Origin of the sequence: Bacillus sp. FSL R5-0443 (assembly GCF_038608285.1) — a bacterium.
In the GTDB taxonomy this organism is placed as follows: domain Bacteria; phylum Bacillota; class Bacilli; order Bacillales; family Bacillaceae; genus Bacillus; species Bacillus velezensis.
Map to the genome: position 1 here is coordinate 1570227 of NZ_CP152013.1, position 115343 is coordinate 1685569.

General features: G+C 47.3%; 114 protein-coding genes and 2 riboswitches (2 of these 116 cut by a window edge). Of the genes, 112 read left to right on the forward strand and 2 right to left on the reverse strand.

The features are described 5' to 3' along the window. The 41 genes from murD to NYE28_RS08165 form a co-directional block, all read left to right on the forward strand. Nucleotides 1-1314 carry the 3' portion of a UDP-N-acetylmuramoyl-L-alanine--D-glutamate ligase gene (gene murD, locus NYE28_RS07965; RefSeq protein ID WP_337681091.1) on the forward strand. It extends 42 nt beyond the left edge of the window, so only the last 1314 of its 1356 coding nucleotides appear in the window; its start codon lies off the left edge, out of view; the stop codon is at nucleotides 1312-1314. Between the two features lie 58 nt (nucleotides 1315-1372). Further along, a complete protein-coding gene (gene spoVE / locus NYE28_RS07970) occupies nucleotides 1373-2473 on the forward strand; it encodes a stage V sporulation protein E (RefSeq protein ID WP_015239818.1) in 1101 nt (366 codons plus the stop codon). A gap of 116 nt (nucleotides 2474-2589) precedes the next feature. Beyond that, nucleotides 2590-3681, forward strand: coding sequence for an undecaprenyldiphospho-muramoylpentapeptide beta-N-acetylglucosaminyltransferase (gene murG, locus NYE28_RS07975; protein ID WP_003154428.1), 1092 nt, complete (start codon nucleotides 2590-2592; stop codon nucleotides 3679-3681). Between the two features lie 25 nt (nucleotides 3682-3706). Beyond that, entirely contained in the window at nucleotides 3707-4618 is a 912-nt protein-coding gene (gene murB, locus NYE28_RS07980) for a UDP-N-acetylmuramate dehydrogenase (RefSeq protein WP_136396346.1), read from the forward strand. 128 nt (nucleotides 4619-4746) lie between these two features. Beyond that, nucleotides 4747-5535 (forward strand): cell division protein FtsQ/DivIB, encoded by a 789-nt coding sequence (locus NYE28_RS07985; protein WP_007409710.1) that lies wholly within the window; start codon nucleotides 4747-4749, stop codon nucleotides 5533-5535. 549 nt (nucleotides 5536-6084) lie between these two features. Further along, the gene (gene ftsA / locus NYE28_RS07990) at nucleotides 6085-7398 is read left to right on the forward strand and encodes a cell division protein FtsA (protein ID WP_003154425.1); all 1314 of its coding nucleotides are present in this window, start codon (nucleotides 6085-6087) and stop codon (nucleotides 7396-7398) included. A gap of 35 nt (nucleotides 7399-7433) precedes the next feature. After that, the gene (gene ftsZ / locus NYE28_RS07995; protein WP_003154424.1) at nucleotides 7434-8582 is read left to right on the forward strand and encodes a cell division protein FtsZ; all 1149 of its coding nucleotides are present in this window, start codon (nucleotides 7434-7436) and stop codon (nucleotides 8580-8582) included. Between the two features lie 271 nt (nucleotides 8583-8853). Continuing rightward, on the forward strand, nucleotides 8854-13149 hold the full coding sequence (locus NYE28_RS08000) for a S8 family serine peptidase (protein ID WP_342490375.1): 4296 nt from the start codon (nucleotides 8854-8856) through the stop codon (nucleotides 13147-13149). A gap of 215 nt (nucleotides 13150-13364) precedes the next feature. Then, nucleotides 13365-14294, forward strand: a complete 930-nt coding sequence (gene spoIIGA / locus NYE28_RS08005; RefSeq protein WP_342490376.1) for a sigma-E processing peptidase SpoIIGA — start codon at nucleotides 13365-13367, stop codon at nucleotides 14292-14294. 57 nt (nucleotides 14295-14351) lie between these two features. Beyond that, on the forward strand, nucleotides 14352-15071 hold the full coding sequence (gene sigE, locus NYE28_RS08010; RefSeq protein WP_007409714.1) for an RNA polymerase sporulation sigma factor SigE: 720 nt from the start codon (nucleotides 14352-14354) through the stop codon (nucleotides 15069-15071). A gap of 140 nt (nucleotides 15072-15211) precedes the next feature. After that, entirely contained in the window at nucleotides 15212-15994 is a 783-nt protein-coding gene (sigG, locus tag NYE28_RS08015) for an RNA polymerase sporulation sigma factor SigG (RefSeq protein WP_003154420.1), read from the forward strand. 128 nt (nucleotides 15995-16122) lie between these two features. Further along, a complete protein-coding gene (locus tag NYE28_RS08020) occupies nucleotides 16123-16920 on the forward strand; it encodes an ABC transporter ATP-binding protein (RefSeq protein ID WP_332275429.1) in 798 nt (265 codons plus the stop codon). 4 nt (nucleotides 16921-16924) lie between these two features. Further along, a riboswitch (TPP riboswitch) is annotated at nucleotides 16925-17030 on the forward strand. 76 nt (nucleotides 17031-17106) lie between these two features. Beyond that, nucleotides 17107-18387, forward strand: coding sequence for an acetylornithine deacetylase (locus tag NYE28_RS08025; protein WP_342490377.1), 1281 nt, complete (start codon nucleotides 17107-17109; stop codon nucleotides 18385-18387). Nucleotides 18388-18447: 60 nt separating this feature from the next. Continuing rightward, entirely contained in the window at nucleotides 18448-18699 is a 252-nt protein-coding gene (locus NYE28_RS08030) for a YlmC/YmxH family sporulation protein (protein ID WP_003154415.1), read from the forward strand. Between the two features lie 154 nt (nucleotides 18700-18853). Continuing rightward, a complete protein-coding gene (gene pgeF, locus NYE28_RS08035) occupies nucleotides 18854-19690 on the forward strand; it encodes a peptidoglycan editing factor PgeF (protein WP_014304972.1) in 837 nt (278 codons plus the stop codon). A 4-nt stretch (nucleotides 19691-19694) separates the two neighbouring features. Then, on the forward strand, nucleotides 19695-20387 hold the full coding sequence (locus NYE28_RS08040) for a YggS family pyridoxal phosphate-dependent enzyme (RefSeq protein WP_012117511.1): 693 nt from the start codon (nucleotides 19695-19697) through the stop codon (nucleotides 20385-20387). Further along, nucleotides 20384-20842, forward strand: coding sequence for a cell division protein SepF (gene sepF, locus NYE28_RS08045; RefSeq protein WP_332275425.1), 459 nt, complete (start codon nucleotides 20384-20386; stop codon nucleotides 20840-20842). The genes NYE28_RS08040 and sepF overlap by 4 nt, the downstream gene beginning before the upstream one ends. Before the next feature lie 6 nt (nucleotides 20843-20848). After that, complete coding sequence (locus tag NYE28_RS08050; protein WP_332275424.1) at nucleotides 20849-21127, forward strand: YggT family protein; 279 nt, start codon at nucleotides 20849-20851, stop codon at nucleotides 21125-21127. Nucleotides 21128-21188: 61 nt separating this feature from the next. Then, nucleotides 21189-21959: an RNA-binding protein gene (locus NYE28_RS08055; protein ID WP_342490378.1), complete on the forward strand. Its 771-nt coding sequence runs from the start codon at nucleotides 21189-21191 to the stop codon at nucleotides 21957-21959. A 94-nt stretch (nucleotides 21960-22053) separates the two neighbouring features. Then, entirely contained in the window at nucleotides 22054-22548 is a 495-nt protein-coding gene (gene divIVA / locus NYE28_RS08060; RefSeq protein WP_342490379.1) for a septum site-determining protein DivIVA, read from the forward strand. Between the two features lie 341 nt (nucleotides 22549-22889). Beyond that, nucleotides 22890-25655, forward strand: coding sequence for an isoleucine--tRNA ligase (gene ileS / locus NYE28_RS08065; protein ID WP_094031694.1), 2766 nt, complete (start codon nucleotides 22890-22892; stop codon nucleotides 25653-25655). Between the two features lie 149 nt (nucleotides 25656-25804). Then, complete coding sequence (locus NYE28_RS08070) at nucleotides 25805-26176, forward strand: TraR/DksA family transcriptional regulator (RefSeq protein WP_007409725.1); 372 nt, start codon at nucleotides 25805-25807, stop codon at nucleotides 26174-26176. A 101-nt stretch (nucleotides 26177-26277) separates the two neighbouring features. Beyond that, nucleotides 26278-26739 carry a signal peptidase II gene (gene lspA / locus NYE28_RS08075; protein ID WP_003154398.1) on the forward strand — a complete coding sequence of 154 codons (462 nt, stop codon included), beginning with the start codon at nucleotides 26278-26280 and terminating at the stop codon, nucleotides 26737-26739. Between the two features lies 1 nt (nucleotide 26740). Next, nucleotides 26741-27655 (forward strand): RluA family pseudouridine synthase, encoded by a 915-nt coding sequence (locus NYE28_RS08080; protein WP_072589081.1) that lies wholly within the window; start codon nucleotides 26741-26743, stop codon nucleotides 27653-27655. Between the two features lie 188 nt (nucleotides 27656-27843). Continuing rightward, the gene (gene pyrR / locus NYE28_RS08085) at nucleotides 27844-28389 is read left to right on the forward strand and encodes a bifunctional pyrimidine operon transcriptional regulator/uracil phosphoribosyltransferase (RefSeq protein ID WP_003154392.1); all 546 of its coding nucleotides are present in this window, start codon (nucleotides 27844-27846) and stop codon (nucleotides 28387-28389) included. Nucleotides 28390-28542: 153 nt separating this feature from the next. Next, entirely contained in the window at nucleotides 28543-29853 is a 1311-nt protein-coding gene (gene pyrP / locus NYE28_RS08090; RefSeq protein ID WP_007409727.1) for a uracil permease PyrP, read from the forward strand. A gap of 142 nt (nucleotides 29854-29995) precedes the next feature. Continuing rightward, nucleotides 29996-30910, forward strand: coding sequence for an aspartate carbamoyltransferase catalytic subunit (locus tag NYE28_RS08095; RefSeq protein WP_072589082.1), 915 nt, complete (start codon nucleotides 29996-29998; stop codon nucleotides 30908-30910). Continuing rightward, nucleotides 30894-32180, forward strand: coding sequence for a dihydroorotase (locus NYE28_RS08100; RefSeq protein WP_094031696.1), 1287 nt, complete (start codon nucleotides 30894-30896; stop codon nucleotides 32178-32180). The genes NYE28_RS08095 and NYE28_RS08100 overlap by 17 nt, the downstream gene beginning before the upstream one ends. Then, nucleotides 32177-33271, forward strand: coding sequence for a carbamoyl phosphate synthase small subunit (locus tag NYE28_RS08105; protein ID WP_007409730.1), 1095 nt, complete (start codon nucleotides 32177-32179; stop codon nucleotides 33269-33271). The genes NYE28_RS08100 and NYE28_RS08105 overlap by 4 nt, the downstream gene beginning before the upstream one ends. Further along, on the forward strand, nucleotides 33256-36471 hold the full coding sequence (gene carB / locus NYE28_RS08110; protein ID WP_094031697.1) for a carbamoyl-phosphate synthase (glutamine-hydrolyzing) large subunit: 3216 nt from the start codon (nucleotides 33256-33258) through the stop codon (nucleotides 36469-36471). Before NYE28_RS08105 ends, carB begins: the two co-directional genes overlap by 16 nt. Then, on the forward strand, nucleotides 36468-37238 hold the full coding sequence (locus NYE28_RS08115) for a dihydroorotate dehydrogenase electron transfer subunit (RefSeq protein ID WP_094031698.1): 771 nt from the start codon (nucleotides 36468-36470) through the stop codon (nucleotides 37236-37238). Before carB ends, NYE28_RS08115 begins: the two co-directional genes overlap by 4 nt. Next, on the forward strand, nucleotides 37238-38173 hold the full coding sequence (locus tag NYE28_RS08120) for a dihydroorotate dehydrogenase (RefSeq protein ID WP_094031699.1): 936 nt from the start codon (nucleotides 37238-37240) through the stop codon (nucleotides 38171-38173). Before NYE28_RS08115 ends, NYE28_RS08120 begins: the two co-directional genes overlap by 1 nt. Continuing rightward, on the forward strand, nucleotides 38142-38861 hold the full coding sequence (gene pyrF, locus NYE28_RS08125) for an orotidine-5'-phosphate decarboxylase (protein ID WP_342490380.1): 720 nt from the start codon (nucleotides 38142-38144) through the stop codon (nucleotides 38859-38861). The genes NYE28_RS08120 and pyrF overlap by 32 nt, the downstream gene beginning before the upstream one ends. Further along, the gene (gene pyrE / locus NYE28_RS08130) at nucleotides 38858-39490 is read left to right on the forward strand and encodes an orotate phosphoribosyltransferase (RefSeq protein WP_059367014.1); all 633 of its coding nucleotides are present in this window, start codon (nucleotides 38858-38860) and stop codon (nucleotides 39488-39490) included. Before pyrF ends, pyrE begins: the two co-directional genes overlap by 4 nt. Before the next feature lie 102 nt (nucleotides 39491-39592). Then, nucleotides 39593-39697: riboswitch (SAM riboswitch) on the forward strand. A gap of 127 nt (nucleotides 39698-39824) precedes the next feature. Next, nucleotides 39825-40526, forward strand: a complete 702-nt coding sequence (locus NYE28_RS08135) for a phosphoadenylyl-sulfate reductase (protein ID WP_003154369.1) — start codon at nucleotides 39825-39827, stop codon at nucleotides 40524-40526. 12 nt (nucleotides 40527-40538) lie between these two features. Continuing rightward, complete coding sequence (locus tag NYE28_RS08140) at nucleotides 40539-41603, forward strand: inorganic phosphate transporter (RefSeq protein ID WP_015239832.1); 1065 nt, start codon at nucleotides 40539-40541, stop codon at nucleotides 41601-41603. 48 nt (nucleotides 41604-41651) lie between these two features. Next, nucleotides 41652-42800: a sulfate adenylyltransferase gene (gene sat / locus NYE28_RS08145; protein WP_061581574.1), complete on the forward strand. Its 1149-nt coding sequence runs from the start codon at nucleotides 41652-41654 to the stop codon at nucleotides 42798-42800. 13 nt (nucleotides 42801-42813) lie between these two features. After that, nucleotides 42814-43407 (forward strand): adenylyl-sulfate kinase, encoded by a 594-nt coding sequence (cysC, locus tag NYE28_RS08150; protein ID WP_007611313.1) that lies wholly within the window; start codon nucleotides 42814-42816, stop codon nucleotides 43405-43407. 124 nt (nucleotides 43408-43531) lie between these two features. Further along, nucleotides 43532-44305, forward strand: a complete 774-nt coding sequence (gene cobA, locus NYE28_RS08155) for a uroporphyrinogen-III C-methyltransferase (protein WP_007409740.1) — start codon at nucleotides 43532-43534, stop codon at nucleotides 44303-44305. After that, on the forward strand, nucleotides 44306-45091 hold the full coding sequence (locus NYE28_RS08160) for a sirohydrochlorin chelatase (RefSeq protein ID WP_043021070.1): 786 nt from the start codon (nucleotides 44306-44308) through the stop codon (nucleotides 45089-45091). Then, on the forward strand, nucleotides 45072-45560 hold the full coding sequence (locus NYE28_RS08165) for an NAD(P)-dependent oxidoreductase (protein ID WP_076424117.1): 489 nt from the start codon (nucleotides 45072-45074) through the stop codon (nucleotides 45558-45560). The genes NYE28_RS08160 and NYE28_RS08165 overlap by 20 nt, the downstream gene beginning before the upstream one ends. 423 nt (nucleotides 45561-45983) lie before the next feature. Here NYE28_RS08165 and NYE28_RS08170 read toward each other — a convergent pair whose 3' ends face one another. Beyond that, nucleotides 45984-47690, reverse strand: a complete 1707-nt coding sequence (locus NYE28_RS08170; protein ID WP_100001718.1) for an NFACT RNA binding domain-containing protein — start codon at nucleotides 47688-47690, stop codon at nucleotides 45984-45986. Nucleotides 47691-47809: 119 nt separating this feature from the next. Between NYE28_RS08170 and NYE28_RS08175 the strand changes: the two genes are divergently transcribed. From NYE28_RS08175 to spoVM, 17 genes are all read left to right on the forward strand, one after another. Next, nucleotides 47810-50482 carry a calcium-translocating P-type ATPase, SERCA-type gene (locus NYE28_RS08175; RefSeq protein WP_025284709.1) on the forward strand — a complete coding sequence of 891 codons (2673 nt, stop codon included), beginning with the start codon at nucleotides 47810-47812 and terminating at the stop codon, nucleotides 50480-50482. Between the two features lie 81 nt (nucleotides 50483-50563). Continuing rightward, entirely contained in the window at nucleotides 50564-51439 is an 876-nt protein-coding gene (locus NYE28_RS08180) for a YicC/YloC family endoribonuclease (protein ID WP_007409745.1), read from the forward strand. 76 nt (nucleotides 51440-51515) lie between these two features. Then, entirely contained in the window at nucleotides 51516-51785 is a 270-nt protein-coding gene (gene remA / locus NYE28_RS08185; protein WP_003154355.1) for an extracellular matrix/biofilm regulator RemA, read from the forward strand. A gap of 7 nt (nucleotides 51786-51792) precedes the next feature. Then, nucleotides 51793-52407, forward strand: coding sequence for a guanylate kinase (gene gmk, locus NYE28_RS08190; RefSeq protein ID WP_003154347.1), 615 nt, complete (start codon nucleotides 51793-51795; stop codon nucleotides 52405-52407). A 3-nt stretch (nucleotides 52408-52410) separates the two neighbouring features. Beyond that, nucleotides 52411-52614, forward strand: coding sequence for a DNA-directed RNA polymerase subunit omega (gene rpoZ / locus NYE28_RS08195; RefSeq protein ID WP_003154346.1), 204 nt, complete (start codon nucleotides 52411-52413; stop codon nucleotides 52612-52614). A 90-nt stretch (nucleotides 52615-52704) separates the two neighbouring features. Beyond that, a complete protein-coding gene (coaBC, locus tag NYE28_RS08200; protein WP_100001421.1) occupies nucleotides 52705-53925 on the forward strand; it encodes a bifunctional phosphopantothenoylcysteine decarboxylase/phosphopantothenate--cysteine ligase CoaBC in 1221 nt (406 codons plus the stop codon). After that, on the forward strand, nucleotides 53922-56333 hold the full coding sequence (priA, locus tag NYE28_RS08205) for a primosomal protein N' (RefSeq protein ID WP_039063083.1): 2412 nt from the start codon (nucleotides 53922-53924) through the stop codon (nucleotides 56331-56333). The genes coaBC and priA overlap by 4 nt, the downstream gene beginning before the upstream one ends. Nucleotides 56334-56357: 24 nt before the next feature. After that, nucleotides 56358-56840 (forward strand): peptide deformylase, encoded by a 483-nt coding sequence (gene def / locus NYE28_RS08210; RefSeq protein WP_100001423.1) that lies wholly within the window; start codon nucleotides 56358-56360, stop codon nucleotides 56838-56840. Between the two features lie 4 nt (nucleotides 56841-56844). Then, entirely contained in the window at nucleotides 56845-57798 is a 954-nt protein-coding gene (gene fmt, locus NYE28_RS08215) for a methionyl-tRNA formyltransferase (protein ID WP_100001425.1), read from the forward strand. Continuing rightward, on the forward strand, nucleotides 57785-59128 hold the full coding sequence (gene rsmB, locus NYE28_RS08220) for a 16S rRNA (cytosine(967)-C(5))-methyltransferase RsmB (RefSeq protein ID WP_100001427.1): 1344 nt from the start codon (nucleotides 57785-57787) through the stop codon (nucleotides 59126-59128). Before fmt ends, rsmB begins: the two co-directional genes overlap by 14 nt. A 3-nt stretch (nucleotides 59129-59131) precedes the next feature. After that, nucleotides 59132-60223 (forward strand): 23S rRNA (adenine(2503)-C(2))-methyltransferase RlmN, encoded by a 1092-nt coding sequence (gene rlmN / locus NYE28_RS08225; protein ID WP_003154339.1) that lies wholly within the window; start codon nucleotides 59132-59134, stop codon nucleotides 60221-60223. Nucleotides 60224-60228: 5 nt separating this feature from the next. Further along, nucleotides 60229-60990, forward strand: a complete 762-nt coding sequence (locus NYE28_RS08230; protein WP_007409750.1) for a Stp1/IreP family PP2C-type Ser/Thr phosphatase — start codon at nucleotides 60229-60231, stop codon at nucleotides 60988-60990. Continuing rightward, nucleotides 60984-62927: a Stk1 family PASTA domain-containing Ser/Thr kinase gene (gene pknB, locus NYE28_RS08235; RefSeq protein ID WP_012117534.1), complete on the forward strand. Its 1944-nt coding sequence runs from the start codon at nucleotides 60984-60986 to the stop codon at nucleotides 62925-62927. The genes NYE28_RS08230 and pknB overlap by 7 nt, the downstream gene beginning before the upstream one ends. 14 nt (nucleotides 62928-62941) lie before the next feature. Beyond that, nucleotides 62942-63832, forward strand: coding sequence for a ribosome small subunit-dependent GTPase A (gene rsgA / locus NYE28_RS08240; RefSeq protein ID WP_342490381.1), 891 nt, complete (start codon nucleotides 62942-62944; stop codon nucleotides 63830-63832). 1 nt (nucleotide 63833) lies between these two features. Further along, entirely contained in the window at nucleotides 63834-64484 is a 651-nt protein-coding gene (gene rpe, locus NYE28_RS08245) for a ribulose-phosphate 3-epimerase (RefSeq protein WP_100001431.1), read from the forward strand. Between the two features lie 68 nt (nucleotides 64485-64552). Next, nucleotides 64553-65197, forward strand: coding sequence for a thiamine diphosphokinase (locus NYE28_RS08250; protein WP_100001433.1), 645 nt, complete (start codon nucleotides 64553-64555; stop codon nucleotides 65195-65197). Between the two features lie 86 nt (nucleotides 65198-65283). Further along, entirely contained in the window at nucleotides 65284-65364 is an 81-nt protein-coding gene (gene spoVM, locus NYE28_RS08255; RefSeq protein WP_003154329.1) for a stage V sporulation protein SpoVM, read from the forward strand. Nucleotides 65365-65441: 77 nt separating this feature from the next. Here spoVM and rpmB read toward each other — a convergent pair whose 3' ends face one another. Next, nucleotides 65442-65630: a 50S ribosomal protein L28 gene (gene rpmB, locus NYE28_RS08260; RefSeq protein WP_003154328.1), complete on the reverse strand. Its 189-nt coding sequence runs from the start codon at nucleotides 65628-65630 to the stop codon at nucleotides 65442-65444. Nucleotides 65631-65888: 258 nt separating this feature from the next. On the opposite strand from rpmB, the gene NYE28_RS08265 reads away from it, so the two are divergent. The 54 genes from NYE28_RS08265 to fliP all read left to right on the forward strand — a co-directional run. Beyond that, complete coding sequence (locus tag NYE28_RS08265; RefSeq protein WP_003154327.1) at nucleotides 65889-66251, forward strand: Asp23/Gls24 family envelope stress response protein; 363 nt, start codon at nucleotides 65889-65891, stop codon at nucleotides 66249-66251. Nucleotides 66252-66266: 15 nt separating this feature from the next. Further along, the gene (locus NYE28_RS08270; protein WP_022553356.1) at nucleotides 66267-67934 is read left to right on the forward strand and encodes a DAK2 domain-containing protein; all 1668 of its coding nucleotides are present in this window, start codon (nucleotides 66267-66269) and stop codon (nucleotides 67932-67934) included. Between the two features lie 142 nt (nucleotides 67935-68076). Then, on the forward strand, nucleotides 68077-68739 hold the full coding sequence (sdaAB, locus tag NYE28_RS08275) for an L-serine ammonia-lyase, iron-sulfur-dependent subunit beta (protein WP_003154325.1): 663 nt from the start codon (nucleotides 68077-68079) through the stop codon (nucleotides 68737-68739). 20 nt (nucleotides 68740-68759) lie between these two features. Then, a complete protein-coding gene (sdaAA, locus tag NYE28_RS08280) occupies nucleotides 68760-69662 on the forward strand; it encodes an L-serine ammonia-lyase, iron-sulfur-dependent, subunit alpha (protein ID WP_012117539.1) in 903 nt (300 codons plus the stop codon). Beyond that, nucleotides 69640-71688, forward strand: a complete 2049-nt coding sequence (gene recG, locus NYE28_RS08285) for an ATP-dependent DNA helicase RecG (RefSeq protein WP_012117540.1) — start codon at nucleotides 69640-69642, stop codon at nucleotides 71686-71688. The genes sdaAA and recG overlap by 23 nt, the downstream gene beginning before the upstream one ends. Before the next feature lie 106 nt (nucleotides 71689-71794). Then, a complete protein-coding gene (fapR, locus tag NYE28_RS08290) occupies nucleotides 71795-72361 on the forward strand; it encodes a transcription factor FapR (RefSeq protein ID WP_003154320.1) in 567 nt (188 codons plus the stop codon). A gap of 13 nt (nucleotides 72362-72374) precedes the next feature. Beyond that, nucleotides 72375-73373, forward strand: a complete 999-nt coding sequence (gene plsX, locus NYE28_RS08295) for a phosphate acyltransferase PlsX (RefSeq protein WP_007409758.1) — start codon at nucleotides 72375-72377, stop codon at nucleotides 73371-73373. 18 nt (nucleotides 73374-73391) lie between these two features. After that, nucleotides 73392-74345: an ACP S-malonyltransferase gene (gene fabD, locus NYE28_RS08300; protein WP_100001435.1), complete on the forward strand. Its 954-nt coding sequence runs from the start codon at nucleotides 73392-73394 to the stop codon at nucleotides 74343-74345. Next, nucleotides 74338-75078, forward strand: a complete 741-nt coding sequence (fabG, locus tag NYE28_RS08305) for a 3-oxoacyl-[acyl-carrier-protein] reductase (RefSeq protein ID WP_003154312.1) — start codon at nucleotides 74338-74340, stop codon at nucleotides 75076-75078. Before fabD ends, fabG begins: the two co-directional genes overlap by 8 nt. 84 nt (nucleotides 75079-75162) lie before the next feature. Then, a complete protein-coding gene (gene acpP, locus NYE28_RS08310; RefSeq protein ID WP_003154310.1) occupies nucleotides 75163-75396 on the forward strand; it encodes an acyl carrier protein in 234 nt (77 codons plus the stop codon). A gap of 138 nt (nucleotides 75397-75534) precedes the next feature. Continuing rightward, nucleotides 75535-76284, forward strand: coding sequence for a ribonuclease III (rncS, locus tag NYE28_RS08315; protein WP_014417754.1), 750 nt, complete (start codon nucleotides 75535-75537; stop codon nucleotides 76282-76284). 101 nt (nucleotides 76285-76385) lie between these two features. Then, nucleotides 76386-79946, forward strand: a complete 3561-nt coding sequence (gene smc / locus NYE28_RS08320) for a chromosome segregation protein SMC (protein ID WP_337681089.1) — start codon at nucleotides 76386-76388, stop codon at nucleotides 79944-79946. A gap of 19 nt (nucleotides 79947-79965) precedes the next feature. Further along, nucleotides 79966-80955 carry a signal recognition particle-docking protein FtsY gene (gene ftsY / locus NYE28_RS08325; protein WP_003154301.1) on the forward strand — a complete coding sequence of 330 codons (990 nt, stop codon included), beginning with the start codon at nucleotides 79966-79968 and terminating at the stop codon, nucleotides 80953-80955. 83 nt (nucleotides 80956-81038) lie between these two features. Beyond that, on the forward strand, nucleotides 81039-81809 hold the full coding sequence (locus tag NYE28_RS08330; RefSeq protein ID WP_072589091.1) for an aminoglycoside phosphotransferase family protein: 771 nt from the start codon (nucleotides 81039-81041) through the stop codon (nucleotides 81807-81809). 121 nt (nucleotides 81810-81930) lie between these two features. Next, on the forward strand, nucleotides 81931-82263 hold the full coding sequence (locus tag NYE28_RS08335) for a putative DNA-binding protein (RefSeq protein ID WP_003154299.1): 333 nt from the start codon (nucleotides 81931-81933) through the stop codon (nucleotides 82261-82263). A gap of 13 nt (nucleotides 82264-82276) precedes the next feature. Then, complete coding sequence (gene ffh, locus NYE28_RS08340) at nucleotides 82277-83617, forward strand: signal recognition particle protein (protein ID WP_025284722.1); 1341 nt, start codon at nucleotides 82277-82279, stop codon at nucleotides 83615-83617. A 105-nt stretch (nucleotides 83618-83722) separates the two neighbouring features. Continuing rightward, complete coding sequence (rpsP, locus tag NYE28_RS08345) at nucleotides 83723-83995, forward strand: 30S ribosomal protein S16 (RefSeq protein WP_003154296.1); 273 nt, start codon at nucleotides 83723-83725, stop codon at nucleotides 83993-83995. Then, nucleotides 83995-84240: a KH domain-containing protein gene (locus NYE28_RS08350; RefSeq protein ID WP_007611392.1), complete on the forward strand. Its 246-nt coding sequence runs from the start codon at nucleotides 83995-83997 to the stop codon at nucleotides 84238-84240. Before rpsP ends, NYE28_RS08350 begins: the two co-directional genes overlap by 1 nt. Nucleotides 84241-84330: 90 nt before the next feature. Beyond that, nucleotides 84331-84717 (forward strand): YlqD family protein, encoded by a 387-nt coding sequence (locus NYE28_RS08355; protein WP_003154291.1) that lies wholly within the window; start codon nucleotides 84331-84333, stop codon nucleotides 84715-84717. A 4-nt stretch (nucleotides 84718-84721) separates the two neighbouring features. Next, nucleotides 84722-85246: a ribosome maturation factor RimM gene (gene rimM, locus NYE28_RS08360; protein ID WP_003154290.1), complete on the forward strand. Its 525-nt coding sequence runs from the start codon at nucleotides 84722-84724 to the stop codon at nucleotides 85244-85246. After that, a complete protein-coding gene (gene trmD, locus NYE28_RS08365; protein ID WP_007409764.1) occupies nucleotides 85243-85974 on the forward strand; it encodes a tRNA (guanosine(37)-N1)-methyltransferase TrmD in 732 nt (243 codons plus the stop codon). Before rimM ends, trmD begins: the two co-directional genes overlap by 4 nt. Before the next feature lie 140 nt (nucleotides 85975-86114). After that, nucleotides 86115-86462, forward strand: a complete 348-nt coding sequence (gene rplS, locus NYE28_RS08370) for a 50S ribosomal protein L19 (protein ID WP_003154288.1) — start codon at nucleotides 86115-86117, stop codon at nucleotides 86460-86462. Between the two features lie 142 nt (nucleotides 86463-86604). Then, entirely contained in the window at nucleotides 86605-87453 is an 849-nt protein-coding gene (ylqF, locus tag NYE28_RS08375; RefSeq protein ID WP_007409766.1) for a ribosome biogenesis GTPase YlqF, read from the forward strand. 72 nt (nucleotides 87454-87525) lie between these two features. Then, nucleotides 87526-88293, forward strand: a complete 768-nt coding sequence (locus tag NYE28_RS08380; protein WP_007611398.1) for a ribonuclease HII — start codon at nucleotides 87526-87528, stop codon at nucleotides 88291-88293. Between the two features lie 16 nt (nucleotides 88294-88309). Beyond that, complete coding sequence (locus NYE28_RS08385) at nucleotides 88310-90013, forward strand: hypothetical protein (protein ID WP_052827416.1); 1704 nt, start codon at nucleotides 88310-88312, stop codon at nucleotides 90011-90013. After that, nucleotides 90010-90291 (forward strand): FlhB-like flagellar biosynthesis protein, encoded by a 282-nt coding sequence (locus NYE28_RS08390; RefSeq protein ID WP_015239847.1) that lies wholly within the window; start codon nucleotides 90010-90012, stop codon nucleotides 90289-90291. Before NYE28_RS08385 ends, NYE28_RS08390 begins: the two co-directional genes overlap by 4 nt. A 174-nt stretch (nucleotides 90292-90465) precedes the next feature. After that, nucleotides 90466-91623 carry an ADP-forming succinate--CoA ligase subunit beta gene (gene sucC, locus NYE28_RS08395; protein WP_094031703.1) on the forward strand — a complete coding sequence of 386 codons (1158 nt, stop codon included), beginning with the start codon at nucleotides 90466-90468 and terminating at the stop codon, nucleotides 91621-91623. A 28-nt stretch (nucleotides 91624-91651) separates the two neighbouring features. Continuing rightward, a complete protein-coding gene (sucD, locus tag NYE28_RS08400) occupies nucleotides 91652-92554 on the forward strand; it encodes a succinate--CoA ligase subunit alpha (protein ID WP_003154281.1) in 903 nt (300 codons plus the stop codon). A gap of 65 nt (nucleotides 92555-92619) precedes the next feature. Continuing rightward, nucleotides 92620-93519: a DNA-processing protein DprA gene (gene dprA, locus NYE28_RS08405; protein ID WP_094031704.1), complete on the forward strand. Its 900-nt coding sequence runs from the start codon at nucleotides 92620-92622 to the stop codon at nucleotides 93517-93519. Between the two features lie 181 nt (nucleotides 93520-93700). After that, nucleotides 93701-95776 (forward strand): type I DNA topoisomerase, encoded by a 2076-nt coding sequence (gene topA, locus NYE28_RS08410; RefSeq protein ID WP_007409771.1) that lies wholly within the window; start codon nucleotides 93701-93703, stop codon nucleotides 95774-95776. 64 nt (nucleotides 95777-95840) lie between these two features. Then, nucleotides 95841-97148: an FADH(2)-oxidizing methylenetetrahydrofolate--tRNA-(uracil(54)-C(5))-methyltransferase TrmFO gene (trmFO, locus tag NYE28_RS08415; protein ID WP_094031705.1), complete on the forward strand. Its 1308-nt coding sequence runs from the start codon at nucleotides 95841-95843 to the stop codon at nucleotides 97146-97148. Nucleotides 97149-97217: 69 nt separating this feature from the next. Further along, the gene (gene xerC / locus NYE28_RS08420; RefSeq protein WP_032871470.1) at nucleotides 97218-98135 is read left to right on the forward strand and encodes a tyrosine recombinase XerC; all 918 of its coding nucleotides are present in this window, start codon (nucleotides 97218-97220) and stop codon (nucleotides 98133-98135) included. 15 nt (nucleotides 98136-98150) lie between these two features. Then, on the forward strand, nucleotides 98151-98696 hold the full coding sequence (gene hslV / locus NYE28_RS08425) for an ATP-dependent protease subunit HslV (protein WP_014417767.1): 546 nt from the start codon (nucleotides 98151-98153) through the stop codon (nucleotides 98694-98696). Nucleotides 98697-98703: 7 nt separating this feature from the next. Beyond that, nucleotides 98704-100116 carry an HslU--HslV peptidase ATPase subunit gene (hslU, locus tag NYE28_RS08430; protein ID WP_256052823.1) on the forward strand — a complete coding sequence of 471 codons (1413 nt, stop codon included), beginning with the start codon at nucleotides 98704-98706 and terminating at the stop codon, nucleotides 100114-100116. 37 nt (nucleotides 100117-100153) lie between these two features. Beyond that, the gene (gene codY / locus NYE28_RS08435; protein ID WP_003154263.1) at nucleotides 100154-100933 is read left to right on the forward strand and encodes a GTP-sensing pleiotropic transcriptional regulator CodY; all 780 of its coding nucleotides are present in this window, start codon (nucleotides 100154-100156) and stop codon (nucleotides 100931-100933) included. Nucleotides 100934-101286: 353 nt separating this feature from the next. Continuing rightward, the gene (flgB, locus tag NYE28_RS08440) at nucleotides 101287-101676 is read left to right on the forward strand and encodes a flagellar basal body rod protein FlgB (protein WP_003154260.1); all 390 of its coding nucleotides are present in this window, start codon (nucleotides 101287-101289) and stop codon (nucleotides 101674-101676) included. Beyond that, nucleotides 101676-102128, forward strand: a complete 453-nt coding sequence (gene flgC, locus NYE28_RS08445) for a flagellar basal body rod protein FlgC (protein ID WP_015239851.1) — start codon at nucleotides 101676-101678, stop codon at nucleotides 102126-102128. Before flgB ends, flgC begins: the two co-directional genes overlap by 1 nt. Nucleotides 102129-102138: 10 nt before the next feature. After that, entirely contained in the window at nucleotides 102139-102459 is a 321-nt protein-coding gene (gene fliE / locus NYE28_RS08450; protein WP_007409777.1) for a flagellar hook-basal body complex protein FliE, read from the forward strand. Between the two features lie 42 nt (nucleotides 102460-102501). Further along, nucleotides 102502-104112 carry a flagellar basal-body MS-ring/collar protein FliF gene (fliF, locus tag NYE28_RS08455; protein WP_076424137.1) on the forward strand — a complete coding sequence of 537 codons (1611 nt, stop codon included), beginning with the start codon at nucleotides 102502-102504 and terminating at the stop codon, nucleotides 104110-104112. Nucleotides 104113-104124: 12 nt separating this feature from the next. Beyond that, nucleotides 104125-105141 (forward strand): flagellar motor switch protein FliG, encoded by a 1017-nt coding sequence (fliG, locus tag NYE28_RS08460; protein WP_003154256.1) that lies wholly within the window; start codon nucleotides 104125-104127, stop codon nucleotides 105139-105141. After that, complete coding sequence (fliH, locus tag NYE28_RS08465; RefSeq protein WP_015239852.1) at nucleotides 105134-105889, forward strand: flagellar assembly protein FliH; 756 nt, start codon at nucleotides 105134-105136, stop codon at nucleotides 105887-105889. Before fliG ends, fliH begins: the two co-directional genes overlap by 8 nt. Next, nucleotides 105886-107202 (forward strand): flagellar protein export ATPase FliI, encoded by a 1317-nt coding sequence (gene fliI / locus NYE28_RS08470; RefSeq protein WP_015239853.1) that lies wholly within the window; start codon nucleotides 105886-105888, stop codon nucleotides 107200-107202. Before fliH ends, fliI begins: the two co-directional genes overlap by 4 nt. A 5-nt stretch (nucleotides 107203-107207) precedes the next feature. After that, nucleotides 107208-107651 carry a flagellar export protein FliJ gene (fliJ, locus tag NYE28_RS08475; RefSeq protein WP_003154253.1) on the forward strand — a complete coding sequence of 148 codons (444 nt, stop codon included), beginning with the start codon at nucleotides 107208-107210 and terminating at the stop codon, nucleotides 107649-107651. An 11-nt stretch (nucleotides 107652-107662) separates the two neighbouring features. Continuing rightward, entirely contained in the window at nucleotides 107663-108277 is a 615-nt protein-coding gene (locus NYE28_RS08480) for a MotE family protein (RefSeq protein ID WP_007409780.1), read from the forward strand. Between the two features lie 6 nt (nucleotides 108278-108283). After that, the gene (locus NYE28_RS08485; protein ID WP_076424139.1) at nucleotides 108284-109627 is read left to right on the forward strand and encodes a flagellar hook-length control protein FliK; all 1344 of its coding nucleotides are present in this window, start codon (nucleotides 108284-108286) and stop codon (nucleotides 109625-109627) included. Then, entirely contained in the window at nucleotides 109628-110068 is a 441-nt protein-coding gene (gene flgD / locus NYE28_RS08490; RefSeq protein ID WP_007409782.1) for a flagellar hook assembly protein FlgD, read from the forward strand. A gap of 24 nt (nucleotides 110069-110092) precedes the next feature. Continuing rightward, nucleotides 110093-110869, forward strand: coding sequence for a flagellar basal body rod protein FlgG (gene flgG, locus NYE28_RS08495; protein WP_007409783.1), 777 nt, complete (start codon nucleotides 110093-110095; stop codon nucleotides 110867-110869). Nucleotides 110870-110908: 39 nt separating this feature from the next. Next, nucleotides 110909-111124 (forward strand): flagellar FlbD family protein, encoded by a 216-nt coding sequence (locus tag NYE28_RS08500; RefSeq protein ID WP_003154243.1) that lies wholly within the window; start codon nucleotides 110909-110911, stop codon nucleotides 111122-111124. Then, nucleotides 111121-111540 carry a flagellar basal body-associated protein FliL gene (gene fliL, locus NYE28_RS08505; RefSeq protein WP_003154241.1) on the forward strand — a complete coding sequence of 140 codons (420 nt, stop codon included), beginning with the start codon at nucleotides 111121-111123 and terminating at the stop codon, nucleotides 111538-111540. The genes NYE28_RS08500 and fliL overlap by 4 nt, the downstream gene beginning before the upstream one ends. 33 nt (nucleotides 111541-111573) lie before the next feature. Beyond that, nucleotides 111574-112572, forward strand: coding sequence for a flagellar motor switch protein FliM (fliM, locus tag NYE28_RS08510; protein ID WP_003154240.1), 999 nt, complete (start codon nucleotides 111574-111576; stop codon nucleotides 112570-112572). Further along, nucleotides 112562-113698, forward strand: coding sequence for a flagellar motor switch phosphatase FliY (gene fliY / locus NYE28_RS08515; protein ID WP_076424141.1), 1137 nt, complete (start codon nucleotides 112562-112564; stop codon nucleotides 113696-113698). Before fliM ends, fliY begins: the two co-directional genes overlap by 11 nt. 26 nt (nucleotides 113699-113724) lie before the next feature. After that, the gene (gene cheY, locus NYE28_RS08520) at nucleotides 113725-114087 is read left to right on the forward strand and encodes a chemotaxis protein CheY (RefSeq protein ID WP_003154238.1); all 363 of its coding nucleotides are present in this window, start codon (nucleotides 113725-113727) and stop codon (nucleotides 114085-114087) included. A gap of 14 nt (nucleotides 114088-114101) precedes the next feature. Then, nucleotides 114102-114755 carry a flagella biosynthesis regulatory protein FliZ gene (gene fliZ, locus NYE28_RS08525; protein WP_003154237.1) on the forward strand — a complete coding sequence of 218 codons (654 nt, stop codon included), beginning with the start codon at nucleotides 114102-114104 and terminating at the stop codon, nucleotides 114753-114755. Further along, nucleotides 114748-115343, forward strand: partial view of a flagellar type III secretion system pore protein FliP gene (gene fliP / locus NYE28_RS08530; RefSeq protein ID WP_094031706.1) — the 5' portion only. The gene runs 70 nt beyond the window's last position; only the first 596 of its 666 coding nucleotides appear in the window; the start codon lies at nucleotides 114748-114750; the stop codon falls past the right edge of the window. Before fliZ ends, fliP begins: the two co-directional genes overlap by 8 nt.

Here is a 115343-nt window from a genome sequence, read left to right on the forward strand (position 1 = left end):
CTCGGACTGGCGAAAAGCGGATATGCGGCTGCGTCGATTCTTCATGAAAAAGGCATTAACGTCGTCGTGAATGATCAAAAAGCCTTTGAAGAGAACGAACCTGCCCAAAGGCTTGCAGAAAGAGGAATTGAAGTCATCTGCGGTGAGCATCCGACGTCACTTTTTGATCAGCATCACATTACCATTCTGATCAAAAATCCCGGAATCCCGTATGAAAATATCATGGTGGAGGAAGCACAAAGAAGAGGCATCCCGGTCTGGACGGAAATCGAGCTTGCGTATTATATCACCAATGCAAAATTCATCGGCATTACAGGTTCAAACGGGAAAACAACAACGACGACCCTGATTTATGAAATGCTGAAAGCTGATTCGATAAAGACGCTGATCGCAGGGAATATCGGCACTGTCGCCAGTGAAGTGGCTTATCATGCTGACGGTGATGAATGGATCGTCACAGAGCTTTCTTCGTTCCAGCTGATGGGGACTCATGCATTCAGACCTGAAATCGGCCTGATTTTAAATGTGTTCGACGCTCATTTGGATTACCATCACAGCCGTGAAAACTATGAAAAAGCCAAGCAGAACGTGTATCTTCATCAGCTTGAGAGTGATACGGCCATCGTGAATCAGAGCGATGAAACAGTCGTGCGGCTTGCCGAAAGCGGAAAAGCCGGCACCGTTCCGTTTTCAGTTCACCAGGAACTGTCAAGCGGCGCATTCATTAAAGACGGAATGCTGATGTTCGGCGATGAAGCGATTCTGCTTGTTGATGACATCGTACTGCCGGGCGCGCACAATTTAGAAAATATTTTAGCCGCTGTAGCCGCGGCAAAAACGGCGGGCGCGTCTAATAAAGCGATTCAGAAGGTGCTGACAAGCTTTACCGGTGTCAAACACCGTCTGCAGTATGTAACTGCGATCCAGAATCGTAGATTTTATAATGACAGCAAAGCGACGAATATTTTGGCCACAAGCAAAGCGCTCTCCGCGTTCAAAGCACCGGTTATTCTGCTTGCAGGCGGACTGGACCGCGGCAACGGTTTTGACGACCTGAAACCGTATATGGACAATGTCAAAGCGGTCCTGACGTTCGGACAGACAGCGCCGAAGATAGAAAAACTGGGCAATGAGCTGGGAATACAACATGTCAAACGTGTCGATAATGTTGAACAAGCAGTATCTGCGGCGTTTGCGCTCTCAAATGAAGGAGACGTCATCCTCTTGTCACCCGCGTGTGCAAGCTGGGATCAATTCAAAACATTTGAAGAACGCGGTGACATGTTTATAGATGCCGTGCATATGCTTAAGTAAGGGCTTGTCTCTGTTCATCGGCAGCCCTAAATGACTTATGCTTGGGGTGTCGATTGCTTTGACTACTAAAAAAACAGCGCCTGATTTGTTATTAGTTATCATTACGTTATTGCTTTTAACAATAGGATTAATTATGGTCTACAGTGCAAGTGCGGTATGGGCGGATTATAAATTTGACGACTCGTTTTTCTTCGCGAAACGGCAGCTGCTGTTTGCGGGGATCGGCGTCATTGCCATGTTTTTCATTATGAATGTGGATTATTGGACATGGCGCACATGGTCGAAGCTGCTTCTGATCATTTGTTTTTTTCTGCTTGTGCTTGTGCTGATTCCGGGAGTCGGAATGGTGCGGAACGGTTCAAGAAGCTGGATCGGAGTGGGAGCGTTCAGCATTCAGCCTTCGGAGTTTATGAAACTGGCGATGATTGCGTTTCTGGCTAAATTTCTTTCTGAAAAACAGAAGAATATTACGTCATTCAGACGCGGATTCGTTCCCGCGCTCGGAATCGTGTTTTCTGCATTTATTATTATTATGTGCCAGCCAGACCTGGGAACGGGGACGGTAATGGTGGGCACGTGCATCGTGATGATTTTTGTTTCCGGTGCGCGAATCGCTCATTTTGCGTTCCTCGGACTCATCGGTTTAAGCGGATTTGCGGCGCTAGTTCTGTCCGCTCCTTATCGGATTAAACGGATTACCTCTTACTTAAACCCGTGGGAGGATCCGCTTGGAAGTGGATTTCAGATCATTCAGTCGCTCTATGCCGTAGGTCCGGGCGGACTGTTCGGGATGGGGCTCGGCCAAAGCCGGCAAAAGTTTTTTTACCTGCCGGAGCCGCAAACCGATTTCATTTTTGCTATTTTATCTGAGGAACTCGGCTTTATCGGCGGTTCGCTCATATTGCTGCTGTTCACTATTTTATTATGGCGGGGCGTCAGAATTGCCCTCGGCGCGCCGGATTTATACGGAAGCTTTGTCGCCATCGGTATTATTTCTATGATAGCTATTCAAGTCATGATTAATATCGGCGTTGTGACGGGGCTGATCCCGGTAACAGGAATTACGCTGCCGTTTTTAAGCTACGGAGGCTCATCACTGACGCTGATGCTCGCAGCGGTCGGCGTGCTTTTAAATGTCAGCCGGTACTCGAGGTATTGATCTGTATCTTGCCTCATCACTCATGATTTATTCGTTATCTATAAAAAAACAGACAACATCAATAACCCTGTCCTAAAAAACAGGGTTATCGCTATGTGATTAAGGGGGACATACGAATGCGTATTGCAGTAAGCGGAGGCGGAACCGGAGGACATATTTATCCGGCCCTGGCCTTTATTAAAGAAGTTCAGCGCCGGCATCCGGATGTGGAATTTTTGTATATCGGAACAGAGAACGGTCTTGAGAAAAAAATTGTTGAACGGGAAAATATTCCGTTCCGCGCCATTGAAATTACAGGTTTCAAACGAAAACTTTCTTTTGAAAATGTAAAAACCGTCATGCGTTTCTTAAAAGGCGTGAAGAAAAGCAAATCATATTTAAAAGAGTTTAAACCAGATGCCGTTATCGGTACAGGCGGCTATGTATGCGGTCCGGTCGTATACGCGGCGGCAAAAATGGGAATTCCGACGATCATTCATGAGCAAAACAGCCTGCCCGGCATCACAAATAAGTTTCTCTCGAAATATGTTAATAAGGTAGCAATTTGCTTTGAAGAGGCAAAATCGCATTTTCCTGCTGAAAAAGTTGTGTTTACGGGAAACCCGAGAGCCTCTGAAGTCGTCTCAATTAAGACAGGCCGCTCATTAACTGAGTTCGGGCTGAAAGACAATCAAAAAACGGTGCTCATTTTCGGCGGAAGCAGAGGCGCGGCTCCCATTAACCGTGCCGTTATAGATATGCAGGAAGAATTGAAAACGAGACCTTACCAAGTGCTTTATATTACCGGGGAAGTACATTACGAGAAGGTAACGGCTGAGCTGAAAGGCGGAAAAGCCGCTGATAATATGGTGACAAAACCGTTTTTGCACCAAATGCCGGAGTACTTACAATCAATTGATGTCATTGTGGCCAGAGCCGGAGCGACGACGATTGCGGAGATCACCGCTCTCGGCATTCCGAGCGTGCTTATTCCGAGCCCGTATGTGACAGCCAATCACCAGGAAGTCAATGCGAAGGCGCTCAGCCAGCATGACGCTGCAATCGTACTGAAGGAAACCGAGCTCAGCGGAGAAAAACTGATCGCTGCGCTGGACAAAATCGTCATGAATGAAGAAACCTTAAAAGACATGAGTGAGCGGACAAAATCACTCGGTGTTCCGGATGCGGCAGCCAGACTGTACAGTATCATGGAAGACATAAAAAAATAGAGCAAATGGAATGCGGAGGTTTATGATGGAGAACGTAATTCAGGAATTAAGAGACCGCGAAGTCGGCAAAGTGCTGGAACAAGAACCGCTCGCGAACCATACAACGATGAAAATCGGCGGTCCGGCGGACATTTTAATCATCCCCAACCGTGTGGAAGCGGTCAAAGATATTATGGATATTGTGAAGAAACATGATCTGCCATGGACGGTTATCGGCCGCGGTTCAAATCTGCTCGTGCTTGATGAAGGCATAAGAGGAGTTGTCATCAAGCTGGGAGCGGGTCTGGATCATTTGGAGATTGACGGTGATCAGGTGACGGTCGGAGGCGGCTATTCGGTCGTCCGGCTTGCGACTTCCATGAGTAAAAAAGGAATGTCCGGTCTCGAATTTGCAGCGGGCATTCCCGGATCAATCGGCGGAGCCGTCTATATGAATGCCGGGGCGCACGGATCTGATATGAGTGAGATTCTTGTGAAAGCCCGTATCTTATTTGAAGACGGCACAATCGAATGGCTGACAAACGAAGAGATGGGTTTCAGCTACAGAACGTCTGTTTTGCAGAAAAAACGCCCCGGTGTCTGTCTCGAGGCAGTTCTTCAGCTTGAGCAAAAGGAACGGGAAGCCATTACGGCGCAAATGCAGCAGAACAAAGATTACAGAAAAAATACGCAGCCGTATTCAAGCCCATGCGCCGGAAGCATATTCAGAAATCCGCTGCCGAATCATGCCGGAAACCTCGTTGAAAAAGCGGGATTAAAAGGACATCAGATCGGCGGAGCAAAAGTGTCCGAAATGCACGGGAATTTTATCGTCAATGCCGGCGGAGCGACTGCCAAGGACGTCCTCGACCTGATTGAATATGTGAAAAAGACAATCCGTGAGCAGTATGATGTTGACATGCATACAGAAGTTGAAATCATCGGAGGGAATCGTTAAAAGGTTCTCTGATTACATGAGCTCATGTGATATACTTTTAACAAATGTCAAACGGCATCACAGCATGCCGTTTGTTTTTCAATCAGACGAATGTCAAGCTGTTTCATTCTTAGTGAGGTGGACAGGCAGTGAACCCAAATCATGAAAGAGAAAAAATTGTAAATATTGAAGAGCGGATTCCGAAAATCAAAGAGCAGCGGAAACAAAAAGCAAACCGCCGGCTGATTTCATTCATTGTGCTCTTTTTTATGATGGTGCTGATCATCGTGTACTTGCAGATGCCGATCAGCAAAGTGTCTTCTGTCACCGTTTCCGGAAACGAAAACGTGTCTGTAAAAGAGATCAACGCGCTTTCTGATATACATAACGGACAAACCGAGTTCTGGAGTCTGAACAAGAAACAAACAGAAGAAAAGATTGAGCAGAATAAGCTGGTGAAAAAGGCGGAACTTTCAAAAGTATTTCCTAACAAAGTCAGCATTCACATTGAAGAATACAAGACGATCGCGTATCTGCAGCGACATGATGTATATTATGAAGTGCTCGAAAACGGCACTGTGCTGCCGAACGAAGTCACGCCGGATGACGCGGGCCCGATTTTGGTTGACTGGACAAACGCGAAAAAGCGGGTCAAAATGGCGGAGCAGCTTGATAAGCTTTCCGGTTCGCTAAAGCAGTCGATTTCTGAAATCTATTATACACCGGTAAAAATGGATCAGGACCGGATCAAGCTGTATATGAACGACGGGTATGTAGTTACCGCTTCTATTAAAACGTTTGCCGGCCGGATGAAGACCTATCCTTCTATCGTTTCCCAGCTGGACGGCGGGAAAAAGGGGATTATCCACTTAGAAGTCGCTACGTATTTTGAAGAATTTAACAAAGGTAAATCCGGGAAGAAAAAAGAAAATGATTAATAGTTCTAAAGAACTAATTTCAAGGTGGTTCAAAAGAATCTATTACAATCAGCGGGGCAGCCGATATAACCGATAGCGGAATCATTATGACTATGTTTGTTTTTGCCCGGGATATGGCTGCCGGACAAGCGGAAAATTCTCAATGCAATGGGCGTGTCTTCTGCAATGAGCATTGTATTTGGAATTTTCCTCCTGTTTCTTCTTTTTTCGGATGTTTCTGGCAATATCTATAGCTTTTCTGGAGGTTCATCTTAGTGTAGACTATTGGAAAGCGGGTATATTTGCATCTGGTTTGCACAGTATGGCACCGTGACAGGAAATCTTACGGTAAGGTGGGCCGTCTCTAAAAAAAATAAAAAAAATACGATATAAAAGAGGATATACATAGAATATAACGAATAGTTTCATTAAACATAAATTGTGAGAAATCAGACAAGAATTTGTTGATGCTGTTGTTTTTGTTACACACTTGTAAAGCCACATTCATTGTATTGTTGTTCCGCAAATAATAGAATAGAATTTGATCGAAATGTGAGGAGGTGCCATAGAATGAACAACAATGAACTTTACGTCAGTCTTGACATCGGTACGTCCAATACAAAAGTGATCGTCGGAGAAATGACAGATGATTCCCTTAACATTATCGGAGTGGGAAATGTACCGTCTGAAGGGTTGAAAAAAGGCTCAATCGTTGATATAGATGAAACCGTTCATTCTATAAGAAAAGCGTTTGACCAAGCTGAAAGAATGGTAGGTTTTCCGCTGAAAAAAGCCATTGTCGGCGTTAATGGAAATTATATTCATATTCAAGATACGAACGGCGTTGTCGCTGTTTCCAGTGAAAACAAAGAAATTCACGTTGAAGACGTCCGCAGGGTAATGGAAGCGGCACAGGTCGTGTCAGTTCCGCATGAGCAGCTGATCGTAGACGTCGTTCCGAAACAGTTTATCGTTGACGGAAGAGACGAAATTACCGATCCGAAAAAAATGCTCGGCGTGCGCCTGGAAGTAGAAGGCACGCTGATTACCGGCTCCAAAACGATCTTACATAACTTACTTCGCTGTGTGGAGAGAGCGGGCGTTGAAATTACTGATATTTGCCTGCAGCCGCTTGCGGCCGGTTCGGCGGCTTTGTCAAAAGACGAAAAAAACCTCGGAGTCGCCATGATTGATATCGGCGGCGGCTCGACGACGGTGGCGGTATTTGAACAGGGGCACCTGAAGGAGACAGCCGTCATTCCGCTCGGAGGCGAAAACATCACGAAAGATGTATCGATCGGATTGCGCACTTCCACCGAAGAGGCTGAAAGAGTAAAAAAACAATTCGGACATGCATTCTACGATGAGGCTTCAGAAGATGAAGTATTTGAAGTCACCGTCATAGGAACGAATCAAAAGCAATCTTTTACACAGCAGGAAATTGCCAATATTATTGAAGCAAGAGTGGAAGAGATTCTTGAGATTGCCGCAGCCGAAATTGAGCATATGGGAATTACAGATCTGCCCGGCGGCTTTGTGCTGACCGGCGGACAGGCCGCAATGCCCGGAGTGCTTTCATTGGCACAGGAAGTGCTGAGGCACAATGTAAGGGTCGCAAGCCCGAATTATATCGGTGTAAGAGACCCTCAGTATATGACGGGTGTCGGCTTGATACAATTTGCCTGCCGAAATGCCAGAATTCAGGGAAGAAAAATAGGCTTTCATATGCCGGAAGAAGCCGTGCAGGAAATCGCGGTCTCTCACGAAGAAGAACATCATCAGCGGCCAGAGGCGCAGCAGCGTCCAAAAGCAAAACAAAAAACACAAGCCGAACACAACAAACCGAGCAAAATGAAAAAACTATTAAGCATGTTTTGGGAATAGATTGATAGTCATTCGGCAGATTAGGAGGATTTAGCATGTTGGATTTCGAAACAAACATAGACGGCTTAGCATCAATTAAAGTAATCGGAGTAGGAGGCGGCGGTAATAACGCGGTCAACCGAATGATTGAAAATGAAGTGCAGGGTGTAGAGTACATTGCGGTAAACACGGACGCGCAAGCTCTTAACCTGTCAAAAGCGGAAGTGAAAATGCAGATCGGGGAAAAGCTGACCCGCGGTCTAGGAGCGGGAGCGAATCCGGAAGTCGGCAAAAAAGCCGCTGAAGAAAGTAAGGAACAAATCGAAGAAGCGCTAAAAGGTGCTGACATGGTGTTCGTTACAGCCGGAATGGGAGGCGGTACCGGAACGGGAGCCGCACCGGTGATCGCGCAAATCGCAAAGGACTTAGGCGCTTTGACTGTCGGTGTCGTAACAAGACCGTTTACATTTGAAGGAAGAAAACGTCAGCTGCAGGCTGCAGGCGGTATCACGGCAATGAAAGAAGCCGTTGACACACTGATCGTTATTCCGAATGACCGCATTCTTGAAATTGTCGATAAAAACACACCGATGCTTGAAGCATTCCGTGAAGCTGATAACGTGCTTCGCCAAGGGGTGCAAGGTATCTCTGACCTCATCGCGACGCCTGGTTTAATCAACTTGGACTTTGCCGATGTCAAAACCATCATGTCCAACAAAGGTTCAGCATTGATGGGTATCGGGATCGCTACGGGCGAAAGCCGTGCTGCTGAAGCCGCCAAAAAGGCGATCTCCAGTCCGTTACTGGAAGCGGCAATCGACGGAGCGCAAGGTGTTTTGATGAACATTACGGGAGGTACAAACCTGAGCCTCTACGAAGTGCAGGAAGCAGCCGACATCGTCGCTTCTGCATCTGACCCTGATGTCAACATGATTTTCGGTTCAGTTATCAATGAAAATCTGAAAGATGAAATCGTCGTCACCGTTATTGCGACCGGTTTTATCGAACAGGAAAAAGATGACTCAAAACCGCAGCGTCCGACTTTAAACCAAGGATTGAAGTCTCAAAGCCAAAACGCTGCGAAACGTGAGCCGAAACGAGAAGAAACTCAGCATCAAAACACGGTGAACCGCCATACATCACAGCCGGCGGATGATGCCCTCGACATTCCTACATTTTTAAGAAACCGCAACAAACGCGGCTGATGTAAAAAAGGACAAGACCACATGGTTTTGTCCTTTTTCTTTTGTGCACAGTCTTCCTTCCTATCCCCATGATCTATACAGTGAAAAAAGAAACTTTATACCTATGACGAATTGATTGTTTTTTAATTTCATACGGCTTTCTACAGAATGTGACAATATCTGGATGGAAGATTGTCTACATTTAACGTACAGCATCGAAATAACAAACGATTCCAATTATGAAGGAGGGATACACATTTTATAGGGCGTTACCAAATAAGGGGGGATACGATTGAAGAAAAAAACAAGAAACAGATGGACAGGCTCCGTTTTAAGCGCGATTGTCGTCAGTTCCCTGTTGTTTCCGGGTGCAGCCGGAGCGAACAGCACACCGGGGGCAGTTTCTTTCACCAAAGATCTTTCTTCCTCTAAGAGCATTCAGCATAAGATTTCCGATTCAGTCAAGAAGCGTTTTGAAAAAAATGATAAAGTCACGTTTCTTATCAAATTTAAAGAGAAAGCCAATACGAAAAAAGCGGTCAAAGAAGCAGAAAAAAACGCCAAGTCTCAATCGCTTTCCGCAGCAAAAACTGAATATCAAAAGCGGTCAGCCGTCGTTTCTTCTTTAAAACTGGCGGCTCATGATGCGCAGCAGAATCTGAAAACATATTTGGAAAAACAAAAAAAGAAAGGCAAGGCTGATCACATCCATTCCTATTATATTGTCAACGGAATGGCAGTCACTGCTTCGAAAGAGGTAATGGAAAAAGCCGCCTCATTTCCTGAAGTAGAAAAAGTTCTTCCGAATGAAAAACGTCAGCTTACTCAACGACAACCAAAAGCTCCTTTTCAAATGAAGAAAAAACAAAAAGAGATCAAAGCAAAGGAAGGCATCGAATGGAATATCAGCCAAATTGATGCGCCGCAGGCCTGGGCCTCAGGATACGACGGAACCGGCACGGTTGTCGCTTCCATTGATACGGGAGTTCAGTGGGATCATCCGGCGCTTAAAGAAAAATACCGGGGTTACGATCCTGAAAATCCCGCAGCGCCGAATCATGAAATGAACTGGTATGATGCCGTGTCCCATAAAGACGCTCCCTACGATGATCTTGAACACGGCACTCATGTAACAGGGACCATGACGGGTTCAGAACCTGACGGCTCAAATCAAATCGGTGTGGCTCCGGGGGCGAAATGGATCGCAGTAAAAGCATTTTCAGATGACGGAGGAACTGATGCCGATATTTTGGATGCCGGTGAATGGGTGCTCGCGCCTAAAGATAAAAACGGCACGCCCCATCCCGAGATGGCGCCGGATGTTGTCAATAATTCCTGGGCAGGCGGTTCGGGAATGGACGAGTGGTACCGCGATATGGTGAATGCGTGGAGAGCGGCAGGGATTTTTCCGGAATTCTCTGCGGGAAATGAAGACTTATTTACACCGGGAGGACCGGGTTCAATCGCAAACCCGGCCAATTATCCTGAAGCATTTGCGACAGGTGCGACTGACATCGACAAGAAACTCGCTGATTTCTCACTTCAAGGCCCCTCACCGTATCATGAAACAAAACCGGACATTTCGGCTCCGGGAGTGAATATCCGTTCTTCGATTCCTGGAGGAACATACGAAGGCGGCTGGGACGGAACTTCAATGGCCGGGCCGCATGTGGCGGCGACGGCGGCTTTGTTAAGGCAGGCGAACGCCTCTATTACGGTCGATGAAATGGAAGACGTTTTGACGCGCACCGCCGAAAAGCTGACAGATTCCGTTTTTCCGGAATCACCGAATAACGGTTACGGCCACGGTCTCGTTAACGCTTTTGATGCCGTTTCTGCCGTAACGGACGGAATCGGGAGCGTAGAAGGAAAGGTCTCTTCTGCGGGCGAAGATCACAATCCGCCCAGCTTTCACCATGAACCGGTCTCAGCGGCTTACAAAGGGGCAAACCTTCCGTTGACGGTTACAGCAGAAGACGATGTAAGCGTAACTGAAGTCATCCTTTCCTATCAGTTTGATGAAGGAGAGTGGAAAACGACAGCCGCCGTTCAAAAAAGCGGTGATGAAAAAAAGGGAACATACCAGGCGGAAATTCCGGATGTAACGGGAAGCAAGGTAAGTTATAAATGGACCATAAAAGATTTCGGAGGTCATTCTGTAGAATCTGATACGTACCGGGCTGAGGTGAAACCGAGCATTACGGCGGGATACAAAGAGGATTTTGAATCACAGCCGGCTGGCTGGTCCAGTTACGGGACACATGACCAATGGGAATGGGGTATCCCGGGTTCAGGGCCCGGCACCGCATTTTCCGGAGATAAAGTGTATGCGACGAATCTGTCCGGCCCTTATGCCGATTCAGCTAACATGAATTTGGTGATGCCTCCGATTCAAGTTCCGGAAACAGGACGGCTGTTTTTGCAATTTAAAAGCTGGCACAAGCTCGAAGAATTTTTTGATTACGGGTATGTGTTCGTTCTTCCGGAAGGAAAATCAAATTGGGAGCAGGCGGCCGTTTACAATGGTGACTCCGCAGGATGGAATGATGAAGAGGCAGATTTATCTGCGTATAAAGGCCAAAACATAAAGCTCATGTTTAATATGCAGTCTGACGAAGTACTCAATGAAGACGGATGGTATATCGATGATGTCCGGCTTTCAAGCAGCCCTCTCGGCAAGGCGGCTAAAAAAAGTAAACACAATAGACAAACACCTCCCGGCCACCTGAAGAAAAAAGCCGTCAGTCCGAAACAGGCCAAACCGGCAGTGAAATCACCCGGAAAAAGAGTGAAACGTGAAACAAACCTCCTGCCGCTCAGAGCGCAAATCAGTGTCGCCGAGACGGGGAAATCCGTATATTCCGACCCTGCAAGCGGAAGCTACAGCCTGTCGCATAAGGCGGGAAGCTATACGCTGAAAGCCGAGGCTTACGGATTTAAGTCCGCTTCGAAACAAGTTTCTATTCAATCAGACAAAACCGCACAGGCAGACTTTACACTGGAGCAAATGCCGTCCGGCACGCTAAAAGGAACCATCATCAATCAGTCAACAGGCGAACCGGTAAAAGGGGCTGCGCTTTATGTGGCTGAGGATGCCGCAATTGAACCGGCGGTGACAAACGATAAAGGGGAATATTCGCTTAAGGCGTACGAAGGCTCCTACACAATCAAAGTAGCGGCAAAAGGCTTTTACAATAGCGAATTTTCCGTTGACATCAAAGGGGATGCTGAAAAAAACGTCAAGCTTAAGCCGTATATCGGTTATGAAGGGGAAATTGCCTATGATAACGGGACGGAAGAAGCCGCGCTGTCATATTTTAAAGCCGGCAGCAAATCTGCCGTTAAGATGACGCTTAAAGACGGAAAAGAACACGGTATGCTGACGGGAGGCCTTTTTAAATTTTGGGGCGCCGACTGGCCTGATCCGGGCGGTACTGAATTTCAGGCAGAAGTATATGATGCATCCGGCCCTGATGGAGCTCCGGGCAGCAAAATTGCCGGCCCGTTCCAAGCTGAAGCGCTTCGAAACGGCGAATGGACCAAAGTGGATCTCAGCTCAAAAGGAATCGCGGTCGGAAAGGATTTTTATCTTGTGTTCCGCCAGACGAAACCCGATCCTTATACACCTGCCCTGTCATCTGATGACGGCAGTCCGTACTCGAACAGAAACTGGCAATACCTCGACGGCCGCTGGTCTAAAACCGATAAATCAGACGGAAACTTTATGATCAGGGCTTTGGTCGACTACGAAGCTTCTGTGCCTGACATAACGTCGCCTGAAGACCGGTCATTTACAAACAAGAAGTCAATCACGGTGAAAGGAACGGCTTCACCAAAAACCGCTGTCCGTCTTAGCAATAACGGTAAAACCGCCGCAGAAACGAAAGCAGATGCAGACGGCAATTTCCAGGCCGGTGTCACACTCACTGAAGATGCCAATCGGCTGACGGCGGCATCTGTGACAGACAGCGGGTCAACCGATGAGTCACGCCCTGTCACGGTCATACTGGATGAGGATAAGCCGGATGTGACGATTGACAGTCCGGCAAACGGTGATAAAACAAATAAAGAAGCAGTGACCGTAAAAGGAAAAGTGCACGACGCCCATTTAAAATGGGTAAAGGTGAACGGAAAAAAAGCTGAAGTAAATAACGGTTCTTATCAAGCGAGAACCCTTCTGGAAAACGGCAGCAATGAGATCAAGGTCACGGCCTCAGATGAAGCGGGTAACAAAACAACGAAAAAGACGGTGATCGATGTCAATTACAATGCTCCCGTCATTTCCGGATTGGTTCCCGGAGCGGATAAGGAATTAAAAGCCGGAGAATCAGTGAAAATCGCTTTTTCAAGCGGAAAGAAATTAGACGCTTCCTTCGTTATCCGTCTGCCTCTGACAAACGCCCGGGCAGGGAGCCAAAACGCAACAGAGCTTCCGCTGAGAGAAATTTCTCCGGGACGATATGAGGGTTACTGGACGGCGGCTTCTTCCATCAAAGCAAGCGGAGCAAAAATTGACGTTATCGCTAGAGATGACTACGGAAATGAAACGAGACAGACGGCTAAAGGAAAACTTTATATCAATGAGTAAAACAGAGCGCTGCCAGATCACGGCAGCGCTTTTTTAGTTGAAGCGGACAATAGGAAAGCAACCCTTTCGGCCCTCGACAAATAAAACGGTTATCCCTTAAAAATTGTACTTTACCCTCAACATTAATTGACAGACTTTCCCACAGAGCTTGCTTTATACTTATGAAACAAGAGAGAGAAACAGATAAGTAAGACAAAAGAGGAAAGGGGTCAGATGTGAAAATCTATCTGGATGTCATTTGGCTGTTGAACTTTTGTTTTGATTCTCTTTTGCTTTTATTGACCGCCTTTATTTTAAAACGCCAGGTGAAAAAAAGAAGAGTGGCCGCCGGCGGTTTCATCGGGTCAGCCATTGTGCTTCTGATGTTTACGCCTGTTTCTCCCTTTGTGGAGCATCCGGCGGGAAAAATGGCGTTTTCAGTAGTCATCGTGCTTGCGGCTTTTGGCTTTAAACGGTTCCGATACTTTTTTCAAAATTTGTTCGCCTTTTATTTCGCGACTTTTCTCGTCGGCGGGGGAATGATCGGCGTACATTCCCTGCTGCAGACAGAATCAATTGTGCAGCAAGGCGTAATGGTCACAAGCCAGACCGGATTCGGCGACCCGATCAGCTGGATGTTTGTAGTTATCGGATTTCCGGCCATATGGTTTTTCTCGAAAAAGAGAATTGAAGACATCGAGACGAAGTCCATTCAGTACGATGAACTTGTCATGGTGCAGGCGGAATTCAGCGGACAGACAATCCGCGCGAAAGGATTGGTGGATTCCGGGAATCAGCTGTATGATCCGCTGACGAAAACGCCGGTCATGATCCTCTGCATTGACAAATTCGCTGCGATTCTCAGCGAAAAGGAAACGGACCTCATCAAATCCGCCAGTCCGCTTGAAGTGATAGAGCAGCTTGATGATTCGTTCCGCCATGCGGATAAGCTGAGGCTGATTCCATACAGGGGCGTCGGCCAGGACAATCAATTTTTACTCTGTTTAAAGCCGGATTACGTCACGATTTTAACAAAAGACGAAATGATCGCTTGTGAAAAATGCCTGATCGGCATCAGCACGAAACCATTATCCGCGGACGGTGAATTTGACGGAATCGTTCATCCGAAGATGCTGACAGGGAAGGCTGTAAAACATGTTTCCTGACGAAAAGTCTGTTATTCATCATACTCAAAACGCGTTGTATTTAGAAGGGGGAGGAAGATGAAAAAACTTAAGCTGCGTCTGACATATTTGTGGTATAAATGGCTGATGAAACTCGGACTGAAAAGCGATGAAGTGTATTACATAGGAGGAAGCGAGGCGCTGCCGCCGCCTTTGTCTAAAGAAGAGGAGCAGGTGCTCTTATTAAAGCTGCCGAGCGGGGATCAGGCGGCGCGGGCCATCCTGATTGAGAGAAACTTACGTCTTGTCGTTTACATTGCCCGCAAATTCGAAAATACCGGCATTAACATCGAGGACTTAATCAGCATCGGCACCATCGGTTTGATCAAAGCGGTAAACACTTTTAATCCGGAAAAGAAAATCAAACTCGCCACCTACGCGTCGCGATGTATCGAAAACGAAATTTTAATGTACTTGCGCCGAAACAATAAAATCCGTTCAGAGGTGTCCTTTGATGAACCGCTGAACATTGATTGGGACGGAAACGAACTGCTGCTTTCGGATGTGCTCGGCACAGATGATGATATTATTACAAAAGACATTGAAGCCAATGTGGATAAAAAACTTTTGAAAAAAGCGCTTGAGCAATTAAACGAAAGAGAAAAGCAGATTATGGAACTGCGTTTCGGGCTTGTCGGAGAAGAAGAAAAAACTCAAAAAGATGTAGCCGACATGATGGGGATTTCACAATCTTATATCTCCCGGCTCGAAAAGCGGATTATCAAAAGACTGAGAAAAGAGTTTAACAAAATGGTGTAAAATTTTTTCCATCTGACAGCCCCTACTGCTGCAAGGATTGCCGCAGCCGGATGTTTATTTCTGTAAAATGGCGGTGCATATTTTTCCCACCCGAGGAGATACTTAACGTTGTACAGCAGCTCCTAGTGGGAGGGAAAAACGTGTCAAGAAATAAAGTCGAAATTTGCGGGGTGGATACCTCCAAATTACCGGTGCTCAAGAATGAAGAGATGAGAAAGCTGTTTAGGCAATTACAGGATGAGGGCGATGATTCAGCGAGGGAAAAGCTTGTAAACGGCAATCTGCGCCTTGTCTTAAGCGTCATTCAGAGGTTTAACAACAGAGGAGAGTATGTTGATGACTTATTTCAGGTCGGCTGCATCGGACTAATGAAATCCATTGATAATTTTGACCTAAGCCATAATGTTAAGTTTTCAACATACGCTGTACCGATGATCATCGGAGAAATCCGCAGATATTTGCGGGATAACAATCCGATCCGCGTCTCGAGGTCGCTTCGCGATATCGCATATAAAGCGCTTCAAGTAAGAGAGCGGTTAATCAGTGAGACAAGCAGGGAGCCGACAGCAGAGGAAATCGCCAAAGTTCTTGAAGTGCCCCATGAAGAAATTGTGTTTGCCCTTGACGCCATCCAGGATCCGGTTTCACTGTTTGAGCCGATTTATAATGACGGCGGCGATCCGATTTACGTGATGGACCAGATCAGCGATGAGCGCAATAAGGATACACAATGGATTGAGGAGCTGGCTCTGAAAGAAGGCATGAGAAGACTGAACGAACGGGAAAAAATGATTTTGCGAAAGCGCTTTTTCCAAGGGAAGACCCAAATGGAAGTCGCTGAAGAAATCGGCATATCCCAAGCTCAGGTCTCAAGGCTTGAAAAGGCAGCCATTAAACAAATGAATAAGAATATCCATCAATAACGGAAAAAGCCTTTAAACCTTGTTTAAAGGCTTTTTTCATGCGATGGTTTACGTTTGCAAAAAAGTGATGTATTCTAATGTGTAAAAGTTTTTAGAAAATTTAAACAAAGTAAACGGGGGAAACTGCAATGATTTTACAGCTGGACAGTGTGTCTTTAAAAAGAAGCGGGAAATGGATTTTGAAAGATATTAACTGGCGCGTCGAGAAAAACGAAAATTGGGTGCTGTACGGATTAAACGGAGCCGGAAAAACAGCTTTGCTGAATATGTTATGCTCTTATTACTTCCCCACTTCAGGAGAGATGCAGGTGCTCGGCCATCAATTCGGCAAAACAGAGCTCGGTGACAGGCTCAGAAGGAAAATCGGCCTTGTTTCGGCAGGTCTTCAGCACAAATTATATGCCGCGGACTCCGCTTTTGAAATCGCCCTCAGCGGCGCGTACGCCTCAATCGGGCTGTACGAAACTCCGAGTGAGCAGGTAAGGGAAAAAGCGATCGGTCTTCTGAAGGATTTGGGCGCCATCGGTTACGCCGACAGACGGTATGAAACATTATCACAAGGGGAAAGACAAAGAGCGCTGATTGCGCGGGCGCTTATGGCTGATCCGGAACTGCTGATTTTGGACGAACCCGTGACGGGTCTTGATTTTATGGCAAGGGAGCAGCTGCTGGACACGATTACGTCGATCGCCGAAAAAGAAAATGCGCCGTCCATCCTTTATGTCACCCATCACGCTGAAGAAATTCTGCCGGTATTTGATCAGGCGCTGCTTTTAAAACAGGGCGAGGTGTTCGCCTCCGGGAAAATCAGGGACATGCTTTCTGACGAGCGGCTTACAGCGTTTTTCGATATGCCTGTCAATGTCTTATGGAACAATGGCCGCCCGTTTTTAACACGTGCAAAAGAGGCATCATCCGTAAAATAACATAAATTCACCCTGGGGGTGCTGCCATGCGGCTGAGAGAGACGTTTGTCTCAACCCTTAAAGGACCTGATCCGGATCATGCCGGCGGAGGGAAGCGGTGAAAAAAGCGGAGGAAAATCCGTTTTTTACCCGTTTCATTTCATGAATGAAACGGGTTTTTTGATACAGCCAAAGGGGAGATTTCCAATGCATCAGATTGATATGCTGTTACACCAGGCGGAGAAACGGCGGCACGACTTCATACATATTGCTGAAAGATTGATAGCCTTTCCGACTCCGGCCCCGCCAGCAAGAAATACGGCAGAAGCCCAAAAGTGGGTGGCCGGCTTTTTAAAAGAAACGGGCTGCTCGGTCGATATGTGGGATGTGTATCCGGAAGATCCGAATGTAGTCGGTGTTTTAAAAGGGACAGATTCAAGCAGGCATCAAAGCCTGATTTTAAACGGACACATTGATGTGGCAGAAGCCGGGGGCGAAGACTGGCACTCTGACCCGTTTCAGCCGCACGTAAAAGACGGCATGCTGATCGGAAGGGGCGCCGCTGATATGAAAGGGGGGTTGGCGTGTGTTCTTTTCTCTCTGAAGCTGATCCATGATGCCGGCATTAAGCTTCCGGGCGACCTCATTGTACAGTCTGTAATCGGAGAAGAAGTCGGTGAGGCGGGGACGCTGGAATGCTGCAAACGCGGCTATCACGCGGATTTTGCCGTTGTCGCGGATACGAGCAGCCTGCATATTCAAGGGCAGGGCGGAGTCATCACCGGCTGGATAGAATTGAAAAGCAAACAAACATTTCATGACGGCATGAGGCGCAATATGATTCATGCAGGCGGAGGCACATTCGGAGCGAGCGCCATCGAAAAAATGGCAAAAATCATCACTGCCTTGGGAGAGCTGGAGCGCCACTGGGCGGTAACGAAAAGCTATCCCGGCTTTGCGCCCGGCACTAATACGATCAACCCCGCCGTCATTGAAGGCGGAAGACACGCAGCGTTTGTCGCCGATGAATGCCGATTATGGATCACCGTCCACTTTTATCCGAACGAAACGCACGAACAAGCAGCCGCAGAAATCGAAGACTATATTAATTGTGTCGCTGACAGTGATCTGTGGCTCAAAGAAAACAGGCCGGTGTTCAAATGGGGCGGATCTTCGATGATTGAAGACAGAGGAGAGGTGTTCCCGGCGCTGGAAATCGACCCGGACCATCCGGCAGTTTCTGTCTTGGCTGCATCACACTCAGCCGTCAAAAAACAGGAGCCCGTCATTGATGTTTCCCAAACCGTAACTGACGGAGGGTGGCTTTATCATGCCGGGATTCCGAGCGTCATATACGGTCCCGGCGATTTAAAAAACGCCCACTCCGTAAACGAGGAAGTATCCGTTGATGAGCTTATGGACTATACGAAAATTATGCTGAGATTTATCCTCGGCTGGTGCAGCCGCAAAAAAGATTGCCCGATGTGACAAGGTTCAGCCCGGCCGTTCATATAATAGGAAAAAGAACGGGCAAAGGGCGTGATACGGATGATCAGCATATCTGAATTTCAAATAAAAGATGTGGTAAACGTGTCGAACGGAAAAAAACTCGGAAGCATCGGTGATATTGATATTAACGTGACAACGGGAAAAATTCAGGCGATTATTTTAGGCGGCAGCGGAAAAGTTCTCGGTTTTTTCGGAAAAGAAGAGGAAATGATCATTCCTTGGCGAAATATAGTTAAAATTGGGGAAGATGTCATCTTAGTGCGTGTAAACGAACCAAAGGGGGGAGCGTAATCCTCCCTTTACTTGTAAAAAGCCGGAAATCTCAATGTTTCCGGCACATTTATTTATCTCATTTTTCAATCAGCCGCTAAACGTATGCTTAAAATTGTGTTAAAATGAGTGGGAAATTACGCTTTTTTAATGTTTGTCGAAAGGTTGGATCTCCATGAATACATATCACCCGTTTAGTCTTACCACCCCCTCGGCACTCATGATAGAAGACTGGAACTGTGTGAATCAGCTTAACACAAAGGTCATCGCCGGATTCACGACGAAAAACGGCGGGGTCAGCAATCCTCCGTATGAGTCATTAAATACCGGATTGCACGTCCGGGACGAAGCTCATGATGTTGTGACAAACCGTGAAGTCATAGCGTCCTTATGCGGTACTGATCTGGATTCCTGGGTGTTCGCCGACCAGACACATGAAAACCGCGTCCGGCGCGTGACAGCCGGGGATAAAGGAAAAGGGGCGAGAGACTATTCTTCCGCATTCCGCGGGACGGACGGGCTCTACACGAAAGATGCGAATCTTTTTTTGGCCCTTTGTTTTGCGGACTGTGTGCCCTTGTATTTTTATGACCCGGTGAAATCCATTATCGGCGCTGCCCATGCCGGATGGAAGGGGACGGTCAAACAAATCGGACGCATCATGACGGAACGCTGGGTAAACGAAGAAGGCTCCCGTTTAACAGATATTCAGGCTGTCATCGGTCCGTCCATCAGTGCGGGAAGCTATACAGTCGACGACCGCGTCATCAATGAAGTGCGGGCGCTGCCTTTTACGGCTGAATCCGCCATATGCGAAACGGAAAAAGGCCAGTATCAGCTTGATTTAAAAGAGGTCAACCGTCTTCTTCTGATACATTGCGGCATTCCGGAAGAAAACATTTCAGTCAGCGGTTTATGCACCGAACGAGAGCGTGAACTATTCTTTTCACACCGCCGCGACAAAGGGAAAACGGGACGCATGATGTCCTTTATCGGAATGAAGGAGGCGTAAGATCTTGCGTGTTGCTGATCAATTACGACATATAAACGAAAGAATAAACGAAGCATGTAACAGATCGGGCCGAAGCCCCGAAGATGTTACCGTCATCGCGGTTACAAAATACGTATCAGCCGAAAGGGCTCAAGAGGCCGTTGATGCCGGTATTACAAGTCTGGGAGAAAACCGGGATGCCGAGCTTATCCATAAGCAGGAAGTCATCAAAGGCAGCCCGGAGTGGCACTTTATCGGCAGTCTTCAGTCCAGAAAGGTGAAGGCCGTCGTTGACCGTGTATCTTATATTCATTCCTTAGACAGACTGTCATTGGCAAAAGAGATTGAAAAACGGGCGCAGCATGCGGTTCGCTGTTTTGTGCAGGTGAATACTTCGCTTGAGCCGTCTAAGCACGGTTTGAAAACAGAGGAGGTCATCCCCTTTATCAGAGAGCTTTCTGAGTTTAGAAACATTTCTGTAGAGGGCCTGATGACGATGGCTCCCCTGACAGACGATACAGAAACGATCAGAGCCTGCTTCCGGCAACTGCGTGATCTGAGGGATCAGGTGCAAAAACTGAATCAGACAAACGCACCGTGCCGGGAACTGTCAATGGGCATGTCAAATGATTATGAAATCGCTGTTGAAGAGGGCGCAACTTTTATCAGAATCGGCTCTTCATTAGTCGGAAATGAACCGGGGGGTGTAAACAAATGAGCATGAAAAATAAACTGAAAAACTTTTTCTCAATGGATGAGGAGGAGTACGAGTACGAATACATTGAAACGGAGCAGGATCATTCAGAAGAGCATGAACAGCAGAAAGATAAACAGCCTGCTTACGCTCAGAAGCCGCAGGGCAAGCAGAACGTAGTAAGCTTGCAAAGTGTTCAGAAATCCTCTAAAGTGGTGTTGAGTGAACCGCGTGTATATGCGGAAGCGCAGGAAATCGCCGATCATTTAAAGAACAGGCGGGCGGTTGTCGTCAATCTGCAGCGCATCCAGCATGATCAGGCGAAAAGAATCGTCGACTTTTTAAGCGGTACCGTCTACGCCATCGGCGGCGACATTCAGAGAATCGGTTCAGATATTTTTCTGTGCACGCCTGATAATGTCGACGTTTCCGGCACGATTTCGGAGCTTATAAATGAAGACGAACATCAGAGGTGGTAAAGCAGGATGATTCTTTATCAAATTTTTTCCGTTCTGAGTTATTTAATTTACATCTACTCTTTTGCCCTGATCATCTATATCTTTATGTCATGGGTGCCGAGTACGAGAGAAACGGCGGTCGGACGGTTTCTCGCAGCGATTTGCGAACCGTATTTAGAGCCGTTCAGAAGGATCATTCCGCCCATTGCCATGCTGGATATATCCCCGATTGTAGCGATTATCGTGCTTCGGTTTGCCACGACGGGACTTTGGGGCCTATACCGCATGATCGTAATGTATACTTGAATGCGACAGTTTGATACGGGCTTGGCACCAGCCAAGCCTCTTTACATAGAAAGGAAAGAACATGAGCGATATTTACCAGCACTTCAGACAAGACGAGCGGCCTTTTATTGATCAGGTGCTTGAATGGAAACAGATTGTCCTGGACCAGTATCGGATGAAGCTGACTGATTTCTTAGATCCCAGAGAACAGGTCATTGTAAAGGCCGTTATCGGCGACGCCTGCGGTCTTGCGTTTTTCGGAGGATATGACAGAGCTGAGCGCAAACGCGTGATTTTATACCCTGAATATATGGAACCTGAGCAGGATGATTTTGAGCTTCGGGCTTTTGACGTTCAATACGCTGAAAAATTCGTCAGCATTGACCACCGCTCTCTTCTCGGATCATTAATGGGGATCGGTTTAAAGCGGCAGAAATACGGCGATCTGATTTTCTCTGAGGAAGCCGTGCAGCTGATCGTCTCCGGTGAAATCGCCGATTTTGTCAGCACTCAGCTGACCAAGGCGGGCAAAGCGCCGGTAAAGCTTGAGAAAATCGAGCTTTCCGCTCTTCACATTCCCGCTTCAGATGTCGAAATAAGGGATGACACGGTTTCTTCATTGCGTCTCGACGCCGTCTGCGCTTCAATGAGCAGGCAATCCAGGCAGAAAGCGCAGGCGCTTGTGAAAAACGGGCTCGTTAAGGTGAACTGGAAAGCCATTGAAGATCCGTCTTATCAGGTTGCTGAAGGGGACATGCTCTCGATTCGCGGCTTCGGACGATGCAGTTTGGCAAAAGTTGACGGAAAAACGAAAAAAGACAAATGGAAAGTTACATTTGAACGGCAAAAATGAGTCGTTTTTTCAGTTTTTTTCTCCATCTGTGCCGTATTTGTTTTATAATGTGAACTAGATAACCGTACTGAAATGTAAAAATGGAGGTGGCAATATGCCATTAACGCCGAATGATATCCATAACAAAACGTTTACAAAAGGTTTTCGCGGATATGATGAAGATGAAGTAAATGAATTTTTAATGCAGGTCAGAAAAGATTACGAAATCGCACTCCGTAAAAAAGCGGAGCTTGAGGCGAAAGTGAACGAGCTGGACGAAAAAATCGGCCACTTTGCCAATATCGAAGAAACGCTGAATAAATCAATTCTCGTAGCCCAGGAAGCCGCAGAAGACGTAAAGCGCAACTCGCAGAAAGAAGCGAAGCTGATCGTCCGTGAAGCAGAAAAAAATGCTGATCGCATCATCAATGAGTCGCTTTCCAAATCAAGAAAAATCGCAATGGAAATTGAAGAGCTGAAAAAACAGTCTAAAGTCTTCAGAACACGTTTCCAAATGCTGATTGAAGCGCAGCTCGACCTGCTGAAGAACGATGATTGGGATCATCTGATGGAATACGAAGTCGACGCGGTATTTGAGGAAAAAGAATAATTTTCTGATTTTCTTGACATTCTCCGGCCCGTTCGAATATAATACGTTCATAAATTCAGATGAAAAGACGATTGAAAGGGACCGGCATGACTCAAAACAGGCTAAAAAGCGACCCGGGGAAGGTGAAAGCCCGGGATGGCCGGAATCATGCAGATCAGCCCTTTAGTTTCCTTTCTGAACCGAGAGTAGGAAAGGACGTTCCATCACGTTACGATGTTCGAGAGGAAAAGACGGATGATCCGTTTTTTCTAAAAGGGTGGTACCGCGAGATAAGCTTTCTCGTCCCTTATGGGATGAGAGGGCTTTTTTTATTTTCTGAAAAATGTTGTGGAGGAATGAAAATGGATTACAAAGATACGCTGTTAATGCCGAAAACAGATTTTCCGATGCGCGGAAATCTGCCGAATCGTGAGCCGGACATGCAAAAAGACTGGGAGGAGCAGGACATTTACCGTCTTGTTCAAGAACGGACGAAAGACCGCCCGAAATTCGTGCTGCATGACGGACCTCCTTATGCAAACGGAGACATCCACATGGGCCATGCCCTGAACAAAATCCTGAAAGACTTCATCGTCCGCTATAAATCAATGAGCGGCTACAACGCACCGTACGTGCCGGGCTGGGATACGCACGGACTGCCGATTGAAACGGCGCTGACGAAAAACAAAAAAGTAAACCGGAAAGAAATGTCAGTAGCAGAATTCCGCAAACTATGTGAAGAGTACGCTTGGAAGCAAATCGAGGGACAGCGTGAGCAATTCAAACGTCTTGGTGTCCGCGGTGACTGGGAAAACCCATACGTGACATTAAAACCGGAATACGAAGCGCAGCAAATCCGCGTATTTGGTGAAATGGCAAAACGAGGCTACATTTACAAAGGCCTTAAACCGGTTAACTGGTCACCTTCAAGTGAGTCTGCTCTGGCTGAAGCCGAGATCGAATATCAAGACAAACGTTCAGCATCTATTTACGTCGCTTTTGGTGTAAAAGACGGAAAAGGCGTTCTTGAAAACGGCGAGCGCATCATCATTTGGACAACAACGCCTTGGACAATTCCGGCGAACCTCGGAATCTCAGTGCACCCTGATCTTGAGTACAGCGTGATTGCAGTAGGTGAAGACCGCTTTGTCGTAGCAAGTGCCTTAGTCGAAAGTGTTGCATCAGCATGCGGATTTGATCAGTATGAAGTGACAAGAACGGTCAAAGGAAAAGACCTTGAGAACATTATCGCTGAACACCCGCTATATGGCAGAGACTCTCTCGTTATGCTTGGTGAACACGTAACAACTGATGCCGGAACAGGCTGTGTTCATACAGCGCCAGGACATGGGGAAGATGACTTTATCATTGGCCAAAAATACGGTTTAGATGTGCTTTGCCCGGTCGATGAAAAAGGTGTAATGACAAGCGAAGCTCCTGGGTTTGAAGGCATGTTCTATGATGATGCAAACAAAGCGATCACACAGCAGCTCGATGAAAAAGGCGCACTTGTGAAGCTTGAATTCATTACTCACTCTTATCCGCATGATTGGAGAACAAAAAAACCAACCATTTTCAGAGCGACAGCGCAATGGTTTGCGTCTATTAAAGATTTCAGATCAGACCTGCTGGATGCCATTAAAGAAACCAAATGGGTTCCTGAATGGGGTGAGCAGCGTTTGCACAACATGGTTCGGGACCGCGGAGACTGGTGTATTTCCAGACAGCGTGCGTGGGGTGTGCCGATTCCGGTATTTTACGCTGAAAACGGAGAACCGATTATTACAGATGAAACCATTGAACATGTTTCTGAATTGTTCAGACAGCACGGATCAAACATTTGGTTTGAAAAAGAAGCAAAGGATCTTCTTCCGGAAGGCTTTACGCATCCTGGCAGCCCGAACGGCACATTTACAAAAGAACAGGATATCATGGATGTTTGGTTTGATTCAGGCTCTTCACATCAAGCAGTGCTTGAAGAACGTGATGACCTCGTTCGCCCGGCTGATTTATACCTAGAGGGATCTGACCAATATCGCGGCTGGTTTAACTCTTCTCTTTCTACAGCAGTAGCCGTAACAGGAAAAGCGCCGTATAAAGGTGTGCTCAGCCATGGGTTCGCACTGGATGGAGAAGGACGCAAGATGAGTAAATCAATCGGTAACGTTGTTGTTCCGGCTAAAGTCATGAAACAGCTTGGTGCCGACATCTTAAGATTATGGGTATCGTCAGTGGATTATCAGGCGGACGTTCGCGTGTCTGACGCCATTCTGAAGCAGGTCGCGGAAGTATACCGGAAAGTCCGCAACACGTTCCGCTTCCTTCACGGCAACCTGTTCGATTTCAATCCAAGCGTCAATGCCGTGGATGTAAAAGATCTCCGCGAAGTGGATCAATATATGCTGATCAAGCTGAATAAGCTGATCGATAAGGTGAAAAAAGCGTACGATGAATATGAATTTGCGGTTGTTTATCACAGCATTCACAATTTCTGTACGATCGAGCTCAGCTCCTTCTATCTTGATTTTGCAAAAGATGTTGTGTACATCGAGCATGCGGATCATCCGGACCGCCGCAGCATGCAGACGGTCTTCTATGAAACGCTGCTGGCGTTAGTGAAGCTGACGGCGCCGATTCTCCCGCACACGGCGGATGAAATGTGGTCTCACTTATCATTTGTTGAAGAAGCGAGCGTGCAGCTGACAGATATGCCGGAAACCATTGCTGTTCCGGACAATCAAGCGACAGAAGAAAAGTTCGACCGCTTCATGGAGCTTCGAAACGACGTGCTGAAAGCTTTGGAAACAGCCCGTAACGAAAAAATTATCGGAAGATCATTGGAAGCGAGCCTGACTTTGTATCCGAACAAAGAAAACCGCGACCTCTTGTCATCCATTAAAGAAAACATCGCGCAGCTGTTTATCGTCTCAGAACTGACAGTAAAAGACGAAAGTGAAGCGCCGGAAAACGCGCAAAGCTTCACAACAGGAAAAATGACCGTAGAAAAAGCGGAAGGCCAGATGTGTGAACGTTCCCGCGTAATTTCTAAAGATGTCGGAGCCAATCCGAAATATCCGACATTATCACTGCGCAATGCGGAAATCGTTGAAAAATATTATCAAAAATAATAAATGAGAAAGCGCCCGGTGACAGCCGGGCGCTTTTTTACATGCCACTAATGTCATCGATTAGAACGACAGGAAAAATCTTATGGGCTTCAAATGGCGCTCTGGGGGCAACAATAAAGCCATAACATCAAGAGCAGGAGTTGTGATGAATGAATGATCAACTGACCGCAATCCACACGGAGCTTCTCATGATGAAAGAAGAACTTCAATCAAGATTATTCGAATATTCTTGCTTTCAAATGTCAGCATCTGTTGAACCTTCAATGAACGACCAAGAAGCAACTCTGATCTATCATATAAAAGAAGAACTTCAGGACGTTCTTCTTGCCCTGTCTAAGTTTGAAAACAATACGTACGGTTATTGTGAAAAAACAGGCGACCCCATTCCGATTGAAAAACTTGCGGTGCTGCCGACGGCCAGAACCGCTGATGATTTTTATTATCCCGCTCAATTTGAAAAGAAAACCCTTCCATATTGGGAACCCGGAGATTATGCATATGATCAGGCGCTGTATGAGTGACAGCGTCTGTTTGCATGCGCTTATGATCTGCCTTTACTCTGGCATCTTTTACTGATAAAATTCATAAAGGATAAAAGTAACTGTATACTGGAGGAACGTGTGTGCTTTATTATCTAATCGCTCTTTTTATTATTATTGCCGACCAATTGACCAAATGGCTTGTCGTCAGCCATATGGAATTGGGACAAAGCATACCTGTCATCGATCAGGTGCTTTATATCACATCTCATCGCAACACGGGAGCGGCGTGGGGGATTTTAGCCGGCCAAATGTGGTTTTTCTACGTCATTACCATCGCCGTGATTATCGGAATCGTTTATTACATACAGCGTTATGCAAAAGGGCAGATGTTACTCGGAATTTCTCTCGGCTTAATGCTGGGCGGTGCGGCCGGAAACTTTATTGACCGGGCGGCGCGCCAGGAAGTGGTGGATTTTATTCATGTCATCATCGTGGATTATCACTATCCGATTTTTAATATCGCGGACTCCTCACTGTGCGTCGGTGTAATACTTTTATTTATTCATATGCTGTTTGACAGCGGGAAAAAGAAGGAGCAATAACATGAATCAATTTGAGATAACCGTTCAGCCTGAACAAAAGAGCGAACGGATTGATAAATTTTTGGCTTCAACGGGAGAAAACTGGTCACGCACTCAAGTGCAGCAATGGGTAAAAGAGGGATTGGTATCCGTTAACGGCAAATCCGTAAAAGCGAATTATAAAATGCAGCCCGGCGATCAGGTAAACGTCACCATTCCTGAACCGGAAGAATTGGACGTGCTTGCAGAGCCGATGGATTTGGACATTTACTATGAGGATCAGGACGTCTTGGTTGTGAACAAACCGCGGGGCATGGTTGTACACCCGGCGCCCGGCCATGTGACTGGGACGCTTGTAAACGGACTGATGGCTCACTGCAACGACCTTTCCGGCATTAACGGCGTCATGCGCCCGGGAATCGTCCACCGGATTGATAAAGATACTTCCGGTCTGTTAATGGTCGCTAAAAACGATATGGCGCATGAATCACTCGTTAATCAGCTCGTCAATAAAACCGTGACCAGAAAGTACATAGCGGTTGTCCACGGGGTGATTTCACATGATGACGGAACGATTGACGCTCCGATCGGGAGAGATAAAAAAGACCGTCAAAGCATGACCGTAACAAGAGAAAGCAGCAAAAACGCCGTCACGCATTTCCACGTGCTTGAGCGTTTTCAAGATTTCACGCTCGTAGAGTGCCGTCTTGAGACCGGAAGAACGCATCAGATCCGTGTTCATATGAAATATATCGGGTTTCCTTTGGCAGGCGACCCGAAGTACGGACCGAGAAAAACCATTGATTTCAATGGTCAGGCGCTTCATGCCGGAATATTAGGTTTTGATCATCCGCGGACGGGAGAATACATGGAGTTTGAAGCGCCCCTTCCTGAAGATATGAAAAAACTCATTGAAGATTTAAGAAATAGCCATTGACAGCGACTTTCTTTTCTGAAATAATAAAAACAAGCTGAATAGATTCTTTAACACAGTCCAGAGAGGCTGAGAAGGATAACGGATAGGACAGAAGAGATACACGTGTGTCTTCGTCCTGGAAAGGAACCCCTCTATGCTCTGGCAGGAGGGGTTTTTTCTTCTTATATACGAATGGAGAGGTGTCACGAGTGAATCAAAAAGCTGTTATTCTCGACGAACAGGCGATCAGGCGGGCGCTGACAAGGATAGCCCATGAAATGATCGAACGGAATAAAGGAATGAATGACTGCATTCTTGTAGGAATTAAAACAAGAGGCATTTATTTAGCGAAGCGGCTGGCCGAGCGGATCGAACAGATTGAAGGGAATCCAGTCACCGTCGGGGAAATCGATATCACCCTTTACCGTGACGACCTGACGAAAAAAACGAGCAATGAAGAGCCGCTTGTAAAAGGCGCGGACATTCCGGCCGATATCACAGACCAAAAGGTCATTGTGGTTGATGATGTGCTTTATACCGGCCGGACGGTGAGAGCTGCGATGGATGCCCTCGTTGATGTCGGACGGCCGTCATCGATACAGCTTGCCGTGCTTGTCGACAGAGGGCACCGGGAGCTGCCGATCAGAGCGGACTATATCGGAAAAAACATTCCGACCTCAAAAGCTGAAAAAGTGATGGTTCAGCTGAGCGAAGTTGATCAGACTGATATGGTCGCCATTTACGAAAATGAATAATCACCTTTTTAAATGCATTCCAGAGAGTTTGCAAAGAGGATTTTAAAACACAAAGCCGGGCGGATCGACGCGGCCGGGTTTTGTATGCCTCTTTGCGCAAAAAGCAAAGAGGTTTTTTTATACCATTTGAAAGTCAACCGGGAGGAAAACGCCATGAGTAAGAAAAAAGTAAACCTGGGAGTCAGGGACGTCCCCAATCCATTGTCTTGGCTGTCATTCAGCCTGCAGCATTTATTCGCCATGTTCGGTTCAACCATACTCGTGCCGAAACTGGTCGGAATGAGCCCGGCAGTGGCGCTTGTCACGAGCGGAATCGGGACACTCGCCTATCTCTTGGTGACAAAAGGCCAGATTCCCGCTTATCTCGGCTCATCATTCGCCTTTATATCACCGATTATCTTGGTGAAGGCGACGGGAGGGCCGGGGGCTGCCATGGTCGGCGCTTTCCTGGCGGGAATTGTGTACGGCCTGATCGCACTGCTCATCAGGCAGCTTGGAACGGGGTGGCTGATGAAGCTGCTGCCCCCGGTGGTCGTCGGGCCGGTCATCATCGTCATCGGCCTCGGACTGGCAAGCACAGCCGTCAATATGGCAATGTATGCTGATCCGAATGCGAAGGAACTCGTCTACAGCCTGAAACATTTCAGTGTAGCCGGCGTCACTTTGGCCATAACCATTATCTGTGCCATCTTTTTACGGGGATTTTTAAGCCTGATTCCGGTATTGATCGGCATTATAGGCGGCTATCTGTTTGCGCTGACACAGGGCATCGTCAATTTCCAGCCGGTCATTGATGCAAAGTGGTTCGCCGTTCCTGAATTTATCATCCCTTTCAAAGACTATACGCCGTCAGTGACATTGGGCATTGCGGCTGCGATGGTGCCGGTCGCTTTCGTGACGATGTCAGAACATATCGGCCACCAAATGGTGCTGAGTAAAGTCGTCGGACAGGATTTCATTAAAAAGCCGGGACTGCACCGCTCCATAATGGGGGACAGTGTTGCGACGATCATCGCTTCGTTAATCGGCGGCCCGCCGACGACGACATACGGCGAGAACATCGGAGTACTGGCAATTACGAGAGTTTTCAGCGTCTTTGTCATCGGCGGCGCGGGTGTGATTGCGCTGTGCTTCGGATTTATCGGAAAAGTATCAGCACTGATCAGCTCTGTTCCGTCCGCGGTTATGGGAGGCGTTTCCTTCCTGCTCTTTGGAATTATCGCCTCCAGCGGCTTAAGAATGCTGATTGACAACAACATTGATTATGAGAACAAGAGAAATTTAATTATCACATCCGTCATCCTCGTGATTGGCGTCGGAGGGGCTTTTATTCAAGTTTCAAAAGGCGGGTTCCAAATATCCGGCATGGCGCTTGCGGCAATCGTCGGAGTCATCCTGAACCTCATCCTGCCGCATGCAAATGAAGAAGACGCGATTGCATCAGAAAAACAAAATCATATGTAAAACCTTTTAAAGAAAGTCCAGAGAGGCTTGGAAGGGTTATAACGGGAAGAAGCTGTACGCTGCTTCTCTCTTTAACCGCACCCCGAGTCTATAGACCGGGGTGTTTTTTTACGGCCTTCAAGCGGAAACGGAGGAGAAAAACATGAATCATTTAACGGCGATGTCTGAACTGAGCACGGCTGAAATTACAGAACTGCTGCGTGAGGCAAAAGCGATAAAAGAGGGAACAGTCCGCCCCGATCTCGCGGGAAAATTCGTTGCGAATCTGTTTTTTGAACCGAGCACGAGGACGCGGTTCAGCTTTGAAGTGGCGGAAAAGAAACTCGGGATGAACGTGCTCAGCTTAGACGGCACGAGCACAAGCGTTCAAAAAGGCGAGTCCTTATACGACACGGTCAGAACACTGGAATCAATCGGAGCGGACGCCTGCGTCATCCGGCACAGCACGGATGAATATTACAAAGATCTGACCGGCAGAGTCAATATTCCGATCTTAAACGCCGGCGACGGCTGCGGCCAGCACCCGACTCAGTCATTACTCGATTTAATGACGATTCAAGAGGAATTTGAGACCTTTCAGGGCCTGACGGTTTCCATTCATGGCGATATCAAACACAGCAGGGTGGCAAGGTCAAATGCCGAGGTGCTGACAAGACTCGGCGCACGCGTGCTGTTTTCAGGGCCGCCGCAATGGCAGGATGAGAAAAACGCCTTCGGCACCTGTGTGCAGACGGATGAAGCCATACAAGCTTCAGATGTCGTCATGCTGCTCCGCATCCAAAATGAAAGGCATCAGACAGAAGCCGACCAAAAAGGCTATCTGGAAGCATACGGGCTGACCGCAAAGCGGGCGGAGAGCATGAAGCGGCATGCCATCATCATGCATCCCGCACCGGTGAACAGAGGAGTCGAAATTGACACAACATTAGTGGAATGCGGAAAATCAAGAATCTTTAAACAAATGGAAAATGGCGTGTATATCAGAATGGCAGTCTTAAAAAGAGCACTGCAAACCAATGTGAAAAGGGGAGAAGCGGCTTATGTCTTATCTCATTAAAAACGGCTGGATGTTAAATGAACAGGGAGAAAAAGTGGCACAGGATATCCGGGTAACGGGTGAATTCATTTCGGAAACCGGGCTTCTGACAGCGAAAGACGGAGAAACGGTGATCGACGCTGACGGACTGTTCGTTTCACCGGGACTCGTAGACCTTCATGTTCACTTCAGAGAACCGGGCGGCGAGAAAAAAGAAACCATTGAGACGGGCTCTAAAGCCGCGGCGCGGGGCGGCTTTACCACAGTCGCAGCCATGCCGAATACAAGACCGGTGCCGGATACGAAAGAGCAGATGGAATGGCTGCAAAACCGGATCAAAGAAACCTCATCTGTCAGGGTTCTTCCTTACGCATCCATTACGATCAGACAAACCGGCGAAGAAATGACAGATTTTGAGGCGCTTCATGAAGCCGGCGCATTCGCCTTCACCGATGACGGCGTCGGCGTTCAGACGGCCGGAATGATGTATGAAGCCATGAAACGGGCGGCTTCAATGAATAAAGCGATTGTCGCTCATTGTGAGGATAACTCGCTTATTTACGGAGGGAGCGTGCATGAAGGTTCTTTTTCAAAAGCGAACGGCCTGAACGGCATACCTTCCATTTGTGAAGCGGTACATATCGCCCGTGACGTGCTGCTGGCGGAAGCGGCGGGCTGCCATTACCACGTGTGTCATATCAGCACGAAAGAGTCCGTCAGAGCCGTAAGAGACGCAAAAAAAGCGGGAATCCGCGTGACGGCGGAAGTATCGCCGCACCACCTGCTGCTTTGTGACGAAGATATCCCGGGACTTGATACCAATTTTAAGATGAATCCGCCGCTTCGCAGCAAAGAGGACAGAGAGGCGCTGATTGAAGGGCTTTTAGACGGTACGATTGATTTCATCGCCACTGACCATGCGCCGCATACAGAAGAAGAGAAAAACACGGATATGAAGCTTGCGCCTTTCGGTATCGTCGGTTTAGAAACAGCCTTTCCGCTTCTGTACACACATTTTGTGAAAAACGGGGCGTGGACGCTGAAGCAGCTGGTTGATTTCATGACGGTAAAACCTTGCGAGGCATTTGATCTTCCGTACGGAACGCTTGCACCGGGGGCGCCGGCTGACATCACCCTGATTGATCTGGAAAAAGAAGCAGCCATTGACAAAGATACATTTTTATCTAAAGGAAAAAATACGCCATTCAACAAGATGAAGTGCTTCGGCTGGCCTGTTGCAACGATGGCTGCCGGTAAGCTTGCATACGAAGAAGGGAGACTCGTCAAATGAAAAGAAGACTAGTGCTGGAAAATGGAGCGGTATTTGAGGGTGAAGCATTCGGGAGCCTGGAGCATACCGCGGGTGAAGTCGTATTCAACACGGGAATGACCGGTTATCAGGAAATTTTATCAGACCCTTCTTACTGCGGGCAGATCGTGACGCTGACGTATCCTCTGATCGGCAACTACGGAATTAACAGAGATGACTTTGAATCCATCACTCCTTTTGTAAAAGGGCTGATCGTAAAAGAACTGTGCGAGCTGCCTTCCAACTGGCGTTCGGCTTACACGCTTGACGAGTATTTGAAAATGAAAAATATCCCCGGCTTACAAGGGATTGACACGAGAAAGCTCACAAGAATGATCCGCACGGCCGGCGCATTAAAAGGAACGTTTGCTTCAAGTGAGGAGAATGTCGGAGAGGTTCTTGCAAGGCTGAAAGAAACGGAACTGCCGAGAAATCAAGTCGCTCAAGTATCTGCGAAAACGGCATATCCGAGTCCGGGCCGCGGCAAACGCATCGTACTCGTCGATTTCGGTATGAAGCACGGCATTTTAAGAGAGTTAAACAAAAGAAAATGCGATGTTATCGTTGTGCCGTACAATGTAACGGCGGAAGAAGTGCTTCAGCTCAAGCCGGACGGCATCATGCTTTCTAACGGACCCGGAGATCCGAAAGATGTGCCGGAAGCCATTGAAATGATAAAAGGCATACTCGGGAAGGTGCCGTTATTCGGAATCTGCCTCGGCCACCAATTATTTGCACTGGCATCCGGAGCGGAAACGGAAAAAATGAAATTCGGACACAGGGGTTCCAATCATCCGGTTAAAGAGCTTGCGACAGGGAAAGTCGCTTTAACCGCCCAAAACCACGGATATACAGTTTCTTCAATAGATGAGACAGAGCTTGAAGTGACGCACATTGCGATCAATGATCAAACGATCGAAGGACTCAAGCATAAAACATTGCCGGCATTTACGGTTCAGTACCACCCTGAAGCTTCACCGGGGCCGGAAGACGCCAATCATTTATTTGACAGATTCATTGACTTGATCGAAACAACTGAGAAAGAAGGGGAAGCGGTATGCCAAAACGCGTAGATATTAAAAAGATTTTAGTGATCGGATCAGGCCCGATTATTATCGGACAGGCGGCGGAATTTGATTATGCGGGCACACAGGCGTGTCTCGCTTTAAAGGAAGAAGGCTATGAAGTTATTCTCGTCAACTCGAATCCGGCAACGATTATGACGGATACGGAAATGGCTGATCGGGTATACATAGAACCGCTGACGCCGGAGTTTCTCACGCGTATTATCAGAAAAGAACGGCCGGACGCCATCCTGCCGACTCTGGGAGGACAGACCGGACTGAATCTTGCCGTTGAGCTGTCTGAACTCGGGGTTCTTGAGGAATGCGGGGTGGAAGTGCTCGGCACAAAGCTGTCCGCCATCCAGCAGGCGGAAGACCGCGACTTATTCCGTACGCTGATGAATGAGCTGAATGAACCGGTGCCGGAAAGTGAGATCATCCGCACTTTACAGGAAGCCGAGGAATTTGTCGGCCGGATCGGGTTTCCGGTTATTGTGCGCCCCGCTTACACATTAGGCGGAACGGGCGGCGGCATCTGCTCGAATGAAGCAGAACTGAAAGAGATCGTCGAAAACGGATTAAAACTCAGCCCCGTCCATCAATGCCTTCTGGAAAAAAGCATTGCCGGTTACAAAGAGATCGAATATGAAGTCATGAGAGACAGCAGAGATCACGCGATCGTCGTCTGCAACATGGAAAATATCGATCCAGTCGGCATCCATACGGGTGACAGCATCGTCGTTGCCCCGAGCCAGACTTTGAGCGACCGGGAATACCAGCTTTTGCGCAATGTTTCATTAAAGCTGATCCGCGCGCTCGGCATTGAAGGCGGCTGTAATGTTCAGCTCGCGCTCGATCCCGACAGCTTCCAATATTACATTATCGAAGTGAATCCGCGGGTGAGCCGCTCATCTGCCCTCGCCTCAAAAGCGACGGGTTACCCGATCGCAAAGCTTGCGGCGAAAATCGCAGTCGGGCTTTCTCTTGATGAAATGATGAATCCCGTAACGGGAAAAACATATGCGGCTTTTGAGCCCGCGCTTGACTATGTCGTTTCTAAAATCCCGCGCTGGCCGTTCGACAAATTTGAGTCGGCAAACCGCAGGCTCGGGACGCAAATGAAAGCCACCGGAGAGGTCATGGCCATCGGACGCACCCTTGAAGAATCGCTGTTAAAGGCGGTCCGCTCACTGGAAGCCGATGTCTATCACCTGGAACTGAAGGATGCGGAAGAGATTTCTGACGGGCTTTTGGAAAAACGGATCAGAAAGGCCGGAGATGAACGGCTGTTTTATCTTGCTGAAGCGTTCAGAAGAGGCTACACAGTCGAGCAGCTTCATGAGTTTTCCGCAATTGACGTATTCTTTTTGCACAAGCTCTGTAAGCTGGTCGCTTTTGAAACAGAGCTGAAAGCGGAAAAAGGCAGCCTCGCCGTCCTTCAGACAGCGAAGGAACTCGGTTTCTCCGACAAATATATCAGCCGGGAATGGAATATGCCGGAACAAGAGCTGTATCAAATGCGAAAAGAAGCAGCCATCAAGCCTGTATATAAAATGGTGGATACATGCGCGGCGGAATTCGAATCAGAAACCCCGTACTTCTACAGCACATATGAGGAAGAAAATGAGTCTGAGGTTACATCAAGAAAAAGCGTCGTCGTCCTCGGCTCCGGCCCGATCCGCATCGGACAGGGCGTCGAATTTGACTATGCGACCGTTCATTCTGTCTGGGCCATCAAACAGGCAGGCTATGAAGCGATTATTATCAACAACAACCCTGAGACGGTGTCCACTGATTTCAGCATATCAGACAAACTGTATTTTGAACCGCTGACGGTAGAAGATGTCATGCACATCATCGATTTGGAACAGCCGGAAGGCGTTGTCGTCCAATTCGGCGGCCAGACGGCGATCAATCTTGCGGAAGAATTGAGCGCCCGCGGCGTCAAAATCCTCGGCACATCACTTGAAGATTTAGACCGTGCGGAAGACCGGGATAAGTTTGAGCAGGCGCTTGAGGCGCTGAATGTGCCGCAGCCGCTCGGAAAAACCGCTGTGTCGGTGAACGAAGCGGTCAAAATTGCCGCATCCATCGGCTATCCGGTACTTGTCCGCCCTTCGTATGTGCTCGGCGGCCGGGCGATGGAAATCGTCTATCACGAAGAAGAGCTGCTTCACTATATGAAAAACGCGGTCAAAATCAACCCGCAGCATCCGGTGTTAATCGACCGTTATCTGACGGGGAAAGAAATCGAAGTCGATGCCGTATCTGACGGCGAAACAGTCGTTATTCCGGGAATTATGGAGCATATCGAGCGGGCCGGCGTCCATTCAGGGGATTCAATCGCCGTCTATCCGCCTCAGTCTTTAAGCGAAGACATTAAGAAAAAAATCGAACAATACACTGTAGCCTTGGCAAAAGGCCTTAACATCATCGGGTTGCTGAACATCCAGTTCGTACTGTCGCAAGGTGAAGTGTATGTGCTTGAGGTAAATCCGCGGTCAAGCAGAACCGTGCCGTTCTTAAGCAAAATCACAAAGATTCCGATGGCGAATCTGGCGACAAAGGTCATTCTCGGCCAAAAGCTTGCTGATTTCGGCTATCAAGAGGGGCTGCAGCCTGAACAGCAGGGGGTGTACGTGAAAGCGCCTGTCTTCTCATTCGCGAAGCTGAGAAGAGTGGATATTACATTAGGGCCTGAAATGAAGTCGACGGGAGAGGTCATGGGCAAAGATTCAACTCTTGAAAAAGCGCTCTATAAAGCACTGATTGCCTCTGGCATTCAAATTCCGAATTACGGCTCGGTGCTGTTGACCGTTGCTGATAAAGATAAAGAAGAAGGACTTCTGATCGCGAAGCGGTTCCACGCTATCGGCTATAACATCATGGCGACGGTAGGAACGGCAGCTTATTTGAAAGACGCTCAGATTCCGGCTCAGGTTGTCGGGAAAATCGGCGAAGAAGGGAAGAATCTCATCGACGTCATCAGAAACGGAGAAGCGCAATTTGTCATCAATACGCTGACAAAGGGCAAACAGCCGGCCAGAGACGGCTTCAGAATCCGCCGCGAATCCGTTGAGAACGGAGTCGCCTGCCTGACATCTTTAGATACGGCCGAAGCCATTTTGCGGGTATTGGAAAGCATGACATTCCGGGCGGATCATATGCCTGCATCCGAAACCAATCAAAAGGCGGCAGTCACGATATGAAGAAAGCGCATTTGACTGTTCAATCCAACTTAGAAATTGCCGACCGGATTTATAAGATGGTGCTGAAAGGAGAGCTTGTCCGGCACCTTACCGAGCCGGGTCAATTTCTTCATCTGAAGGTGAGTGACGCGGTCACGCCGCTATTAAGAAGACCGCTCAGCATTGCGGACGTCGATTTCGCCGCGAATGAAGTATCCGTTATCTACAGAGCTGACGGTGAGGGAACGCGTCTTTTGTCCGAGAAAAAAGAGGGCGGCAGGATAGACGTTCTCGGCCCTCTCGGCAACGGATTCCCCGTCCGGCGGATTGAACCCGGAAAAACCGCGCTGTTAGTCGGAGGCGGAGTGGGAGTTCCGCCTTTGCAGGAACTGTCAAAGCGCCTGACGGAAAAAGGCGTAAACGTCATTCATGTGCTTGGATTTCAATCAGCAAAGGATATTTTTTACGAACAGGAATGTCGTGCGTACGGAGACACCTATGTGGCGACGGCTGACGGAACATATGGAGAGAAAGGGTTTGTCACCGATGTCATCCGTGAAAAGCAGCTCGAATTCGATGTCCTGCTAAGCTGCGGACCGACACCGATGCTGAAAGCTCTGAAGCAGCAGTACGGCCATAAAGAGGTTTATCTTTCGATGGAAGAGCGGATGGGCTGCGGCATCGGAGCCTGCTTCGCCTGCGTGTGCCGCACGGGTGAAAGCGATACATCATATGTAAAGGTCTGCCTTGACGGGCCGGTATTTAAAGCTGAGGAGGTGGCGCTGTAATGTTAGAGGTGAATCTGCCGGGTCTCCAATTGAAAAATCCGATCATCCCCGCTTCCGGATGTTTCGGTTTCGGGAAAGAATATGCCGGATTTTACGATTTATCATGCCTCGGAGGCATTATGATTAAAGCCACGACGAACGAAGCCCGCTTCGGAAATCCGGCGCCGAGAGTGGCGGAGACAAGCGCGGGAATGCTGAATGCCATCGGACTGCAAAACCCCGGCCTTGAGCATGTGCTCAATCATGAGCTGCCTTGGCTCGAACAATTTGACACGCCGATTATCGCAAATGTCGCCGGTTCTCAGGTGGACGACTATAAAGAAGTGGCCGAGCACATCAGCCAAGCGCCGAATGTGCATGCGCTTGAGCTTAACATTTCATGTCCGAATGTCAAAACGGGGGGGATTGCTTTTGGTACTGATCCCGTCATGGCGGCCGAACTGACAAAAGCGGTGAAAGAAGTTTCCGCAGTGCCTGTGTATGTGAAGCTTTCGCCTAATGTCGCAAACATAACCGAAATTGCTAAAGCGATTGAAGCGGCCGGTGCTGACGGTCTGACGATGATTAATACACTCATCGGGATGAGGCTCGATCTCAAGACGGGACGGCCGATCTTAGCAAATAAAACGGGCGGACTGTCAGGCCCGGCGATCAAACCGGTCGCCATCCGGATGGTATACGAAGTCAGCCACGCCGTTCAAATCCCGATTATCGGGATGGGCGGCGTTCAGACCGCAGAGGATGCATTAGAATTTCTTCTTGCGGGAGCGAGTGCGGTTGCCGTCGGCACAGCAAACTTCGTCAATCCGTTCGTCTGCCCGGAAATCATAGAACAGCTCCCCCGTGTACTGCGCCAACACGGCTTTCAATCTGTAAGTGAATGCATCGGAAGGAGCTGGAAACATGAAAAACAACCTGCCCATCATCGCGCTTGATTTTGCATCAGGGGAAGAGACTTTAACGTTTTTAGACTTTTTTGAAAAGGAAAGGCTTTTTGTCAAAACGGGGATGGAACTTTTTTATCAGGAAGGCCCCGCCATCATTCACCAATTAAAAGAACGGAACTGTGATATATTTTTAGATTTAAAGCTTCATGATATCCCGACTACGGTCAATAAAGCGATGAAGCGGCTGGCCGGCCTCGGCGTTGATCTCGTCAATGTGCATGCGGCAGGGGGCGCACGCATGATGCGCGCGGCCCTTGAGGGACTTGAAGAAGGCACGCCGGCAGGCAGAAAACGCCCGTCTTTAATCGCGGTGACTCAGCTGACCAGCACTTCAGAGCAGGTGGCGAAGGAAGAGCTTCTGCTGCAAAAGCCGCTGTTAGAAACGGTCGTGCATTACGGCAAAATGGCGGAAGAGTGCGGGCTGGACGGAGTGGTATGTTCGGTACATGAAACAAAAGCCATTTATGAAGCGGTCCGGCCTTCATTTCTGACAGTCACACCGGGCATCCGCACGGCCAGTGACGCAGCTGACGATCAAGTCCGGACGGCGACTCCGTCATTTGCGAAAGAAAACGGTTCGTCAGCCATCGTTGTGGGCCGCTCAATTACAAAAGCGGAAAACCCCGTTAAAGCATATGAAGCAATTAAACTGGAATGGGAGGGCGTTCGCCGATGAAACAGGCTATCGCAAAACATCTATTACACATTGAAGCTGTCTTTTTACGCCCGAATGAGCCGTTTACGTGGGCGAGCGGTATTTTATCACCGATCTATTGTGACAACCGTCTGACATTGTCGTATCCAAAAGTGAGAAATGATGTGGCGGACGGGCTCGGCAAACTGCTGAAAGAGCATTTTCCCGAGGCGGAGATGATCTCGGGCACTGCAACGGCGGGCATTCCGCATGCTGCGCTTCTCGCAGACCGTGCAGGCGCACCGATGTGCTACGTCAGAAGCAAACCGAAAGCGCACGGCAAAGGAAATCAAATAGAAGGCGCCATTAAAAAAGGGCAAAAAACAGTCGTGATTGAAGACTTGATTTCTACCGGAGGCAGCGTGCTTGAAGCTGCGGCGGCCCTTCAAAGAGAGGGCGCGGAAGTCCTCGGCGTCATTTCCATTTTTACATACGGACTGCCGAAAGCAAAAGAAGCCTTTAAAAAAGCGGGTCTTCCTTATTACTCGTTAACGGATTATGACACGCTGATTGAAGTCGCGCTTGAAAACGGAACGATTCATTCAGATGACATTGAGAAACTGAAATCATGGAAACAGAATCCCGAGTCAAAAGATTGGTTTAAAAAATAATGACAATAAAAACAGGCCTCAGGGCCTGTTTTTATTATTCCTATCAAAAAACTCGGGTTGACTTCTGTTAGAATTGTGCTAAAATTTAGTACAAATCTAAAAAGCTTATCAAGAGCGGCTGAGGGACTGGACCGATGACGCCCGGCAACCTGCGTGTCATGCAAGGTGCCGCATCCAGAAAAATGCACAGCATTTTGAAGATAAGGGCTATACCGGGTCACTGTCTTTCATTCCGCTGGATTGAAAGTTTTTTATATGAAAAAAAGATTGAGGGATAAGACAACCGGCAGAAAACAACAGCTGTTTGATTGTCTCCGGGAGGAGGAAAGGAAAAATGCTAACGTATGACACATGGGAAGAGCCGGCGATTACATTTCCGGAAGACGATTCCTATAAAGGCGCGCTGTCCGTTTTAAAATGGGCATACGGCCACTACGGAGACCAGCTTGTTTACGCGTGCAGCTTCGGGATTGAAGGCATCGTCCTGATCGATTTAATTTCTAAAGTAAAGAAAGACGCGGAAATCGTGTTTCTTGATACGGGTCTTCACTTTAAAGAAACATATGAAACGATCGAAAAAGTGAAAGAGCGTTACCCGGGACTGAACATTATCCTGAAAAAGCCCAGCCTTACTCTTGAAGAACAGGCCGAGGCTCACGGAGATAAACTGTGGGAAAGAGAACCGAACCAGTGCTGCTACATCAGAAAAATTCTGCCGTTAAGAGAAGCGCTCGCGGGACATCCGGCATGGCTGTCCGGTCTTCGCCGGGATCAAGGGCCGAGCCGGGCGAATACGAATTTCCTGAATAAAGACGACAAGTTTCAATCGATTAAAGTATGCCCGCTGATCCATTGGACATGGAAAGACATCTGGAGATATACTTCCAAGCATGAGCTGGATTACAATATCCTCCATGATCAGGGGTATCCGAGCATCGGCTGTGAACCGTGCACTTCACCTGCGTTTACCGCGGAAGATTTGCGGAGCGGCAGATGGAACGGCATGGCGAAAACAGAATGCGGACTGCATGAATAAAGGAGCTGCACGATGGAATTAGCCGCTATTTTATTCTGCCTGTTTTTTGCCATGAATATCGGAGCAAGCGGAGCCGCGGCTTCAATGGGAGTCGCTTATGGGTCCGGCGCCGTTAAAAAGAAAACGTATGCGCTGATCATCTGCGCGGCCGGAGTCCTGTCAGGGGCGGTTATCGGCGGCGGAGAAGTCGTTAAGACGATCAGCGGCGGAATCATTCCCGAACAAACCATTACGCTCACCATTGTCTGCATTATTATCGGATCGGCGGCGCTATCATTATTCACGGCGAATGTGCTCGGCATTCCGCTGTCGACGAGTGAGGTCACTGTCGGGGCGATTGTCGGTGTCGGCGTCGCGTACAAAGTATTGTTTTTACAGCATCTTTTGGTCATCGTGATTTTTTGGGTGCTCGTACCGTTCGTCGCGTTCTGTTTCACGTTTCTCGTCTCGAAGGTATTCAGTTCTCTGAATATTCGAGTCATTTCGAGTCGGAAACAGAAGATTTTAGGGATTGTGCTGCTGATTGCGGGGTTTTGGGAAGCTTTTTCAGCCGGAATGAACAATGTCGCAAATGCGGTAGGCCCTTTGGTTGCTGCGGGCGTGCTCAGCGTGTCCAAAGGAACGCTGTACGGAGGCATCTTTGTCGCTCTCGGCGCTCTGCTTTTAGGACGCAAAGTGCTTGAAACCAACGGGAAAAAGATTACGAGATTTTCAGCCGGAGAAGGCATACTGCTTTCAGGAACCGGCGCGGGGCTTGTCATTATCAGTTCCGTCTTCGGTCTGCCGGTCCCATTGGCGCAAGTCACATCATCATCAATTATCGGTATCGGAATGGCCAAAAACGGGCCGAACGTTTTTCATAAAGAAGTCGTGAAAACGATGCTCAAAGTATGGGTCGTTTCACCGTTTTTGTCACTGTCGATTTCGTATTTGCTTGTCTCCCTGCTGTTAAAAGGAGATTACTATTCCATCTTTATGATGGCCAGCGTGCTTTTGGCAGCTGGCGGAGCTGCCAGTCTGATGAAAGCCATCCGAAAAGAGAAACGCTCTGTCCATGAACAAGGCGGAGGCATTTAACTATTAATCTGAGTTTATTTATCTGTTAACTGGGAGGAATCATGTATTATGAGTTTAGCACCGCACGGAGGAACATTAATTAATCGGGTAAATGAGCAGTATGATCTTACATCCGTCCAAAAAGAAATTGAGCTTGATTTGATTTCGTTCGCTGATTTAGAGCTGATCGGGATCGGGGGGTACAGCCCGATTGAAGGATTTTTCACAGAAAAAGATTACGTGTCAGTCGTTGAAAATATGCGTCTGGCATCCGGGGTTGTCTGGTCCCTGCCGATCACGCTTCCGGTCGATTCAGAAAAAGCGGCTGAGCTTGCCGTCGGCGACACGGTGAAACTGACTTACGGCGGAGAAACATACGGCATAGTCGACATCGAAGATATTTATACGCCGGATAAACAAAAAGAAGCCGTTCACGTATATAAAACCGATGATGCCGCGCATCCGGGCGTGAAAAAATTATTTTCACGCGGCGATACGTATGTCGGCGGGCCGATCACATTAGTTAAAAAAGCGTCAAAGCAGTTTCCTGAGTTTACATTTGAACCTGCCGATACAAGACGAAGCTTCGAAGAAAAGGGCTGGAAAACCATTGTCGGTTTCCAAACGAGAAATCCGGTCCACCGCGCCCACGAATATATCCAAAAAACCGCGCTTGAGACGGTTGACGGCCTGTTTTTGAACCCGCTCGTCGGTGAAACAAAATCAGATGACATTCCGGCGGATGTCAGAATGGAAAGCTACCAGGTGCTGCTCGATCATTATTATCCGAAAGACCGCGTGTTCCTCGGCGTATTTTTGGCGGCTATGCGGTATGCGGGGCCGAGAGAAGCCATTTTCCACGCGCTTGTCCGCAAAAACTACGGCTGCACGCATTTTATCGTCGGCCGCGATCATGCCGGCGTCGGTGATTACTACGGCACATATGAAGCGCAAGAGCTGTTTGATCAATTTACAGCGGATGAACTCGGGATTACACCGATGAAATTCGAGCACAGCTTCTTCTGCCAGAAATGCGGCAACATGGGAACGGCCAAAACATGCCCGCATGACAGAGAAGACCACGTCATTCTGTCAGGAACAAAGGTCAGAGAAATGCTGCGAAGCGGCGTCATGCCGCCGGCGGAATTCAGCCGTCCTGAAGTTGTCGAGGTGTTGATTAAAGGGCTGAAAACGAAAGAAGAAGCAGGCGTTTCTTAAGGAGGAAAATAGAGTGACAAATCGTGATATCGTGTGGCATGAAGCCTCAATAACGAAAGAAGAATACCAGCAGAAAAACAAGCATAAAAGCTCTATCCTCTGGCTGACGGGCTTAAGCGGTTCAGGAAAATCCACGATTGCAAACGCCGCAGCGCGCGAGCTGTTTGAACAAGGCTATCAAGTCATCGTGCTTGATGGTGATAACATCCGCCACGGCTTAAACAAGGACTTAGGTTTTTCCGATGATGACCGCAAGGAAAATATACGCCGCATCGGGGAAGTGGCGAAGCTTTTCGTTCAGCAGGGAACCATCGTCATCACGGCTTTTATTTCTCCGTTCCGTGAGGACAGAGATCAGGTGAGAGAGCTTGTGGCGGAGGGCGAATTTAATGAAATCTATGTGAAATGCGACCTCGATATATGTGAAAAGCGCGATCCGAAAGGTTTATATAAAAAAGCAAGAAATGGTGAAATTCCGTTCTTTACGGGGATCGACTCACCGTATGAAGAGCCGAAAGCGCCTGAGCTCGTACTTGATTCAGGCAAATGTGAACGCGAAGAATGCACCGGAAGACTGGTTGACTTTGTGAAAAACAGCTTAGCATAATAGGTCCAAAAAGGCCGCGCAATCAGCCGGATATCCCCCGCAATGGCGGGATATGGTAAAATAGCTGAAGTGCGGCCTCGCGGCTGTTCTGGGAAGATTTCAAAACGGATCGGGGAGACATGCTATGGGGAAAGTATTTATCGTTGGAGCCGGTCCGGGAGATCCGGACTTATTAACGGTGAAGGCAATGAAAGCCATACAGAAAGCGGACGTTATATTATATGACAGATTGGTAAGCAAAGAGATTTTACAATATGCCGGAGAAGAAGCGGATCTGATTTACTGCGGAAAGCTCCCGGATTTTCACATTATGAAACAGGATACGATCAACCGTTTCCTTGTGAAGTATGCGAAAAAGGGGAAAACCGTTGTAAGGCTCAAGGGAGGCGACCCGTTTGTTTTCGGCCGCGGAGGCGAAGAAGCGGAGGCTCTCGCACAAAACGCCATTCCGTTTGAGATCGTTCCCGGCATTACATCAGGAATCGCGGCTGCTGCTTATGCCGGCATTCCCGTGACGCACAGAGAGGCGAGCTCCAATGTCGCATTCGTTACGGGACATTATAAACAAGAAGACGACTTTGAAGAAAAATGGAAAGCGCTGGCGACGGGCATTGATACGCTGGTGATTTATATGGGAATTAAAAATATCCGGCAGATTGAAAGAATGCTGCTGGAAAACGGCAGAGACGCCGGCACCCCGGCAGCCTTTATTCATTGGGGAACGACGGACAGGCAAAAAACAGTCGTCTGCACCGTCGGCACGCTTTCAGACACAGTGATAAAAGAAGAAATCAAAAACCCGAGCTTAATTGTTATCGGCGATGTCGTCAATTATCACTGCAAACTGGACTGGTATGCATCTGAACAGAAAAATCTGGATTTGAGCGAGGCGTTGTAAATGAAGCAGGCGATTTTATACATCGGGCACGGAAGCAGGCTGAAAAAAGCGCAGACAGAGTCGGCGGCGTTTTTAAAAGGGTGCATGCCGCACGCTGACGTTCCCATTCAGGAAATTTGTTTTTTAGAACTGCAGGAACCTTCTATTGAAGCGGGATTTGAAGCATGTGTCAGACAAGGCGCCACTCATATTGCGGCCGTGCCTTTACTGCTGTTGACCGCTGCCCACGCAAAACATGACATTCCGGCTGAAATCGCCCGTGCGGCGGCCCTGCATCCCGATATAAAAGTGACATATGGTGTTCCGATCGGAGTGGACGATGAAGTCGTAAAAGCGGTGCATCATCGCATTGAAGATACCGGAGTGCCCATTGAGCAGGCGAAAGTGGTGCTGATCGGAAGAGGAAGCACAGATCCGGCAGTTAAAAACGCAGTCAGTGAGATTGCCGGAAAACTTGAGGCGATTACACCTGTTAAAGAAGTCATCCCTTGTTTTTTAACAGCATGTGATCCGCACTATAAAGAAGTGTTTGCCGGCCTTGAAGAGGATGACGGAGCACCCGTTTTTATCGTTCCATATCTTCTGTTTACCGGGCTTTTAATGACTGAGATTGAACGGGAAGTTCAAAAGCTTCAAACGGTCAGTCAAAATGTTCATCTCGCTTCATACTTAGGTTTTCACCCGCATATTAAGCAGGCGTTTTTGAACCGTGTGTCAGAAGCTGTTCGAAACCCCGGCGGTCAGTTTGATTTTAAGGGGGGACAGTATGCTGCCTCTGCACATTAATTTAAGCGGAAAAAGAATTATCATCGCGGGCGGAGGCAATGTTGCCTTAAGAAGGCTCAAAACGGTGCTTCCGGAAGGCGCGGATATTACTGTAATCAGTCCCGATGCCCTGCCCGAAATTAAACAGCTGGCGGATGAAGGGCGCATCCGCTGGGTTTCCCGTAAAATTGAAATGAAGGATCTCGCGCCCGCTTTTTTCATCATTGCCGCGACAAATGACCGCAGCGTGAATCAGGAGATAGCCGCGAGCGCTTCTGAAACGCAGCTGGTCAATTGTGTAAGCGATGCTGAACAGGGCAGCGTGTATATGCCGAAGATCATCCGCAAAGGGCGCATTCAAGTATCCGTATCAACAAGCGGCGCAAGCCCGGCACATACGAAAAGACTGGCTGAGGACTTAGAGCCTCTCATTACTGCTGATTTGGCTGAAGAAGTGGATCGATTATTTGAGAAAAGAAGAAGACCATAAAAAACACCTTGTCTGTCATCAGGCAGGGTGTTTTTTATACTGTCCTCACAGTCCCCGAATGTGAACAATTCAAAACGAAAGCGGGCAGTTTGAACGGTATATGCCGGCAAGCGGTCAGGATTGCGAAGTGATGCGGAATATCTATCTGATCCCAATGCCGCCTGGATTCCGCCCGCATACAAAGGAAAGGTCAGAGACCCGCCCGGATGTGCTCAGGTGCGGCGAGGGAAGGTGACAGTATCCGCCGCCAAATCAAGGTGTGACCGCTTTAATCAGAGACGGCCCCGGCGGATCAGGCAGACATGACGGGAAACTGATCAGATACTGTATAGATCGGTTCTGACGGCTGGGAGAGTTTCGTCTCCGTTTATACGTAATAAAAACACCTCCAAGCTGAGTGCGGGTTTCAGCTTGGAGGTGCGTTTATTTTTTCAGCCGTATGACAAGGTCGGCATCAGGTGTGACAAATACGGTATGCTGGCTGTCATAGGTGACAAATCCGGGCTTTGCGCCGTTTGGCTTTTTCACGTGTCTGATTTTTGTATAATCAACGGGAACGGAGCCGGAATCTTTCGCCTTGGAAAAATAAGCGGCGATCGCAGCCGCCTCCAGTATGGATTGTTCATCCGGATCGTTGCTTTTAATCACAACGTGGGAACCGGGAATGTCTTTCGTGTGGAACCATAAATCATCCCTTGCGGCAGCTTTTGTCGTTAAGTACTCATTTTGTTTATTGTTTTTGCCGACAAGAATCGTCAATCCCCGTGAAGATTCATATTGCTCCAAAACAGGAACGTGCTGCTTCTGTTTTTTCTGTCCTCGCTGCTGTTTCGGTCGCAGATATTTGCCTTCCACGAGCTCCTCCCTTATTTCGTGAATATCCTTTGTGGAGGCGGAGGAGAGCTGCTGGATCAGCTGATCGAAATAAGCGATTTCCTCCTCAGCCAGACGGATCTGTTCTTTTACCACCTCGACGGAATTCTTCGCCTTTTGATACTTTGTAAAATACATCTGCGCGTTTTCTGACGGTGTTTTGTTCGGATTTAAAGGGATGGTCACTGTCTTACTTTCTTCATCATAATAATTGATGACTTCCGCTTCTTTGTCACCTTTTTTCAGCATATACAAATTCGCCGTCAGCAGTTCGCCGTATAGCTGGAATTCCTTCGCATTTTCTGAGTAGTCGAGCGTCTTTTCCAGCTTTTTTATCTTATTGGAGTTCTTTTTCCGTTCGTTTGCGACAAACCGCTCGAGATCCTGAGCCTGCTGTTTGACGCGGTCGCGTTCCGCCTTGCCGAAATAAAACCGGTCCAACAGCTCACTCAGTGAGTGAAAGGTGCGCTCCTCACCGTTTACATGTGTGAGAGACAGGAGATAAAAGTATTCCTTTCCGCCGGCTGTCGTAATGTTCGGTGTAAACCTGCAATCTTTCACGGCATGGAACATTTCAATCAGCGTCTTCGGCAGCGTTATTTTGTTAGCGAGACCCGCTCTATGCACGGCTTCTTTTGCAAACAGCGGAGAAACACCGGAGAAATGTCTGACGATCTGCTGGTCAAGCCGTCCTTCCTGAAAACTGAGATAACGCAAAACGTCCTCTTCATCCGCGGCAAGCGGCGAAATTTTTTCCTGAGCGGGAGGAAGCTTGTAATCATATCCCGGCAGAACGGTCCGGTAGCTGTTCATCGACGGAGATAAATGCTTCAGTCCGTCGATGATGGCTCCTTCTCCGTCAGTCAGGATAATATTGCTGTGCCGTCCCATAATTTCAACATACAGCGTTCTGACGGTTTCGTCGCCGATTTCATTTCTGCTTTTTATCCGGAATATCATAATCCGGTCTAATCCGGCCTGTTCTATTTTCTCAATAAATCCGCCTTCTATATGCTTTCTGAGCAGCATACAAAACATCGGCGGCTCGCTCGGATTTTCATAGGCCTGGTTTGTCATGTGCACCCGTGAATAGCTCGGATGCGCCGATAATAATAATTTATGGTTTTTTCCGTTAGCGCGGATATGAAATATCACATCATGCTTAAAAGGCTGATGGACTCTCGTAATCCGGCCTCCGGCGATCCGGCTGTTTAATTCATGTGTCATTCCGTATGTAAACATGCCATCAAAAGACATATAAAACACCCTTTCCTTCTTCCTGCATTCGATAATTATAGCATGAAAAGGGACGAGTCAGAATAAGCTTGTTTACAGAGTGACATCTCTAAAGCGAGGCAGGGGAGTGGACGAGAAGAATGAAGTTTCATGAAATGGGACAAACCGATTTGCTGAAAGCAACAAATACGTCCATTAAACAGGGGTTGACCGAAAAAGAGGTGAAAAAACGCCTTGAAAAGCACGGACCGAACGAGCTTCAGGAGGGCAAGAGGACACCGGCGATCGCCGTGTTTTTCGCCCAATTTAAAGATTTTATGGTGCTCGTGCTGCTGGCGGCAACCTTAATATCCGGGTTTTTAGGCGAATATGTAGATGCCGTAGCGATTATGGCGATTGTATTTGTCAATGGGGTTCTCGGTTTTTTTCAAGAGCGGCGTGCGGAAAAGTCTTTACACGCATTAAAAGAGCTGTCAACGCCGTATGTGTCAGCGTTGCGGGACGGGAGCTGGAAGAAAATTCAGTCCAAGGAGCTCGTTCCCGGCGATATCATGAAATTTTCAAGCGGCGACCGGATTGGCGCGGATGTGCGGATCGTTGAAGCGAAAAGCCTTGAAATTGAGGAATCGGCGCTGACCGGGGAATCAATTCCGGTGGTTAAACAAGCTGATAAACTGAGAAAGCCGGATGTTTCGTTAGGCGACATCAGCAATATGGCGTTTATGGGTACGATCGTAACGCGCGGCAGCGGTGTCGGCGTCGTCGTCGGTACAGGAATGAATACGGCAATGGGGAAAATCGCCGATATGCTGGAATCCGCCGGCAGCCTTTCAACACCGCTGCAGCGAAGACTTGAAGAGCTCGGCAAAATTTTAATTATCGTCGCGCTCCTTTTAACGGTATTGGTCGTTGCAGTCGGCGTCTTACAGGGACATGAGCTTTACAGCATGTTTTTGGCCGGGGTGTCATTGGCCGTCGCCGCGATTCCGGAAGGGCTTCCCGCCATTGTTACGGTGGCATTATCAATCGGCGTCCAGCGCATGATCAAACAAAAATCAATTGTCAGAAAGCTTCCGGCGGTTGAAACATTGGGCTGCGCCTCTGTCATTTGTTCTGATAAAACCGGCACGCTGACACAAAACAAAATGACCGTCACCCATATGTGGTCAGGGGGAAAAACATTTAAAGTGTCAGGCATCGGCTATGAGCCGGAGGGCGTTTTCACCCGAGATGAGCGGGAAATCAAGCCGAAAGATGAGAAGATTCTTGAACAGATGCTGGTTTTCGGCGCGTTGTGCAACACATCCGAAATCGCACTGAAAGACGGCCATTATGTACTCGACGGCGATCCGACAGAAGGAGCGCTGCTGACGGCTGCAAGAAAGGGCGGCTATTCAAACGATTGGCTCAGCGGGCACTACCGCGTGGTTGCCGAGTTTCCGTTTGACTCCGTCCGCAAAATGATGACCGTCATTGTAGAGGATCAGGAAAAAAAGCAGTTCGTCATCACTAAAGGAGCGCCCGATGTGCTGATTGACCGCTCGTCACATCTGATGTACGACGCAAGAAGCGCGCCATTTTCAGGAGAAAAGAAAGCAGAAACGGAAGCGGTTCTGAAAGAGCTGGCGTCGCAAGCTTTGCGTACGATCGCGATTGCTTATAAACCGCTTAAGCCCGGAGAAAAGCCGACAATGGAGCAGGCGGAAAAAAATCTGACGATACTCGGCTTGTCAGGCATGATTGATCCGCCCCGTCCGGAGGTCAGACAGGCGATTAAAGAATGCCGTGAAGCCGGCATTAAAACGGTTATGATCACAGGGGATCACGTCGAAACGGCAAAGGCCATTGCAAAAGATTTGCGTCTTCTTCCGAAAAAGGGGCGTGTGATGGACGGCAAGACGCTGAATGAGCTTACGGAGAAAGAACTTATCGAAACGGTCGATGATGTCTACGTCTTCGCACGCGTGTCGCCTGAACATAAATTGAAAATCGTCAAAGCGTTCCAGGAAAACGGACACGTCGTCGCCATGACGGGAGACGGGGTTAATGACGCGCCGGCCATAAAGCAGGCAGATATCGGCGTTGCCATGGGCGTGACGGGAACGGATGTGGCAAAGGAAGCCTCTTCTCTCATTCTGGTAGATGATAACTTTGCTACGATTAAATCAGCCATAAAAGAGGGACGGAATATCTATGAAAATATAAGAAAATTCGTCCGTTATTTGCTCGCCTCCAACGTCGGTGAAATTTTAGTGATGCTGTTTGCGATGCTTCTCGCTCTGCCGCTGCCGCTCGTTCCGATTCAGATATTGTGGGTGAACTTAGTCACTGACGGGCTGCCGGCGATGGCCCTCGGTATGGATCAGCCGGAAGGAGACCTGATGAGGCGGAAGCCGCGGCACCCGAAAGAAGGAGTGTTTGCGAGAAAACTGGGCTGGAAAGTCGTATCAAGAGGGTTTTTAATCGGAGCTGCAACCATTTTAGCGTTTATCATCGTCTATCACCGCAATCCTGAAAATCTGCCCTACGCACAGACCGTTGCATTCGCGACTCTTGTCCTGGCTCAGCTTATACACGTGTTTGACTGCCGGAGCGAAACGTCTGTTTTCTCCCGGAATCCGTTTGAAAATATCTATCTGCTCGGGGCCATCATTTCTTCTATCTTCCTGATGGTCATCGTCATCTATTATCCGCCGCTGCAGCCGATATTCAAAACAGTGCCGATTACGCCGGGCGATTGGATGCTGATTATCGGTATGTCGGGCATACCTACTTTTTTGCTGGCGGGTTCACTTTTGACAAGAAAAAAATAATTCCATATGATATAATCTTAGGGGTAATAGCATGTCTATTGCCCTTTTATTTTGATAACGGGAAAGAATTGGGTGTTTCATATGATACGGAGTATGACAGGCTTCGGCAGCGCAAGCAGCACAAAAGGCGATCTCTCGGCAACCGTTGAATTGAAATCCGTCAATTACCGGTTCAAAGAAGTGAACGCCCGCCTGCCACGGCCTTTGCTATATGTAGAGGATAAGCTGAAACAAACGATATTGCAGCATATACAGCGCGGAAGAGTAGAGCTGTTTCTCACTGTAAACAGTGACGCGCTCATAAAAAGAAGCCTGAACATCGATTGGGAGCTCCTTGATGAATATGTGAGCGCCGCACGCGTCATGAAAGAGCGCTACAGCCTGGCCGCAGAACCCGATGCAATGGAGTTCTTTAAATTTGAACATATTGCGCAGATACACGAAGAACAGATGCGTGATGACAAGCTTGAAGAAGTCATCAGGGAAGCCGCTGAGCTGGCTGTAAAGGAACTTTGTGACATGAGGGAAAAAGAAGGACGGCTTTTGGCGGAAGACTGCTTTCTGCACATCGAGCGGCTTGAGACGCTGTCCGAACAGGTGAAAGAGCGCGCTTCGGCCGTTGTTATTCAATACCGCGAGCGTCTTTACGCCCGAATGAAGGAATGGACGGAGGATGCGCTCGACGAAAGCAGGCTGATCACGGAATGCGCCATTTTCGCCGATCGTTCTGATATAACGGAAGAAATTACCAGGTTGAAGAGCCATTTTGTTCAATTCCGTGATATATTAAAAGAAGGCGGGGCAGTCGGCCGCAAACTTGATTTCCTTGTTCAGGAGCTTAACCGAGAAGCGAACACGATCGGCTCAAAAGCCAATGATCATCAAATCACAAAGCTTGTCGTTGAAATGAAAAGTTCTATTGAAAAATTGAAGGAACAAGTGCAAAATATAGAATAGCGACTGTGCGTATTGTTTACAGACGGCCTCTTCAGGTTACACTAGAGACGTCTATTTTACAGGGGGAACGTAGAAGATGACGATTAAACTGATTAATATCGGATTTGGCAATATCATCTCCGCCAATCGGATGATTTCGATTGTCAGCCCGGAGTCTGCGCCAATAAAGCGAATGATCCAGGATGCAAGAGACCGCGGAATGCTAATAGACGCTACATACGGACGAAGAACCCGTGCAGTTGTCGTCATGGATAGTGATCACATTATCTTATCTGCCGTCCAGCCTGAGACAGTTGCACACAGACTTTCTGTGAAAGAAGAAATTATGGATGAAGGGCAGGGGTAATTGCCGCATGAAAGAAAGAGGGTTATTAATCGTTCTCTCAGGTCCCTCCGGAGTTGGAAAAGGAACGGTTCGGCAAGCAATATTTTCACAACAGGACACGAAATTTGAATACTCAATTTCAGTCACGACGAGAAACCCGAGAGAGGGCGAAGTCGATGGCGTCGATTATTTCTTTAAATCTAGAGATGAATTCGAACGCATGATTGAAAACAACAAACTGCTTGAGTGGGCAGAATATGTCGGCAACTATTACGGGACGCCCGTTGATTATGTCGAACAGACGCTTCAAGAAGGAAAAGACGTCTTCTTAGAGATTGAAGTGCAGGGCGCGCTCCAAGTGCGGAATGCATTTCCGGAAGGCCTGTTTATCTTCTTAGCGCCGCCGAGTCTTTCTGAGCTGAAAAACAGAATCGTGACAAGAGGAACTGAAACCGACGATTTAATCGAAAACAGAATGAATGCCGCAAAAGCTGAAATCGAAATGATGGACGCGTATGATTATGTCGTTGAAAACGACGATATCCAAACGGCTTGTGATAAGATTAACGCAATCGTTCTCGCCGAGCACTTAAAACGTGAACGCGTCGCTCCGAGATATAAGAAAATGCTGGAGGTAGAATAACTTATGTTAGATCCGTCAATTGACTCTTTAATGAATAAATTAGATTCTAAATATACGCTGGTGACCGTGTCTGCAAGACGCGCGCGTGAAATGCAGATCAAAAAAGACCAGCAGATTGAACATACCATTTCTCACAAATATGTAGGCAAAGCTTTAGAAGAAATTGACGCGGGCCTGCTTTCGTTTGAAAGAGAAGACAGCGAATAACAAGCACACGTAGCAACCTATCTCTACATAGGTTGTTATTTTTTTCCGTTTGGGATTTGTCCAATGCTTTCATAAAGGGGAGAAGACTTCATGAAAAACCGAAACATTTTGCTATGCGTAAGCGGAGGAATTGCCGTTTATAAAGCTTCCGCACTCACGAGCAAGCTGGTTCAGGCCGGCGCAAACGTCAAAGTGATTATGACTGAGTCCGCGCGTGAGTTTGTTTCTCCGCTGACATTTCAGGCGCTGAGCCGGAATGAAGTATATACAGATACATTTAATGAACAAAATCCGAAGGTGATTTCTCATATTGATGCCGCTGACTGGGCGGATTTAATTATTGTCGCGCCCGCTACGGCAAATATCATCGGCAAGCTTGCCAACGGAATTGCTGACGATATGCTCACAACGACGGTGCTGGCGGCTGAGGCCCCGGTCTGGGTGGCGCCTGCGATGAATGTCCATATGTATGATCATCCGGCGGTGAAACGGAACATCTCTGTGCTTTATCAGGACGGGGTCCGCTTTATCGAACCGAGTGAAGGCTATTTGGCATGCGGATATGTCGGCAAAGGAAGGCTGGAGGAGCCGGAGCTTATTGTTGAGCGTGTCAGAGAGCATTTTAAGGAGCCTGAAAACGATGCGCCGCTGAAAGGAAAACATATTGTCATTACAGCCGGTCCGACGCGCGAAGCCGTGGACCCTGTCCGCTTCTTCACAAATAAATCCACCGGCAAAATGGGCTACGCCGCTGCTGAAGCAGCTGTCCGTCTCGGGGCGCGGGTGACGCTGATTTCAGGCCCGGTGTCAATAGAGCCGCCAGTCGGGCTGTATCAGTTTCTTCCTGTGCAATCGGCAGCCGATATGAGAGAAGCCGTGCTTTCTGTGTTTGATTCATGCGACATGGTGATTAAGACGGCGGCCGTGGCCGATTTTACGCCGGCGGCTGTTTCTGATCACAAAATGAAGAAGAAAGACGGTTCGCTCGTGATCGAATTCAACCGTACGGCAGACATACTGAAAGAACTCGGCGAACGGAAAACACACCAGCTGCTGGTCGGTTTTGCGGCTGAAACGCAAGACGTCGAACGCTATGCGCGCAGAAAACTCGAACAGAAAAACCTTGATATGATCGTTGCGAATGATGTGAAAGCAGAAGGGGCCGGATTTGGCACGGATACGAATGTCGTCACCTTCTATTTCCGGGACGGAAGAAAACGGGAGCTTGCGCTTATGTCTAAACTTGACGTTTCCTTTGAAATGCTGAAGGAAATGACCGCTTTGAAAGCCGAGGACCGAAAACCCGTATGAATGTAGCAGAAGTCATTGTCGATGTCAGCTCCAAAAACATTGACAGACCCTTTGATTACAAAATTCCCGATCATTTAAAAGGGATGATCGAAGTCGGCATGCGGGTGATTGTCCCGTTTGGCCCGCGCAAGCTTCAAGGATTTGTGACCGGTTTGAAAGATTCGTCTGAATTAAACGGCGGCTCAATGAAGGAAGTCGAGAAGCTTCTTGATTTGACGCCCGTTCTGACTGAGGAACTGATGCAGCTGTCTTCATGGCTTTCTGACAAAACGCTGTCGTTTAAAATCACGGCGCTTCAGGCAATGCTGCCCGCCGCACTGAAGGCGAAGTACGAGAAAGAGCTGAAAGTCGTTGACGAAGAAGCGCTGACACCGGACATCAAACAGCTTTTCAGGAATCAAAAAAGTCTTCTGTACTCGGATATTACCGATGAAAGCATTCTTTCGTCACTTCAAAAATTCGTGCGCAAAGGAAGCATTGATGTCACATATAAAGTCGCCCAAAAAACGAATAAAAAAATGATCCGCATGATCGAAGCGGGGGCGGACAAAGAAGAACTCGCCCGGCACGCAGATTCATTGACAAAGCAGGCTTCTAAACAGCTCGCCGTGCTTACTTATTTTATCGGCGGGGGAGCAAAGATTTCCGCGGCCGAGCTTTGCAAAAAGACCGATTCCAGTTCCGCGACGCTGAAAACGCTTCTTAAAAAGGGGCTTCTTACGGAAAGCTTTGAGGAGGTTTACCGCGATCCTTATCAGGACAGAATGTTCAAAAAAACAGAGCCGCTCTCTCTTACAGAAGAGCAGCAGGCCGCTTTTGAGCCGATTAAACAAGCTGTAGCCGATCATGTCCATCATGTCTTTCTGCTTCACGGCGTCACAGGAAGCGGCAAAACGGAAATTTACCTGCAATCCATTGAAAAAGTGCTGGCAAAAGGACAAGAAGCCATCGTGCTCGTTCCGGAAATCTCGTTGACACCGCAAATGGTCAACCGTTTTAAAGGCCGTTTCGGCTCACAGGTTGCGGTCATGCACAGCGGATTATCCACAGGTGAAAAATACGATGAATGGCGGAAGATTCAGCGCAAGGAAGTCCGGCTTGTCGTCGGAGCCAGATCGGCCATCTTTGCCCCGTTTGAAAATCTCGGCATGATCATTATTGATGAAGAGCACGAATCTTCCTATAAGCAGGAGGAAATGCCGCGGTATCATGCAAAGGACGTAGCCATCCGCCGGGCCGAGCATCACAGCTGTCCGGTCGTCCTCGGGAGCGCCACGCCGACATTGGAGTCATTTGCGCGGGCGAAAAAAGGCGTTTATGAGCTGCTTCCATTAAAACATCGCGTAAATCGCCAGCTCATGCCTGACGTTTCTCTCGTTGATATGAGAGAAGAACTGAGAAACGGCAACAGATCAATGTTTTCAAGAGAACTGATGGAACAGCTGGAAGAGAAGCTTGCAAAAAAAGAGCAGGCCGTCCTTTTTCTGAATAAACGGGGGTATTCCTCGTTTGTGATGTGCCGGGACTGCGGTTATGTGCCGCAATGTCCGCATTGCGACATTTCGATGACTTATCACCGCTACGGACAAAGGCTGAAATGCCATTACTGCGGCCATGAGGAACCTGTCCCGGGAACATGCCCGGAATGCGGCAGCGAACATATCCGCTTTTTCGGCACGGGAACGCAGCGTGTGGAGGAGGAGCTTACCAAAGTGCTGCCTCAGGCGCGCGTGATCAGGATGGATGTGGACACCACTTCAAGAAAAGGCGCCCATGAAAAACTGTTGTCAGCGTTCGGTGAAGGGAAGGCGGATATCCTGCTCGGTACGCAAATGATCGCAAAAGGGCTTGATTTTCCGAACGTGACGCTCGTCGGAGTATTAAGCGCAGATACGACGCTTCACATCCCTGATTTCAGGGCCGCGGAGAAGACATTCCAGCTGCTGACGCAGGTAAGCGGCCGGGCCGGGCGGCATGAAAAGCCGGGAACGGTGGTCATTCAAACGTATACACCGTCTCATTACAGCATTCAGCTGACGAAAACGCACGACTATGAAACTTTTTTTCAGCAGGAAATGGCGCACAGAAGGGCCCAGTCATACCCGCCTTATTATTACGTGGCGCTGGTGACCGTTTCTCATGAAGAAGCGGCAAAAGCCGCGGTCACCGCAGAAAAGATTACAAACTATTTAAGGGCGGGATGCGGGCCTGATACGAAAATTCTCGGGCCGGCGGCTTCCCCGATCGCCAGGATCAAAGATAGATATCGCTATCAATGCGTGATAAAATACAGACAGGAAAACGAGTTGCAGATTCAGTTGAAAAAGATACTGGAGCACTATAAACGCGACATTGCGCAAAAGCATGTCATGATTTCAATCGATATGAATCCGTACATGCTGATGTAACATTAGTTTTTGGAGGGCAAAATTTTGGCTGTAAAAAAAATCGTCACACACCCGGCGGAGGTTCTGGAAACACCTGCCGATGAAGTGACAGTGTTTGATAAAAAAATAAAAAAACTGCTTGACGATATGTACGATACGATGCTCGAAATGGATGGCGTCGGCCTCGCCGCGCCGCAAATCGGCATTTTAAAAAGAGCGGCCGTCGTGGACATCGGTGAAGAAAGCGGCCGGATCGACCTTGTAAATCCGGTTATTCTTGAAAAGAGCGGTGAACAGACCGGAGTCGAGGGCTGCTTAAGCTTTCCAGGGGTTTACGGCGATGTCACCCGCCCGGATTACGTAAAGGTAAAAGCCTATGACCGTAAAGGAAAACCGTTTATTTTAGAAGCGGAGGGTTTTTTGGCCAGAGCCGTTCAGCATGAAATGGATCATTTAGACGGCATTTTATTCACATCAAAAATTACGGCTTACTACACTGAAGAAGAACTGGCAGAAATGGAAGGATGATTGGATGACAAGGATCGTTTTTATGGGAACGCCCGATTTTTCAGTTCCCGTCCTGCGCACGCTTATTGAAGACGGGTATGAAGTGGTTGGTGTCGTTACGCAGCCTGACCGCCCGAAAGGCAGAAAAAAAATCATGACGCCCCCTCCTGTTAAGGCTGAAGCTGAACGTCACGGAATTCCCGTGCTTCAGCCCGAAAAAGTAAGGCTCGAAGAAGAAATAGAAAAAGTGCTCAGCCTGAAGCCGGACCTGATTGTTACGGCGGCATTCGGACAGATCCTGCCCAAGCAGCTGCTGGACGGCCCGAAATACGGCTGTATCAACGTACACGCGTCACTATTGCCTGAATTAAGAGGCGGAGCGCCGATACATTATTCGATTCTCCAAGGCAAGAAGAAAACGGGCGTGACAATCATGTATATGGTTGAAAAGCTTGATGCGGGTGATATGATTTCGAAAATCGAAGTGGAGATTGATGAAAAGGATAACGTCGGCACGCTTCACGACAAATTAAGCATAGCGGGGGCAAAGCTTTTGTCAGAGACCGTCCCGAACGTCATTTCCGGAAATATTAAACCGATCAAACAGGACGAATCAAAAGCGACTTACGCGCCTAACATTAAGCGTGAGCAGGAGCGGATTGATTGGGCAAAGCCCGGAGAAGAGATTTACAACCAGATCAGAGGTTTAAACCCTTGGCCTGTCTCCTATACAACTTTGAACGGTCAAAATATGAAAGTATGGGCTTCTGAAAAAGTTGCGGCAAAAACTGAAGCTGCGCCCGGAACAGTCATCCGCACGGAGCAAAACGGCATTGTCGTCGCATCAGGAAACAGCACCGCACTTTTAATTACTGAGCTGCAGCCGGCGGGAAAAAAACGGATGAAGGGCGAAGATTTTGTAAGAGGCAAAAATGTGCAGCCCGGTGACGTGTTAGGAGAAGCAAATGAAGAATATTAATGTCCGGGAGCTCGCCCTTGAAGCGCTTGAGAAGCTTGAGCAAAATCAGGCATACAGCAACCTGCTTCTTACATCGGTTATCAAAACGAACACGCTCAGCGATCAGGACAGAGGACTGCTGACAGAGCTTGTCTACGGAACACTGCAAAATAAAATCGCCTTAGACTACATGCTGAAGCCTTTTATCCGCAAGCCGAATAAAGTGAAGCCATGGGTGATTCAGCTGCTTCGTCTGTCCGCGTATCAAATGGAGTATTTAGAAAAAATACCGGATCGCGCCGCCATTCATGAAGCGGTTGAGATCGCCAAAAAACGCGGGCATAAGGGCATTGCGTCCTTTGTCAACGGCATCCTCCGCTCCCTGCAGCGTGAAGGGGCGCCGTCATTCGCTGAAATTGAAGACCCGGTTCTCCGTCTTTCCACAGAGACAAGCCATCCCGAGTGGCTCGTAAAAGAGTGGGTCGAGGCGTACGGCTTTGAGGCAGCTGAAAAGATCTGCCGGATTCATCTCATTCCGCCGAAGCAGACGCTCCGTGTCAATCACATAAAGAGCGACAGGGAAACGGTGCTGAATGAGATGGAGAATGCCGGTCTTGAAGCTGAAGCCGGAGACCTTTCTCCTGATGCGATTAAGCTTTTAAAAGGAAGCATCGCGAACACGGCATTTTTCCAAAACGGCCGGGTATCCATACAGGATGAAAGCTCAATGCTTGTCGCGCGGGCGCTGGACCCGAAGCCGGGCGAAACCGTTTTAGACGCATGCGCCGCACCGGGCGGAAAGTCGGCTCACATTGCGGAACTGATGGAGAACGAGGGGAGCCTCACATCGCTTGATCTTCACCGCCATAAAGTGAAGCTGATTAAAGAGGGCGCAGAACGGCTCGGGCTTACGATCATCGACGCGCAAACGATGGATGCGCGAAAAGCGGGAGAGGCCTTTGGCGCAGAACGGTTTGACCGTGTTCTCGTTGATGCCCCTTGCTCAGGTTTCGGCGTCATCAGAAGAAAACCCGATATGAAATATACGAAGACGCCGGAGGACAGCAGACGGCTGTCAGAAATCCAGCTCGGCATTTTAAGGGAAATCGCCCCATTAGTAAAAAAAGGTGGCACACTCGTATACAGTACGTGTACAATGGACCGGACAGAAAATGAAGAAGTTATGCATGCGTTTATACAAGAACACCCTGAGTTTGAACCCGATTTGTCTCTTGAAAAGCGGCTGCCTGAAAAGGCGAGACCCTTTGTTCAGGATGGAAGCCTTCAAATTCTTCCGCATTATTTCGGAACAGACGGTTTCTTTATTAGCAGCATGAGAAAGAAGGGATAAAAAATGACACAATTAAAAAAGACAAGCGTACGGAAAGAGCTGCGGACTGAGCAGCCGTCCATTTACTCTTTTGAATTAGATGAAATCAAACAATGGCTGACCGAGAATGGCGAAAAGCCGTTCCGCGCAGCACAGATTTTTGAATGGCTTTATGAAAAGCGGGTTTCTTCATTTGATGAAATGACAAACCTCTCAAAAAGCCTGCGTGAAAAACTCGAGAGCAATTTTGTGCTGACAACGCTGAAAACGGCTGTAAAACAGACATCTCAAGACGGCACGATGAAATTTTTATTTGAGCTTCATGACGGTTATACGATCGAAACGGTTTTAATGAGACACGAGTATGGTAATTCTGTATGTGTAACGACACAGGTCGGCTGCCGGATCGGCTGCACATTTTGCGCGTCAACGCTCGGCGGACTGAAACGGAATCTTGAAGCGGGAGAAATCGTCGCTCAAGTCGTGAAAGTGCAAAAGGCGCTTGATGAAACGGATGAACGCGTCAGCTCAGTCGTCATCATGGGAATCGGAGAGCCGTTTGATAATTTCAATGAAATGCTCGCTTTCTTAAAAATCATTAACCACGATAAAGGGCTGAACATCGGAGCGCGTCATATCACAGTTTCCACCAGCGGAATCATTCCGAAGATTTACGATTTCGCGGATCAAAAAATGCAGATCAATTTCGCGATTTCTCTGCATGCTCCGAATACAGAAATCAGAAGCCGTCTGATGCCGATTAATAAAGCCTATAAGCTTCCTGACCTTATGGAGGCCGTCAAATATTACATCGAGAAAACAGGCAGACGGATCAGCTTTGAATACGGGCTGTTCGGCGGCGTAAATGATCAGGTCGAACATGCAGAAGAGCTTGCAGAACTGTTAAAAGACGTGAAATGCCATGTCAATTTAATTCCGGTAAACTATGTGCCTGAACGGGATTACGTCCGCACACCGAGAGATCAGATTTTCGCATTTGAAAAAACGTTAAAATCCCGCGGTGTAAATGTCACGATCAGAAGAGAGCAAGGCCATGACATTGACGCGGCCTGCGGTCAGCTTCGCGCGAAGGAGCGTCAAGACGAGACGAGGTGAAGAGGTTGATTACAGCCTTGAAAACAGATACAGGTAAAGTCCGCCGGCATAATGAAGATGCGGCGGGCATTTTCACAAAAGAAGACGCGGTGCTTGCGGTTGTCGCCGACGGCATGGGCGGTCATCTTGCCGGAGATGTAGCGAGCAGGATGGCGGTTGCGGCGATGGAAGAGCAGTGGAACCGGACCGAAACGGTTCCTTCTCTGCCGTCTGCTTGCGAGGATTGGCTGAAAGACCGGATTCATGAGGCGAATGTCAAAGTACATGACCACGCTAAAGCGAATGAAGAATGCCGGGGAATGGGCACCACTGTTGTTTGCGCCTTATTCACCGGGAAGTTTGTCACTGTGGCTCATATCGGTGACAGCCGGTGCTACCTGCTTCAAGAGGGGGAATTCACTCAGCTGACTGAGGACCATTCGCTTGTGAATGAGCTGGTCAAGACGGGGGAAATTTCGAAAGAGGACGCCGAGCACCATCCGCGGAAAAATGTATTGACGAGAGCGCTGGGGACAGATGAAACCATCAGTCCCGACGCCCGTTCTTTTGAACTGTCTGACGGCGATCAGCTGCTTTTATGCTCTGACGGACTGTCAAATAAAATAGAAGATCACGAGATCAAACAAATGCTTCAAGCCGAATCTGATCCTCAGGAAAAAGTAGACCTTCTCATCAGCAAAGCGAATCAAAACGGCGGCGAAGATAACATCACGGCTGTGTTGATTGAGTTTTCCGCAGATGCAAAAGAGGGTGAAGACAAGTGCTAACCGGCAAGCGGATCAGCGGGCGTTATCATATCCTCCGGCCCATTGGCGGCGGCGGAATGGCAAACGTTTTTTTAGCTGAGGACATCATTCTCGAACGTGAAGTCGCAATTAAAATTCTGCGGTTTGACTTTGTGAATGACATTGATTTTATCAGGCGTTTCAGAAGAGAAGCACAGTCGGCATCAAGCCTCGATCATCCGAATATCGTCAGTATTTACGATATCGGGGAGGAAGGCGATATTTATTACATTGTCATGGAATATGTGGAAGGCATGACATTAAAGGAATACATAAACGCACACGGACCGCTTCATCCGAAAGAAGCGCTGTCCGTTATGGAGCAGATCGTCTCGGCCATCGCCCATGCCCATCAAAACCATATCGTGCACCGGGATATTAAACCGCACAATATATTGATAGATCATTTAGGGCATATCAAGGTGACGGATTTCGGCATCGCCACAGCGCTTACGTCTACGACAATCACACATACGAATTCTGTGCTGGGCTCGGTTCATTATTTGTCTCCGGAGCAGGCGAGAGGCGGTCTGGCAACGAAAAAATCAGATATTTACGCGCTCGGCATCGTGCTGTTTGAGCTTTTAACAGGTAAAATCCCTTTTGACGGAGAATCAGCCGTCAGCATAGCGCTAAAGCATCTGCAAACAGAAACGCCTTCCGCCAGAAAGTGGAACCCTTCCATTCCGCAGAGCGTCGAAAACATTATTTTAAAGGCAACCGCTAAAGACCCGTTTCACCGCTATGAAAGCGCCGAGGACATGGAAGCGGACATCAGAACGGCTTTTGACGCCGGCAGGCTGAATGAACAAAAATTTTCCGTGCAGGATGATGAGGAAATGACAAAAGCCATTCCCGTTATTACTGACGGCGCAAAAGCCGCACCTCAGGCGGAAACGCCGGGGGAGACGGATGATAAGGAACAGCAGCCCGCCAAAAAGAAAAAACGGAAATGGCCGTGGGTTTTGCTGGCCGTCTGTTTCATTTTCATTATGGCGGCTGTTCTTGCGGTCACCGTGTTCCCGTCTTTGTTTATGCCTAAAGATGTAAGCGTCCCCGACGTACGGGGCATGAAGTACGAAAAAGCGGAAGCCCTGCTTGAAAAGAACGGGCTCCGGGCGGATCCTGATATAACGGATATTGAAGATGAAAAAATAGAAGAGGAATTAATGGTCAAAACGGACCCAAAAGCGGGGTCTACCGTTAAAGAAGGCTCTTCTGTAAAACTGTACAAAAGCATCGGAAAACCGAAAACCCAGCTGATCGACGTGAAAGGGCGGCAGATCGGCGACGCAAAAAAAGCGCTGAAGGAAAAAGGCTTCAAACATGTCAATGTCAAAGAAGAGAACGATGACAGCGAGGCCGGCACCGTAATTGATCAGAACCCGTCAGCCGGCACCGACATGGTCGCAAGCGACGATGAAGTCAATCTAACGGTCAGCCTCGGCCCGGCGGACGTTACGCTGAGGGACTTAAAGACTTACAGCAAAGAAGCGGCTTCAGGGTATCTTGAAGATAACGGCCTGCAGCTTGTTGAAAAACAAGCCCATTCAGATGACGTGCCGGAAGGACAAGTCATGAAGCAAGAGCCGGCAGCCGGCACTGCGGTTAAGCCGGGAAGTAATGTTGAAGTGACGTTCTCGCTCGGACCTGAAGAAAAACCGGCGAAAACGGTAAAAGAAAAAATCAGCATTCCTTACGAACCCGAACATGAAGGGGACGAGCTTGAAGTGCAAATCGCCATCGATGATAAGGACCACAGCATCTCTGATACGTATGACTCATTTAAAATAAAAGAGCCGACTGAAAAAACAATCGAACTGAAGATTGATCAGGGACAGAAGGGGTATTATCAAGTGATGGTCGATCATAAAGTCGTCAGCTACAAAACGATTGAATACCCGAAAGATAATGACTGACAAGGAGGGACCCTATGCCTGAGGGCAAAATTATAAAAGCGTTAAGCGGATTCTATTATGTCTTGGATGAATCACAGGACAAGATCATTCAATGCAGGGGCCGGGGCATTTTCAGAAAAAATAAAATAACGCCCCTGGTCGGCGATTATGCCGTTTATCAGGCTCAAAATGATAAAGAAGGCTACCTGCTGGAAATCAAAGAACGAACAAACGAGCTGATCAGGCCGCCGATTTCAAATGTCGATCAGGCCGTTCTTGTCTTTTCTGCCGTTCAGCCGGCGTTCAGCACGTCTTTATTGGACCGTTTTCTCGTCCTTGTGGAAGTCAACGGCATTCACCCGATCATCTGCATAACCAAAATGGACTTAGCTGCAGACGGGGAATCGAAAGAGGCGATACTTTCTTACGTGAAAGACTATCAGGCGATCGGTTATGACGTATATGTGACGTCATCAAAAGAAAACAGCGGCTTAACAGGCATTGTGAAACACTTCGAGAACAAAACAACGGTGTTTGCCGGTCAGTCCGGAGTCGGAAAATCTTCGCTTTTAAATGCGATCAGCCCGGAGCTTGAGCTGAAAACAAACGAGATTTCCACGCATTTGGGACGCGGAAAACATACGACGCGCCATGTGGAGCTCATTCATACATCAGGCGGTCTGGTGGCGGATACTCCGGGATTCAGTTCGCTTGAATTTACCGGCATTGAGGAAGAAGAGCTGGGCAGCACGTTCCCTGAGATCAGAGAAATAAGCGCCTCTTGCAAATTCAGAGGCTGTCTGCATCTTAAAGAGCCGAAATGCGCGGTAAAGCAAGCGGTGGAAGAAGGAGAGATTCAGCCGTACCGCTATGAGCATTACAAAGAATTTATGCAGGAAATAAAAGAGAGAAAGCCGAGGTATTAATATGATTAAGGTTGCGCCATCAATTCTTTCCGCCGATTTTGCTTCACTGGGCGAGGAAATTAAAGACGTGGAAAAAGGAGGGGCGGACTATATCCATATTGATGTCATGGATGGCCATTTCGTCCCTAACATTACAATCGGGCCGCTTATCGTTGAAGCCGTCCGTCCGGTGACTGATCTGCCGCTGGATGTCCATCTTATGATTGAAAACCCGGACCGCTACATCCCGGCATTCGCAAAAGCCGGTGCGGACATCCTTTCCGTTCATGCTGAAGCGTGTCCGCATCTTCACCGGACCATTCAATTGATAAAAGAGCAGGGAGTAAAAGCGGGAGTTGTGCTCAATCCGCATACGCCCGTCCAAACGATTGAACATGTGATCGAGGAGCTTGACCTTGTGCTGTTAATGACGGTTAACCCCGGTTTTGGCGGACAGCGCTTCATTCATTCGGTTCTGCCGAAAATCCGTCAGGTCAAACAGCTGGCTGAGGAGAAAGGCCTGTCTGAGCTTTTAATCGAAGTGGACGGAGGCGTTAATAAAGAAACAGCCCCTTTATGCACTGAAGCGGGCGCCAATCTGCTTGTTGCCGGGTCTGCCGTATATAATCAGCCGGATCGGAAAAAAGCCATTGCTGACATCCGAAACGCGTAATAAACATGCTGAAAAAGAGCCCGGTGAAAGCCGCCGGCTCTTTTCGCGTCTAAGAGAGAGGAAAACATATGAAGACAATCAATATCGTTGCGGGCGGCCCGCGGGAGCTTATTCCCGATCTATCCGAATACACTGACGGAGATACGACGTGGGTCGGAGTCGATAAAGGGACGGTTGCTCTTTTGGAAGCCGGAATCATTCCGCAGGAAGCTTTCGGTGATTTTGACAGCATTACGGAAGAGGAGCTCATGCAGATTCAAAAAGCGGCGCCGGCCCTCCATGTGTATCAGGCGGAAAAAGATTATACCGATCTTGAACTCGCCCTTGACTGGGCTTTACAAAAAGAACCGGAAACCATTCGGATATTCGGTGTGACGGGCGGAAGAGCCGATCACTTTTTAGGGAACATCCAGCTGCTGTATAAAGCCTTACATAAGAATACCGATGTCGTGCTGATCGACCGGCAGAATGACATTCAGATGTTCGGGCCCGGCCGTTATACAATTGAAGAAAAAGCGCGCAGACGCTATATTTCTTTCATTCCGTTTACGGAAGCGGCAGACGGCCTGACACTCGACGGTTTTAAATATCCCCTTGATAATTGTCATATTCCTCTGGGTTCCACACTATGTATTAGTAACGAACTCATTCATTCACGAGGTACTTTTTCGTTTGCAAAAGGCATATTAATAATGGTAAGGAGCGCGGATTAGAAAAGCGGCTTCTGCCATATGCGGAAAAAACCATGAATCCTAAAGTGATGAACGCAGCGGATACGGGACTTATAGGAGGGGACAAAATGAAATTTTATACCATTAAATTGCCGAAGTTTTTAGGAGGAATTGTCCGGGCGATGCTGGGCTCATTTAGAAAAGAGTAAGCCCAAGAAGCTGAAATTGCCCTCTTTGAACGCATAAAAAACGCCTGCCGCATAAAAGGGCAGGCGTTCATTTTTGCTTATACACGCTCAACTTTACCGGATTTTAAAGCCCGGGCAGATACATACACTTTTTTAGGTTTGCCGTCAACAAGGATGCGGACCTTTTGAAGGTTGGCGCCCCAAGTACGCTTAGAAGCGTTCATTGCGTGAGAACGGTTGTTTCCGGCTTTTGTTTTTTTACCTGTAATAAAACATTTACGTGCCATTTGTTTCCCTCCTAACTGCGCGAAACATCTTTTCAAACATAGTGTCTCAGATGCTTTCGTTATACAATACTTTAAATAATTTACCACAGCTAAAAACCGTTTGCAACTATTGTTTCCCTTACTTTCAAGAAAAATCACTTGACATGTAAAACCAATCACATTTCCGCGCTGAAGGCCGCTGTCTGTATCTTTTCTTTTCATAATGGGATACATATAGTAGAATAATGATAACTCTATGCATCTGAAGGAGGAACCTGTGTGTCCATTGAAATGAAGACAAAATACGGACAGATTGATATATCCAACGAAGTCATCGCAATGGTTGCCGGAGGCGCTGCCATTGACTGTTACGGAATAGTGGGGATGGCCTCAAAAAACCAGATTAAAGACGGTTTGTCTGAAATCCTCCGGAGAGAGAACTTCGCAAAAGGCGTACATGTCCGTCAGGAAGCCGAACAAATACATATCGACATGTACATTATTGTCAGCTACGGCACTAAAATATCCGAAGTAGCCCACAATGTTCAGACGAAGGTAAAATACACAGTAAATCAAACAATCGGACTTGCAGTTGATTCTGTAAATATTTATGTCCAAGGCGTACGAGTAACGAACCCGTAGTGAGGAGGATGAGTATTGTCTAGACGAAACTTAGATGGGAGAGCTTTTGCGGCAATGATTCTGGCGGGGGCTGAGACATTGTCTCAAAACGCGTCCGCGGTGGATGCGCTGAACGTGTTTCCCGTGCCTGACGGCGATACCGGAACAAATATGAATTTATCGATGTCATCCGGTGCAAGAGAGGTAGAGCACATTGACTCACCCGACATCGGCAAAGTCGGCATCGCCCTGTCAAAAGGCCTGCTTATGGGGGCGAGAGGAAACTCAGGGGTGATCTTGTCCCAATTGTTCAGAGGTTTCACAAAGAGCATTGAAAACAAAAACCAAATAGACGCCCAAGAATTTGCCGCAGCACTCCAAGCGGGAGTGGATATGGCATATAAGGCGGTCATGAAACCGGTTGAAGGAACGATTTTAACCGTGGCCAAGGATGCGGCTAAAAAAGCGGTCGCCTCGGCCAAAGAAGAAACCGATATTATTTCGGTCATGGAGGCCGTTATTGAAGAAGCGGAAGCGTCGCTGAACCGCACGCCGGATCTGCTTCCTGTTTTAAAGGACGTCGGTGTCGTTGACAGCGGCGGAAAAGGTCTGCTTTGTGTATATGAAGGCTTTTTGGCTGCTTTAAAAGGAGAGGCCGTACCGAAAAAAGCGGTTCTTCCGGCACTCGATGATATGGTGAATGCCGAGCATCATAAAAGCGCGCAGAGCATGCTGAGTACAGAAGACATTGAATTCGGATTTTGTACGGAAGTGATGGTGAGGCTGGATCAAGATAAACGGACGTTCAAGGAAGAGACGTTCAGAAACGAACTGAGCCGTTTCGGCGATTCATTGCTGGTCGTGGCTGATGATACGCTTGCGAAAGTTCATATTCATGCCGAAGAACCAGGGAACGTACTCAATCTCGCACAGCGTTACGGCGATTTGATTAAAATTAAAATTGAAAACATGAGGGAACAGCATACTTCAATCATCAGCCAAGAACATGATGAAAAAAAGCCGGCCGGCGTTATGAAAGAAGCCCGCAAGCCTTTTGGCATCGTGACTGTGGCAATGGGAGAGGGCATTTCTGAATTGTTTACGAGCATCGGCGCTTCACACGTAATCGAAGGCGGCCAGACAATGAATCCGAGCACGGAAGATATTGTTGAAGCCGTTCAGTCTGTCAATGCGGAGACGGTTTTCATTCTTCCGAACAATTCCAATATTGTGATGGCTGCCAATCAGGCGGCGAGCGTGGCTGAAGAAAATGTCATTGTCATTCCGGCAAAAACGGTCCCTCAAGGCATGACTGCCCTGCTTGCGTTTAACCCTGACCAGCCGGCTGACGTAAATGAAGCTAATATGCTTGAGGCCATCCGGAATGTGAAAAGCGGACAGGTGACATATTCAGTCAGAGACACCCATATCGACGGCAAAGATATTAAAAAAGGTGATTTTATCGGCATTTTAAACAGTTCAATTATCGGCAGCGCCGAAGATCGGATAAGTGCGGCGAAATTGCTGCTGGATGAAATGATCGGGGAAGAAGATGAAATCGTCACCATTTTGTACGGAGAGGACGCGCCCGAAGAAGAAGCTGAGAAACTCGCTGAGTATATTGCAAGCGTCTGTGAAGATATCGAGGTTGAAATCCATAACGGCAGACAGCCTCTGTATCCATATATATTTGCGGCAGAATAGAAGGGCTTATCAGGCCCTTCTATTCTTATGCCTTTATTTACCTGCGGCAGTGCGGCAGTGTGCCTGCTTGCCAATTGAGAAATGTTCAATTAGTCTAAAGAAAAGCGCTGAATGAAGTGATGTTAAGGAGGAGCAAACCAGCATGAAGTATAGAAGCGTTTTTGATATTATCGGCCCGGTAATGATCGGTCCGTCCAGTTCACATACCGCAGGCGCCGCCCGGATCGGCAGAGTGGCCAGAAGCTTATTCAGGCGGGAGCCCCGCCGGATCGTTGTGTCTTTTTACGGATCATTTGCGGAGACGTATAAGGGTCACGGCACTGATGTCGCGATTATCGGCGGCCTGCTTGATTTTGATACATTTGATGAGCGGATTAAAACAGCGATTCAAATTGCGGAAGAGAAGGGCATATATGTAGAGTTCCGTACAGAGGATGCCGTGCCCGTTCATCCGAATACAGCGCGCATCGTCATTTCTGATGATGAGGGAGAGCTTGCCCTTACCGGTATTTCCATCGGCGGCGGAAAAATAGAAATCACGGAGCTCAACGGCTTTGAGCTGCGTTTGTCCGGAAACCATCCGGCTATTTTAGTCGTTCACAATGATAAATTCGGCACGATTGCAGGCGTTGCCAATGTGCTTGCGAAATTCTCCATCAACGTCGGACATATGGAAGTGGCGCGTAAGGACGTCGGCCAGCTTGCGCTGATGACGATTGAGGTCGATCAGAATATTGAAGAAGAAGTGCTTGACGAGCTTTCAACACTTCCTAATATTATACAGGTTACTAAGATAGCTGACTAAAAAGTCAGGAGGAAAATGACATGTTTCGTAATGTAAAAGAATTAATAGAAATCACTCAAGAAAAACAAATTCCGATTTCGGAAGTGATGATCACCCAAGAGATGGAAGTGACGCAAAAAACGCGGGAAGAAATCTTTCAAGGAATGGAGCGCAATCTCTCCGTCATGGAAGCAGCTGTTGAAAAAGGGCTGAAGGGCGTCACGAGTCAGACCGGTTTAACAGGCGGAGATGCCGTGAAACTTCAGGCATACATCCAATCTGGAAGAAGCCTGTCGGGCAATCTGATTTTAGACGCCGTTTCTAAAGCTGTGGCGACAAATGAAGTCAATGCGGCGATGGGAACGATCTGCGCTACACCGACTGCCGGCTCTGCCGGGGTCGTGCCGGGAACGTTATTCGCCGTAAAGCATAAGCTGCACCCTACGACAGAACAAATGATCCGTTTTCTGTTTACAGCCGGCGCGTTCGGTTTTGTCGTAGCAAATAATGCGAGTATTTCAGGAGCGGCAGGAGGCTGTCAGGCGGAAGTCGGGTCAGCATCAGGCATGGCAGCGGCTGCGATTGTGGAAATGGCGGGCGGAACGCCTCAGCAATCAGCGGAAGCAATGGCGATTACACTGAAAAATATGCTCGGTCTCGTATGTGACCCGGTCGCCGGATTGGTAGAAGTGCCGTGTGTCAAACGAAACGCAATGGGAGCATCCAACGCAATGATCGCGGCGGATATGGCGCTGGCCGGGATTACAAGCCGCATTCCTTGCGATGAGGTGATTGACGCGATGTACAAAATCGGCCAGACAATGCCGACAGCACTGCGTGAAACGGGACAAGGCGGTTTAGCCGCGACACCGACGGGAAGAGAATTAGAGAAAAAAATTTTCGGAGGAGCGCTGAAATCAAGTGACACACCATCAGCAAACTAGTATAGCGGAAATTAAGGGCATTGGGCCGGAAACAGAAAAAACATTGCACGAACTTGGTATCTATGACATTTCTGATCTTCTGAATTATTTCCCTTACCGTTATGACGACTATGAGCTGAGGGATTTAGAAGAAGTAAAACATGAAGAAAGAGTGACGGTAGAAGGGAAGGTTCATTCAGAACCTTCTCTTACCTATTACGGCAAAAAACGAAACAGGCTGACATTCAGAGTGCTTGTCGGCAATTATTTAATTACCGCGGTCTGCTTTAACCGTCCCTACTTAAAAAAGAAACTGACGTTAGGTTCTGTCGTCACGATATCAGGGAAATGGGATAAACACAGACAGACCGTTTCCGTGCAGGAATTAAAAAACGGTCCTCATCAAGAAGATAAAAGCATTGAGCCTGTTTATTCTGTTAAAGAAAACGTCACCGTAAAAATGATGAGACGGTTTATTAAGGAAGCGCTGCAGCATCATTTGGACAGTGCGGCCGATCCGCTTCCTGAAAAATTGAGAATCCGCTACAAGCTGCCTGATTACAAACATGCCCTGCAGACGATGCATCAGCCTGAAACGAGGGAATCGTTACAGCAGGCAAGACGCCGGTTTGTTTACGAGGAATTCTTATTATTTCAGCTGAAAATGCAGGCGTTCCGTAAAGCGGAAAGGGAACAGTCAAAAGGCATCAGCCATGTGTTTCCGGCTGAAAAACTCGCCGCTTTCACAGACAGCCTGCCGTTTTCGCTCACGACCGCACAGACGCGTGTGCTTCGGGAAATTACCGCTGATATGACATCCCCTTACCGAATGAACCGTCTGCTGCAAGGTGATGTCGGATCAGGGAAAACGGCCGTCGCCGCCATCGCTTTGTACGCTGCGATTTTGTCGGGGTATCAGGGGGCATTAATGGTGCCGACTGAAATTTTGGCCGAACAGCATGCAGATTCTCTCGTATCGTTGTTTGCAAATGAAGATGTAAATATCGCGCTTTTGACGAGTTCTGTCAAAGGAAAGCGGCGCAGGGAGCTTTTGGAGCGGCTTGCTCTCGGAGAGATTGATATTTTAGTAGGGACCCATGCTTTAATCCAGGATGAAGTGGAATTCAAAGCGCTGAGCCTTGTTATTACGGACGAGCAGCACCGGTTCGGGGTCGAACAGCGCAAAAAACTCAAGAATAAAGGTCAGGATCCGGATGTGCTGTTTATGACAGCCACCCCGATTCCGAGAACGCTGGCCATTACCGTCTTCGGAGAAATGGATGTTTCCGTGATAGATGAAATGCCCGCGGGGCGAAAACAAATCGAAACGTATTGGGTAAAACACGACATGCTGGAGCGGATTTTGGCTTTTATAGAAAAAGAGCTGAAGCAGGGAAGGCAAGCCTATGTTATCTGCCCGCTCATTGAAGAGTCGGATAAACTGGATGTACAGAATGCGATTGACGTATATAACATGCTGTCTGACGTTTACCGCGGTAAATGGAATGTCGGCCTGATGCACGGGAAGCTCCATTCTGATGAAAAAGATCAGGTGATGAGAGAATTCAGCGCCAATCAATGTCAGGTACTTGTGTCAACAACCGTCGTAGAAGTCGGGGTGAACGTGCCGAATGCGACGATTATGGTCATCTATGACGCCGACCGTTTCGGATTATCTCAGCTCCATCAGCTCCGCGGCCGGGTCGGGCGGGGAGACCACCAATCTTTCTGCATCTTGATGGCAGATCCGAAATCCGAAACCGGGAAGGAACGGATGAGAATCATGTCGGAGACAAACGACGGCTTCGAGCTGTCTGAAAAGGACCTTGAACTGCGCGGCCCCGGTGATTTCTTCGGAAAAAAACAGAGCGGTATGCCCGAGTTCAAGGTGGCGGATATGGTTCATGACTACAGAGCTTTGGAAACGGCCCGCCAGGATGCGGCCAATCTGGTGTCTTCAGAGGCGTTTTGGAAAGATGACGAATACCGCATGCTGCGCGGTCAATTACTTTCAAGCGGCGTCCTGGAAGGGGAGAAATTAAGCTGATTCTGCAAAATTCGGCGGCTTTCAAAAAACAATCATTGCATTCCAAACTATGAGATTATATACTACTATTAGTACCTAGTCTTAATTGTCCGGATGGTGTTTACAGATGAGAAGAAGCAAGAAAGAACGCCAAAAATTATTGCAGCAGACGATCAAATCGACACCCTTCATCACAGATGAAGAATTAGCGGGGAAATTCGGCGTCAGCATTCAGACGATCCGTTTAGACCGCTTAGAGCTCTCAATACCGGAGCTGAGGGAAAGAATTAAAAACGTGGCAGAACAAACGCTTGATGATGAAGTGAAATCACTGTCTTTAGACGAAGTGATCGGTGAAATTATTGATCTGGAGCTTGACGGCCAGGCCATTTCCATATTAGAAGTAAGACGCGAACATGTCTTCAGCCGCAATCAAATTGCGCGGGGTCATCATTTGTTTGCGCAGGCGAACTCACTCGCCGTAGCCGTCATTGATGATGAGCTGGCGCTGACCGCAAGCGCAAATATCCGCTTTACAAGACAGGTGAAAGAAGGCGAGCGCGTCGTTGCGAAAGCCAAAGTGACGGCAGTCGAAAAAGAAAAAGGCAGAACGGTAGTTGAAGTCAACAGCTATGTGGGAGAAGAAGTCGTGTTCTCCGGCAGCTTTGACATGTACCGTTCAAAACAATCATAAAGGTGGAGCATGCATGAGAATAGCTGTAGATGCAATGGGGGGCGACAACGCACCCAAAGCTGTTATTGACGGAGTAATGAAGAGTATTGAGGCATTTGACGATCTTCATATTACGCTGGTCGGTGACAAGACAACGATAGAATCACACTTGCCAACAACATCAGACCGCATCACTGTGTTGCACGCCGATGAAGTGATTGAACCGACGGATGAACCGGTCCGCGCCGTACGCAGAAAGAAAAACTCTTCTATGGTGCTGATGGCGCAGGAAGTGGCTGAAAACAGAGCGGACGCCTGCATCTCAGCGGGGAATACGGGCGCACTCATGACAGCGGGACTGTTTATCGTCGGCAGAATTAAAGGAATCGACCGGCCTGCGCTTGCCCCGACGCTTCCGACCGTTTCAGGCGACGGTTTCCTTCTTTTGGACGTGGGAGCCAATGTAGATGCCAAACCGGAGCATCTCGTCCAGTACGGAATTATGGGATCTGTATATGCCCGGCAGGTTCTCGGAATCAGCTCGCCCCGCGTCGGATTGTTAAATGTCGGCACGGAAGAAAAGAAAGGAAACGACCTGACAAAAAAGACGTTTGAACTATTAAAAGAAACAAACGTGAATTTTGTCGGAAACGTTGAGGCGAGAGACTTGCTCGAAGGAGCTGCTGACGTCATCGTCACAGACGGCTTTACGGGCAACGTCACGTTGAAAACATTGGAAGGTTCAGCGTTATCGATTTTCAAAATGCTGAAAGATACACTGACTTCAAGTTTTGTTTCTAAGCTCGCAGCTGGAGTGCTGAAGCCGAAGCTGATGGAAATGAAACTGAAAATGGACTATTCTGAGTACGGCGGGGCGAGTCTTTTCGGTTTGAAAGCGCCCGTCGTTAAAGCGCACGGCTCTTCTGACGCACGCGCTGTTTACCATGCGCTGCGCCAGGCGAGAGAAATGGTCAGCCAAAACGTGGCCGCATTTATAGAAGAAGAAGTAAAAGAAGAAAAAACAGATGAGTAGTCTGGAGGTTACCGCATCATGAGTAAGATTGCATTTTTATTTCCCGGACAGGGATCACAATATATCGGTATGGGAAAAGACCTGTACGAACGCGAAGAAGCGTCAAAACGTATTTTTGATGAAGCGGATGAAACGCTTGAAACAAAGCTGAGCTCGCTCATTTTTGAAGGCGACGCCGAAGAATTAACCCTTACATACAATGCGCAGCCCGCGCTGTTGACAACGAGCATTGCCGTATTGGAAAAGTTTAAAGAATTCGGCATCACCCCTGATTTCACCGCCGGACACAGCCTCGGAGAATATTCGGCGCTTGTTGCGGCGGGAGCGATGACATTTAAAGATGCCGTTCACACGGTAAGAAAACGGGGAGAATTCATGAATGAAGCCGTGCCGGCCGGAGAAGGCGCCATGGCAGCTATTCTCGGAATGGATGCGGAGTCCTTGAAAAAGGTGACGGATCAAGTGACGGAAAACGGTCATCTCGTACAGCTTGCAAACTTGAACTGCCCCGGCCAGATCGTAATTTCCGGAACGGCAAAAGGTGTGGAGCTGGCTTCAGAGGAAGCGAAAAACAACGGAGCAAAACGGGCAATCCCATTAGAAGTAAGCGGACCGTTCCATTCTGAATTAATGAAGCCGGCAGCGCAAAAACTCGAGGAGGTGCTCAGCGCCTGTGAGTTAAAAAATGCGGCTGTTCCCGTGATTTCAAACGTTTCGGCTGACGTTATGACAGAAAAAGACGATATCAAGAAAAAACTGATCGAACAGCTGTACTCACCTGTTCGCTTTGAAGAAACCATTAACAAACTGATTGACGAAGGCGTCACGACGTTTGTTGAAATCGGGCCAGGAAAAGTGCTTTCAGGCCTTGTGAAAAAAGTGAACCGCCGCCTTAAAACAATCGCGGTTTCTGACCATGAAACCATCGAACTGGCGATTCAAACGCTGAAGGAGGAGAATCAGGATGCTTAATGAAAAAACAGCAGTGGTAACGGGAGCGTCCCGCGGAATCGGGCGGGCGATCGCGCTTGATCTTGCGAAAAACGGCTGTAACGTAGTAGTCAACTACTCCGGGAATGAAGCGAAAGCGAACGAAGTCGTAGATGAAATCAAATCTTTGGGCCGAAACGCGATCGCGGTAAAAGCCGATGTATCAAATTCCGAAGAAGTACAAAACATGATGAAAGAGGCTGTCGCTGCATTTTCTTCAATCGACATTCTCGTGAACAATGCGGGGATCACAAAAGACAATCTTCTGATGAGAATGAAAGAAAATGAATGGGATGATGTCATTAACATTAACCTGAAAGGTGTATTCAACTGCACGAAAGCCGTGACAAGACAGATGATGAAACAGCGCTCCGGCCGGATTATCAACGTATCATCAATCGTCGGCGTCAGCGGAAACCCCGGCCAGGCGAACTATGTGGCGGCAAAAGCCGGTGTAATCGGCTTAACGAAGTCATCAGCCAAAGAGCTTGCGAGCCGAAATATTACGGTCAATGCCATTGCTCCGGGCTTTATTTCTACAGATATGACGGACAAGCTTTCTAAAGAAGTCCAAGATGAAATGCTGAAGCAGATTCCGCTCGCGCGTTTCGGTGATCCTTCCGATATCAGCAGCGTTGTTACGTTCCTTGCTTCTGAAGGATCGCGTTATATGACGGGCCAAACCCTTCATATTGACGGCGGAATGGTGATGTAAAGATTTGTTTTTAAAATTTCATCCTAGTTTCTCTAGTTTTTTAAAAACGAATCCTCTATAATACTTGAGGGGAGGTGAATTGCTATGGCAGATACATTAGAGCGTGTAACGAAAATCATCGTAGACCGCCTTGGCGTTGATGAAGCTGACGTCAAACTTGAAGCTTCTTTCAAGGAAGACTTAGGTGCTGATTCCCTAGATGTAGTTGAGCTTGTTATGGAACTTGAAGACGAGTTTGATATGGAGATTTCTGACGAAGATGCTGAAAAGATTGCAACAGTCGGCGACGCTGTGAACTACATACAAAACCAGCAATAAGCTGATGCTAAAAGTCCCGCCTGACAGCGGGGCTTTAGCCCTTTAATCGTTCGGTTACCGGCGTCTGACGCTGTACGCGCTGCCGATTCCGTTTACGGCGGGGAGCGCGGTGAACCTGATGTGCCTATGGAGGTTACTATGTCAAAACACTCACATTTTAAAGATAAAAAAAAGTTCTATAAAAAAATAGAGCAATTTAAAGAGTTCCAAGAACGGATTTCGGTTCATTTTCAAAACGAGAAACTTTTGTATCAAGCATTTACACATTCATCTTATGTGAATGAGCATCGGAAAAAGCCGTATGAAGACAATGAAAGGCTTGAATTTTTAGGTGACGCTGTTTTGGAACTGACGATCTCCCAATTCTTATTTGCCAAATACCCGGCCATGAGTGAAGGAGATTTGACGAAGCTGAGAGCCGCTATCGTATGCGAGCCGTCACTCGTCTCACTTGCCCATGAATTGTCATTCGGCGATCTTGTTCTCTTGGGAAAAGGAGAAGAAATGACGGGCGGCAGAAAGCGTCCTGCGCTTTTAGCGGATGTGTTTGAAGCGTTTATCGGCGCACTGTATCTGGATCAGGGCCTTGAGCCGGTTCAGCAATTCCTGAAAGTGTACGTGTTCCCTAAAATAAACGATGGTGCTTTTTCTCATGTGATGGATTTCAAAAGCCAGCTTCAAGAATTTGTACAGCGGGACGGAAAAGGATCGCTTGAGTACAAAATTCTCAATGAAAAAGGGCCTGCCCACAACCGGGAATTCGAGGCGCTTGTCTCTCTTAAAGGTGAGGCGCTCGGTATCGGGAACGGACGTTCCAAAAAAGAAGCCGAGCAGCATGCGGCACAGGAAGCTCTTGCGAAAATGCAAAAACATCATACGAAACAATAAAATCCCCCTGTTTCCCTAGGGGGATTTCAGTATGTCTGCGCCTGATATAAGCGGGTGATTATGATAATATTGAGATACTTATACGATAAGGAGGATCTGGGATGTTCCTCAAACGTTTAGACGTTATAGGATTTAAATCATTTGCAGAACGGATATCCGTTGACTTTGTAAAAGGCGTCACGGCCGTTGTCGGTCCGAACGGCAGCGGAAAGAGCAACATTACCGAAGCCATCCGCTGGGTGCTCGGCGAACAATCAGCCCGCTCGCTTCGGGGCGGAAAAATGGAAGATATCATTTTTGCGGGAAGTGATTCGCGCAAGCGGCTGAACCTTGCCGAAGTCACGTTAACGCTTGATAATGAAGATCATTTTCTCCCGATCGATTACCACGAAGTCAGCGTGACGAGACGGGTGTACCGTTCCGGAGAGAGTGAATTTCTCATCAACAATCAGCAGTGCCGTTTGAAAGACATCATTGACTTATTTATGGACTCCGGGCTCGGAAAAGAAGCATTCTCTATTATCAGCCAGGGGAAAGTCGAAGAGATTCTCAGCAGCAAAGCGGAAGACCGCCGCAGTATTTTTGAAGAAGCGGCCGGCGTGCTGAAATATAAAACAAGAAAGAAAAAAGCGGAAAACAAACTGTTTGAGACGCAGGATAACTTAAACAGGGTGGAAGATATTCTCCATGAGCTTGAAGATCAGGTCGAACCGCTGAAAATCCAGGCATCAATCGCCAAAGACTACTTAGAAAAAAAGAAAGAGCTTGAGCATGTCGAAATTGCCCTTACCGCCTTTGACATCGAACAACTGCATGGCAGATGGTCGGGTTTAAAAGACAAGGTGCAGGCTGCTAAAGAAGAAGAATTGGCGGAATCATCGGCTCTATCCGCAAAAGAAGCGATGATAGAAGAGACGAGAGATAAAATCCACGCGCTTGATGAATCCGTCAACGAACTGCAGCAGGTTCTGCTCGTGACAAGTGAAGAGCTGGAAAAGCTGGAAGGCCGGAAAGAAGTGCTGAAAGAGCGCAAAAAAAATGCCGCGCAAAACCGGGAACAGCTTGAGGAATCCGTTACACATTACACGAACAAAGAAGCCGAACTGAAAGCCGACATTGAAAAACAGTCTGCCGTCTATGATAAGCTGCGTGCGGAAGTGAAGCGGTTAAACGCCCAAGTGAAAGAAAAGCAGCAGGCTCTCAGTCTGCATAATGAAAATGTAGAAGAGAAAATTGAACAATTAAAAAGCGATTACTTTGAATTGTTAAACAGCCAGGCGTCGATTCGCAACGAGCTGCAGCTTTTAGATGACCAGATGTCCCAATCTGCGGTCCAGCAGGCGAGACTGACCGCAAACAATGAAAAATATCTTGAAGAACGTAACGATATTGCAGTCCGCAAAGCGGCGTGCGAAGAAGAATTGGCTGCCGTTGAAGAGGATATTCACAATCAGGTCGTCCGCTTTCGCGAAGTCCAGACAGCATATGAACAGAAAAAACGCCAATATGAAAAGAAAGAATCTGCGCTGTATCAGGCATATCAATTCGTCCAGCAGGCCAGATCCAAAAAAGATATGCTTGAAACGATGCAAGGCGATTTTTCAGGATTTTACCAAGGCGTAAAAGAAGTGCTGAAGCAGAAAGAGAAGCTCGGCGGCATCCGCGGCGCCGTTCTCGAACTGATTGCCACCGAACAAAAGTATGAAACGGCGATCGAGATTGCACTCGGCGCAGCGGCGCAGCACGTTGTCACAGACGACGAGCAGGCGGCGCGGAAAGCGATTCAATATTTAAAACAGAATTCATTCGGCCGCGCGACGTTCCTGCCGCTTACGGTTATGAAACCGCGCCAGCTCCAAACCCGTGATGAACAGACGGCTCAGAAGCATCCGTCTTTCCTCGGCACAGCGAGCGGGCTTGTCACATATGATGCCGCGTATCGGAATGTCATTCAAAACCTTCTCGGCACCGTGCTGATCACTGAAGATTTAAAAGGTGCGAATGAACTGGCCAAGCTTCTCGGGCACCGCTACCGCATCGTGACGCTTGAGGGCGATGTCGTCAATCCAGGCGGATCAATGACAGGCGGCGCGGTCAAAAAGAAAAACAATTCTCTGCTCGGCAGAAGCCGTGAGCTTGAGACGGTGACTGCGCGGCTTGCCGAAATGGAAGAAAAAACAGCTTTGCTCGAAAAAGAGGTCAAAACGCTGAAGCAGGCCATTCAAGAGCTTGAACATACGCTGAGCGGTCTCCGTGAAGACGGTGAAGCTTTCAGAACAAAGCAGCAGGATGTAAAAGGCAGGCTGTATGAACTCGAAGTCGCTGAAAAGAACATCAATACCCATCTGGAGCTTTACGATCAGGAGAAAGCATCACTGACCGAAAGCAGCCGGGAAAAAGAGACGCGCAAATCAGCTCTGGAAGAACAGCTGAGTGAGGCATCCGGCCAGCTGAAAGAGCTTGAGGAAGAGATGGAAAGGCTGACAAAACAAAAGCAGACCCTATCCTCAACAAAAGAAACGCTCTCTCATGAACTGACGGAATGTAAAGTGGCTGCTGCGAAAAAAGAACAGGCGTGTTCGAGTGAAGAAGACAACCTCAAACGGCTGAAAAAAGAGCTTGAAGAAACGCAGCTCGCTCTGAAAGAAACACGGGAAGATTTAAGCCTCCTGACCTCAGAGATGACGTCCAGCACAAGCGGTGAGGAGCAGCTTGAAGAAGCAGCCCATCACAAGCTTCACGATAAAACGAGAACGATCGAATTGATCGCCAGCCGGCGCGACCAGCGGGTGAAGCTCCAGCGGGCTCTTGATACGAACGAGCTTGAACTGAAAGAGATGAAGCGTCTGTATAAGCAAAAAACAGACATTCTGAAAGATGAAGAGGTAAAACTCGGCCGGATGGAAGTTGAGCTTGATAATCTCTTGCAGTATTTACGCGAGGAATACAGCTTATCCTTTGAAGGGGCAAAAGAACAATATCAGCTCGAACTCGAGCCTGAAGAGGCGAGAAAACGGGTCAAACTGATCAAGCTTTCAATTGAAGAGCTCGGAACGGTCAATCTCGGCAGCATCGATGAATTTGAAAGAGTAAACGAACGGTATCAGTTTTTAACAGAGCAGAAAAATGACCTGACGGAAGCGAAAAACACACTGTTTCAAGTCATTGAAGAAATGGATTCTGAAATGACGAAGCGATTCCATGAAACGTTTATCCAGATCCGTTCTCAATTCAACGACGTGTTCCGTTCTTTATTCGGAGGAGGACGGGCTGAACTGAAGCTGACTGATCCGAATGATCTTCTTAATTCCGGGGTGGACATTATCGCGCAGCCTCCGGGCAAAAAACTGCAAAACTTAAATCTTTTGTCAGGGGGAGAACGGGCGCTGACTGCCATTGCCCTTTTATTCTCCATTCTGAAAGTAAGGCCCGTGCCGTTCTGCGTCCTTGATGAAGTGGAAGCTGCGCTTGATGAAGCCAATGTATTCAGGTTTGCGCAATATTTAAAAAAATACAGCGGCGACAGCCAGTTTATCGTCATCACCCACAGAAAAGGCACCATGGAAGAAGCGGATGTCCTCTACGGTGTTACGATGCAGGAATCCGGCGTTTCCCGAATGGTTTCGGTCAAACTGGAAGAAACAAAAGAATTCGTTCAGTAACGAGGAAAGAGGTTGAAAGATGAGCTTTTTTAAAAAATTAAAAGAGAAAATCACGAAACAGACAGACTCCGTCTCTGAAAAATTTAAAGATGGTCTTGAAAAAACAAGAAATTCCTTCTCAAATAAAGTGAACGAACTCGTCTCCCGCTACCGAAAAGTCGACGAGGATTTCTTCGAAGAGCTTGAGGAAGTGCTGATTGGCGCTGACGTAGGTTTTACAACCGTCATGGAGCTGATTGATGAGCTCAAAAAAGAAGTGAAGCTGAAAAACATCCAGGATCCTCAGGAAGTGCAGTCCGTCATTTCTGAAAAGCTTGTCGACATTTATAACAGCGGCGACGAACAGATTTCTGAATTAAATATTCAGGACGGGCGCCTGAACGTTATTCTGCTTGTCGGGGTAAACGGCGTCGGAAAAACGACAACGATCGGAAAACTTGCCCATAAGCTGAAGAATGAAGGCAAATCCGTTGTGCTCGCTGCCGGAGACACCTTCAGAGCCGGGGCGATTGAACAGCTTGAAGTGTGGGGGGAGCGTACAGGCGTGCCTGTCATTAAACAGGCTGCCGGAAGCGACCCTGCTGCGGTTATTTATGATGCCGTACACGCGGCTAAAGCAAGAGGAGCGGATGTGCTGATTTGTGATACGGCCGGCCGCCTTCAGAATAAAGTAAACTTAATGAAAGAGCTTGAAAAAGTCAAACGCGTCATCGAACGCGAAGTGCCTGAGGCTCCGCATGAGGTTCTCCTTGCGCTGGACGCGACGACAGGCCAAAATGCGATGGCGCAGGCGAAAGAATTCTCCAAAGCGACGAATGTGACGGGTATCGCGTTAACGAAGCTTGACGGCACCGCAAAAGGCGGTATCGTCCTGGCGATCCGCAATGAGCTTCACATCCCCGTGAAACTGGTCGGCCTCGGAGAAAAGGTTGACGATCTCCAGCGGTTTGATGCAGAATCTTACGTATACGGTCTCTTTTCTGATTTAGTTGAAAAAGCCGAGGATTAATGAATAAAAAACGAGTATAAAATGGACGGTTTTATACTCGTTTTTTTATACGCATTGATAGATCGGAATGGAGGGGGCAATTGTTGGACAAATGGCTGAAAGCTGAATTGGAAAGTAAGGTCGGAGCGATAAACCATATGTCGCTGTTGGATGAACAGGGAGGCACTTCAACCGTTCGAAAAATAGTGGCCGGCCAAGACGCATTTCTGCTGAAAAGTTCTTTTCAACAGAAGTATCGGGAATGGTTAATGAGAGAAGCCTTCGTTTTACAAAAACTGACGGAAACTCGTCGTCTGCCTGTTCCTATTTATTATGGGATGATACAGGAACAGCATGCCAGCCATATCATCATGTCATTTGAGGATGGAATCACCCTGACTTCGGCTTTAAGAAAAGCAAAAGGGGATACTGAAAAGAAAAAGCTGATCAAAAGTTTCGGCCAGTTTCTGCAACGTCTGCATGAAACCGAAATGGTCCCTGGTTTACAGCCGGAATCAGACTGGCTCGATCTGCAAATCAAACGAGCCGGGGAATATGTCAAAAAAGGACAGGCTGAAGGAAGTGCAGAGCTTTTGAAGGAATTGGACAGGTACAGGCCTGTTCCTGTTCAGCAGACAATGATACACGGTGACTGCACGACTGATAATGTGCTGGTGAAAGACGGAGAGGTCTATCTGTTTATCGATGCTGCGGGAATATCGGCGGGAGATCCGCGATATGATGAATCATTAGCGATCAGTCATTTTGTCACAAACGAAGCATGCCTCAATGCTTTTTACGAAGGCTATTGCCGCTATCGTGTATCAAAACAAGAATTCGAGTATTTTAACGACGGTCTATATGAATTTTTTTGAAAAAACTTATTATGTAAAAAGAGCATCATGCTTTGACAAGATAAAAACTTGACACACGCTCTGAAACCATGTAAACTAAGTTTTTGTAAAGGGATTTGACTTAACAAAGGGGAGAGCTCAAATGTCGCTCGAAAAAACGACGAGAATGAACTATTTATTTGACTTCTATCAGTCGTTGCTGACGTCAAAACAAAAGAGCTATATGTCGCTTTATTATCTGGACGATTTCTCCCTTGGTGAAATAGCCGAAGAGTATGACGTTTCAAGGCAAGCCGTTTACGATAACATCAAACGGACTGAAGCGATGCTTGAACAATATGAAGAAAAACTGCTCCTTTTTAAAAAGTTTCAGGAGCGTAAAGAAATGTTTACAAAGCTGAAAGAGCTTGCTTCCGGGTTGCAGGAAGAGGAAAAAATGACGGCTCTGATTGAAGCGCTTGAGAAATTAGATTAGGAGGCGGCAAACAATGGCATTTGAAGGATTAGCCGACCGACTGCAAAAGACGATTTCAAAAATCCGCGGAAAAGGAAAAGTCAGCGAACAAGACGTAAAAGAGATGATGCGTGAAGTTCGTCTTGCGCTTCTTGAGGCTGACGTTAACTTTAAAGTCGTAAAGGATTTTGTGAAAAAAGTAAGTGAACGGGCTGTCGGACAGGACGTTATGCAGAGTCTGACACCCGGTCAGCAGGTTATTAAAGTCGTAAAAGAAGAGCTTACCGAGCTGATGGGCGGCGAAGAAAGCAAAATTGCCGTCGCCAAACGCCCGCCGACCGTTATTATGATGGTCGGGCTCCAAGGTGCCGGTAAAACGACAACCACGGGGAAGCTTGCCAACCTGCTGCGCAAAAAACATAACCGCAAACCGCTGCTCGTGGCTGCGGATATTTACCGCCCCGCCGCGATTAAACAGCTGGAAACCCTGGGGAAACAGCTTGATATGCCGGTCTTTTCGCTTGGCGATCAGGTCAGCCCGGTGGAAATTGCCAGACAGGCGATTGAAAAAGCGAAGGAAGAGCATCATGATTATGTGATTTTAGACACCGCCGGACGGCTGCACATCGATCATGAACTGATGGATGAGCTCTCCGGCGTAAAGGAAGTCGCAAATCCTGAGGAAATTTTCCTTGTCGTCGACTCAATGACCGGTCAGGATGCGGTAAACGTCGCCAAAAGCTTTAATGACCAGCTCGGTTTAACGGGTGTCATTTTAACAAAGCTTGACGGGGATACCCGCGGAGGTGCGGCGCTTTCTATCCGCGCGGTCACCGAAACGCCGATTAAATTCGCCGGAATGGGAGAAAAGCTCGATGCTCTTGAAGCGTTCCATCCTGAACGGATGGCATCCCGGATTCTCGGAATGGGTGACGTGCTGACCTTGATTGAAAAAGCTCAGGCGACTGTTGATGAAGACAAAGCCAAAGAGCTTGAGCAGAAAATGAGAACGATGAGCTTCACATTGGATGATTTTCTGGAGCAGCTCGGCCAGGTCCGAAACATGGGGCCTCTTGACGAACTGCTGCAAATGATGCCCGGCGCAGGCAAAATGAAAGGCTTAAAAAACATCCAAGTCGATGAAAAACAGCTGAATCATGTGGAAGCGATCATTAAATCAATGACTGTTCTTGAAAAAGAACAGCCGGATGTCATTAACGCCAGCCGGCGGAAGCGGATTGCCAAAGGAAGCGGAACATCCGTTCAGGAAGTCAACCGTCTTTTAAAGCAGTTTGAGGAAATGAAAAAAATGATGAAGCAGATGACCAACATGACAAAAGGGAAGAAAAAAGGCTTTAAATTACCTTTTATGTAATCGGTTATACATGATAAAACCGTTGTTAAGAAAAAACACTTTACAAACACTTTTATCATTGTTAATATACTATCTTGTTGAAATATTTTCGGAGGTGCTAGTAAAATGGCAGTAAAAATTCGTTTAAAACGTATGGGAGCAAAAAAATCTCCTTTCTATCGTATTGTTGTAGCAGATTCTCGTTCACCGCGTGACGGCCGTTTCATCGAAACAGTCGGCACATACAACCCGGTTGCAAAGCCGGCTGAAGTGAAAATCAACGAAGAGCTTGCTCTTAAATGGCTTCAAACAGGAGCTAAACCTTCTGATACAGTCCGCAACTTGTTCTCAAGCCAAGGAATTATGGAAAAATTCCACAACGCTAAACAAGGCAAGTAATGACTGATCAGAACTTGGAAGATTTGATTGTCAGCATTGTGGCTCCGCTTGTCGACCATCCGGAAGACATAACGGTCACAAAGGAAGAGACTGATCAAAAGATTGCGCTGCGCTTATCTGTCAATAAGTCAGATACCGGTAAGATTATCGGAAAGCAAGGCCGGACTGCAAGAGCGATTCGAACCGTCGTTTTTGCAGCTGGCGCACAGTCTTCTAAGAAAGTTCAATTTGAAATATTTGACTGAAAAAGGGAGAGGGCCGGCACCTCCCCTTTTTTTACACGTAAAAAAGGCAAATGAACAGAAATATGTTGGAAGAGTGGGGAGTCTGGTCCTATGCAGATTATTCACAGGGTAACCGTTATGCAGGTTCTGACCGAGCAAAGCAAGGAAAAGCTTTTGGCCTCTTTTGCAGAAAAAAAGCAAACGCTTGAACGAGAATGCAGCCAGCTCTATTTTCAGCTTAGAAAACATGAAAAAGATCAGCAGAATCCCGATGTAGCGGAATCTTTTAAAAAAGCCATTGAGAAAAGACAAGACAAAATCAAAATGATCGATTTCCAAATAAGCCAGACAGAGTCGCTCCCGCTTGGAAGCGAAGTGAAGGAAAAGGAGATCGATGCGCTGCTTTCAATCAATGTCGGTGATAACTGGCATGAAAAAACAGCGGCAAATACCATCGTCATAAAAGACGGGGTAGTAATTGAAATCCGCCCGAGGTGATAATATGACAAACAGATGGTTTAATGTAGGCAAAATTGTAAATACCCACGGCATTAAAGGCGAAGTGCGGGTCATTTCTAAAACGGACTTTGCCGAAGAACGGTACAAGCCCGGCAATACGCTCTATTTGTTTGCGGAAGGGGCTGCGGAGCCAATTAAAGTAACGGTCAGCGCCCACAGGCTTCACAAGCAGTTTCACCTGCTGCAATTCAAAGAAATGCCGAGTCTCAATGAAGTCGAACACCTAAGAAACATGGTGATCAAAGTCCCTGAAGAAGACTTGGGAGAGCTTGAAGAAGATGAATTTTATTTTCATGAAATCATCGGCTGCGAGGTTGTGTCAGAAGACGGGGAACTGATCGGCACAGTGAAGGAAATCTTGACGCCAGGGGCTAATGACGTATGGGTGGTTGCAAGAAAAGGCAAAAAAGATGCGCTCATTCCGTATATTGCTTCCGTGGTAAAGGATATTAATATAAATGAGAAGAAAATTAAGATTCATGTAATGGAAGGGTTAATAGACGAATGAAAATCGACTTTTTAACACTGTTTCCCGAAATGTTTCAAGGGGTGCTCGGCTCCTCCATTCTGCAAAAAGCACAGGAAAAAGAGGCTGTCCGTTTTGACGTCATCAATTTCCGGGCTTTTTCGGATAATAAACACCAAACGGTTGATGATTACCCGTACGGCGGGGGAGCCGGGATGGTGTTAAAGCCGCAGCCTGTATTTGATGCGGTTGAAAAGCTGACAGCCGGTACGGACGCCAAGCCGCGCATTATTCTCGTCTGCCCGCAAGGTGAGCGTTATACGCAGAAGAAAGCCGAGGAGCTGGCACAAGAGGAACATCTCATGTTTATTTGCGGACATTATGAAGGGTATGATGAACGGATCCGGGAACATCTTGTCACTGATGAAATCTCCATCGGGGATTTTGTGCTGACCGGGGGAGAGCTCCCTGCCATGATGATTGCCGACAGCGTTGTCAGGCTTTTGCCGGGCGTCCTCGGAAAAGAAGCATCCCACGTGGAGGATTCCTTCAGCACGGGGCTTTTAGAGCATCCGCACTATACGAGGCCTGCAGATTATAGAGGCTTAAAAGTGCCTGAGACCCTTCTGTCGGGCAACCATGCAAAAATACAAAAATGGCGCAATAAAGAATCAATCAGAAGAACCTTTTTAAGACGTCCCGATCTTCTTGAAAACTATCCTCTCACTGATGAGCAAAGAAAATGGATTTCCGAGTGGGAAAACGAATAGATTCTATTGCGCAGGCGATGAAGATATGATAAGATACTACTTGTGGCTTAAGGAGGCTTATCCTTCAGAAGCTTGAAAACGATGTTCCGCTGTGCCTTGCAGTTGTGGCCAAGAGCATCTGTTGGAAGGAGTTGAAAACGATGCAAAAACTAATTCAAGATATCACAAAAGAACAGCTTCGCACTGATCTTCCTGCGTTCCGTCCTGGTGACACTTTACGTGTACACGTAAAAGTTGTTGAGGGTAATCGTGAGCGTATCCAGATCTTCGAAGGTGTTGTGATCAAGCGTCGTGGTGGTGGAATCAGCGAAACGTTCACAGTTCGTAAGATTTCTTACGGTGTTGGCGTTGAACGTACATTCCCTGTACACACACCAAAAATCGCGAAAATCGAAGTTGTACGTTACGGTAAAGTACGTCGCGCTAAGCTTTACTACCTGCGTGAACTTCGCGGAAAAGCGGCTCGTATTAAAGAAATCAGACGATAATGATAACGAACGAAAAGAGCTTGTTACCCGTAACAGGCTCTTTTTTTATATGAAATTTGTAAAAGCAGAACAAGCAACGTAAAATACATAAGAGATCATCGGAACATCCGGTTCCGGTAAATAAGGCAGGTGTCGAAGTCACATGACCATTCAATGGTTCCCAGGCCATATGGCTAAAGCGAGACGGGAAGTAACAGAAAAACTGAAATTAATTGATATCGTATACGAATTGGTGGATGCGAGAATCCCGATGTCATCGAGAAATCCGATGATTGAGGAGATTTTAAAGAATAAGCCGCGCATTATGCTTTTAAATAAAGCCGATAAGGCGGATGCGGCTGTGACTGCTCAGTGGAAGGACCACTTTCAGGAACAGGGCATTCCCTCTCTTTCAATAAACTCCGTTAACGGGCAGGGACTGCATCAAATCGTGCCGTCATCGAAAGAGCTGCTGAAAGATAAGTTCGATAAAATGAAAGCAAAAGGTGTTAGGCCAAGAGCAATCCGCGCATTAATCATCGGCATTCCGAATGTCGGCAAGTCTACGCTCATTAACCGGCTGGCCAAAAAAAACATTGCCAAGACGGGAGACAGGCCCGGCATTACCACTTCACAGCAGTGGGTAAAGGTAGGCAAGGAATTAGAGCTGCTCGATACACCGGGAATTTTATGGCCTAAATTTGAAGATGAGCTTGTCGGCTTGCGTCTGGCGATCACCGGGGCGATTAAAGATACGATTATCAACCTGCAGGATGTGGCCGTCTTCGGGCTGCGCTTTCTGGAAGAGCATTATCCCGACCGCTTGAAGGAGCGCTACGGACTTCAGGAAATCCCTGAGGATATCGCCGCTCTTTTCGACGCGATCGGTGAAAAACGCGGCTGTTTGATGGGCGGCGGAATGGTTGACTATGATAAAACAACGGAAGTCATCATTCGGGACATCCGGACGGAAAAATTCGGCAGGCTTTCATTTGAAACACCATCAGAATAAAGACGCGCAGCGATGCGGGTCTTTATTTTTTCCGCAGAATACCGATATACATAATGTAAGGGAGAAGAGGACGTGAATACATTAACCGTAAAAAGCGTAAAAGAACGCCTGCAAGAGGTCAGGGACGAAAGCGACCCCTTCCTTGCCCAATGTGAGAAAGACCCGAGAAAAAGCGTACAGACGCTTTTAGAGCAATGGCTGAAAAAGCACGCGAAGGAAAAAGCTCTTAAAGAGCAATGGCTGAACATGACGGCATACGAAAGACTGTCATCCAAAAAGGGCTTCCGCCTGATTGCGGGTGTTGACGAAGCCGGAAGAGGGCCGCTTGCCGGACCGGTTGTCGCCGGCGCCGTCATTTTGCCGGCAGAATGCGAGATTCTCGGTCTCACGGACTCGAAGAAATTGTCGGAAAAGAAGCTCGAGGAGTATTACAGCCGGATCACGGAAGAAGCGGCGGCTGTAGGAGTCGGCATTGTCCATGCGGACGTCATTGACCGGATCAACATTTATGAGGCCGCGAGACTGGCGATGGTAAAAGCCGTCAATGCTTTAACGGAAACACCTGATTATCTGCTTGTTGATGCCATGACCCTTCCGCTTGACATTCCGCAGTCATCAGTTATAAAAGGGGATGCCAAAAGCGTGTCAATTGCCGCCGGAGCCTGCATCGCAAAAGTAACGCGGGACCGTCTCATGGCTGAGTACGCCAAAACCTACCCCATGTACGGCTTTGAAAAAAATAAAGGCTACGGAACGAAAGAACATCTTGAAGCTCTTCAGGCATACGGACCGACAACTATTCACCGAAAAACGTTCGCTCCCGTTCAATCTTATTGTTAGAAAAGAGGCTTAAGACATGAACATAAGCGGCGAAATCCAAGCGGCTTTCAGACAGCTGACGGCGGAAATCCCTCCGGACCGGCAAGACGGCGGTAAAGACAGCGGCGCTCAAAGGCTGCTGTTAGGGAAGGTTCTCCGTTTGCTGGACGATCAAAGCGCCCTTATCCAAATCGGCGGCCGGACGATGCAGGGAAAACTTGAAACCGCCCTTCGTCCGCAGGCGTATTACTGGTTTTCTTATGACAAACAGCCGGCGGAAAAAACAGGCCGGCTTCATGTCATTGACCAATTCGAAGGAAGCCCGAAAACCGTTCAGGAAGCGGCGGGAAGACTGTTAAACGCTCTTTCTGTCAAACCAGGCCCTGTGTCTCTGCAGATTGCCGAAACGTTTATGCAGCAGAAGCTGCCGATGACGGAAAACAGCCTCAAAGCTTGCATCCGCTGGGCTGAATCGCTTCCGGCCGCCGAATTGAAAAAAGCGGCGGAAACAATCGTATTTGCGCTGAAACGGGAACTGCCCGCACATCCGGAAGTCTTGTCAGCCATTCATGCCGTTAAATATCCGGTTCCGACCCGGCGCCTCCTCTCAGGACTGCTTCAGGCAATCAATCAGGCTCCGCAATCGGCAAAAGAGCTGTCTGTGCTCAAAGAGGCGGTTTCTGACGTGTTAAACGCGGAAACGGATCTTCATGCAGAACGTCTCCTGAAGAAGCTTGCCGAGGCTGCACGCATGCCGCTCTCAGAAACCGGGCTGATGGATGAAGGAGAACGGACGGAATCAAAACAATCACCATTTGTCCGAGAGACTCGTGAAAACGGAAAGGCAGTCTCAAGCCAGCCTTCTCCTCCGAGTGCACGGGCAAATCCGGAACTGCCTGAAAAAACGGCAAAACAGATTATAGAGAAATTAATGACATCGGCAGAAAAAACTGAAAACCGTCCCGTAAAAGTAACGGCGGAGATCATTAAGGCTTTCATTTCTCAAGAAAAAACATTTAAAACAGCACCTGTTCTTCAAAACGCACAACTGACAGAACAGGAGGCGGCTGTTTTCGAAAAAGCCGCTCAGCTCACCGAATTGAAATATGCAGAAAAACATGATGTATTAAGCCTTTTGCAGAAAATCAAAAAAGGACTGGGCACACGTGATGAATTATCATTCATTACAGCGCTTGAAAAAGGCGTGTCTCCGCAGCCGGAGAAACAAGCGCTGAAAACAGCCCTCCAAGCCGTCCGGACGCTTCAAGAAGCGCCCCAATCCGTTAAACAAGAGGCGGAACCGCTTATTCATAAATTAAACGGCCAGCTGTTTATTGAGCAGCATAACCCTTCTTTTACGCAGATGGTGCTGTCATTTCCGCTGGGAGCGTCCGCGTATGAGAATGACATCACAGTTCTCTTTAAAGGACGGAAGAAGCCGGACGGAAAACTCGATCCGTCACATTGCAGGCTCCTGTTTTTGCTGCACCTTGAAACACTGCAAGAAACCGTTGTGGACTGCATGATTCAGCAAAATGTAATGACCATTACGGTTGAGACTGATTTTGAGCTTCAGGCGGCCATCGACCCTCTCGTACCGGCTTTAAAAGAAGCCGTAAAAGAAACGGGCTTCAGCCTGTCAGGCGTCACGGCTAAAAAACGGCGCCCGAAAGACCAGAGCGCTCTTGTGGAAGAGTTTATAGAAAAAGACGGCGGAAGAAAAGTGGATGTGAAAATATGAAAGAGCAAACGCCGTTAAGAAGAGCTGTCGCCCTGCATTACGACCGGCAGAAAGACCAAGCCCCGAAGGTTGTCGCAACAGGCAGGGGGCACGTGGCGGAAAATATTATAAAAGAAGCTGAGAAGGCTGGGGTTCCCATTCAGGAAGACAGAACCCTTGTCGAATTAATGCGCCATTTGACGGTTGACGATCAGATACCGGAGGCGCTTTATGAAACCGTTGCCGAAATTTTTTCATTTGTTTACAAACTGGACGAAACCCTGAAAAACGAAAAATAAGGACCATTCATTTCCCGGACTCCGTTTAAATTTATATTTTCAATAAAATAAAAGTTAGAATGTTTGGAAGGATATAAAGATTTTGTTTTGAACCCTAGACAATTCTTCCAGTATTATATAGAATGAAAGCGCAGTCTATTTTTAGTTTTGCTACATAAGTTAGGAGGATGGGAAATGAATATCCATGAGTACCAGGGAAAAGAAGTCCTCAGAAAATACGGGGTGTCTGTTCCTGAAGGTAAAGTGGCTTTTACAGCAGAGGAAGCAGTTGAAAAAGCAGAGAGCCTGTCAAGCTCGGTTTATGTCGTAAAGGCGCAAATCCATGCTGGCGGCCGCGGCAAAGCTGGTGGGGTAAAGATTGCAAAAACAAAAGATGAAGTGAAAGAGTATGCCGAAGAACTGTTAGGCAAGACGCTCGTCACACATCAAACGGGTCCGGACGGACAAGTAATAAAACGCTTACTTATTGAAGAAGGCTGCGATATTAAAAAGGAATACTATGTCGGGCTTGTACTTGACCGCGCTACTTCAAGAATCGTTTTAATGGCGTCTGAAGAAGGCGGAACGGAGATTGAAGAAGTAGCGGAAAAAACACCTGAAAAAATTAAAAAAGCGGTAATTGATCCGGCTGTCGGCCTTCAGGGCTATCAGGCAAGGGAAATTGCATTCGCAATTAACATCCCGAAAGAGCTTGTCGGCAAAGCCGCTAAATTTATGCTCGGTTTATATAAAGCATTTGTTGAGAAGGACTGCTCCATCGCCGAGATCAACCCTCTCGTCGTTACGGGGGACGGAAACGTCATGGCGCTGGATGCTAAGCTGAACTTCGACAGCAATGCGTTATACAGACAAAAAGACATTATGGAATACAGAGATTTAGATGAAGAAGATCCGAAAGAAATCGAAGCGTCAAATTACGATTTAAGCTACATTTCCCTTGATGGAAATATCGGCTGTATGGTAAACGGCGCGGGTCTTGCAATGTCTACTATGGATATCATTAAACACTACGGCGGAGAACCTGCAAACTTCCTTGATGTCGGGGGCGGCGCAACCGCAGAAAAAGTTACGGAAGCTTTTAAAATCATTCTTTCCGATCAAAACGTAAAAGGAATTTTCGTCAATATTTTCGGAGGCATCATGAAGTGTGATGTCATCGCCGAGGGCGTTGTTGAAGCGACGAGACAAGTCGGATTGACATTGCCGCTGGTCGTGCGCCTTGAAGGGACAAACGTAGATTTAGGAAAGAAAATCCTGAATGAATCAGGCTTAAACATCACATCTGCGGAATCAATGGCAGACGGCGCACAGAAAATAGTATCCTTAGTTTAGGAAAGAATGAAAGGCAGGGGACCAGATAATGAGTGTTTTTATCAATAAAGATACAAGAGTTATTGTACAGGGGATTACAGGTTCTACCGCTTTATTTCATACAAAGCAGATGCTGGAATACGGCACGAATATCGTTGGCGGTGTAACACCTGGAAAAGGCGGAACGGAAGCGGAAGGCGTACCGGTATTCAATACGGTCGCAGAAGCGGTTCATACAACGGGCGCAGATGCGTCAGTTATTTACGTGCCGGCTCCGTTTGCGGCGGACGCAATTATGGAAGCGGTTGACGCGGAAATTGATCTTGTCATTTGTATCACTGAGCACATTCCGGTTTTGGACATGGTGAAAGTGAAGCGCTTTATGGAAGGCAAGAAAACGAGATTAATAGGGCCGAACTGCCCTGGTGTTATTACACCTGAAGAATGCAAGATCGGCATTATGCCGGGATACATTCATAAAAAGGGCCATGTAGGCGTTGTGTCCCGTTCAGGAACATTGACATACGAGGCCGTCCATCAGCTTTCAGAAGCCGGCGTAGGCCAATCTACCGCTGTAGGGATCGGCGGCGATCCGGTCAACGGCACGAACTTTATTGACGTGTTAAAAGCGTTCAACGAAGATCCTGAAACACATGCAGTCATCATGATCGGAGAAATCGGCGGCACAGCTGAAGAAGAAGCGGCTGAGTGGGTGAAAGCGAACATGACGAAGCCTGTTGTCGGCTTTATCGGCGGTAAAACCGCGCCTCCGGGAAAACGCATGGGCCATGCGGGCGCCATCATCTCCGGAGGAAAAGGCACGGCAGAAGAAAAAGTCAAAACGATGAACGCCTGCGGAATTGAAGTCGCGGAAACCCCTTCTGTAATGGGTGAAACGCTGATTAAGGTGTTAAAAGAAAAAGGCTTGTTTGAAACGTGCAAAACTCACTGATCGAAGCAGGGGCAGCCGTAACGGCTGTTCCTGTTTTTGCTGAAAAAAAGAGGAGGTTTCCAGATTTGGATCAAGCATCGCGCTGTTTAATGGTCTGCAGTATTAATCAAATCATTTCCCCGTCTCTTCTATTAAAATGGTGGAAAGCTGATCACTCTCTGTCTTTTTTACCGAATCCGCATCCATTAACTGTTTTATCAGAAGGGAAAACAGCCCCGGAAGCAATTTTTCGGGAAATAGAGCGCAAGGATCCGGAACTTGATGAAGTTCTGTCCGATTACCGCCGCGAAGGCATTACTGTCATTCCGATTTCATCAAGCCGCTATCCAACATGGCTTAAAGCGATTTATGATCCGCCGGCTGTCTTGTATGCAAAAGGGAACACGCTGCTTCTTGAAAAAGGCAGAAAAATCGGGATTGTAGGAACGCGGAAACCGACGGAAGACGGAATAAAAGCGGTTGGGCATCTTTCCGCCGAACTCTCAAAAAAAGGCTGGGTCATTGTAAGCGGGCTTGCATCCGGTATAGACGGATTGTCTCATAAGGCGAGCATCAGGGCAAAAGGGCTTACGATCGGCGTGATAGCCGGCGGATTCCATCACATCTATCCCCGGGAAAATCTCCTGTTAGCAGAATACATGGCTGAACACCATCTCCTACTCTCAGAACATCCTCCTGAAACAAAGCCGAAAAAATGGCACTTTCCGATGAGAAACCGCATAATCAGCGGACTAAGTGAAGGAATTGTGGTCGTGCAGGGAAAAGAAAAAAGCGGTTCATTAATCACAGCTTACCAGGCTCTCGATCAAGGCAGAGAGGTATTTGCCGTTCCGGGTTCCATATTTAATCCATATTCCGGAGGACCTATAAAACTCATTCAAGAAGGGGCGAAAGCTGTATTATGCGCAGAGGATATTGACGGAGAGCTGACCGCCCGATGCGTTCAGTATACGGAACCCTTTTGAAATATCGTTTGACAAACGGTATTGTAATATTTAATAATAGTGAGGATTTAAAGTTGCACATTATTTTCATGTATAAAATGACGTTCATCATAAAGAATGAAATGTTGAAAGCCATAAAAAGGCAGCTCTAAAATGAATTGATACTTGAAAAGAGAGAGAACACCTCTTGAGGGGGATGAAAATGTCTGATTATCTAGTCATCGTGGAATCGCCGGCAAAGGCGAAAACGATTGAACGTTATTTAGGGAAGAAATATAAAGTCAAAGCTTCAATGGGACATGTCCGGGATCTTCCGAAAAGTCAAATGGGAGTTGACATCGAACAGAACTTTGAACCGAAATATATTACGATCCGCGGAAAAGGCCCTGTTTTAAAAGAATTAAAAACAGCGGCAAAGAAAGCAAAAAAAGTTTATCTCGCGGCCGACCCCGACAGAGAAGGGGAAGCGATTGCATGGCATCTCGCACACAGTCTTGATCTGGATCTCAGCTCGGACTGCCGGGTCGTCTTTAATGAAATAACGAAAGACGCCATTAAAGAATCATTTAAACATCCGCGCATGATTAATATGGATCTTGTCGATGCGCAGCAGGCGCGCCGCATACTAGACAGACTCGTCGGATACAAAATCAGCCCGATTCTTTGGAAAAAAGTAAAAAAAGGCCTCAGTGCGGGCCGTGTGCAATCCGTTGCGCTCCGGCTGATCATCGACCGGGAAAAGGAAATCAACGATTTTAAACCTGAAGAGTACTGGACGATTACCGGCTCATTTTTAAAAGGAAAAGAGACGTTTGAAGCCGGATTTTTCGGAAAAAACGGCAAAAAGCTTCCTTTAAAAAGCGAAGAAGACGTAAAAGCCATCCTTGCTCAGCTGAAAGGCAATAAGTATACAGTTGACAAGGTTACGAAAAAAGAGCGCAAACGAAATCCCGCTCTGCCGTTTACAACGTCCACTCTGCAGCAGGAGGCTGCAAGAAAGCTGAATTTCAGAGCGAAGAAAACGATGATGATCGCGCAGCAATTATATGAAGGAATTGATCTCGGCAAAGAAGGGACAGTCGGGCTCATCACGTATATGAGAACGGACTCAACGCGGATTTCCAATACAGCCGTTGAAGAAGCGTCAGCTTTTATTGATCAGGCGTACGGAAAAGAGTACTTAGCGGGAAAACGGAAACCGGCAAAGAAAAATGAAAACGCACAAGATGCCCACGAAGCGATCCGCCCGACTTCGGTGCTCAGAAAACCTGCCGACTTAAAAGCGGTGCTTGGAAGAGACCAGCTCAGATTATACAAGCTGATTTGGGAGCGCTTTGTTGCAAGCCAGATGGCGCCTGCAGTCCTTGATACGATGAGCGTCGATCTCAGCAATAACGGATTGACATTCCGGGCAAACGGAAGTAAAGTCAAATTCGCCGGCTTCATGAAAGTCTATGTAGAGGGTAAAGACGATCAGCTGGAAGAAAAAGACCGCATGCTTCCGGACCTTAAAGAGGGAGACACGGTTTTATCGAAAGATATTGAGCCTGAGCAGCACTTTACTCAGCCGCCTCCGCGTTATACAGAGGCGCGCCTGGTTAAAACGCTTGAAGAACTGGGGATCGGCCGTCCTTCGACATATGCGCCGACTCTTGACACCATCCAGCGCCGCGGTTACGTGGGATTAGACAATAAACGGTTTGTGCCGACTGAGCTTGGGCAGATCGTGCTGGATCTTATCATGGAGTTTTTCCCGGAAATCATTAACGTTGAATTCACGGCTAAAATGGAAAGAGACCTTGACCATGTTGAAGATGGCCAGACAGAATGGGTTCAAATCATTGACAGCTTCTATACTGATTTCGAAAAACGCGTGAAAAAAGCGGAAGCCGAAATGAAAGAAGTGGAAATTGAACCTGAATACGCCGATGAAGATTGTGAGTTATGCGGCTCCCGGATGGTTTATAAAATGGGCCGATACGGCAAATTTATGGCGTGCTCCAATTTCCCTGACTGCCGGAATACAAAACCGATTGTCAAACAAATCGGCGTAAAATGCCCTAAGTGCCATGAAGGAAACATTGTCGAACGAAAATCAAAAAAGAAACGCATCTTTTACGGCTGTGACCGTTATCCTGAATGCGACTTCGTATCTTGGGACAAACCGATTGAACGAAAATGCCCGAAATGTGAAAATATGCTCGTAGAGAAAAAGCTTAAAAAAGGCATACAAGTCCAATGCGTCGAATGCGATTATAAGGAAGAACCACAGAAGTAGCGGTGAGCAGAGCCTTGCTCACCTTCTTTGTGTGGAAGGGACAAACAACAGGAGATGAAAAGAAATGAACCAGCAAACAGTTAATGTAATCGGAGCAGGCCTTGCCGGAAGTGAAGCGGCATGGCAGCTTGCAAAACGAGGAATTCAAGTGAAACTATATGAAATGCGGCCCGTCAGGCAGACGGCAGCCCATCATACTGATAAATTCGCCGAACTGGTATGCAGCAACTCCCTCCGTTCAAATACACTCGCCAATGCGGTAGGCGTATTAAAAGAAGAAATGCGGGCCCTTGACTCGGCAATCATTCAATCTGCTGATAAATGCTCGGTTCCGGCCGGGGGAGCGCTTGCCGTTGACCGTCATGAATTTGCGCAAAGCGTGACGGATCTCGTGAAAAACCATCCGAACGTAACGGTTCTTACTGAGGAAGTAACAGAGATTCCGGAAGGTCCGACTGTTATCGCGACCGGACCGCTTACGTCAGAATCGCTTTCACAGCAGCTGAAAGAGCTCACGGGAGAAGAGTATCTGTATTTTTATGACGCGGCGGCGCCGATTGTCGAAAAAGACAGCCTCGATATGGAGAAAGTGTACTTAAAATCCCGTTATGACAAGGGAGAAGCGGCGTACTTAAACTGCCCGATGACAGAGGAAGAGTTCGACCGTTTCTATGAAGCATTGACGACGGCTGAGACGGTACCTTTAAAAGAATTCGAGAAAGAAATCTTCTTTGAAGGCTGCATGCCGATTGAAGTCATGGCGAAAAGAGGCAAGAAAACAATGCTGTTCGGACCGATGAAACCGGTCGGACTGGAAGATCCGAAAACAGGCAAGCGCCCTTATGCAGTCGTTCAGCTCAGACAGGATGATGCGGCGGGAACGCTTTATAATATTGTAGGTTTTCAGACACATTTAAAATGGGGAGACCAAAAAGAAGTGCTTAAACTGATCCCCGGTCTTGAAAATGTTGATATCGTCAGATACGGCGTCATGCACAGAAACACATTTATCAACTCGCCGAGCCTTTTGAATCCGACATATCAATTTAAAAAGCGGAACGATCTGTTTTTCGCGGGCCAAATGACCGGCGTAGAGGGTTATGTTGAATCTGCCGCTTCAGGTCTTGTAGCGGGAATCAATGCCGCCAAACTTGTGCTCGGTCAGGATCTTGTGACATTCCCGCAGGAGACGGCGATAGGAAGCATGGCTCACTACATTACGACGACAAATCAGAAGAACTTCCAGCCGATGAATGCAAACTTCGGCCTCTTAAAAGAATTGCCTGTAAGAATTAAAAACAAAAAAGAACGAAATGAAGAATACGCTAAACGCGCAATTGAGACTATTCAAACTATTTCGAAAACGATATAGCTTTTCATTGCAACTTCGATGCATTATATGATACCATTTAAAAGCCCTTCGGAGAGGGAGGTCTTCATAATGACTGAGAATGTTAACTTTTTTTTAAAGTTATTCGTTGAATATTTACAAATTGAAAAAAATTATTCACAATATACTATTGTGAATTATGTTAATTCGATTGAAGAATTTGGGATGTTTCTGCATGCTCAAAATATAAATGGAATGAAAGAAGCTGCATATCATGATGTGAGAATATTTTTGACAGAGGCTTATGAAAAAGGCCTGTCAAGAAAAACAATCAGCAAGAAAATTTCAGCTTTGAGAAGCTTCTATAAATTTTTAATGAGGGAAAAGCTTGTTGAAGAGAATCCGTTTCAGCTTGTTCATCTGCCGAAACAAGAGAAACGGATTCCGAAGTTTCTTTATGAAAAAGAACTTGAGGAACTATTCGCTGTTTCAGACAGAAGTCAGCCGTCAGGGATGCGCGATCAGGCCCTGCTTGAGCTTCTTTATGCGACCGGAATGAGGGTCAGTGAGTGCTGTACGCTCACTGTCAGCGATCTTGACCTGTTCATGGATACGGTGCTCGTTCACGGGAAAGGCAAGAAGCAGCGCTATATCCCGTTCGGCTCATATGCCCGTGATGCGCTGGAGCTGTATATCAACAGCGGAAGGCAGTGCCTGCTTGAAAAAGCAAAAGAGCCTCATGATGTGCTGTTTGTCAATCAAAGAGGCGGCCCGCTGACCGCCAGAGGAATCCGGTATATTTTAAGCGGGCTTGTAAAAAAAGCATCCGGCACTTTACATATACACCCGCATATGCTTCGGCACACGTTTGCGACTCATCTGCTGAATGAAGGGGCTGATTTAAGAAGCGTCCAGGAGCTTTTGGGCCATTCCAATCTGTCTTCTACGCAGATTTACACGCATGTATCGAAGGAAATGCTGAGAAACACATATATGTCCCACCACCCGAGAGCTTTTAAAGAAAATTAAAAGGAGGCCCTTCTCATGTCATCTTTTCATGCGACAACGATTTTTGCCGTCCGGCATAACGGGAAAAGCGCTATGTCAGGAGACGGCCAGGTCACATTCGGTCAGGCTGTAGTCATGAAACATACTGCAAGAAAAGTGAGAAAGCTGTTTAACGGAAAGGTTCTGGCCGGATTTGCGGGATCTGTTGCAGACGCTTTCACACTTTTTGAAATGTTTGAGGCGAAGCTTGAAGAATACAACGGCAATTTAAAACGTGCGTCGGTTGAGCTTGCGAAAGAATGGCGCAGCGATAAAGTGCTGCGCAAGCTGGAAGCCATGCTGATTGTCATGAACCAGGATACCTTGCTTCTCGTATCGGGAACAGGTGAAGTGATTGAGCCGGATGACGGCATTTTGGCAATCGGCTCCGGCGGAAACTACGCCCTGTCAGCAGGAAGAGCGCTGAAAACCTATGCCGGAGAGAATCTGTCCGCCAAAGATATTGCAAAAGCCGCTTTGAAAATCGCGGGCGAGATTTGTGTGTACACAAACGATCAGATCATTTTGGAAGAACTTGAATAGAAAGGACTTGAGGCGCATGGAAAACAAACCGTTAACACCGAGACAAATCGTAGATCGGTTGGATCAATACATTGTAGGACAGCAGGATGCGAAAAAAGCTGTCGCCGTGGCATTAAGAAACCGCTATCGCAGAAGTCTTCTTGATGAAAAACTGAGAGACGAGATCGTTCCCAAAAACATCCTGATGATGGGCCCGACCGGGGTGGGGAAAACAGAGATCGCCAGAAGGATCGCCAAGCTTACCGGTGCGCCATTTATAAAAATTGAAGCGACAAAATTTACAGAAGTCGGCTATGTAGGCAGAGATGTCGAATCAATGGTCAGAGACCTCGTTGAGACATCCGTGCGGCTCATTAAAGAAGAAAAAATCAGCGAAGTGAAAGAGCAGGCTGAAGAAAATGCAAACAAACGTATAGTGCGGCTTCTCGTTCCGGGAAAGAAAAAACAAGCGGGTGTGAAAAATCCGTTTGAAATGCTTTTCGGAGGAAACCAGGCGGCAAATGATGATGAAGCCGACCAGCAGGAAGAAGCAAGCCTTGAAGAGAAAAGAAAGCGCATGGCGCATCAGCTCGCATTGGGAGAGCTCGAAGACCATTACGTCTCCGTAGAGGTGGAAGAGCAGCAGCCGTCGATGTTTGACATGCTGCAAGGCTCCGGGATGGAGCAGATGGGCATGAATATGCAGGATGCGCTGAGCAATCTGGTGCCAAAAAAGAAAAAACGCCGCAAAATGACGGTCAGAGAAGCAAGGAAGGTTCTGACCAATGAAGAGGCAGGCAAATTAATCGATATGGATGAAGTCGGCCAAGAGGCCGTGTTAAGAGCTGAAGAGGGCGGCATTATCTTTATTGACGAAATAGATAAAATCGCAAAAAACGGAGGGGCTTCTTCCTCAGCAGATGTATCGAGAGAAGGCGTTCAAAGAGATATCCTTCCGATTGTCGAAGGATCTACCGTCGTCACGAAATACGGCTCCGTCAAAACAGATCACGTGCTGTTTATCGCAGCCGGGGCATTCCATATGGCCAAACCGTCTGATCTGATTCCGGAGCTGCAGGGCCGCTTTCCGATTCGTGTAGAATTGAGCAAGCTGACGGTAGATGATTTTGTGAAGATTCTCGTCGAACCCGATAACGCGCTGTTAAAACAATATCAGGCTTTATTGCAGACAGAAGGTATATCTCTTGAATTTTCTGACGAAGCTATTCGTAAGATCGCCGAAGTGGCTTATCATGTGAATCAGGATACGGACAACATCGGAGCGAGAAGGCTTCACACGATATTGGAACGTCTCTTGGAAGACCTGTCGTTTGAAGCGCCGGACGTGACGATGGAAAAAGTCGCTATCACGCCGCAATACGTTGAAGAAAAGCTCGGAACGATTGCAAACAACAAAGATCTAAGTCAATTTATATTGTGAAAATTTAATAAGAGGAATTCTAGGAGGATTATTTATCATGGCTTTACTACAAAAAACACGAATTATTAACAGCATGCTGCAGGCTGCGGCAGGCAAACCCGTAAACTTTAAAGAAATGGCTGAAACACTTCGTGACGTCATTGATTCTAATATTTTCGTCGTCAGCCGCAGAGGAAAGCTTTTGGGCTACTCTATTAATCAGCAGATTGAAAATGACCGCATGAAAAAAATGCTTGAAGACCGCCAGTTCCCGGAAGAGTACACGAGAAATCTGTTCAATGTTCCGGAGACGTCTTCAAACCTTGATATCAACAGCGAATACACGGCGTTTCCTGTGGAAAACAGAGACCTGTTCCAAGCGGGCTTAACAACGATCGTGCCGATCATCGGCGGAGGAGAGAGACTGGGCACGCTCATTCTGTCCCGTCTGCAGGATCAATTTGAAGATGATGATCTCATTCTTGCTGAATACGGAGCAACCGTTGTAGGAATGGAGATTTTAAGAGAAAAAGCGGAAGAAATCGAAGAAGAGGCGCGAAGCAAAGCGGTTGTTCAAATGGCGATCAGTTCTCTGTCTTACAGTGAACTTGAAGCGATTGAGCATATCTTTGAAGAGCTTGACGGAAACGAAGGCTTGCTTGTGGCAAGTAAGATTGCCGACCGTGTCGGCATTACGCGTTCAGTAATCGTTAATGCGCTGAGAAAGCTGGAAAGCGCAGGTGTCATTGAATCCAGATCACTGGGAATGAAGGGGACGTACATTAAAGTTCTGAACAACAAATTCCTTATTGAATTGGAAAACCTTAAATCTCATTAAGACAAAAGCAGGATCCCTGAAAATGGGGGTTCTGCTTTTTTTATGGACAATAGGTGAAAAGTTGCAGTTTAAAGTTGCTTATTGGAATCTGATCTGAGATAATCCATCTTGCTGTGTGAAAAAAGGAGGAAGAAACAGAAATTCTGCTATTTTCAGTCTTATATTAAACAAATCCTTGTAGTACAAATATTCTAGGACTTAATACCTACATGCAAAATAGATATAATTGAGCACTTTTTTTTAGCCTAACTTCATAGACTTTAAGCCTGTTATTTCTTACAATAAGCATATGGTTTTACAATTCTCGACAAGGATTTTTAGGAGAAAAATATCTGAAATGGAGGTAAGTGGATTTGGACTTATTTTCTGGAACTATACAAAATCTTGAGAATGCCTTGGGGAGAGCGGACATTAAGCAAAAAGTCTTAACTAATAATATCGCCAATATAGATACACCGAACTATAAGGCAAAAAAAGTCTCTTTCCGAAATTTGTTAGATCAGGAAACATCCAATCTTGAGGCTGTAAAAACCGACTATCGGCACGTTGACTTTACGGGTTCGGGGGACGATTATTCTATCGTGTCCAGCAGTGATACATCGTACCAGCAAAACGGAAACAATGTCGATATCGACAAAGAAATGACAGATTTAGCCGAAAACCAAATTAATTATCAGGCTTTGGTTGAAAGAATGAGCGGCAAATTCAATTCTCTGAAAACCGTCTTGACAGGAGGAAAATAATGAGTGGCTTTCAAAGCTTAAATATTTCGGGTTCCGCTTTAACTGCACAGCGTGTCCGGATGGACGTCGTATCGTCCAACCTGGCCAATATGGATACAACGAGAGCGAAGCAGGTAAATGGCGAATGGGTGCCTTACAGAAGAAAGCTGGTATCTCTCCAATCCGGAGGCGAATCATTTTCGTCCCTTTTACATTCCAAGATGAACGGAACAGGAAGCGCGGGAAATGGCGTAAAGGTATCTGGTGTTACGGAAGACCCGTCCGCTTTTAATCTCGTTTATGATCCGGAGAATCCTGATGCGAATAAAGACGGATATGTACAAAAACCAAATGTAGATCCATTAAAGGAAATGGTGGATCTTGTCAGCAGCTCGAGATCATATGAAGCAAACGTAACTGCATTAAACGCCTCCAAAGGCATGCTTTTGAAGGCGTTAGAAATCGGAAAGTAAGGTGATGTAAGTGGTTAACGCTATTACTCCTTTTCAGCTTCAACAAACCCAAAATACTCAAAACGTAACGAATCAATTAAACCAAACTCAAAAAACTGATTCTTCAAACCAAACAAGCTTTTCGGAGCTTTTAAAAAACTCTATTGATTCGTTAAATGAGTCACAAGTGAAATCTGACCAAATAACGAACGAACTGGCTGCAGGAAAGGATGTAAACCTTGACGAGGTCATGATCGCTGCCCAAAAAGCAAATATTTCTCTGACGGCCGCTACCGAATTCCGCAATAAAGCCGTGGAAGCCTATCAGGAAATCATGAGAATGCAGATGTAGTGGTCAGATTGAAGAGAATGACTGGAATGACCGGGGGTTAACATGAATCGTACTCTAATGCAAATGAAAACCAAAACGGCAGCGTTTTGGAACAACAGATCAAAAACACAGAAGATACTCATGGTAAGCGGCTTGGCCGCATTCATTATTTTACTCATCGTCGTTATTATTTTTACTTCGTCTGAAAAGATGGTGCCTCTTTATAAAGATTTGTCCGCGGAAGAAGCGGGGAAGATTAAAGAAGAGCTCGATACGAAAAAGGTGTCTTCTGAACTTGCTGACGGCGGCACGGTCATTAAGGTTCCTGAGAGCCAAGTGGATTCGCTTAAAGTCCAGCTTGCCGCGGAAGGCCTGCCGAAAACGGGATCAATTGATTATTCGTTTTTCGGACAAAATGCGGGCTTCGGCCTGACGGATAATGAGTTTGACGTTTTAAAGGTTGAGGCGACTCAGACCGAATTGTCAAACCTGATAAATGAAATGGACGGTATTAAAAGCTCGAAGGTCATGATCAACATGCCGAAAGAAGCCGTGTTCGTCGGTGAAGATCAGCCGGCAGCGTCCGCATCAATCGTTTTGCAGATGAAACCGGGCTACTCGCTTGATCAAAACCAGATCAACGGGCTGTACCATCTCGTTTCTAAAAGTGTTCCGAACTTAAAAGAAGATAATATCGTCATAATGGATCAAAATTCTACATATTATGACAAAAGTGACAGCGGTGCAGGGTCCGTTTCTGACAGTTATGCTTCTCAGCAAGGTATTAAGTCGCAGGTCGAAAAGGACATTCAAAAACATGTTCAGTCACTGCTCGGCACAATGATGGGGCAGGATAAGGTCGTTGTTTCCGTGACGGCGGATGTTGACTTCACGAAGGAAAAACGCACTGAAGACACTGTCGAACCTGTCGATAAAGATAACATGGAAGGCATAACGGTAAGCGCCGAAAAAGTTGCGGAAACGTATAAAGGCGACGGCGCGGCCAACGGCGGCACGGCCGGAACGGGAAGCAATGACACCGCGAACTATGCCGAGACAAACGGCGGTTCAAACAGCGGGGACTACGAAAAAAGCAGCAATAAAATCAACTATGAAGTCAACCGCATTCATAAAGAAATCGCGGAAAGCCCGTATAAAGTGCGTGATTTAGGCATTCAGGTCATGGTGGAGCCGCCTAATCCGAAAAATGCCGCTTCCTTATCAGCACAGAGACAGGCTGATATACAGAAGATTTTAGGAACGGTCGTCAGAACGTCTCTTGATAAAAACGAAACGCAAAATCAAAACCTGACAGACAATGATATCAACAATAAAATCGTTGTATCCGTTCAGCCGTTTGACGGAAAAACAAGCCTGAACACAGATTCGGCACAATCTTCAGGTCTTCCGATCTGGGTATACATTACAGGCGGCGTACTGCTTGCGGCCATTATTCTGCTTATTATTCTCCTCATCAGAAAGAAACGCTCACAAGAGGATGAATACGAAGAATATGAATATGAAACACCGCCCGAGCCGGTTCGATTGCCTGATATCAACGAAGAGAAAATTGAAACGGAAGAAACAGTCAGACGAAAACAGCTTGAAAAAATGGCTAAAGAAAAACCGGAAGACTTTGCTAAATTGCTTCGAAGCTGGCTGGACGAGGATTAGGGGGAATGGAAAATGGCGAAACGTGATCAGAACAAGCTTACAGGAAAACAAAAAGCAGCCATCCTCATGATTTCCTTAGGCCTTGATGTATCAGCTTCTGTGTACAAGCATTTGTCTGAAGAAGAAATTGAAAGATTGACACTCGAGATTTCGGGAGTCAGAAGCGTCGATCATCAAAGAAAAGATGAAATCATTGAAGAATTTCATAATATCGCAATCGCTCAGGACTATATTTCACAAGGCGGTTTAAATTACGCCCGCCAAGTGCTTGAAAAAGCGCTCGGAGAAGACAAAGCGGTAAGCATTTTAAACAGGCTCACCTCTTCTTTGCAGGTAAAGCCGTTTGATTTCGCGAGAAAAGCGGAGCCCGAACAGATTTTAAATTTCATTCAGCAGGAACATCCGCAAACGATGGCGCTGATTTTATCCTACCTTGACCCGGTGCAGGCCGGACAGATTTTGTCTGAGCTGAACCCGGACGTTCAGGCTGAGGTGGCAAGAAGGATTGCGGTTATGGACAGAACGTCTCCTGAAATCATAAATGAAGTGGAGCGGGTCCTTGAACAAAAGCTGTCCTCCTCCTTTACGCAGGATTATACGCAGACCGGCGGCATAGAAGCCGTTGTTGAAGTGTTAAACGGCGTAGACAGAGGAACGGAAAAAACGATCCTTGATTCATTGGAAATCCAAGATCCTGAATTGGCGGATGAAATCAAAAAACGGATGTTTGTCTTTGAAGATATTGTCACCCTTGATAACCGTGCGATTCAGCGCGTGATCAGAGACGTTGAAAACGACGACCTCCTGCTTTCATTGAAGGTTGCGAGCGAGGAAGTCAAAGAGATCGTCTTCAGCAATATGTCACAGCGTATGGTTGAAACGTTTAAAGAGGAAATGGAAATTATGGGGCCTGTGCGTTTGCGTGATGTGGAAGAGGCGCAATCAAGAATCGTGGGCGTCGTCCGCAAGCTGGAAGAAGCCGGAGAAATTGTAATCGCGCGAGGCGGAGGAGACGATATTATTGTCTAATATCATTAAACAGCAATCATCATTTTCTCCTGAACAAAAACGGCGCAAGCTTTCCTTGCAGGAAGTCAGGAAAACACATTCCCATCCAGACCGGGAGGAACCCGAAAATCCAGAGGCTCTCATGGCTTTTGCCAAAGCAGAAGCCGACAGGGTGTCTGAAGAAGCGAAAAATCAATTAGAGCACACTCTTCTGCAGATTGAAGAAGAGAAAAACCGCTGGGCGGAAGAAAAACAAAGATTGATAGAAGAAGCAAAGGCAGAAGGATATGAAGAAGGCATGGCATTGGGAAAAGCCGAGGCTCAAGCTGAATACGCCAATCTCATCAGCCGGGCCAATGCCGTTATGGAAATGGCGAGACAGTCAGTCGAGGAAAAACTGGAAAGCGCTGAGGAAGAGATTATTGAGCTTTCCGTTGCGCTCGCTAAAAAAGTATGGCGGCAAAAAAGTGATGATAAAGAGGCTTTCCTTCTGCTGGTCAAACAGGTAGTAGCCGAAGTAAAAGATTATGATGACATCTCCATCTATGTGGACCCTGAATATTATGAGACGGTTCATCAGCATATGGACGAAATTCAGCAGCTGTTATACAAAGAATGCAGATTAAGCTTATATGCCGATGAAAAAGCCGCAAAGGGAACGTGCTCGATAGAAACTCCGTTCGGACGGGTTGATGCAGGCATAGACACCCAGCTGATGCAATTAAAGCAAAAACTTTTAACGGCGCTTGAGGCGGGAGCGGAGCAATGAAGACACAGTATTTAATAGACTCAATTGAAACAGCGGATCCGTACAAACGCTACGGCAAGGTTAAACGGGTCATCGGGCTGATGATTGAATCAAAAGGGCCCGAAAGCTCAATCGGAGATGTTTGTCTCATTTATCCGAAAGGCCATGCGAGAAAAGCGATTAAAGCTGAGGTTGTAGGCTTCCAAGATGAAAACATTCTGTTAATGCCTTATCTGGAAGCGGCCAGCATCGCGCCGGGCAGCATTGTGGAGGCCACTGGCGAGTCGCTCCGCATCAAAGTAGGCGCGGGTTTAATCGGACAAGTTGTCGACGCGTTCGGCGAGCCTCTTGACGGCCGGGCGCTTCCGAAAGGTTTGTCCCCCGTTTCGACGGAACAGCCGCCGCCAAACCCGATGAAACGCCCGCCGATACGGGAAAAGATGGGTGTCGGCGTCAGATCGATTGACAGTCTGCTGACGGTAGGAAAAGGGCAGAGAATCGGGATTTTTGCCGGAAGCGGAGTCGGAAAAAGCACCCTGATGGGAATGATCGCGAAGCAGACTGAAGCTGATTTAAACATTATCGCACTCGTCGGTGAACGGGGGCGCGAGGTGCGTGAATTCATCGAGAAGGATTTAGGTGAAGAAGGCCTGAAACGCTCGATAGTCGTAGTCGCGACCTCTGATCAGCCTGCCTTAATGCGTTTGAAAGCGGCGTATACGGCCACCGCCATTGCAGAGTACTTCCGCGATAAGGGCCGGAATGTGATGTTCATGATGGACTCTGTCACGAGGGTCGCGATGGCTCAGCGGGAAATCGGCCTGGCAGCGGGAGAACCGCCGACAACAAAAGGATATACACCTTCTGTGTTCGCTATTTTGCCCCGTTTGCTGGAAAGAACGGGCGCGAATGAACAAGGAACGATAACCGCTTTTTATACGGTTCTCGTAGACGGAGATGACATGAACGAACCGATTGCCGATACGGTGCGCGGAATATTAGACGGGCATATCGTTCTCGATCGGGCGCTTGCCAACAAAGGGCAGTTCCCGGCCGTGAACATCCTGAAAAGCATCAGCAGGGTCATGTCTAATATTTCAGACACATCGCATATAGAGGCGGCCAACAAATTCCGCGATCTTCTGTCAACTTATCAAAACTCTGAAGATCTCATTAATATCGGAGCTTACAAAAGAGGATCATCAAGAGAAATTGATGAAGCGATTCAGTTTTATCCGCAGCTTATTCAATTTTTAAAACAAGGAACGGAAGAACCTGCTCAATTGGAAGACAGCATTGCGGCATTGACGAGTCTGACAGGAAAAGAGGAATAAACATCGTGGCATACCAATTCAGATTTCAAAAGCTGCTGGAATTAAAAGAAAATGAAAAAGACCAAACATTGACTGAATACAGACAATCGGTTTCTGAATTTGAGACAGTGGCTGAAAAACTATATGAAAATATGAGCAAAAAAGAATTGCTCGAAAAAGACAAAGAATCAAAGCTGAAATGCGGGATGAGCGTTCAGGAAATGAGACATTATCAGCAATTCGTTTCCAATCTTGAGAACACCATCTATCATTATCAAAAGCTTGTCATCATGAAACGAAATGAAATGAATGAGAAGCAGGAACAGCTCACCGAAAAAAACATTGAAGTAAAGAAATTTGAAAAAATGCGGGAAAAACAATTTAATATGTTCGCACTTGAAGACAAAGCTGCAGAGATGAGGGAAATGGACGACATTTCAATCAAGCAGTTTATGATTCAGGGGCATTAGGAGCGAATGAAATGGCCGATAAAGAAAAGAGATCTGGAAAGTTCGGTTCAATCCTGCTTTTTATCATGATCCCGCTGATTTTTCTGATCATCGTCGCAAGCATCATTCTTTGGGCTGCCGGCGTTGATGTAATGAAGCCGATTCAGGAAACAGCCGCTAAAACGCCTGTTTTAAAAGAATTGGTTCCCGAAACGAAAGAAATGAAAAGCGCGGCGGAAAAGCAGAAGGAAGACAGAACGGCTTCTCTTGAAAAGACCATAAAGGAACAAAAAAGTGAAATTAACATTTTGAATAAAGATTTAGACACAAGTAAGTCCGAAATCGATAATCTGAATCAGAAAATCCGTTCACTGAAACAGGAAGCTGAACAGCAGCAGAAAACGAAGACGGATGAAACGAAAAAAGACGCTGCGGATTCAGCCGGAAAAGATAAAATGATCAACATCTATAAAAGTATGGACAGCGGTAAAGCGGCAAGCATTATCGTAAAGCTGAAAGAAAAAGAAGCCCTCGATATTTTAAACGGATTAAGTAAAAAGCAGCTTGCTGAAATCTTGACGAAAATGACTCCTGAACAAGCGGCTAAATATACAGAAAAACTATCCGCTGACGGAAATAAGGAGTGATGTAAGTTGAAGCTGCTTGAATTAACGGGTAATCGTACGCAGACTGTGCAAAACAGCAATGTGAAGATGAATGTAAACAGCTTAGGTCTATTTCAGAACTGGCTTCTGTCGGAAATCACTTCTCCCCGGCAGCCCGGAGATGAAACAAAAACAAGTGACGCTGAGCTGAATGATGCCCTATCGAAAATCGGTGATTGGCTGAAAGCCGGCCCGGAAGATAAAGAATTGCAGCTAAAACAGCTGCTTGAGGCGGTAAAAGCACTTGAAGGAAAGCAGACGGCTGCAACAGCTCTTCCTTTATTGAAACAGCTTGCCGAATCTGTTGAAGACATGTTAGCGGGCAAACAGCATGGGGCGAAGCCTGAAACGGATGAGCCGGATTCTTCCGCAAAAGACGGGGATTCCGTCAAGGATGCGCTTGAGAAGGGCCTGCTTTTCATTCAAGAAGCCGTATCCCAGCTCTTCACATCTCAGCAGGAACTGCCGGACAGCGCGCAGGCAAAGGCGGTTTACCAGGAAGGCGCCCATTTATTAGAGGCATTGAAAAAACAAGGTGTCCCAGACCGCGTGATTCAAGACCTGCGGCAGACATTTTTTCCGAAAAACGAATCTGCATCTAAACTTTACTCCATGACAGCCGCTGAGCTGAAGAGCTTTCAAAGCGTCGCGGAGCAGCTTGCGGGCCTTTCTCAAAAGGGAACAAAGGAATGGGATATGGCTGAAACTGAGCTGAAAGCTTTTGTGTTATCTCAATCATCTGAATCATCCCAAGAGTCAGCCGGGAAAACAGAACAGCAAAACGGCGGCACGGTTTCTCACGCAAAGGCGCCCGATAGCAAATTGTCTGCACATATACTGTTTTCGGGAACGAGAAGCCTTGCCGGCATTCAGCAAGCGTCCGCAGGAGCTGAACAGCAGCAGGCAGAAAATAAACCGTTAACGGATCAGGTCATCAGCGGCTGGAAACAGATGAAATACACGCCTTTCGGGAAAACAACCGGAAGCTTTACGATTCGTCTTAATCCCGAGAACCTCGGATTTGTCACAATTAAGGTGACAAATGAAAACGGGATGTTTCAAAGCAAAATAATCGCATCCAGCCAGTCCGCGAAAGAGCTGCTGGAACAGCATCTTCCTCAGCTGAAACAGTCGCTTCCGAATATGTCGGTCCAGGTCGACCGTTTTACAGTCCCGCTTCAAAGCGGGGATCAGCAGCCTGTTTACGGGCAGACGGCCGATCACAATAAACAGCAGCATCAGGGACAGAGAGAGCAGAAGAACCAGCAGCAGTCAGGCGATTTCGGAGATATGCTGGAGGAGCTTTCTCTCAATGAAATGGAGGAAGAATAGTTGACATCAGTAAACTCGGATTATGCCGCGGCGGGCGCTTCAACCACTTCAAGCGCGAAGAGCACCTCCGCAGTAAACAGCAGCACGAATTTAGGGAAAGACGAATTTCTGAAGATCTTAATGACACAGGTTCAAAACCAGGACCCGCTCAATCCGGTTGATGACAAAGAATTCATCAGCCAGATGGCGACATTTTCTTCATTGGAGCAAATGATGAATATGAATACGACGATGACTAAATTTGTAGAAAATCAAGATCCGTTTACGATGTATGTGAACTGGATCGGCAAAAATGTCACATTCAGCGACAGCGACGGGAAGGATCAGACAAGCCCAGTCAATTCAGTCAAGCATTCAAACGGCAATTACGTGCTCGTGCTTGAAAATGGCAAAGAGGTCAGTCCGTGGAATGTCACGGCCGTCAGCGAAACATCTAAATAATAAGAAACTCAGGGGGAATTTAACATGTTACGTTCATTATATTCCGGTATCAGCGGCATGAAAAACTTTCAGACAAAACTAGATGTAATCGGCAATAACATCGCCAACGTCAACACAGTGGGATTTAAGAAAAGCCGCGTTACATTTAAAGATATGATCAGCCAGACAGTCGCCGGCGGTTCAAACGTGACCAATTCAAAACAAATCGGCTTGGGTGCCGCGACTTCTTCCATTGATGTTGTTCATTCAACCGGCGCCCCGCAGGCTACACAGAATAAAACCGACCTAGCCATTGACGGAGACGGCTACTTTCAGATTAATACAGGTGCGGGAATTGTTTACACACGTGCGGGGAATTTCGGTAAGGACAATCAAGGGAACCTTGTTACGACTGACGGGTACTACCTTGAAAAAATCGGCGGCGGTAAAATCAATATTCCGACTGATGCGAAAGATTACAGCATCGGTGCAGACGGAACCGTTACATACACTGATGCAGGGGATGAGGTTCATGATGCCGGACAAATCGGTCTGGTCACGTTCCCTAACAGCGCCGGTCTGGAAAAAATCGGAGGAAACCTTTACAGAGAATCATTAAGTTCAGGAGCTGCAAGCGCAGTCACCACTCCTGGCGAAAACGGAACGGGTAAGCTTTTGGCAGGCTATCTTGAAATGTCAAACGTAGATCTGACAGATGAATTTACCGAAATGATCGTTGCTCAGCGCGGTTTCCAATCAAACTCAAAAATCATTACGACTTCAGATGAAATCCTTCAGGAGCTGGTTAATCTGAAACGGTAAGGAGGGAGGAGAGGCGGTTAGGCCGCTTCTCCGGATTGCATGATTCAAGTCACCCGTTTAAACGGCCAGCCTTTTACGCTGAACGCGCTGTTTATCGAACAGATTGAGTGCTTCCCCGACACGACGATTACACTGTCCAACGGCAAAAAGTTCGTAGTGAAAGAACCGGAAGAAGCAGTTCTCAAAAAAGTCATATCGTTTTACCATAGCATACAAATATTTTCACTGGATCAGGGAATAGAGGAAGAAGAATGAAGAAAAAATTAGTCATCATTTTGCTGATTATTTTAATTGTCATCGCCGGCCTCGGAACGGCAGCATATTTTGTCGTCAGCGGACATTCCGGCAAAGATAAAAAGCCGACAATTGACGAAGTCGTTGCAGCCACTGTGTCTGTCGACGATATCACGACAAACTTAAAGTCTGACAGCATCATCCGTATCGGCATCAAGCTTGAAACCGACTCGGCTAAAGCGAAGGAAGAACTTGAAAAACGCGATTTTCAGGTGAAAGACAACATCATTTCCATTTTAGCCGACACAAGCGCCGGAGAGATTGAGGGAGATAAAGGAAGAGAAGCGTTTAAACAATCATTAAAAGAGAAAGTAAACAGCTATCTCCAAGAAGGAAAAGTTCAGAAAGTGTACATTACCTCCTTTAATCTGCAATAAAAACAAATTTGACAGAATACGGAGGTGAAGAAAATGTCAGGAGAAGTTCTCTCCCAAAATGAAATAGACGCACTGCTTTCCGCCATTTCCACGGGTGAGGCGGATGCGGAAGAGCTGAAAAAGGAAGTTAAAGAGAAAAAAGTAAAGGTATATGATTTTAAACGGGCTCTCAGATTCTCGAAAGATCAGATACGCAGTTTAACCCGGATACATGATAACTTTGCGAGGCTTCTCACAACACACTTTTCCGCCAAGCTCAGAACGTATATTCATATATCCGTCAGCTCAGTTGACCAGGTGCCGTATGAAGAATTTATCCGTTCCATACCGAACATGACGATTTTAAATTTATTCGATGTTCATCCGATGGAAGGCAGAATCATGATGGAGGTTAATCCCACCATCGCATACGCAATGCTTGACCGCGTCATGGGAGGCATCGGCATCACTCATAACAAAGCTGACAGCCTTACGGAAATTGAAACGAATATTATTTCTAACTTATTTGAAAATGCACTGGGCAACTACAAAGAAGCGTGGCAATCAATTGCTGATATTGACCCTGAAATGACTGAATTTGAAGTGAATCCTCAGTTTGTACAGATGGTTTCCCCAAATGAAACAGTCGTTGTCATTTCTCTCAATACACAGATAGGTGAAATCAGCGGTGTCATTAATCTTTGTATTCCCCATGTCGTACTTGAGCCGATTATCCCTAAGCTTTCCGTACATTATTGGATGCAATCAGACCGGAATGAAGCGAAGCCCGAAGAAACGAAGTTGCTTGAAAAGCGCATCATGACGGCTCAAATTCCCGTTGTGGCTCTCTTGGGCGCTTCTGAACTGACAATAGAAGAATTTTTAAGTTTGGAAGTCGGGGACTGTATAACTCTGGACAAATCAGTGACTGATCCTCTTACTGTATTGGTCGGAAACAAACCGAAGTTTTTAGGGCAGGCCGGCCGGGTGAATCGAAGACAGGCAGTGCAAATTTTAGATCACGACATAAGAGGTGAACAAGATGAACAATAGATTATCTCAAGATGAAATCGATGCTCTTCTTAACGGCACAAGCAGTCAGTCAGAGGATACAGAACAGCCTCAAGGGGCGAACTTGTCTGAACTTGAGCGCGATGCGATCGGAGAAATCGGGAATATTTCGTTCGGCAGCTCGGCTACGGCGCTGTCCACTCTTTTAAATCAAAAAGTGGATATTACGACGCCGAGTGTGACCGTCATTTCAAAAAGCAAAATCAGTGATGAATTTCCTCATCCGTATGTTGCCATTGAAGTGAACTACACAGAAGGCTTTGACGGCAGCAATTTGCTCGTCGTCGAACAAAGCGACGCGGCCATCATCGCGGATTTGATGATCGGCGGGGACGGCCGGGGCGCCGATCCGTCACTCGGTGAAATCCACCTGAGCGCCGTGCAGGAAGCAATGAATCAAATGATGGGCTCGGCTGCTACGTCAATGTCGACCGTGTTCAGTAAAAAGATTGACATTTCTCCGCCAAGGGTTGAACTTCTGGATGTGACGGAAGAAAAAGGGACTGACAGAATACCTGAGGATGACCTGCTCGTAAAAGTGTCATTCCGTCTGAAAGTCGGCGAATTAATCGATTCGAGCATCATGCAGCTTTATCCGATTACGTTTGCGAAAGATCTGATCGCAGACCTGATGACTGCAGACCAGCATGAGTCAGAGGCCGCAGAAACCGTATCAGAACCACAGGAAACATACGAAACGCCGCAGCCGGAAACTGCCATGCAGCCGGAGCCGCAGGCAAAACCCGAGCTTCCGAAGAGACAGGGAACCGCAAAAAAAGCTGCTCCTGTTCAAGTCGCTCCGGTAGAATTCCAGGCGTTTGATCATAACGAAGCGGCGCAAGGATCAAGGAATAACCTTGATATGCTGATGGATATTCCGCTTTCCGTTACGGTTGAGCTCGGCAGAACGAAGAGAAGCGTCAAAGAAATCCTTGAACTTTCTGCGGGAAGCATTATTGAGCTTGACAAGCTGGCTGGTGAACCTGTTGACATCCTGGTCAACCAGCGGATCGTGGCAAAGGGCGAGGTCGTTGTCATAGAAGAAAACTTCGGCGTGAGAGTCACTGATATTTTAAGTCAGGCAGACCGCCTTAACAATTTAAAATAAGCGAACATAGAGGAGAGAAACAGATTATGGCACACAGAATTTTAATTGTAGACGATGCAGCATTTATGAGAATGATGATCAAGGATATTTTAGTGAAGAACGGTTTTGACGTTGTAGCTGAAGCTTCAGACGGAGCGCAGGCAGTCGAAAAATTCAAAGAGCATTCCCCCGACCTTGTGACAATGGATATTACAATGCCTGAAATGGACGGGATTACAGCTTTAAAGGAAATTAAACAAATCGATCCGCAGGCGAAAATCATCATGTGTTCGGCTATGGGCCAGCAGTCAATGGTTATTGACGCGATTCAAGCCGGCGCAAAAGACTTTATCGTGAAACCGTTCCAAGCGGACCGCGTGCTTGAAGCTATTAATAAAACATTAAGCTAAAGGGTGTACGACTGTTGAAAAAGAGTCATGGTTTACTAGCTTTGATTTGTTGTTTCGTTTTACTCAATGTACATCCGTTCCCTGCTTTTGCGGCGGAGTCTGACAATTCCACCGTCAACGAATGGTTTGACAAACAATCAACAAACAAAACAGAGAAAAAAAGCGATACATCGAAACAAACGGCTGATCAAGAGATAGGGGATGCTTCTGCATCTTCTGTCTCCGCTTTTGATTTTGTAAAGATGATTGGGGCGTTATTATTCGTCATTCTGCTGATCTATGGATTTGTCAAACTGATGAATAGAAGAAACCGTCTGCTGAAGCCGTTTCAATATGTAGAAAATATCGGCGGAACATCAGTCGGCCAAAACCGTTCCGTGCAGCTGATTAAAGTGGGAAACAGCGTTCTCGTAGTCGGTGTGGGCGAAACGATACAGCTTTTAAAAGAAATTGAAGATGAAAAAGAGCGCGAGGCGATTCTGAGCCAATACGAAGAGTCGATGTCTTCAAAAGTGGAATGGACCAAGCTCGTAAATCCGCGTAAGGATGGAGAAAAAAAGCCGCAAACGATGCTTCCGTCGTTTTCAAAAGCGCTGAAAGAACAGCTGAACGAGCTGAAACAAAGCCGTTCTGAAGGAAAGAAGAAAGGCCCTTATCACCATGAATGAATTCATTAATCTTTTTAATTCAAACAGTCCGACCGAAGTCAGCTCCACTGTTAAATTACTGCTGCTTTTGACTGTCTTTTCAGTAGCGCCGGGGATTCTGATTTTGATGACCTGCTTTACGAGAATCGTCATCGTCCTGTCTTTTGTAAGAACCTCACTGGCGACGCAGAACATGCCTCCCAACCAGGTTTTAATCGGCCTTGCGCTGTTTTTGACGTTTTTTATTATGGCGCCGACTTTTTCAGAGGTTAATAAGGAAGCCTTAACGCCGCTGATGGACAATAAAATCAGTCTCGATGAAGCATATACAAAAGCCGAGAAGCCGATTAAAGAGTATATGAGCAAGCATACAAGGCAGAAGGATCTGGCGCTGTTTATGAACTATGCCAAAATGAAAAAACCTGAATCGATTCAGGATATTCCTTTGACGACGATGGTGCCCGCTTATGCGATATCAGAACTCAAAACCGCTTTTCAAATGGGCTTTATGATTTTTATTCCGTTTTTAATTATCGATATGGTCGTGGCGAGCGTCTTAATGTCAATGGGAATGATGATGCTACCGCCGGTTATGATCTCTCTGCCCTT

Bases quoted from the DNA above. Each gene is read 5' to 3' on its own strand.
- cheY (WP_003154238.1), top strand. From the start codon at position 113,725: ATGGCACACAGAATTTTAATTGTAGACGATGCAGCATTTATGAGAATG.
- NYE28_RS08095 (WP_072589082.1), top strand. From the start codon at position 29,996: ATGAATCATTTAACGGCGATGTCTGAACTGAGCACGGCTGAAATTACA.
- flgC (WP_015239851.1), top strand. From the start codon at position 101,676: ATGAGTGGCTTTCAAAGCTTAAATATTTCGGGTTCCGCTTTAACTGCA.
- rlmN (WP_003154339.1), top strand. From the start codon at position 59,132: ATGACACAATTAAAAAAGACAAGCGTACGGAAAGAGCTGCGGACTGAG.
- NYE28_RS08020 (WP_332275429.1), top strand. From the start codon at position 16,123: ATGATTTTACAGCTGGACAGTGTGTCTTTAAAAAGAAGCGGGAAATGG.
- ileS (WP_094031694.1), top strand. From the start codon at position 22,890: ATGGATTACAAAGATACGCTGTTAATGCCGAAAACAGATTTTCCGATG.
- NYE28_RS08055 (WP_342490378.1), top strand. From the start codon at position 21,189: ATGAGCGATATTTACCAGCACTTCAGACAAGACGAGCGGCCTTTTATT.
- ylqF (WP_007409766.1), top strand. From the start codon at position 86,605: ATGACCATTCAATGGTTCCCAGGCCATATGGCTAAAGCGAGACGGGAA.
- rsgA (WP_342490381.1), top strand. From the start codon at position 62,942: ATGCCTGAGGGCAAAATTATAAAAGCGTTAAGCGGATTCTATTATGTC.
- pyrE (WP_059367014.1), top strand. From the start codon at position 38,858: ATGAAACAGGCTATCGCAAAACATCTATTACACATTGAAGCTGTCTTT.
- codY (WP_003154263.1), top strand. From the start codon at position 100,154: ATGGCTTTACTACAAAAAACACGAATTATTAACAGCATGCTGCAGGCT.
- hslV (WP_014417767.1), top strand. From the start codon at position 98,151: ATGTCATCTTTTCATGCGACAACGATTTTTGCCGTCCGGCATAACGGG.
- sdaAB (WP_003154325.1), top strand. From the start codon at position 68,077: ATGAAGTATAGAAGCGTTTTTGATATTATCGGCCCGGTAATGATCGGT.
- NYE28_RS08175 (WP_025284709.1), top strand. From the start codon at position 47,810: ATGAAGTTTCATGAAATGGGACAAACCGATTTGCTGAAAGCAACAAAT.
- NYE28_RS08105 (WP_007409730.1), top strand. From the start codon at position 32,177: ATGAAAAGAAGACTAGTGCTGGAAAATGGAGCGGTATTTGAGGGTGAA.
- spoVM (WP_003154329.1), top strand. From the start codon at position 65,284: ATGAAATTTTATACCATTAAATTGCCGAAGTTTTTAGGAGGAATTGTC.
- carB (WP_094031697.1), top strand. From the start codon at position 33,256: ATGCCAAAACGCGTAGATATTAAAAAGATTTTAGTGATCGGATCAGGC.
- NYE28_RS08355 (WP_003154291.1), top strand. From the start codon at position 84,331: ATGCAGATTATTCACAGGGTAACCGTTATGCAGGTTCTGACCGAGCAA.
- fliI (WP_015239853.1), top strand. From the start codon at position 105,886: ATGAAGACACAGTATTTAATAGACTCAATTGAAACAGCGGATCCGTAC.
- coaBC (WP_100001421.1), top strand. From the start codon at position 52,705: ATGAAAAACCGAAACATTTTGCTATGCGTAAGCGGAGGAATTGCCGTT.
- NYE28_RS08030 (WP_003154415.1), top strand. From the start codon at position 18,448: ATGATCAGCATATCTGAATTTCAAATAAAAGATGTGGTAAACGTGTCG.
- priA (WP_039063083.1), top strand. From the start codon at position 53,922: ATGAATGTAGCAGAAGTCATTGTCGATGTCAGCTCCAAAAACATTGAC.
- NYE28_RS08160 (WP_043021070.1), top strand. From the start codon at position 44,306: ATGAAGCAGGCGATTTTATACATCGGGCACGGAAGCAGGCTGAAAAAA.
- rsmB (WP_100001427.1), top strand. From the start codon at position 57,785: ATGAAGAATATTAATGTCCGGGAGCTCGCCCTTGAAGCGCTTGAGAAG.
- remA (WP_003154355.1), top strand. From the start codon at position 51,516: ATGACGATTAAACTGATTAATATCGGATTTGGCAATATCATCTCCGCC.
- ftsY (WP_003154301.1), top strand. From the start codon at position 79,966: ATGAGCTTTTTTAAAAAATTAAAAGAGAAAATCACGAAACAGACAGAC.
- sepF (WP_332275425.1), top strand. From the start codon at position 20,384: ATGAGCATGAAAAATAAACTGAAAAACTTTTTCTCAATGGATGAGGAG.
- NYE28_RS08500 (WP_003154243.1), top strand. From the start codon at position 110,909: ATGATTCAAGTCACCCGTTTAAACGGCCAGCCTTTTACGCTGAACGCG.
- pyrP (WP_007409727.1), top strand. From the start codon at position 28,543: ATGAGTAAGAAAAAAGTAAACCTGGGAGTCAGGGACGTCCCCAATCCA.
- gmk (WP_003154347.1), top strand. From the start codon at position 51,793: ATGAAAGAAAGAGGGTTATTAATCGTTCTCTCAGGTCCCTCCGGAGTT.
- NYE28_RS08070 (WP_007409725.1), top strand. From the start codon at position 25,805: ATGAATGATCAACTGACCGCAATCCACACGGAGCTTCTCATGATGAAA.
- topA (WP_007409771.1), top strand. From the start codon at position 93,701: ATGTCTGATTATCTAGTCATCGTGGAATCGCCGGCAAAGGCGAAAACG.
- NYE28_RS08480 (WP_007409780.1), top strand. From the start codon at position 107,663: ATGGCCGATAAAGAAAAGAGATCTGGAAAGTTCGGTTCAATCCTGCTT.
- NYE28_RS08180 (WP_007409745.1), top strand. From the start codon at position 50,564: ATGATACGGAGTATGACAGGCTTCGGCAGCGCAAGCAGCACAAAAGGC.
- fabD (WP_100001435.1), top strand. From the start codon at position 73,392: ATGAGTAAGATTGCATTTTTATTTCCCGGACAGGGATCACAATATATC.
- rplS (WP_003154288.1), top strand. From the start codon at position 86,115: ATGCAAAAACTAATTCAAGATATCACAAAAGAACAGCTTCGCACTGAT.
- NYE28_RS08100 (WP_094031696.1), top strand. From the start codon at position 30,894: ATGTCTTATCTCATTAAAAACGGCTGGATGTTAAATGAACAGGGAGAA.
- ftsA (WP_003154425.1), top strand. From the start codon at position 6,085: ATGAACAACAATGAACTTTACGTCAGTCTTGACATCGGTACGTCCAAT.
- ffh (WP_025284722.1), top strand. From the start codon at position 82,277: ATGGCATTTGAAGGATTAGCCGACCGACTGCAAAAGACGATTTCAAAA.
- pgeF (WP_014304972.1), top strand. From the start codon at position 18,854: ATGAATACATATCACCCGTTTAGTCTTACCACCCCCTCGGCACTCATG.
- pyrF (WP_342490380.1), top strand. From the start codon at position 38,142: ATGAAAAACAACCTGCCCATCATCGCGCTTGATTTTGCATCAGGGGAA.
- NYE28_RS08350 (WP_007611392.1), top strand. From the start codon at position 83,995: ATGACTGATCAGAACTTGGAAGATTTGATTGTCAGCATTGTGGCTCCG.
- fliF (WP_076424137.1), top strand. From the start codon at position 102,502: ATGAATCGTACTCTAATGCAAATGAAAACCAAAACGGCAGCGTTTTGG.
- sigE (WP_007409714.1), top strand. From the start codon at position 14,352: ATGAAAAAACTTAAGCTGCGTCTGACATATTTGTGGTATAAATGGCTG.
- NYE28_RS08335 (WP_003154299.1), top strand. From the start codon at position 81,931: ATGTCGCTCGAAAAAACGACGAGAATGAACTATTTATTTGACTTCTAT.
- NYE28_RS08390 (WP_015239847.1), top strand. From the start codon at position 90,010: ATGAAAGAGCAAACGCCGTTAAGAAGAGCTGTCGCCCTGCATTACGAC.
- smc (WP_337681089.1), top strand. From the start codon at position 76,386: ATGTTCCTCAAACGTTTAGACGTTATAGGATTTAAATCATTTGCAGAA.
- sucD (WP_003154281.1), top strand. From the start codon at position 91,652: ATGAGTGTTTTTATCAATAAAGATACAAGAGTTATTGTACAGGGGATT.
- murG (WP_003154428.1), top strand. From the start codon at position 2,590: ATGCGTATTGCAGTAAGCGGAGGCGGAACCGGAGGACATATTTATCCG.
- fliY (WP_076424141.1), top strand. From the start codon at position 112,562: ATGAACAATAGATTATCTCAAGATGAAATCGATGCTCTTCTTAACGGC.
- flgG (WP_007409783.1), top strand. From the start codon at position 110,093: ATGTTACGTTCATTATATTCCGGTATCAGCGGCATGAAAAACTTTCAG.
- trmD (WP_007409764.1), top strand. From the start codon at position 85,243: ATGAAAATCGACTTTTTAACACTGTTTCCCGAAATGTTTCAAGGGGTG.
- NYE28_RS08080 (WP_072589081.1), top strand. From the start codon at position 26,741: ATGAATCAATTTGAGATAACCGTTCAGCCTGAACAAAAGAGCGAACGG.
- rpmB (WP_003154328.1), bottom strand. From the start codon at position 65,630: ATGGCACGTAAATGTTTTATTACAGGTAAAAAAACAAAAGCCGGAAAC.
- rncS (WP_014417754.1), top strand. From the start codon at position 75,535: ATGTCAAAACACTCACATTTTAAAGATAAAAAAAAGTTCTATAAAAAA.
- fmt (WP_100001425.1), top strand. From the start codon at position 56,845: ATGACAAGGATCGTTTTTATGGGAACGCCCGATTTTTCAGTTCCCGTC.
- NYE28_RS08050 (WP_332275424.1), top strand. From the start codon at position 20,849: ATGATTCTTTATCAAATTTTTTCCGTTCTGAGTTATTTAATTTACATC.
- rpsP (WP_003154296.1), top strand. From the start codon at position 83,723: ATGGCAGTAAAAATTCGTTTAAAACGTATGGGAGCAAAAAAATCTCCT.
- acpP (WP_003154310.1), top strand. From the start codon at position 75,163: ATGGCAGATACATTAGAGCGTGTAACGAAAATCATCGTAGACCGCCTT.
- NYE28_RS08140 (WP_015239832.1), top strand. From the start codon at position 40,539: ATGGAATTAGCCGCTATTTTATTCTGCCTGTTTTTTGCCATGAATATC.
- plsX (WP_007409758.1), top strand. From the start codon at position 72,375: ATGAGAATAGCTGTAGATGCAATGGGGGGCGACAACGCACCCAAAGCT.
- trmFO (WP_094031705.1), top strand. From the start codon at position 95,841: ATGAACCAGCAAACAGTTAATGTAATCGGAGCAGGCCTTGCCGGAAGT.
- sdaAA (WP_012117539.1), top strand. From the start codon at position 68,760: ATGTTTCGTAATGTAAAAGAATTAATAGAAATCACTCAAGAAAAACAA.
- NYE28_RS08170 (WP_100001718.1), bottom strand. From the start codon at position 47,690: ATGTCTTTTGATGGCATGTTTACATACGGAATGACACATGAATTAAAC.
- ftsZ (WP_003154424.1), top strand. From the start codon at position 7,434: ATGTTGGATTTCGAAACAAACATAGACGGCTTAGCATCAATTAAAGTA.
- NYE28_RS08025 (WP_342490377.1), top strand. From the start codon at position 17,107: ATGCATCAGATTGATATGCTGTTACACCAGGCGGAGAAACGGCGGCAC.
- fliL (WP_003154241.1), top strand. From the start codon at position 111,121: ATGAAGAAAAAATTAGTCATCATTTTGCTGATTATTTTAATTGTCATC.
- fabG (WP_003154312.1), top strand. From the start codon at position 74,338: ATGCTTAATGAAAAAACAGCAGTGGTAACGGGAGCGTCCCGCGGAATC.
- NYE28_RS08250 (WP_100001433.1), top strand. From the start codon at position 64,553: ATGAAGACAATCAATATCGTTGCGGGCGGCCCGCGGGAGCTTATTCCC.
- NYE28_RS08120 (WP_094031699.1), top strand. From the start codon at position 37,238: ATGTTAGAGGTGAATCTGCCGGGTCTCCAATTGAAAAATCCGATCATC.
- fliG (WP_003154256.1), top strand. From the start codon at position 104,125: ATGGCGAAACGTGATCAGAACAAGCTTACAGGAAAACAAAAAGCAGCC.
- NYE28_RS08385 (WP_052827416.1), top strand. From the start codon at position 88,310: ATGAACATAAGCGGCGAAATCCAAGCGGCTTTCAGACAGCTGACGGCG.
- NYE28_RS08165 (WP_076424117.1), top strand. From the start codon at position 45,072: ATGCTGCCTCTGCACATTAATTTAAGCGGAAAAAGAATTATCATCGCG.
- rpoZ (WP_003154346.1), top strand. From the start codon at position 52,411: ATGTTAGATCCGTCAATTGACTCTTTAATGAATAAATTAGATTCTAAA.
- rimM (WP_003154290.1), top strand. From the start codon at position 84,722: ATGACAAACAGATGGTTTAATGTAGGCAAAATTGTAAATACCCACGGC.
- sucC (WP_094031703.1), top strand. From the start codon at position 90,466: ATGAATATCCATGAGTACCAGGGAAAAGAAGTCCTCAGAAAATACGGG.
- xerC (WP_032871470.1), top strand. From the start codon at position 97,218: ATGACTGAGAATGTTAACTTTTTTTTAAAGTTATTCGTTGAATATTTA.
- murB (WP_136396346.1), top strand. From the start codon at position 3,707: ATGGAGAACGTAATTCAGGAATTAAGAGACCGCGAAGTCGGCAAAGTG.
- cobA (WP_007409740.1), top strand. From the start codon at position 43,532: ATGGGGAAAGTATTTATCGTTGGAGCCGGTCCGGGAGATCCGGACTTA.
- divIVA (WP_342490379.1), top strand. From the start codon at position 22,054: ATGCCATTAACGCCGAATGATATCCATAACAAAACGTTTACAAAAGGT.
- fapR (WP_003154320.1), top strand. From the start codon at position 71,795: ATGAGAAGAAGCAAGAAAGAACGCCAAAAATTATTGCAGCAGACGATC.
- fliM (WP_003154240.1), top strand. From the start codon at position 111,574: ATGTCAGGAGAAGTTCTCTCCCAAAATGAAATAGACGCACTGCTTTCC.
- NYE28_RS08135 (WP_003154369.1), top strand. From the start codon at position 39,825: ATGCTAACGTATGACACATGGGAAGAGCCGGCGATTACATTTCCGGAA.
- rpe (WP_100001431.1), top strand. From the start codon at position 63,834: ATGATTAAGGTTGCGCCATCAATTCTTTCCGCCGATTTTGCTTCACTG.
- sat (WP_061581574.1), top strand. From the start codon at position 41,652: ATGAGTTTAGCACCGCACGGAGGAACATTAATTAATCGGGTAAATGAG.
- NYE28_RS08115 (WP_094031698.1), top strand. From the start codon at position 36,468: ATGAAGAAAGCGCATTTGACTGTTCAATCCAACTTAGAAATTGCCGAC.